Source organism: Sphingobium sp. TomTYG72 (genome assembly GCF_055394715.1).
This window is the reverse complement of sequence record NZ_AP027337.1, coordinates 521537-636879: the sequence shown is the minus strand read 5'-3', so window position 1 is coordinate 636879 and position 115343 is coordinate 521537. Positions and strand designations below refer to the sequence as shown.

At 62.2% G+C, this 115343-nt stretch carries 97 protein-coding genes (1 of these 97 cut by a window edge); 44 read left to right on the top strand and 53 right to left on the bottom strand.

Going from position 1 to position 115343, the window contains the following annotated elements; translation table 11 throughout:
- Nucleotides 1-142 precede the first annotated feature (142 nt).
- The 3 genes from ACZ5U1_RS16310 to ACZ5U1_RS16300 are packed head-to-tail and all read left to right on the top strand — an operon-like array spanning nt 143 to nt 4940.
- A complete protein-coding gene (locus ACZ5U1_RS16310; protein WP_464780189.1) occupies nt 143-2548 on the top strand; it encodes a TonB-dependent receptor in 2406 nt (801 codons plus the stop codon).
- Between the two features lie 7 nt (nt 2549-2555).
- Nucleotides 2556-3965: an MFS transporter gene (locus tag ACZ5U1_RS16305; RefSeq protein ID WP_464780188.1), complete on the top strand. Its 1410-nt coding sequence runs from the start codon at nt 2556-2558 to the stop codon at nt 3963-3965.
- A gap of 33 nt (nt 3966-3998) precedes the next feature.
- Nucleotides 3999-4940: a TauD/TfdA dioxygenase family protein gene (locus ACZ5U1_RS16300; protein WP_464780187.1), complete on the top strand. Its 942-nt coding sequence runs from the start codon at nt 3999-4001 to the stop codon at nt 4938-4940.
- Nucleotides 4941-5033: 93 nt separating this feature from the next.
- Here ACZ5U1_RS16300 and ACZ5U1_RS16295 read toward each other — a convergent pair whose 3' ends face one another.
- The 8 genes from ACZ5U1_RS16295 to ACZ5U1_RS16260 all read right to left on the bottom strand — a co-directional run bounded on the left by ACZ5U1_RS16295 (nt 5034) and on the right by ACZ5U1_RS16260 (nt 18542).
- Nucleotides 5034-5921, bottom strand: a complete 888-nt coding sequence (locus tag ACZ5U1_RS16295; RefSeq protein WP_464780186.1) for an MlaA family lipoprotein — start codon at nt 5919-5921, stop codon at nt 5034-5036.
- 522 nt (nt 5922-6443) lie between these two features.
- On the bottom strand, nt 6444-7880 hold the full coding sequence (locus tag ACZ5U1_RS16290) for a glutamate synthase subunit beta (protein WP_464780185.1): 1437 nt from the start codon (nt 7878-7880) through the stop codon (nt 6444-6446).
- A 64-nt stretch (nt 7881-7944) separates the two neighbouring features.
- On the bottom strand, nt 7945-12591 hold the full coding sequence (gene gltB, locus ACZ5U1_RS16285) for a glutamate synthase large subunit (protein ID WP_464780184.1): 4647 nt from the start codon (nt 12589-12591) through the stop codon (nt 7945-7947).
- A 269-nt stretch (nt 12592-12860) separates the two neighbouring features.
- On the bottom strand, nt 12861-13340 hold the full coding sequence (locus ACZ5U1_RS16280; RefSeq protein ID WP_464780183.1) for a VOC family protein: 480 nt from the start codon (nt 13338-13340) through the stop codon (nt 12861-12863).
- Entirely contained in the window at nt 13337-14683 is a 1347-nt protein-coding gene (locus ACZ5U1_RS16275) for a DUF1552 domain-containing protein (RefSeq protein ID WP_464780182.1), read from the bottom strand. The genes ACZ5U1_RS16280 and ACZ5U1_RS16275 overlap by 4 nt, the downstream gene beginning before the upstream one ends.
- Nucleotides 14683-16377, bottom strand: a complete 1695-nt coding sequence (locus ACZ5U1_RS16270) for a DUF1592 domain-containing protein (protein ID WP_464780181.1) — start codon at nt 16375-16377, stop codon at nt 14683-14685. Before ACZ5U1_RS16270 ends, ACZ5U1_RS16275 begins: the two co-directional genes overlap by 1 nt.
- On the bottom strand, nt 16374-17594 hold the full coding sequence (locus tag ACZ5U1_RS16265; protein ID WP_464780180.1) for a hypothetical protein: 1221 nt from the start codon (nt 17592-17594) through the stop codon (nt 16374-16376). The genes ACZ5U1_RS16270 and ACZ5U1_RS16265 overlap by 4 nt, the downstream gene beginning before the upstream one ends.
- Before the next feature lie 153 nt (nt 17595-17747).
- Nucleotides 17748-18542, bottom strand: a complete 795-nt coding sequence (locus tag ACZ5U1_RS16260; protein ID WP_464780179.1) for an IclR family transcriptional regulator — start codon at nt 18540-18542, stop codon at nt 17748-17750.
- A gap of 232 nt (nt 18543-18774) precedes the next feature.
- Between ACZ5U1_RS16260 and ACZ5U1_RS16255 the strand changes: the two genes are divergently transcribed.
- A complete protein-coding gene (locus ACZ5U1_RS16255) occupies nt 18775-20979 on the top strand; it encodes an alpha-amylase family protein (RefSeq protein WP_464780178.1) in 2205 nt (734 codons plus the stop codon).
- Nucleotides 20980-21144: 165 nt separating this feature from the next.
- A complete protein-coding gene (locus tag ACZ5U1_RS16250) occupies nt 21145-21948 on the top strand; it encodes a cyclase family protein (protein WP_464780177.1) in 804 nt (267 codons plus the stop codon).
- A 52-nt stretch (nt 21949-22000) separates the two neighbouring features.
- Here the strand turns inward: ACZ5U1_RS16250 and ACZ5U1_RS16245 are convergent, their stop codons facing one another.
- Genes ACZ5U1_RS16245 through ACZ5U1_RS16225 form a run of 5 tightly spaced genes read right to left on the bottom strand, consistent with a single transcriptional unit; the run spans nt 22001 to nt 27520 of the window.
- Nucleotides 22001-22780: an SDR family NAD(P)-dependent oxidoreductase gene (locus ACZ5U1_RS16245; protein ID WP_464780176.1), complete on the bottom strand. Its 780-nt coding sequence runs from the start codon at nt 22778-22780 to the stop codon at nt 22001-22003.
- Nucleotides 22777-23712: a 2-hydroxy-3-oxopropionate reductase gene (locus ACZ5U1_RS16240; protein ID WP_464780175.1), complete on the bottom strand. Its 936-nt coding sequence runs from the start codon at nt 23710-23712 to the stop codon at nt 22777-22779. The genes ACZ5U1_RS16245 and ACZ5U1_RS16240 overlap by 4 nt, the downstream gene beginning before the upstream one ends.
- Nucleotides 23709-24500 carry a 2-oxo-tetronate isomerase gene (gene otnI, locus ACZ5U1_RS16235; protein WP_464780174.1) on the bottom strand — a complete coding sequence of 264 codons (792 nt, stop codon included), beginning with the start codon at nt 24498-24500 and terminating at the stop codon, nt 23709-23711. The genes ACZ5U1_RS16240 and otnI overlap by 4 nt, the downstream gene beginning before the upstream one ends.
- A gap of 31 nt (nt 24501-24531) precedes the next feature.
- The gene (locus ACZ5U1_RS16230) at nt 24532-25836 is read right to left on the bottom strand and encodes a glycerate kinase type-2 family protein (RefSeq protein ID WP_464780173.1); all 1305 of its coding nucleotides are present in this window, start codon (nt 25834-25836) and stop codon (nt 24532-24534) included.
- 13 nt (nt 25837-25849) lie between these two features.
- Nucleotides 25850-27520: an L-lactate permease gene (locus tag ACZ5U1_RS16225; protein ID WP_464780172.1), complete on the bottom strand. Its 1671-nt coding sequence runs from the start codon at nt 27518-27520 to the stop codon at nt 25850-25852.
- Between the two features lie 271 nt (nt 27521-27791).
- Here ACZ5U1_RS16225 and ACZ5U1_RS16220 point away from each other — a divergent pair, with 271 nt between their 5' ends.
- A complete protein-coding gene (locus ACZ5U1_RS16220; RefSeq protein ID WP_464780171.1) occupies nt 27792-29948 on the top strand; it encodes an alpha-amylase family protein in 2157 nt (718 codons plus the stop codon).
- 48 nt (nt 29949-29996) lie between these two features.
- Here the strand turns inward: ACZ5U1_RS16220 and ACZ5U1_RS16215 are convergent, their stop codons facing one another.
- Nucleotides 29997-31064: a TolB-like translocation protein gene (locus ACZ5U1_RS16215; protein ID WP_464780170.1), complete on the bottom strand. Its 1068-nt coding sequence runs from the start codon at nt 31062-31064 to the stop codon at nt 29997-29999.
- A 130-nt stretch (nt 31065-31194) separates the two neighbouring features.
- Here ACZ5U1_RS16215 and ACZ5U1_RS16210 point away from each other — a divergent pair, with 130 nt between their 5' ends.
- A complete protein-coding gene (locus ACZ5U1_RS16210) occupies nt 31195-31926 on the top strand; it encodes a FadR/GntR family transcriptional regulator (RefSeq protein ID WP_464780169.1) in 732 nt (243 codons plus the stop codon).
- 16 nt (nt 31927-31942) lie between these two features.
- On the opposite strand, the gene ACZ5U1_RS16205 is transcribed toward ACZ5U1_RS16210, so the two are convergent.
- The 4 genes from ACZ5U1_RS16205 to ACZ5U1_RS16190 all read right to left on the bottom strand — a co-directional run bounded on the left by ACZ5U1_RS16205 (nt 31943) and on the right by ACZ5U1_RS16190 (nt 36899).
- Nucleotides 31943-33229: a glycerate kinase type-2 family protein gene (locus ACZ5U1_RS16205; protein ID WP_464780168.1), complete on the bottom strand. Its 1287-nt coding sequence runs from the start codon at nt 33227-33229 to the stop codon at nt 31943-31945.
- 115 nt (nt 33230-33344) lie between these two features.
- The gene (locus ACZ5U1_RS16200) at nt 33345-34592 is read right to left on the bottom strand and encodes an FG-GAP repeat domain-containing protein (protein WP_464780167.1); all 1248 of its coding nucleotides are present in this window, start codon (nt 34590-34592) and stop codon (nt 33345-33347) included.
- Complete coding sequence (locus tag ACZ5U1_RS16195) at nt 34589-35542, bottom strand: sugar phosphate isomerase/epimerase family protein (RefSeq protein WP_464780166.1); 954 nt, start codon at nt 35540-35542, stop codon at nt 34589-34591. The genes ACZ5U1_RS16200 and ACZ5U1_RS16195 overlap by 4 nt, the downstream gene beginning before the upstream one ends.
- Nucleotides 35543-35570: 28 nt before the next feature.
- Entirely contained in the window at nt 35571-36899 is a 1329-nt protein-coding gene (locus ACZ5U1_RS16190; protein ID WP_464780165.1) for an MFS transporter, read from the bottom strand.
- A gap of 127 nt (nt 36900-37026) precedes the next feature.
- Between ACZ5U1_RS16190 and ACZ5U1_RS16185 the strand changes: the two genes are divergently transcribed.
- The 3 genes from ACZ5U1_RS16185 to ACZ5U1_RS16175 are packed head-to-tail and all read left to right on the top strand — an operon-like array spanning nt 37027 to nt 39648.
- Complete coding sequence (locus ACZ5U1_RS16185) at nt 37027-37524, top strand: RpiB/LacA/LacB family sugar-phosphate isomerase (protein ID WP_464780164.1); 498 nt, start codon at nt 37027-37029, stop codon at nt 37522-37524.
- Entirely contained in the window at nt 37521-38462 is a 942-nt protein-coding gene (locus ACZ5U1_RS16180; protein WP_464780163.1) for a ribokinase, read from the top strand. The genes ACZ5U1_RS16185 and ACZ5U1_RS16180 overlap by 4 nt, the downstream gene beginning before the upstream one ends.
- 25 nt (nt 38463-38487) lie before the next feature.
- Nucleotides 38488-39648 (top strand): hypothetical protein, encoded by a 1161-nt coding sequence (locus ACZ5U1_RS16175; RefSeq protein ID WP_464780162.1) that lies wholly within the window; start codon nt 38488-38490, stop codon nt 39646-39648.
- 202 nt (nt 39649-39850) lie between these two features.
- Here ACZ5U1_RS16175 and ACZ5U1_RS16170 read toward each other — a convergent pair whose 3' ends face one another.
- Complete coding sequence (locus tag ACZ5U1_RS16170; protein WP_464780161.1) at nt 39851-42247, bottom strand: TonB-dependent receptor; 2397 nt, start codon at nt 42245-42247, stop codon at nt 39851-39853.
- 222 nt (nt 42248-42469) lie between these two features.
- On the opposite strand from ACZ5U1_RS16170, the gene ACZ5U1_RS16165 reads away from it, so the two are divergent.
- The 3 genes from ACZ5U1_RS16165 (at nt 42470) to ACZ5U1_RS16155 (ending at nt 45744) form a co-directional block, all read left to right on the top strand.
- Nucleotides 42470-43585 (top strand): helix-turn-helix domain-containing protein, encoded by a 1116-nt coding sequence (locus ACZ5U1_RS16165; protein ID WP_464780160.1) that lies wholly within the window; start codon nt 42470-42472, stop codon nt 43583-43585.
- A gap of 123 nt (nt 43586-43708) precedes the next feature.
- Complete coding sequence (locus ACZ5U1_RS16160) at nt 43709-44041, top strand: DUF485 domain-containing protein (RefSeq protein WP_464780159.1); 333 nt, start codon at nt 43709-43711, stop codon at nt 44039-44041.
- On the top strand, nt 44041-45744 hold the full coding sequence (locus ACZ5U1_RS16155; RefSeq protein WP_464780158.1) for a cation acetate symporter: 1704 nt from the start codon (nt 44041-44043) through the stop codon (nt 45742-45744). Before ACZ5U1_RS16160 ends, ACZ5U1_RS16155 begins: the two co-directional genes overlap by 1 nt.
- A gap of 157 nt (nt 45745-45901) precedes the next feature.
- Here ACZ5U1_RS16155 and ACZ5U1_RS16150 read toward each other — a convergent pair whose 3' ends face one another.
- From ACZ5U1_RS16150 to ACZ5U1_RS16140, 3 genes are all read right to left on the bottom strand, one after another.
- The gene (locus ACZ5U1_RS16150) at nt 45902-48424 is read right to left on the bottom strand and encodes a TonB-dependent receptor (protein WP_464780157.1); all 2523 of its coding nucleotides are present in this window, start codon (nt 48422-48424) and stop codon (nt 45902-45904) included.
- A 130-nt stretch (nt 48425-48554) separates the two neighbouring features.
- Nucleotides 48555-49046, bottom strand: a complete 492-nt coding sequence (locus ACZ5U1_RS16145; RefSeq protein ID WP_464780156.1) for a GDYXXLXY domain-containing protein — start codon at nt 49044-49046, stop codon at nt 48555-48557.
- A 56-nt stretch (nt 49047-49102) separates the two neighbouring features.
- A complete protein-coding gene (locus tag ACZ5U1_RS16140) occupies nt 49103-50269 on the bottom strand; it encodes a DUF2157 domain-containing protein (protein ID WP_464780155.1) in 1167 nt (388 codons plus the stop codon).
- A 566-nt stretch (nt 50270-50835) separates the two neighbouring features.
- Between ACZ5U1_RS16140 and ACZ5U1_RS16135 the strand changes: the two genes are divergently transcribed.
- On the top strand, nt 50836-51717 hold the full coding sequence (locus ACZ5U1_RS16135) for an OmpA family protein (protein WP_464780154.1): 882 nt from the start codon (nt 50836-50838) through the stop codon (nt 51715-51717).
- Nucleotides 51718-51801: 84 nt separating this feature from the next.
- On the opposite strand, the gene ACZ5U1_RS16130 is transcribed toward ACZ5U1_RS16135, so the two are convergent.
- The 4 genes from ACZ5U1_RS16130 to ACZ5U1_RS16115 form a co-directional block, all read right to left on the bottom strand.
- A complete protein-coding gene (locus ACZ5U1_RS16130; protein WP_464780153.1) occupies nt 51802-52413 on the bottom strand; it encodes a DUF4142 domain-containing protein in 612 nt (203 codons plus the stop codon).
- Between the two features lie 133 nt (nt 52414-52546).
- Nucleotides 52547-53428, bottom strand: a complete 882-nt coding sequence (locus ACZ5U1_RS16125) for a helix-turn-helix transcriptional regulator (protein ID WP_464780152.1) — start codon at nt 53426-53428, stop codon at nt 52547-52549.
- A gap of 93 nt (nt 53429-53521) precedes the next feature.
- On the bottom strand, nt 53522-55585 hold the full coding sequence (locus tag ACZ5U1_RS16120; protein ID WP_464780151.1) for a pyrroloquinoline quinone-dependent dehydrogenase: 2064 nt from the start codon (nt 55583-55585) through the stop codon (nt 53522-53524).
- Nucleotides 55586-55661: 76 nt separating this feature from the next.
- A complete protein-coding gene (locus ACZ5U1_RS16115; protein WP_464780150.1) occupies nt 55662-57791 on the bottom strand; it encodes an oxidoreductase in 2130 nt (709 codons plus the stop codon).
- 191 nt (nt 57792-57982) lie between these two features.
- On the opposite strand from ACZ5U1_RS16115, the gene ACZ5U1_RS16110 reads away from it, so the two are divergent.
- Entirely contained in the window at nt 57983-58678 is a 696-nt protein-coding gene (locus ACZ5U1_RS16110; protein ID WP_464780149.1) for a TetR family transcriptional regulator, read from the top strand.
- A 103-nt stretch (nt 58679-58781) separates the two neighbouring features.
- Nucleotides 58782-59843, top strand: a complete 1062-nt coding sequence (locus ACZ5U1_RS16105; protein WP_464780148.1) for a hypothetical protein — start codon at nt 58782-58784, stop codon at nt 59841-59843.
- Between the two features lie 24 nt (nt 59844-59867).
- Here the strand turns inward: ACZ5U1_RS16105 and ACZ5U1_RS16100 are convergent, their stop codons facing one another.
- Nucleotides 59868-60764 carry a LysR family transcriptional regulator gene (locus ACZ5U1_RS16100; RefSeq protein ID WP_464780147.1) on the bottom strand — a complete coding sequence of 299 codons (897 nt, stop codon included), beginning with the start codon at nt 60762-60764 and terminating at the stop codon, nt 59868-59870.
- 104 nt (nt 60765-60868) lie between these two features.
- Here ACZ5U1_RS16100 and ACZ5U1_RS16095 point away from each other — a divergent pair, with 104 nt between their 5' ends.
- From ACZ5U1_RS16095 to mmsB, 3 genes are all read left to right on the top strand, one after another.
- Entirely contained in the window at nt 60869-62365 is a 1497-nt protein-coding gene (locus ACZ5U1_RS16095) for a CoA-acylating methylmalonate-semialdehyde dehydrogenase (RefSeq protein WP_464780146.1), read from the top strand.
- 71 nt (nt 62366-62436) lie between these two features.
- Nucleotides 62437-63579: an acyl-CoA dehydrogenase family protein gene (locus tag ACZ5U1_RS16090; RefSeq protein WP_464780822.1), complete on the top strand. Its 1143-nt coding sequence runs from the start codon at nt 62437-62439 to the stop codon at nt 63577-63579.
- A gap of 33 nt (nt 63580-63612) precedes the next feature.
- Nucleotides 63613-64491 (top strand): 3-hydroxyisobutyrate dehydrogenase, encoded by an 879-nt coding sequence (gene mmsB, locus ACZ5U1_RS16085; protein WP_464780145.1) that lies wholly within the window; start codon nt 63613-63615, stop codon nt 64489-64491.
- 634 nt (nt 64492-65125) lie between these two features.
- Here mmsB and ACZ5U1_RS16080 read toward each other — a convergent pair.
- The 7 genes from ACZ5U1_RS16080 to ACZ5U1_RS16050 all read right to left on the bottom strand — a co-directional run bounded on the left by ACZ5U1_RS16080 (nt 65126) and on the right by ACZ5U1_RS16050 (nt 73920).
- The gene (locus ACZ5U1_RS16080) at nt 65126-66475 is read right to left on the bottom strand and encodes an MFS transporter (protein ID WP_464780144.1); all 1350 of its coding nucleotides are present in this window, start codon (nt 66473-66475) and stop codon (nt 65126-65128) included.
- A 48-nt stretch (nt 66476-66523) separates the two neighbouring features.
- The gene (locus ACZ5U1_RS16075; RefSeq protein ID WP_464780143.1) at nt 66524-67528 is read right to left on the bottom strand and encodes a zinc-binding alcohol dehydrogenase family protein; all 1005 of its coding nucleotides are present in this window, start codon (nt 67526-67528) and stop codon (nt 66524-66526) included.
- 79 nt (nt 67529-67607) lie between these two features.
- The gene (locus ACZ5U1_RS16070; protein ID WP_464780142.1) at nt 67608-68792 is read right to left on the bottom strand and encodes an acetyl-CoA C-acyltransferase; all 1185 of its coding nucleotides are present in this window, start codon (nt 68790-68792) and stop codon (nt 67608-67610) included.
- Nucleotides 68793-68871: 79 nt separating this feature from the next.
- Nucleotides 68872-69324 carry a MaoC family dehydratase gene (locus tag ACZ5U1_RS16065; RefSeq protein ID WP_464780141.1) on the bottom strand — a complete coding sequence of 151 codons (453 nt, stop codon included), beginning with the start codon at nt 69322-69324 and terminating at the stop codon, nt 68872-68874.
- Nucleotides 69324-71165 carry an acetyl/propionyl/methylcrotonyl-CoA carboxylase subunit alpha gene (locus tag ACZ5U1_RS16060; protein WP_464780140.1) on the bottom strand — a complete coding sequence of 614 codons (1842 nt, stop codon included), beginning with the start codon at nt 71163-71165 and terminating at the stop codon, nt 69324-69326. The genes ACZ5U1_RS16065 and ACZ5U1_RS16060 overlap by 1 nt, the downstream gene beginning before the upstream one ends.
- A 5-nt stretch (nt 71166-71170) precedes the next feature.
- Nucleotides 71171-72772 carry a carboxyl transferase domain-containing protein gene (locus ACZ5U1_RS16055; RefSeq protein WP_464780139.1) on the bottom strand — a complete coding sequence of 534 codons (1602 nt, stop codon included), beginning with the start codon at nt 72770-72772 and terminating at the stop codon, nt 71171-71173.
- Nucleotides 72769-73920: an acyl-CoA dehydrogenase family protein gene (locus ACZ5U1_RS16050; protein WP_464780138.1), complete on the bottom strand. Its 1152-nt coding sequence runs from the start codon at nt 73918-73920 to the stop codon at nt 72769-72771. The genes ACZ5U1_RS16055 and ACZ5U1_RS16050 overlap by 4 nt, the downstream gene beginning before the upstream one ends.
- A gap of 89 nt (nt 73921-74009) precedes the next feature.
- Here ACZ5U1_RS16050 and ACZ5U1_RS16045 point away from each other — a divergent pair, with 89 nt between their 5' ends.
- Complete coding sequence (locus ACZ5U1_RS16045; RefSeq protein WP_464780137.1) at nt 74010-74882, top strand: LysR family transcriptional regulator; 873 nt, start codon at nt 74010-74012, stop codon at nt 74880-74882.
- 4 nt (nt 74883-74886) lie between these two features.
- Here the strand turns inward: ACZ5U1_RS16045 and ACZ5U1_RS16040 are convergent, their stop codons facing one another.
- The gene (locus ACZ5U1_RS16040) at nt 74887-75819 is read right to left on the bottom strand and encodes a ThuA domain-containing protein (RefSeq protein WP_464780136.1); all 933 of its coding nucleotides are present in this window, start codon (nt 75817-75819) and stop codon (nt 74887-74889) included.
- A 261-nt stretch (nt 75820-76080) separates the two neighbouring features.
- Here ACZ5U1_RS16040 and ACZ5U1_RS16035 point away from each other — a divergent pair, with 261 nt between their 5' ends.
- Nucleotides 76081-76368, top strand: a complete 288-nt coding sequence (locus ACZ5U1_RS16035) for a hypothetical protein (protein WP_464780135.1) — start codon at nt 76081-76083, stop codon at nt 76366-76368.
- 86 nt (nt 76369-76454) lie between these two features.
- On the opposite strand, the gene ACZ5U1_RS16030 is transcribed toward ACZ5U1_RS16035, so the two are convergent.
- From ACZ5U1_RS16030 to ACZ5U1_RS16015, 4 genes are all read right to left on the bottom strand, one after another.
- A complete protein-coding gene (locus ACZ5U1_RS16030) occupies nt 76455-77147 on the bottom strand; it encodes a TetR/AcrR family transcriptional regulator (RefSeq protein ID WP_464780134.1) in 693 nt (230 codons plus the stop codon).
- A 209-nt stretch (nt 77148-77356) separates the two neighbouring features.
- Entirely contained in the window at nt 77357-78712 is a 1356-nt protein-coding gene (locus ACZ5U1_RS16025) for a hypothetical protein (protein WP_464780133.1), read from the bottom strand.
- Between the two features lie 24 nt (nt 78713-78736).
- Entirely contained in the window at nt 78737-79144 is a 408-nt protein-coding gene (locus ACZ5U1_RS16020) for a VOC family protein (RefSeq protein ID WP_464780132.1), read from the bottom strand.
- Between the two features lie 39 nt (nt 79145-79183).
- A complete protein-coding gene (locus ACZ5U1_RS16015) occupies nt 79184-81166 on the bottom strand; it encodes a flavin-containing monooxygenase (RefSeq protein WP_464780131.1) in 1983 nt (660 codons plus the stop codon).
- Between the two features lie 121 nt (nt 81167-81287).
- Here ACZ5U1_RS16015 and ACZ5U1_RS16010 point away from each other — a divergent pair, with 121 nt between their 5' ends.
- The 3 genes from ACZ5U1_RS16010 (at nt 81288) to ACZ5U1_RS16000 (ending at nt 84255) form a co-directional block, all read left to right on the top strand.
- Nucleotides 81288-81926, top strand: coding sequence for a TetR/AcrR family transcriptional regulator (locus tag ACZ5U1_RS16010; protein ID WP_464780130.1), 639 nt, complete (start codon nt 81288-81290; stop codon nt 81924-81926).
- 83 nt (nt 81927-82009) lie between these two features.
- Complete coding sequence (locus ACZ5U1_RS16005; protein ID WP_464780129.1) at nt 82010-83032, top strand: methyltransferase; 1023 nt, start codon at nt 82010-82012, stop codon at nt 83030-83032.
- A 5-nt stretch (nt 83033-83037) separates the two neighbouring features.
- On the top strand, nt 83038-84255 hold the full coding sequence (locus tag ACZ5U1_RS16000) for a dicarboxylate/amino acid:cation symporter (protein WP_464780821.1): 1218 nt from the start codon (nt 83038-83040) through the stop codon (nt 84253-84255).
- Nucleotides 84256-84258: 3 nt separating this feature from the next.
- Here the strand turns inward: ACZ5U1_RS16000 and ACZ5U1_RS15995 are convergent, their stop codons facing one another.
- The 8 genes from ACZ5U1_RS15995 to ACZ5U1_RS15960 all read right to left on the bottom strand — a co-directional run bounded on the left by ACZ5U1_RS15995 (nt 84259) and on the right by ACZ5U1_RS15960 (nt 91324).
- Nucleotides 84259-84729, bottom strand: coding sequence for an Lrp/AsnC family transcriptional regulator (locus ACZ5U1_RS15995; RefSeq protein WP_196227476.1), 471 nt, complete (start codon nt 84727-84729; stop codon nt 84259-84261).
- A 244-nt stretch (nt 84730-84973) separates the two neighbouring features.
- A complete protein-coding gene (locus tag ACZ5U1_RS15990) occupies nt 84974-85792 on the bottom strand; it encodes a sugar phosphate isomerase/epimerase family protein (protein ID WP_464780128.1) in 819 nt (272 codons plus the stop codon).
- Between the two features lie 65 nt (nt 85793-85857).
- Complete coding sequence (dmpG, locus tag ACZ5U1_RS15985; protein ID WP_464780127.1) at nt 85858-86895, bottom strand: 4-hydroxy-2-oxovalerate aldolase; 1038 nt, start codon at nt 86893-86895, stop codon at nt 85858-85860.
- 26 nt (nt 86896-86921) lie between these two features.
- Nucleotides 86922-87869 carry an acetaldehyde dehydrogenase (acetylating) gene (locus ACZ5U1_RS15980; protein ID WP_464780126.1) on the bottom strand — a complete coding sequence of 316 codons (948 nt, stop codon included), beginning with the start codon at nt 87867-87869 and terminating at the stop codon, nt 86922-86924.
- A gap of 50 nt (nt 87870-87919) precedes the next feature.
- Nucleotides 87920-88702: a fumarylacetoacetate hydrolase family protein gene (locus tag ACZ5U1_RS15975; RefSeq protein ID WP_464780125.1), complete on the bottom strand. Its 783-nt coding sequence runs from the start codon at nt 88700-88702 to the stop codon at nt 87920-87922.
- A complete protein-coding gene (locus tag ACZ5U1_RS15970; RefSeq protein ID WP_464780124.1) occupies nt 88699-89214 on the bottom strand; it encodes a flavin reductase family protein in 516 nt (171 codons plus the stop codon). Before ACZ5U1_RS15970 ends, ACZ5U1_RS15975 begins: the two co-directional genes overlap by 4 nt.
- The gene (locus ACZ5U1_RS15965; RefSeq protein WP_464780123.1) at nt 89207-90043 is read right to left on the bottom strand and encodes an alpha/beta fold hydrolase; all 837 of its coding nucleotides are present in this window, start codon (nt 90041-90043) and stop codon (nt 89207-89209) included. The genes ACZ5U1_RS15970 and ACZ5U1_RS15965 overlap by 8 nt, the downstream gene beginning before the upstream one ends.
- 60 nt (nt 90044-90103) lie before the next feature.
- Nucleotides 90104-91324, bottom strand: a complete 1221-nt coding sequence (locus tag ACZ5U1_RS15960) for an acyl-CoA dehydrogenase family protein (RefSeq protein WP_464780122.1) — start codon at nt 91322-91324, stop codon at nt 90104-90106.
- Nucleotides 91325-91612: 288 nt separating this feature from the next.
- Here ACZ5U1_RS15960 and ACZ5U1_RS15955 point away from each other — a divergent pair, with 288 nt between their 5' ends.
- From ACZ5U1_RS15955 to ACZ5U1_RS15870, 18 genes are read left to right on the top strand one after another with little or no spacing between them, the layout of a single operon-like run.
- Nucleotides 91613-92539: a VOC family protein gene (locus ACZ5U1_RS15955; protein ID WP_464780121.1), complete on the top strand. Its 927-nt coding sequence runs from the start codon at nt 91613-91615 to the stop codon at nt 92537-92539.
- 9 nt (nt 92540-92548) lie between these two features.
- A complete protein-coding gene (locus tag ACZ5U1_RS15950; protein ID WP_464780120.1) occupies nt 92549-93448 on the top strand; it encodes a CoA transferase subunit A in 900 nt (299 codons plus the stop codon).
- Between the two features lie 11 nt (nt 93449-93459).
- On the top strand, nt 93460-94257 hold the full coding sequence (locus ACZ5U1_RS15945; RefSeq protein WP_464780119.1) for a CoA-transferase subunit beta: 798 nt from the start codon (nt 93460-93462) through the stop codon (nt 94255-94257).
- A 2-nt stretch (nt 94258-94259) separates the two neighbouring features.
- Nucleotides 94260-95162, top strand: coding sequence for an enoyl-CoA hydratase (locus ACZ5U1_RS15940; RefSeq protein WP_464780118.1), 903 nt, complete (start codon nt 94260-94262; stop codon nt 95160-95162).
- Nucleotides 95162-96250 carry an NAD(P)H-dependent flavin oxidoreductase gene (locus ACZ5U1_RS15935; protein WP_464780806.1) on the top strand — a complete coding sequence of 363 codons (1089 nt, stop codon included), beginning with the start codon at nt 95162-95164 and terminating at the stop codon, nt 96248-96250. The genes ACZ5U1_RS15940 and ACZ5U1_RS15935 overlap by 1 nt, the downstream gene beginning before the upstream one ends.
- A gap of 16 nt (nt 96251-96266) precedes the next feature.
- Nucleotides 96267-97016 carry an enoyl-CoA hydratase family protein gene (locus tag ACZ5U1_RS15930; RefSeq protein ID WP_464780117.1) on the top strand — a complete coding sequence of 250 codons (750 nt, stop codon included), beginning with the start codon at nt 96267-96269 and terminating at the stop codon, nt 97014-97016.
- Nucleotides 97016-98170: an acyl-CoA dehydrogenase gene (locus ACZ5U1_RS15925; protein ID WP_464780116.1), complete on the top strand. Its 1155-nt coding sequence runs from the start codon at nt 97016-97018 to the stop codon at nt 98168-98170. The genes ACZ5U1_RS15930 and ACZ5U1_RS15925 overlap by 1 nt, the downstream gene beginning before the upstream one ends.
- A 14-nt stretch (nt 98171-98184) precedes the next feature.
- Nucleotides 98185-99216, top strand: coding sequence for an acyl-CoA dehydrogenase family protein (locus ACZ5U1_RS15920; RefSeq protein WP_464780115.1), 1032 nt, complete (start codon nt 98185-98187; stop codon nt 99214-99216).
- Nucleotides 99209-100360, top strand: coding sequence for an acetyl-CoA C-acetyltransferase (locus ACZ5U1_RS15915; RefSeq protein WP_464780114.1), 1152 nt, complete (start codon nt 99209-99211; stop codon nt 100358-100360). The genes ACZ5U1_RS15920 and ACZ5U1_RS15915 overlap by 8 nt, the downstream gene beginning before the upstream one ends.
- Before the next feature lie 14 nt (nt 100361-100374).
- A complete protein-coding gene (locus ACZ5U1_RS15910; RefSeq protein ID WP_464780113.1) occupies nt 100375-101025 on the top strand; it encodes a gamma carbonic anhydrase family protein in 651 nt (216 codons plus the stop codon).
- The gene (locus ACZ5U1_RS15905; RefSeq protein ID WP_464780112.1) at nt 101022-101468 is read left to right on the top strand and encodes a nuclear transport factor 2 family protein; all 447 of its coding nucleotides are present in this window, start codon (nt 101022-101024) and stop codon (nt 101466-101468) included. The genes ACZ5U1_RS15910 and ACZ5U1_RS15905 overlap by 4 nt, the downstream gene beginning before the upstream one ends.
- 13 nt (nt 101469-101481) lie before the next feature.
- Complete coding sequence (locus ACZ5U1_RS15900) at nt 101482-102387, top strand: SDR family oxidoreductase (RefSeq protein ID WP_464780111.1); 906 nt, start codon at nt 101482-101484, stop codon at nt 102385-102387.
- Complete coding sequence (locus tag ACZ5U1_RS15895) at nt 102387-103463, top strand: acyl-CoA dehydrogenase family protein (RefSeq protein ID WP_464780110.1); 1077 nt, start codon at nt 102387-102389, stop codon at nt 103461-103463. The genes ACZ5U1_RS15900 and ACZ5U1_RS15895 overlap by 1 nt, the downstream gene beginning before the upstream one ends.
- Nucleotides 103460-104251, top strand: coding sequence for an SDR family oxidoreductase (locus tag ACZ5U1_RS15890; RefSeq protein ID WP_464780109.1), 792 nt, complete (start codon nt 103460-103462; stop codon nt 104249-104251). Before ACZ5U1_RS15895 ends, ACZ5U1_RS15890 begins: the two co-directional genes overlap by 4 nt.
- Nucleotides 104251-104715 carry a MaoC family dehydratase gene (locus ACZ5U1_RS15885; protein ID WP_464780108.1) on the top strand — a complete coding sequence of 155 codons (465 nt, stop codon included), beginning with the start codon at nt 104251-104253 and terminating at the stop codon, nt 104713-104715. Before ACZ5U1_RS15890 ends, ACZ5U1_RS15885 begins: the two co-directional genes overlap by 1 nt.
- Nucleotides 104716-104774: 59 nt before the next feature.
- Nucleotides 104775-105149: a nuclear transport factor 2 family protein gene (locus ACZ5U1_RS15880; protein ID WP_464780107.1), complete on the top strand. Its 375-nt coding sequence runs from the start codon at nt 104775-104777 to the stop codon at nt 105147-105149.
- Nucleotides 105150-105166: 17 nt separating this feature from the next.
- Nucleotides 105167-106369: an acetyl-CoA C-acyltransferase gene (locus ACZ5U1_RS15875; RefSeq protein WP_464780106.1), complete on the top strand. Its 1203-nt coding sequence runs from the start codon at nt 105167-105169 to the stop codon at nt 106367-106369.
- A 3-nt stretch (nt 106370-106372) separates the two neighbouring features.
- Entirely contained in the window at nt 106373-107542 is a 1170-nt protein-coding gene (locus tag ACZ5U1_RS15870) for an acyl-CoA dehydrogenase family protein (protein WP_464780105.1), read from the top strand.
- Nucleotides 107543-107588: 46 nt separating this feature from the next.
- Here the strand turns inward: ACZ5U1_RS15870 and ACZ5U1_RS15865 are convergent, their stop codons facing one another.
- The 4 genes from ACZ5U1_RS15865 to ACZ5U1_RS15850 form a co-directional block, all read right to left on the bottom strand.
- Nucleotides 107589-108830, bottom strand: a complete 1242-nt coding sequence (locus tag ACZ5U1_RS15865; protein ID WP_464780104.1) for a CaiB/BaiF CoA transferase family protein — start codon at nt 108828-108830, stop codon at nt 107589-107591.
- Between the two features lie 153 nt (nt 108831-108983).
- Nucleotides 108984-110096 carry a helix-turn-helix transcriptional regulator gene (locus ACZ5U1_RS15860; RefSeq protein WP_464780103.1) on the bottom strand — a complete coding sequence of 371 codons (1113 nt, stop codon included), beginning with the start codon at nt 110094-110096 and terminating at the stop codon, nt 108984-108986.
- Nucleotides 110097-110147: 51 nt separating this feature from the next.
- Nucleotides 110148-111023, bottom strand: coding sequence for an HpcH/HpaI aldolase/citrate lyase family protein (locus tag ACZ5U1_RS15855; protein ID WP_464780102.1), 876 nt, complete (start codon nt 111021-111023; stop codon nt 110148-110150).
- Nucleotides 111023-111157, bottom strand: a complete 135-nt coding sequence (locus ACZ5U1_RS15850; RefSeq protein WP_464780101.1) for a hypothetical protein — start codon at nt 111155-111157, stop codon at nt 111023-111025. Before ACZ5U1_RS15850 ends, ACZ5U1_RS15855 begins: the two co-directional genes overlap by 1 nt.
- Before the next feature lie 247 nt (nt 111158-111404).
- Here ACZ5U1_RS15850 and lptB point away from each other — a divergent pair, with 247 nt between their 5' ends.
- Complete coding sequence (gene lptB, locus ACZ5U1_RS15845; RefSeq protein WP_464780100.1) at nt 111405-112190, top strand: LPS export ABC transporter ATP-binding protein; 786 nt, start codon at nt 111405-111407, stop codon at nt 112188-112190.
- A gap of 51 nt (nt 112191-112241) precedes the next feature.
- Nucleotides 112242-113750, top strand: a complete 1509-nt coding sequence (rpoN, locus tag ACZ5U1_RS15840) for an RNA polymerase factor sigma-54 (RefSeq protein WP_464780099.1) — start codon at nt 112242-112244, stop codon at nt 113748-113750.
- Nucleotides 113751-113932: 182 nt separating this feature from the next.
- On the opposite strand, the gene ACZ5U1_RS15835 is transcribed toward rpoN, so the two are convergent.
- Both ACZ5U1_RS15835 and mgtE read right to left on the bottom strand, forming a co-directional pair.
- Nucleotides 113933-114331, bottom strand: coding sequence for a DUF1489 family protein (locus ACZ5U1_RS15835; protein WP_464780098.1), 399 nt, complete (start codon nt 114329-114331; stop codon nt 113933-113935).
- A 40-nt stretch (nt 114332-114371) separates the two neighbouring features.
- A protein-coding gene (gene mgtE, locus ACZ5U1_RS15830) for a magnesium transporter (protein ID WP_464780097.1) crosses the window boundary here: on the bottom strand, nt 114372-115343 show its 3' portion. 462 nt of this gene lie beyond the right edge of the window; 972 of the gene's 1434 nt are visible here — the last part of the coding sequence; its start codon lies off the right edge, out of view — the gene reads right to left on this strand; the stop codon is at nt 114372-114374.

Below are 115343 nucleotides of genomic sequence, written 5' to 3'. Positions count from 1 at the left end.
GGCGGTGAGAAGCCGCGCCTCTACCCTGTTCCTTGCAGCAGGCTGCCGCCGCGATCTTCGACGTCACGCCGTTCGGTGAACAACGCCGGAGCGCTTCTGCCCTCGCCAACAATCCACTTCGAAAATCCGACAGGGAAAATCAGTGAATCATAAGAACCGATCAAAGGGTTTATTCGCCGCACGCCAGCAATTCCTGCTGTCCGTTGCCCTCTTCGGCGCAGCTGGTTGCGGCCCGGCTTTCGCTGGTGAGGCGCCGACCACCGCTGCCGCTGCGGAGTCAGCTTCGTTCGATGCAGCCGAAAGCGACGCCGAGATCACCGTCACCGCTCGTCGGCGCGAAGAGGATGCGCAGGACGTACCGATTGCACTTAGCGTGGTGAGCGCTGACACGCTCGACAAGACCGGGAACTTCACGCTGGGGCAGGTGCAGCAGTTGGTGCCCAGTCTCCAGATTTTCAGTTTCAATCCCCGTAATACAAACGTCAATATTCGCGGGCTGGGTGCTAATGTCGCGCTGACCAATGACGGCCTGGAAAATGGCGTCGGCTTCTATCTCGACAATGTCTATTATGGTCGTCCGGGGCAGTCCCAGTTCGATCTGGTCGACCTACAGCAGATCGAAGTTCTACGTGGGCCGCAAGGCACATTGTTCGGCAAGAACACAACCGCCGGTGCGATCAACATCACCAGCCGCGAGCCAACGTTCGCGCCCGAAGCACAAGGCGAGATCAGCCTCAGCGACTATGGCTATCACCAGCTGCGCGCTTCAGTGTCAGCGCCGATCATCGCCGATCGCGTCGCTTTCCGTCTTTCAGTCGCGGACACTCATCGCGACGGCTTCCTGACCAATTTGCACGATGGGTCGAAGGCGCAGGACTACGATAATTTTTCCATTCGCGGGCAGTTGCTGGTGAAGCCGACTGATACGCTCTCCGTCCGGCTCATCGGCGACTATTCGCACCAGAAGCAGCATTATGTGCTGAACATTCCCGTTGCCTATTTCGGCGATTATGACAGCGGCGCGACGATCGCCAACAATATTTTCGCCCGTACCTCGCGAGCCGGTTACACGCTGCTACCCGCCCGCCCCTTTGCTCGCGAAGGCGATTCCGACAGCCATTATCAAGCGTTCATGAAAAGCTATGGCGCATCGGGCCAGATCGATTGGGATCTGGGCAAGTTCGCGCTGACCTCCATCACAGCCTATCGCTGGTGGGATTGGAACCCGGCCAACGACGGTGACAGCACCAGCCTGCCGGTGATGACCAAGGCGGAGCAGGCCAACCGCCAGCGCCAGTTCAGCCAGGAAGTACGACTTGGTTCAACCGGCAGCAACGTCATCGACTGGACCGTGGGGGCCTATTATTTCTGGCAGACGATCCGCGGATATGGGGCGTCGGCCTATGGATCGGCCGCGCCCGACTGGTTCGTTCCCGCCATCAACCCGGTGGTGTCCAACGCGGCGCTCAACGGTTTTGAGACGCGCAGCTATTCGGAACCGACCACCAAAAGCTACGCGTTGTTCGGACAGGCGAGCTGGAACATCAACGAGGCGCTAAGCCTGACCGGCGGCCTTCGTTACACTCATGAGGACAAGAGAGGCGTCTTTCGCCAGTGGTGGGCCGGGGGGGCCGATCTTTCGACCCTGTCGGCGAACGATGCCGCAGCCGCGACCGCTATCCGCAACCAGTTCAATCCGCGCACCAGCTACGCCGCCGCGACCAAGGACGACAGCGTGTCGGGGCTGGCAACGCTAAGCTGGAAGGTCGCACCCGACGCCCTAGTCTATGGCAGCTATTCGCGCGGCAACAAGTCAGGCGGCCTTAACCTCACCAACATACCGAACGGGGCGGTGCCGGAGGTAAAACCGGAAACCGTCGACAGTTACGAACTGGGCTTCAAGAGTGCCTGGCTGAACCGCACCCTGACGCTGAACGCCGCCGCCTTCTGGACCGAGGTCAGCGATTACCAGACCGCAATCACCCAGCCGAACGTAATTGGCAACTTCGTCCAATATATCTCAAACATCCCCAAGGTGCGGTCGCGCGGGATCGAGGGCGACCTGACCTATGCCCCAAGCAAATGGATCAGCCTGACGGCGTCGGGGTCTTATATCGACGCAACGTATCGCGATTACAGGAACGCCCCTCAGGCCCCCGAACGCAGCGCGGCGCTGGCGCCAACGCAGGATCTGACCGGCGTGCAGTTGAGCGGCATTCCCAAATTCACTTACACACTGGGCGCGGACGTCGCGCAGCCGATCGGCGAGGGCGGAACAGAGATTTACGGCCATGCCGATTTCTCGCACCGGTCCAGCTTCAACACCTCGTCCAGCAGCAGCCGCTATGCGCAGGTGCCTGGCTACGGCCTGCTCAACGCCCGTATCGGCATCCGCGCCGATAGCGGTCTGTGGGACATCAGCGTCTGGGCACGCAACCTGACCGACAAGCAATATTTCCAGGCGCTCAATCCAGGCGCGTTCGGGTTCGTCACCGGCACGATCGGCGACCCGCGCACGATCGGCGCCACCCTCAAGACCAAATTGTGAGGTTCTGATGGCTACCGCATTTTCCTACGCCGCGCGGCATCGTCCCGTTCGGGCCGCACCGCAAGATGTGAAACGCGTGAGCAGCTGGCGGCTGGCGGGCTTTGCCTCGCTATTTGTGCCGATCACGGCGGCGCAGATGCCGCTCGCCGTACATCTGCCCGCGATCTACGCGCAGCAGTTCGGATTGTCGCTGGCGGTGATCGGCGCGATCTTCCTGGGCGAGCGGCTGTGGGGGGCCTTGGCCGACCCGCTGATCGGTGCGCTGAGCGACCGGACCCATGGGCGCTTCGGTCGGCGGCGGCCGTGGATCGTCGCCGGAGCGGCGCTGTTCGGCGTGTCGGGGGCGCTGCTCTTCTTCCCGGCAGCGTCCTGGGTGTCGCCGCTCTATCTGGCCGCGAGCCTGTTCCTTTTTTACCTCGGCTGGTCGATGCTCCAGATTCCCTATCTGGCCTGGTCGGGCGAGACATATAGCGGCTATCACGACCGTACGCGCATCGCGACCTTCCAAACGGTCGCTGGATCGGTGTCCCTGCTGGTCGTGCTGATCCTGCCCACGATCCTCGACCAGACCAGCCCCCAAGATGGCGCGCTGAAACTCGCGGCGATGGGCAGCGTGGTGCTGATCAGCCTGATCGTCTCACTGGTACTGACGCTGCGCAGCCAGAGCGAAACGCCCGCAGCGCCCTCCCCGCAGGTTCGCCTGTCGCTCCAAGAAACGATTGGCGCCCTGTTTGGCCACTCGCTCCTGCGCCGCGTCCTGCTTTCGGACTTCGCAGTGACGGTGGGGCAGAGCATCCGCAGCGCGCTGATCGTGTTTTTCGTGACCCACTATATCGGCCTTCCCCAATGGGCGAGCGGCCTGTTCCTCTTTCAGTTCATCTTCGGCATCGTCGCTGGCCCGATCTGGGCGCAAATCGGCTATCGCATCGGCAAGCATCGCGCCGCAGTCGCAGGCGAGCTGGTGCAGGTCGCGATCAATGTCGGGCTGCTACTGGTGGTGCCGGGCCAGATTGGCCTGCTGCTGGCCCTGACGCTGGCACAGGGTCTGGCGCAGGGATCGGGCAATCTGATGCTGCGGTCCATGGTCGCCGATATCGCCGACGAGCATCGGCTGCGTTCCGGCAAGGATCAAACAGCGCTCTTCTTCTCGGCGTTCAGCCTGTCGTCAAAGGCGGGCATGGCGGCAGCCGTGGGCATCGCCCTGCCGCTCGTCGGCTCGCTCGGCTTCGATCCACGAGCCACGACCAACACGCCCGAAGCGCTGCACGGCCTGCTCGCGGTTTTCGCGCTCGGCCCCGCCATCGCCCATCTTCTTTCCGCCTGGCTGATCCACGGGTTTCCGCTGGATGAGGCCGCTCACACCGAAATTCGCCGCGCGCTGGACGAACGCGACCACGCTGCCCAGCCCGCCGAATAACCTTCCTTCTCATCACCCCCAAGGAGACATGACGTGACTGACCAGATTCACAATTTCATCAATGCCAAGGACGCCGACAGTCCGCTTGACATCATTCCGGTCGCCGGTCGCATCGGCGCGGAAATCCGGGGCATTGCCCTGTCGGGCGACATAGATCCCGTGACACTTGCCGCGATCCGCGCCGCGCTGGTGCGGCACAAGGTCATATTCTTCCGCGATCAGGATCAGCTGACAGACCAGAGGCATGAGGATTTCGCCGCCCTCCTGGGCGACCCGGTGGCGCATCCCACGGTGCCAGTGGCGGAAGGATCTCGCTACCTGCTCGAACTGGATTCGAAGGAAGGCTATGCCGCATCGAGCTGGCACACCGACGTCACCTTCGTCGAAGCCTATCCCCAGGCGTCCATCCTGCGAGCAATCAACGTTCCCCAGGCGGGCGGCGACACATTATGGGCCAATGGCGCGACCGCCTATGAAGAGTTGCCCGAGGCCCTGAAAACATTGGTCGATGGACTGTGGGCCGTGCATTCCAACAAATATGATTATGCCGCCGCTCTGGGCAGCAAGGACGCCAAGCGTTCCGAGGAATATAGCAAGATCTTCGCGTCGACCGTGTATGAAACGGAACATCCGGTAGTGCGGGTTCATCCCGAAAGTGGTGAGCGCAGCCTGCTGCTCGGCCATTTCGTGAAGCAGTTTGTGGGCCTGAACCCGGCGGATTCACAGCGGCTGTTCGCCGTCCTGCAGGATCACATCACGAAGCCGGAAAACACGGTTCGCTGGCGCTGGCGGTCAGGCGACGTGGCCATCTGGGATAACCGATCGACGCAACATCGCGCCATCGCCGACTTCGGCTTGCAACGCCGCACGTTGCGCCGCGCCACGGTTGCAGGTGATGTGCCGGTTGCGATCGACGGCCGCAGCAGCCGGTCGGTCAGGATCGAAAAGGCGCCTGAAGCCGTCGCGGCCGAATGATTGTCCTCGCCGGGGGTGGCATGCTGCCCCCGGCGCCCTTCAATTCATGATGCAATCCAGGTTGATCGGTATCGAAGATCAGCAGAGCGCCCGTTATTGCGACGCCGCCCCACCTTCTCCCATCTGTCGCCCATAAACCGGCACCACGTCATTGCTCGCCCGGCCGTGCAGCGCCTCAATCTCCGCCTTACGCTGATTCAGATACAGCTCGCGATACGCCGCATAGGGATCATCCTCCTTGCGGATTTTCTGGACGGTATCATCAAAGGCCGCGCGCTCACCAAGCTGGTTGAGGATCGTCGCCGGAATGACGTAGGCAGGCTTTGTGAAGGGCTTTCCGATCAGGAAGGGCACCGCCATTTTGTCCACCGTATCGCCGATGATATCGCGTAACGTGGTCGGCCCGACGATGGGCAGATACATATATGGCCCCGGACCTACGCCATAATAGCCAAGCACATTGGCGAGACCGTTGGGCCGATAGGGTAGGAAGAAGGGCTTGCGCTTGGCGACGTCGAACAGGCCCGCGACCCCCAGCGTCGTGTTAATGGTGAAGCGCCCCACCGTTTCCACCGCCTTGCCGGGCTTCAGCTGGAGCATATAAGCGGCGAACACCACCGGTTCCTGCAAATTGGCGAAGAAGTTGCGGAAGCCCTTCCGAACGGGCTTGGGCAGCCCCTTATTATAGGCCTTCGCCATGGGCTCGACCACGGCCTTGTCAACCGACTGAACCGCTTCAAAGCTTTTTGCATTGAGATGCTCAAGCGGGTCGCCAGCCGGAGGCCGATCTGCGCCGGTCACCACGATGTCGGTGGGCTGTTCCTCCGCGCCGTTTTCCGATTTGGGAGCCAGAGATATGTTCAACGCTGCCGCAGCGCTTGCCACATCCACTGTCGGCGACGCCTCGGGTGGCGGCGCGTCGACCGTTGCCGCCTGTGCGCCCATCATCAACATTCCCGCAGCGATGCCCGGCAGCAGCATAGTCCAGTCCTTTGCAGCGGCCGATCGCCACGTTCGGCTGGGCCTTCGAAGTCCAGATCGCGTCGCGGTTTATTCCGTGAAGTTGTCCAGCCCCGCGCGGGCTAAATACGATATGGCGCGCCGTCAATAGACTGATTTCGTGGAAAAGCGGAACACCTCCGGGAGCCATTCAGAACCCGGAGGCACGATATAGGCCAGCGACCAGGTGACGAACCGTCGGTGGGGATAGACACCCTCGGCGATGGTGCCAATATTTTCGTGCCTCAGGTCATCGAGAATGAGACGCTGCAACGCGTCCACCGCATCTGCTAGTCCTCATTATAGAGGAGGCTATCCGTTCGTCGCCAACTCACAGGGTTAAACACAAGGCCCCGGCCCCTATCGCCATTCGAACGCCGCTGCCCCTCACTCGAGAGCAGGCGAGCAACGACGTAGAGCGATCGGGTCGAGGCCTTGCGAGGGTTACACGGATGATCGGCCCCGTCCTTCGGAGCCTTTCACCGTCGCAATTGCCTTCAGCGCTTAACGAGGAAGATCGCTGACCCCCATCAGGTGCAGATCGACGGCGCGCGCGCACTGTCGGCCCTCCCGAATGGCCCAGACCACCAGCGATTGGCCACGACGCATGTCGCCGCAGGCAAATACCGACGGCTGGCTGGTGGCATAGTCGGTCATGTTCGCCTTCACATTGCCGCGCGCGTCGAGTTCGGCACCCGACTGCTCGACCATGCCAGCCTTGCGAGGGCCAACGAAGCCCATCGCCAACAGGACGAGGTCGGCCTTCAGCTGGAATTCGCTGCCCGCGATTTCCTGCATCTTGCCATCAACCCATTCGACGCGCACGCATTCGAGCGCCTCGATCTGGCCGTTCTTGCCGATCGCCCGCCGGGTGGTGACCGCCCAGTCGCGATCGCACCCTTCCTGATGAGAGGAAGACGTGCGCAACTTCAGCGGCCAATTGGGCCAGCTAAGCGACTTTTCTTCCCTCTCGGGCGGCTTTGGCATGATTTCCAGTTGGGTGACCGAAGCGGCACCCTGTCGGTTGGAGGTGCCGACACAGTCCGACCCCGTGTCACCGCCGCCGATGACGACGACATGCTTGCCCTGCGCGGACAAGGTGCCGCGCGGCGCGGCGCGCAGTTCATCGTCGCCAGCATTGCGCTTGTTCTGCTGCGTCAGGAATTCCATCGCCAGCCGCACGCCAGCCAGCTCGCTTCCGGGAATGTCCAGCGTGCGGGGATGTTCGGCGCCACCGGATAGAACCACGGCGTCATAATTGCTGCGCAGCGCGTCCATCGAAATGGCGACGCCGATTTCGGTCGAAGTGCGGAATTCGACACCTTCCGCTTCCATCTGCTGGGCGCGGCGGTTGATCAGATGCTTTTCCATCTTGAAGTCGGGAATGCCGTAGCGCAGCAATCCACCGACCCGGTCATTCTTTTCAAACACAGTGACGGTGTGACCAGCGCGGGCGAGCTGCTGCGCGCAGGCAAGGCCAGCCGGGCCAGAACCGACGACGGCGACGCGCTTGCCCGTCTTGCGCGCGGGCAGCTGCGGTTCGATCCAGCCTTCCCGCCAGCCGCGATCGACGATTTCGCATTCGATCGACTTGATGGTGACGGGAGAGTCCACGATGTTCAGCGTGCAGCTCGCCTCGCATGGCGCGGGGCAGACGCGGCCGGTGAATTCCGGGAAGTTATTGGTGCTATGCAGCGTTTCCAGCGCCGTCTTCCAATCATCCTCATAGACCAGATGGTTCCAGTCGGGGATGATGTTGTTCACCGGACAGCCATTGTGACAGAAGGGAATGCCGCAGGCCATGCAGCGCGCGGCCTGGTCGCGGATCTCTTCCTTCGACAGCGGGACGATGAATTCGTTCCAGTGCTTCAGACGCTCTTCGGGCGCGGTGTAGCTGCGATCTTTGCGCTCAACCTCGAGGAAACCGGTGGGCTTGCCCAAACTCTTTCTCCAAACTTCTCAATCTTGTCGCATGCGAGGGAGTAATGCCCTCACCCCATGAAGCCTATTCGGCGGCCACGGGGGCTACGGCAACGCGTTCATCTTCCATGCTCTGCAGAGCCTTGCGATAGTCTTTCGGCATGACCCGGACGAAGTTCGCAAGCGTGCCCTGCCAATCGGCCAGCAGCGCCTCGGCGCGTTCCGAACCCGTGTACAGCTTATGCCGTTCAAGCAGGATGCGCAGGCGGTCGGCGTCATGGCGCAGCATGTCGCCCATGCCCCAGTCATTGACGTCCACACCGCGTTGCAGCGGACGGCCAAGGCCATCGTCGTCCGAAGCCTTCGCCGGGATCGGATCGACATCGACCATCGCGTGATTGACCTTCGACCGGAAGCTGCCGTCGGGATCGTAGACATAGGCGATGCCGCCCGACATGCCTGCCGCGAAGTTGCGGCCGGTTTGCCCGAGCACGACGACCACGCCGCCGGTCATATATTCGCAGCCATGATCACCCACGCCCTCGACGACTGCGATCGCACCCGAGTTGCGAACCGCGAAACGTTCGCCGCCGACGCCGCTGAAGAAGGCTTCACCGGAAATGGCGCCGTAGAGAACGGTGTTGCCGACGATGATATTGTCGATGGGGACCCGCTTGGTATCTGCTGGCGGACGGACGATAATGCGGCCCCCAGACAGGCCCTTGCCCACATAGTCGTTCGCGTCACCGGTCAGGTCCAGCGTCACGCCATGCGCCAGGAAAGCGCCGAAGCTCTGGCCCGCAACGCCTTGCAGCTTCACCAGAATGCTATTGTCGGGCAGGCCGGCATGGCCGAAGCGGCGAGCGACTTCGCCCGAAAGCATCGCGCCGACCGTACGATTGACGTTGCGGATCGGCCGTTCGATGCGAACCGGCTCGCGCTTTTCCAGCGCATCCATCGATGCCTTGATCAGATCCTGATCAAGTGCCGCATCCAAGCCATGTTCCTGGCCTTCCGTGTTGCGAAGGACCAGATCCTGATCCGGCGCGACCTGATGGAGGAGGCGGCTTAGGTCGACGCCCTTCGCCTTCCAGTGGTCGATGGCATCGCGCATGTCGAGGCGATCGACGCGGCCCACCATCTCATCGATCGTGCGGAAGCCGAGCTGCGCCATGATCGTGCGCAGTTCTTCCGCGACGAAGAAGAAATAGTTGATCACATGTTCCGGCTGGCCCGTGAAACGCTTCCGCAGTTCAGGGTCCTGGGTCGCGACGCCGACCGGGCAGGTGTTGAGGTGGCACTTGCGCATCATGATGCAGCCCGCCGCGATCAGCGGAGCGGTGGCGAAGCCGAATTCATCCGCGCCGAGCAGCGCGCCAATGGCCACGTCGCGGCCGGTGCGCAGGCCGCCATCGACCTGAACGGCGATACGGGTGCGCAGGCCGTTGAGCAGCAGCGTCTGCTGCGTTTCGGCGAGGCCGATTTCCCAAGGAGAGCCCGCATGGGTCAGCGACGTCAGCGGCGACGCGCCGGTGCCCCCTTCATAGCCCGAGATGGTGACATGGTCTGCCCGAGCTTTGCTGACGCCAGCAGCAACCGTGCCGACGCCGACTTCCGACACCAGCTTAACCGAGATACGGGCGCCCGGATTGACGTTCTTCAGGTCGTGGATCAGCTGCGCCAGATCCTCGATCGAATAGATGTCATGGTGCGGCGGCGGGGAGATGAGGCCCACGCCCGGCGTCGAGTGGCGCGTCTTGCCGATGGTCTTGTCGACCTTGTCACCCGGCAGCTGACCGCCCTCACCCGGCTTTGCGCCCTGCGCCATCTTGATCTGCACGTCATCGGCATTAACCAGATATTCGGTGGTCACGCCGAAGCGGCCCGAGGCCACCTGCTTGATCGCCGAGCGCATGGAATCGCCGTTGGGCAGCGGCGTGAACCGCTTGGGGTCCTCACCGCCTTCGCCCGTGTTCGACTTGCCGCCGATACGGTTCATGGCAACGGCCAGGGTCGTGTGCGCTTCCCAGCTGATCGAGCCATAGCTCATCGCGCCGGTCGCGAACCGCTTCACGATCTCGCTGGCGGGCTCGACCTCATCAAGCGGGATTGCCTGATCCGCGAACTTGAACTTCATAAGGCCGCGAATGGTCAGCAGCCGCTCATTCTGCTGATTGATGGACGCGGCGAAGGCTTCATATTCCTTCGGATTATTGCCGCGCACCGCATGCTGGAGCGACGCGACGCTCTGCGGCGTCCAGGCATGTTCCTCGCCACGGACGCGATAGGCATAGGCGCCGCCGACATCGAGCATGTTGCGGTAGATGGGATTGTCGCCGAACGCCTCGCGATGGCGATTGGCCGTTTCCTCCGCGATCTCGGCAAGGCCGATGCCCTCGATAGTAGTGGCAGTGCCGGTGAAATAGCGCTCCAGGAACGCTGAATTGAGGCCGACCGCGTCGAAAATCTGCGCGCCGCAATAGCTTTGATAGGTCGAAATGCCCATCTTGGACATGACCTTCAATATGCCCTTGCCGACCGCCTTGATGTAGTTCTTCTGAACTTCGTAAGGAGGCAGCGGCAGGTTCTGCTTCACGCGGATCTGCTCAAGCGTCTCGAACGCGAGATAGGGATTCACCGCCTCCGCGCCATAACCGGCGAGGACGCAGAAATGATGCACTTCGCGTGCTTCGCCCGTTTCGACGACGAGACCGGTCTGCATGCGCAGGCCCTGACGAATGAGGTGATGATGGACCGCTGCGGTGGCGAGCGCGGCCGGAATGCCGATGCGCTCTGCCGACACGTTGCGGTCGGACAGGATCAGGATGTTCTGATCCGCCAGCACCGCTTCGGTCGCTTCGTTGCAGATGCGGTCGAGCGCACGTTCCAGACCGGCGGCTCCTTCCGCCGTCGGCCAGCTGATGTCGATGGTCTGCGTGCGGAACGCGCCGTCGAGCGCATCATGGATGCCGCGAATCTTGGCGAGATCGGCATCGGTCAGCACCGGCTGGAGCGTTTCGAGCCGCTTGTGCGTGCCCGCATGGTGGCCAAGCAGGTTCGGGCGCGGGCCGATCATCGACACCAGGCTCATCACCAATTCCTCGCGGATCGGGTCGATCGGCGGGTTGGTGACCTGAGCGAAATTCTGCTTGAAATAATCGTAGAGCAGACGCGATTTTTGGCTGAGCACGGCGATGGGCGTGTCGATGCCCATGGACCCGATCGGGTCTTCGGCATTGCGCGCCATCGGCTCCAGGAACTTCAGCACGTCTTCCTGGGTATAGCCGAACGCCTGCTGGCGATCGAGGAACGCAGCCGCATCATTGCCGCGCGACGGCAGCAGGTCCTCGCCGAGCGAAGCGGGCAACTCCTCCAGCTTGTACTGCGTTTCCTTCAGCCACTCCTCATAGGGATGTTCGTCCGCGAGCTGGGCCTTGATCTCTTCATCCTCGATGATGCGGCCCTGATCCAGGTCGATGAGCAGCATCTTGCCCGGCTGAAGCCGCCACTTGCGGACGATATTTTCTTCCTTGAAGGGCAGGACGCCGCTTTCGGATGCGAGGACGATATGATCGTCATCGGTCACGATGAAGCGCGCCGGGCGCAGGCCGTTGCGGTCGAGGGTCGCGCCAATCTGGCGGCCGTCAGTAAAGGCGATGGCAGCAGGACCGTCCCAAGGCTCCATCAAGGCGGCGAAATATTCGTAAAACGCCTTGCGCTTCGGGTCCATCAGCGGATTGCCCGCCCATGCTTCCGGGATCAGCATCATGACCGCCTGCGCCAGCGGGTAGCCACCGGCAACCAGCAGTTCGAGCGCATTATCGAGGCAGGCCGTGTCCGACTGGCCATGCGGGATCAGCGGCCACATCTTGTCGAGGTCCGCGCCCAGCAGCGGGGATTCAAGCGTGCGGCGGCGCGCGTTCATCCAGTTCACATTGCCGCGAACCGTATTGATTTCGCCATTATGGGCGATGAAGCGATAGGGGTGCGCGAGCTTCCACGAGGGGAAGGTGTTGGTCGAGAAACGCTGGTGGACGAGCGCGAGCGCCGACTGGCACAGCGGGTCGCGCAGATCGTCATAGAAGCTGCCAACCTGATCGCAGAGGAGCAGACCCTTGTAGACGACGGTGCGGGTAGAGAAGGACGGCACATAGAAGTCGGCCAGCGCCTCCAGCCCCTGCTTCTGCGACAATTCCTTCAGCGGATTCTGGGTCTGCTTGCGGATGGCGAGCAGCTTGCGCTCGAACGCGTCCTGATCCTTCGTTCCGGCGCCTCGGCCGACAAAGCACTGACGGATGGTCGGCATCTCGTCCAGCACCGTCTGGCCCAGCCCGTCGAGGGTTACCGGCACGTCGCGCCAACCCAGCAGGACCTGGCCTTCCTTCAGGATAAACCGCTCAAGCTGCTGCACGGCGGCGGCTTCGGCATCGCTGTCACGCGGCAGGAAGCACATGGCGACGCCATAATCCCCGGGCTGCGGCAGATCGATGCCCGCGCCGGTGGCCCAATCGCGATATAGCGAATCGGGAATCTGAATCAAAATGCCCGCGCCGTCGCCAACCAAGGGGTCCGCGCCGACTGCGCCACGATGGTCGATATTGCGCAGAATGTCCAAGCCACGAAGAACAATATCGTGGGTTTTTAATCCCTTTATGTTGGCGATGAAGCCGACGCCGCATGCGTCATGCTCATTACCGGGATCATATAAACCTTGCTTGCTTGGGTAAGCCATTCACATTCCATTCCGTGCGATCTTGCGAGCGCGCCATTACACGCGCGGCGGGCGGCAGGGAATAGCTTTGGCGCGATTCCCTGACGGCGATCGATCAAAAAATCCGCATTTTAAGCGGAATCGGGCAAACTAGTCTGCGCACAGTCCGCCACCTGACCGTTCGAATCGGCCATAAATGTCTCATGCAATGCTGACAATAGGCGAGAGAAGGTCAGTCCCCAAGAGGCGGAGCAGAGCTCACCCCTGCTCGCCGCGCCTTCGGACAAGTCCTACTGACTACGCAATTGCACCAGTTCCACGATTACGCCATCGGCATCGCGCACCACGCTGTTGATCACCGGCCCCTTCTCGTCGGCCGCAGCGATCCTGACGATGGGAAAACCCGCCTTCTGTACGCGCAGCGCGGCGGCCCGACTGTCACTGACACGAATGCCGACCTTCGCACCCGTCGAACGGTTCTGGGTGGCGTTCGGCTTTTCATAGTGAATGAGGATCAGCAGCGGTTCGCTGGAACGGAGATCACCGGAAAAATTGAATGCGATCTTTTCGGCAGGATCACCCGGCTTGCTGATCGTAAAGACCGGCTTCATGCCGAGCGCATCGACATAGAAGGATCGGGCGCGGGCCATATCGGCCACCTCCAGCGACAAGAAACCGAACCCTGAAATCGTAGGCTGACCTTGCGTCTGCGCGTAAACGGGCGCGGTCGCCAGCAGCGCGGACAGGGCAATCATCGCGGCGCGCTTCATGCCATGATCTCCGACAAGCTGCGCGACGTCCGCATGGCGTCCGTCCCCCAGGCATCGACGGGAACCCCCATCAGTTGTTGCATGGTGAGGCCGACGCGCGAAATCGGGTCGCCCTGCCCTGCTATGTGTATGCCGCTCTTCACCTTCCCGCCTGCCCGTCCGGCCAGCATTACAGGGATGCCATTCACGTCATGGTTTTTCGCATAGCTGACCTCGGAATGAGCTACGACCAGCATGTTGTCGAGCAAAGTGCCGTCCCCTTCCTTGATCGCCGACATTGCCGTTACGAAATCGGCCCATCCCTGCATGCTCTGCGTGGAAAAGGCATCGACCGTCGGCTGATAGCCCTTTGTCCGGTCCACCTGTTCCTCATGCGTCGCTTGGTGATAGGCGGTGGGAGATCCGGCCTGCCGCAGATCGGCGGTAGCGGTGGAAAAGACCATGTTGAAAACCTTTGTCTGGTTGCAGGCGAGGGCCATAGCCAGCAGTTCCGCCATCAGCTTGTGCGACCGTTGGCGAGCGGTGACGTCCGTGCTGGCAGGCAGGTCGGTGGGCTCCGCTGGGACGACGCACGCCTCGGCCCGGGGCGGCTTTTCCAGTTGCAGCGCCAGCTTGTTCTCGACCTCACGGATGGAGGTGAAATAGCTGTCGATCCGCGCCTTGTCCTCCGCGCCCAGCTTGCCCAGCATCCTACGCCGTTCATCGGTCACGGCGGACAACACGCTGCGCCGCGCCATCACCTTGGGGTCAGGGGTGAATTCCGCCGCATTGGGATCGCGGAAATCCGCGCCGAAGATGCGGCGATATAGCTCCATGGGCGATACAACGCTGGGGTTCATCTCCGTGCCGCTGCGATAGGAAAAGCTGGTGCGCGCGTTGCCATCGGCGCTCAGTTCCAGGCTGCGGAACAGCGTACCCGCGCCGATCGCGTCGGCGATGCTGACGTCGAATGTCGGGCCGACGAGCTGCTGCCATGAATCGCTGGGCGTCCCGGTTCGAAGGCCCACATTGCCCGAGATATGCGGCTGATTGCTCTTGCCGCCCAAGGTGACACCGAAGCCTGAAAGGACGGAAACCTTGTCCTGCACGGGCTTGATCGGCGCAAGTTCGGGCGGCAGGTCGTAATTGGCGCCAGCCGTCTTGGGGTTCCAGCGATCGGGGATCATTCCGCATCCCCAGAACCACGTGCCAAAGCGCACTGGCAAACGCCCGCCGCCATAGGTCGCGGCCACCGCCGCGCCATTATTGTCCAGAAAATAGTCGAGGAACGGCAGGCCCACGGCTACCGCGCCGCCGCCAAGCATGCCGCGCAGCAAAAAGCCGCGCCTGTCGAACTGCGTCATCAACCTTTCCTTCCTGACGATGGCTTGCCCGCGATCCGCGACGCCGCTGGCGCCCGCACGGCGAAGAATTGGGGATCGATAACGATCCGCCGGAACAGCGGCCGAATGCGAAATCCGGCGCGGGCGAAATCGTCATGCAGACGGGTCGTCAAAGGCTCTTCGGACGGAAGCAGCGACCGTCCTGCAGCGTAGCGCCACGCCGATTGCGCCAGACACTGCGTCACCTTTGGATTGTCGTGCAACGCCTTGCCCAAGCCCGCGCTGTCGTTGAAGACGACTTTGTCCAGCATGCCCGAAGTGTCGATCTGCACGCCATTTTCCGTAGGCCGGAACTGCCCCGCGCCGTCAAAACTGTCCAGCGTCAGCCCCATCGGATCGGTCAGCTTATGGCAGCTGGCGCATTCCTCATCGTCGAGATGCGCCTTCAGGCGCTCGCGTGTGGTGCGGAAGGCGGGATTGCTCGTGTCCTGGACGATAGTGAAGTTCACATTGGCGGGCGGCGTCGGCACGTGTTCGCACATCAGCACTTCGCGCAGCGCCTTGCCGCGCAACGTGGGCGAGGATCGTCCCTCATGCGAATGGAGCGCCAGAAAGCTGATCTGCGTCAGCAGCCCGACGCGCGGATCATTGTCCGGCAAGGTGATCATCGACCAATCGAGCGGGCCATAGGGTATGCGATAGAGCGGGCTCAACTGCCGGTTCATCGCCACCCGGCGGGTGGTGAACAGGTCACGATAATCGCCATTTTCCTCCACCAGCAGCGTCGTGATGGTGCGCAGCGTCTGTTCCCGTGCGGCGGGTGCGGCGGAAGATCGGAACGCCGGATAAATGATACCGTCCTTCGACAGCGACATCATGCCTTCCAGTTGGAGGAAGTCGTCGAAGAAAGACCGCACGCCGGTTTCGAACCGTGGCGACGCCATCAACCGGTCCACCTGCCGGACAAGCCCGGCCTGCGTCATCAGGCTGCCGTCCGCCGCCGCCTGCAACAATTGTTCATCGGGCGTGCTGTTCCACAGGAAATAGCTGAGCTTGCTGGCACGCGACCATGCGTCGATCGTCCGGCCGCCTGGCGCACTGGGGTCGGCCACCTCCCGGTCGGTCTGGAACAGGAAGGGTAGGTCGGACAGCATCGCCGTCAGCATGATCGCCAGCCCACTGTGAAAATCCTTCACCGTCGCGGCCGCCGCCAACGTCTGGGCGACGGCGAGCTTCACCTCCCCGTCGGTCAGGGGCCGTCGGTAAATCCTGAGGCCGACCCGCTTGAAGAAATCCGCCGCGCAGGCCGCGCCTTGAGGGTCGGACGCTGACGGCGCGCAGCCGACCAGCCGGTCGCGATGTTGCGCATCGATCACCTGTTCGGCGATCCCCCGCGCGATCTGCTCATATTGCTCGGCCCCCGCCGGGGTGAGCGAGACTGCGCTGGTGCCCGCCGCCAGCAGGCCGCCGATCCGCATGTCTGGTTCGAACCGACCGCTCACCTTGATGTCAGGCCCGAATATATCGGCGATGGTCGCGCGATATTGCGCCTCGGTCAGCCGACGGAACTTGGGCACCTGTGGTTGCGCCTGCTGCTGCGCTGGCGCATCCGCCTGTCCGGCGCTGGCGCCCATCAGGATTGCGCCGATGGAACAGAACGCCGTCACGGCGGACAGCGCGCGAAGGATGCGCGATGAATTCACCGACCCGCTCACTGCTGCACCCCTTGCGCCACTTGCTGCGGTTTGATCAGGAAGACGGGCACGCCCTTGAACCGCAATGCTGATGAAATGGCCGTGTTGCGTCCCGTCTTCGGGTCCGGAAAGGCATCGGCATAGCGCCGCACCGCCTTGATCAACGCCGGGCAGGACATGCGCGTCAGATTGGCGCCCACCTGGGTCGATTGATGATAATTGTCCTCAATGCTCGCCAAAGTGTGATAGCCGTAAATGCCACCCTCTATGGCTTCGCCCGGCTTGATCTTCGCCTGAATGCGCGCTTGCCGGACCTCGCGATAGCTGTCGATAATCTGCTCACGCAGCCGCAACCGTAAGTCGAACGGTTCAGTTAGCAGTTCGCCGTTGCGGATTTTTCCCTTGGCCTGCGCCATGAAGCGGCGATCCGGATCAACATCCAGACTGGCCCATGCCAGCGGCTTCCCCGCACCCGACAGTTCCAAAGGATTGCCGCTGGCGTAAAGGCGCACCGTCACATCATCGTCGTTGACCGGATCATCGACGCCACTCACCTCGACCAGCGTGGGCGACGACATCGATGTGATCACCTCGTCCGCCACCTTGGGCGTGCCGAAATCGCGCGTGGAAAAAGTGCATCCCACCGCCCGGATCAGCTGGTTATCGACGCCCGGCTTCTGATCGGGGCTGACATAATCACCCTTGCTCGCGCGGCCGTCCAGATCGATGCCGTAGGCGATGGGGCCGCGATAATCCTCATTTCCCTTTTCCATGAAGGGAAAGTCTTCCGGATTGGTGCAGCTGTCATAGGCGAAACGGGTGCCCAGGAAGGCAGCGGTGCCCTTCCCCTTCGGTATATGATATTTCTGGCGCAAGGCTTCCTGTTCCGCTTCGCTCAGTTGAGCCATGCTGCCATTGGAGCCGGAAGGCTTGCCGGTGGGCACCATCTTGAAGCCAAGGCGCTGGCCCATCAGCTTGTGCAACTCCTGCACCTTGTCGGGCGCCTCATATTTCGCGCGCTCGGCGGGAGGCAGGCTTTTCAGGAACAGGTCGGACGAACTGAGCGACGGTGCGCGGCATGCCTTTTCATCTTCGTAAGCCGCGATATAGATGTTGGTCAGCGCAAAGGAAAAGGTCTGAGGCGGCGGCGCGGACGCACCAACCGCCATCATGCTACCCACCGCCAGCAATCCCGCCGCGACGCGCCTGTCGCGACCATGGGATTTCATGTCTTTCATCGCCCTCTCCTGCCGCCAGCGCTGTTACGCCGGTATCTCTTCGTTCCGTTATCATGCAGCCGCGCAGGCGTGCGCCACGGCGTTACTGTTCACCGAAGCGGCAGAAGTGATCCGAAATGTCTGGTAAGGCTGGATTTGGACACGTCAGGCTGATCAGAAACTCTGCGTCGCGATTTCCACGCTCATCCGCTGCGCCGCGCTGATCAGTGCAGGCCCCAACTCGTCCAGCCGGGCGCGGGTCAGATGAGACGACCGGTCCGAAATCGACAGTGACCCCTTGGGCAGCCCGTAGCGGTCCTTGACCACAGCAGCGACGCAGCGAAGGCCATCGCTATGCTCTTCGTCGTCTAGCGCATATCCGCGCGCCCTGATCTGCGCCAGTTCGTTACGCAACCGATCGCCGTCGATGATGCTACGCGCGGTACGGGCCTTGAGCGGCGTGCTGTCCAGATAGCGGTCGAACTCCGGCCGGGACCATTGCGCCATCAGCACCTTGCCCGACGCCGTGCTATGCAGCGGCAGCACAGCACCCGGCCGCGCCGCAGTCTGGCGGAAACCGTTGGTCGCGGCCTGCCCGACATAACAGACACCCGCCCCCTCCGGCACGGCGATGTTCACGCAATGCTGCACTTCCGACATCAGTGACCGCATGATCGTGTGGCCCAACTGGCCCAAGTCCCGCGTCTGAGCGAAAACCGCGCCCACGGTGAAGGCCTGGACGCCGACCGACCAGCCATTTTTCCGCCGGTCGAAAGCGACATAGCGCAACGCCTCCATGGTCGTCAGCAGGCGATGGGTAGTGGATCGCGGCAGGCCCACGGCACGGGACAGGTCGCTAAGCGTCATATGATCGCTCTTGGCCAATTCATCGAGAATGCCGAACGCCCGCACCAGCGACTGCACTCGCCCAAGCAGACCGTCCTCCGGCTCTTGCTGACTTTCGGTCACATCCTGTTCCTCGCCCTGCCAAGCCGCCGTCGCGCGAACGCAGCCTTAGAGAAACTGGTATGACCTGTTTCCCCGCCTTTGTCGATATGCTTTGCGTCGGCCTTCGATCGGCCCTTATCCATCATGCGTGTCAGGAAAACATCCGGTTCACATCGCCGTCCCACATCATGGGATGATCGATTGTGGATCGACGGCCTTGGGCTAAGGATCGAGCCAAGCAAAGGAGAGGATCATGCCCGACATCTTGCCGCTCGATCGCCGCACGGCATTGACGTTGGGGGCTGGTGCGCTGCTGTCCAGTATTGAGCCCGCCTTTGCCCGCAAAATCGGACAAAGCGGCGCGCCGGACTGGGCGAGCGAACCCATGCGTTGGTTCCAGCTTGCCTTTACCGAAGATGATCCGGGCCAGTACGATCCGGCTTTCTGGATCGATTATTTCCAGCAGATTCATGCCGACGGCGTCTGCCTCAGCGCGGGGGGAGGCATCGCCTTCTACCCGACGGCCATTCCCTATCATGGCATGGCGCAGGGCATCGGAAAGGGCGTGGACCCGTTCGGCGATATGGTCGCTGCGTGCAAGAAGCTGGGGATGCGCGTGCTCGCCCGTATCGATCCGCACGCAATGAACGCGGCCGCCGCCGCCGCCCATCCCGAATGGGCGCTGACCGGCCCGGACGGCAAGATCAAACGGCACGGCAGCGCGCCGGACCTGACACTCACCTGCGCCTATGGCCCCTATAATTTTGAGCTGATGCCCAAGGTGATCGAGGAAATCGCCCGACGCTATCCAGTGGATGGCTTTTTCGGCAACCGCTGGAACGGCAGCGGCACCTGCTATTGCCAAAGCTGCCGGACGCTCTACCGCGCCGCGTCTGGCCAGGAGATTCCGGCTGACCCAGACCCTTCCAAGCCGGAAGGGCGGCGATATGCGGCCTGGGTTGAAGATCGGCTCTTCGCCCTCATGGACCTTTGGAACGCGGCCGCGCGCAAGCACCGGCCCCAGGCCTTCTTCATCCCAGGCGGTGACCGCCGGGGACTGGTCGATCTGAACGGCCCCGCTCTGTCAAAGCGTCTACCGCTGTCCTTTTGCGATCGCCAGGCACGCTCGTCCGACGATTCGGGCTGGGGCACGGGTCCCGAGGTCTGGGGCGCGGGCCGCTACACCCGCGAACTGCGCGCCTTCATGAAGGACAAGCCGGTCGGCCACATCATCTCCGTGGGGGTGGAAGAAGCCTATCGCTGGAAGGATTCGGTGCAGAGCCCGGCCGAAATCCGCATCTGGGCGGCAGGCGCGATCGCGCAGGGCGCGCGCCCGTGGATCACCAAGTTCAATGCCAAGCCGCTCGACCGCCGCTGGATGGAAGTCGTCCGGCAAATCTACAGCTGGCACCACGCCAACGAAGCCTATCTGCGCAACAACGGCAATCTGGCGCGGGTCGCGATCATCCATTCGCCCAGGACGACTGCCTATATGGGCGGCTGGAATCAGCGCGGGCAACTGGAGGGTCATTCGCGCGGCTTCTATCAAGCGGCGCTTGAATCGCGCGTGCCCTTCGACCTCATTGACGAGGATTTTCTGGACGAAGCCAGCCTGTCGCGCTTCCGCACCATCATTCTAGCCAATGCGGCGGTGTTGTCGGACGCGCAATGCAATCAGATACGCGCCTTCGTGAAGCGGGGCGGCAACGTAATCGCCACGTACCAGACCTCTCTCTACGATGGTGACGGACGGCAGCGGGCGGACTTTGGCTTGGCGGACCTGTTCGGCTGCTCTATCGCCGGGGAGCCCGAAGGGCCGCTCAAGAACGCCTATCTCACCCTACGCCATGCACACACGGCCATGGCCGACCTGAGCGACATCAATCGCACCATCGGCCCGCTCTTCCGCCAGCCTGTCACCGCGCGCGACCAGAGGGACGTGGCATTGACGCTGGTGCCGAGCTATCCCGACCTGCCAATGGAACGCGTCTTCACTGACAAGACGGAAACCAACCTGCCGATGGCGATCTGCCATCAAGTCGGCCGTGGCCGCATCGCCTATCTGCCCATGGACATCGACCGCACCTTTGCAGAGCTTGGTCATGGCGATCACCTGACATTGCTGCGCGCAATGCTAGATTGGACTCATCAGGAAGAGCATCCGCTACAGATCGAAGGGCCGGGCCTGCTGGACATCGCTTTCTGGCGCCAGGACAAATCGATGACGGCGCATCTGGTCAATCTCAACAACCCCATGACGATGCGGGGCAGCTATCGCGAGGCGATCATGACCGGTCCCTACCGGGTCCGCATGCAACTGCCACAAGGCAAAGGCGCTGCGCAGGCCCGGCTGCTGACCGCAGGAACAGCCGTGCCACACGGGGCGGCGGACGGCTGGGTCGAAGTCGATGTGCCGTACATAGACTTCCACGAAGTTGTCGCGATTGATTTCGCCTAGCGCTGAGCCTTCCTGCGAACTCATGTTCCGTTCGCCCTGAGCTTGTCGAAGGGCTCTACTTCCTGAAAGAAAAAGGAAGAGGCTTCGACAAGCTCAGCCCGAACGGAGTTGAGATGGTCCCATGTAACTCAAGTCGCTTTCGACCAAGAAAAGGAGCAAGCCGCCATGATCGACCGCCGCGACATGCTCGCCGTGAGCGCGCTGGGGGCTCTTGTCCTGGGCACAGCCTCCAACGCTGACGCTGCTCCGGTGACGCCGGATCAGGCCAGCCTTTCCCTGCACGGGCGGAAACTGCACATCCTCGACCTGACGCACAGGCTGACGCGCGCCTTCGCCTTCACGCCGGGCCGCCTCTCCATGGAAGCGGTGGAAGGGTCGGGTACGAAAGCGGGAATGGCGCTTAACCGCATCTCGATCGTCGAACATACCGGCACGCATCTCGACGCGCCCCGTCATTTCGCGCCTGATGGAGCATCGGTCGGCGACATACCCGTCAGCCAGCTGATCGTTCCGCTCGTCGTGATCGACATAAGGGACAAGGTCAAAACTGATCGCGACGCCCGGGTGGAATCGCGGGATGTCATCGCATGGGAACGCCGCCACGGCCGCATCCCGTCCGGTTCCTGCGTTGCCATGCTGTCGGGCTGCGATCCGCTGAAAGCCTTTTCAAGCTATGCAAGCCTCACCCCCGCCGAACGGCGCAAAAGCCCCGGATTCGATGCTACCGTTATGGATATTCTGATGAAGCGAGATGTGCGTGGCATCGGCGTCGATACCATGTCGATCGATGCTGGTGAGGCGATGCCCGCCTTCCCCGTTCATCAGGCATGGCTGCGCAGCGGGCGCTGGGCGTTGGAGGGGCTCGCCAATCTCGACCGCGCACCTGCTGCGGGCGGGTTGCTGTTCGCAGGCGTCGCGCCACTGGAAAACGCCACCGGCATGCCTGCGCGCGTGATCGCGCTTTACTGAACAAATGCTGCGGCGCCCATCCGTGCAGAGGCGAGCGCCGCAGCCAGTGTCGTCAAGCGCGCATCATCGATCCGCCATTGACGTCATAGATCGCACCGTTGATCCAGCGGCCATCCTCAGACAACAGCATCGCAACGACGCCAGCATGGTCTTCAGATTGGCCCAGCCGGGTGTGCGGGGTGCGTGACATGAAATAGTCGGCCCACTTGGTGGCTTCCTCGGCATTCGCTTCCATCGCCGCCTTCATCTCGCCGGTCACGGTGAAACCGGGCGCGAGCACATTGGCGGTGATGCCTTCCTTGCCCCAGCGCGCACCGACGTGGCGCGCCAGCGCATTCACGCCCGCCTTCGCCATGGCATAGCAGGGCCGCGTCGGTTCACCACCATGCGCCGAGCCGGAGCTGGTGTAGACAATCGCGCCCTTGCCGCTCTTGACGAGGTGCGGCACGACCGCGCGGGTGCACAGCAGGTGGCCGCGCAGGTTCACCGCGATCGTGCGGTCAAATGTGGAAAGGTCGATGGCCAACGCGTCGCTGTCTTCCATGATAACGCGCAGGTCTGCCGCATTGATATGCGCGCCGTCGAGGCCGCCGAAGCGGCTCACCGCCTCTTCCGTCGCCTTCCGCACCGATGCCTCGTCGGAAATGTCGACATAGACGGCGAAGGTTTCCCCGCCCGCTTCCTGCGCCACTTGCGTCGCGCCTTCGAGGTTGATGTCGGCGGCGCAGACGCGCGCGCCTTCCTCGGCCAGGCGCTTCACAGTGGCCGCGCCGATGCCGGTCGCGCTGCCGAACACGATGATACGGCGGTCTTTGAGACGATTGTTGGTCATGAGCATCCTCCGGAAGAGCTGTTGGTGTTGGAAACATTCTCGGTTGAGTAACCACTCACCAAGTGGTTAGCAGCTCGTTCGAGCGCCGTCACCATCGCGCTGTGATCCTTTTCCGCATCGCCGTGGGCTACGCAACTGCTGAAAAGTTGCTGCGCATTTGCCGTCGCAGGCAGCGCAACGCCTAGTGAACGCGCACCTGAGAGCGCCAGATTCAAATCCTTCTGGTGGAGCCGGATGCGAAAGCCGGGGTCGAAGGTTCGGTCGATCATCCGCTGGCCATGCACCTCCAGAACGCGCGACGCAGCAAAGCCGCCCATCAACGCTTCGCGCACCCGCGCCGGGTCCGCGCCCGCCTTCGATGCGAAGACAAGCGCTTCGGAAACGGCTTCGATATTCAGCGCGACGATAATCTGGTTGGCGACCTTAGTCACCTGTCCCGCGCCAACGTCACCCACCAGCGTGATGCTCTTGCCCATCAGTTCCAGGAGCGGCCGGACCGTTTCAAACACATCCGCCTTGCCACCGCACATTATGGTAAGCGCCGCGTTTTTGGCCCCCACCTCGCCACCGGAAACCGGCGCATCGACATAGGCGCAGCCCAGCGCCTCGATCCGCTCCGCAAAATCACGGGTCGCGATCGGGTCGATGGAACTCATGTCGATGACGATCGTGCCGGGCTTCAACCGCTGCGCCGCGCCGTCCGCACCGAACAGCACACGTTCGACGTCCGGCGTGTCGGGCAGCATCAGGATCAGGCATTCCACCTCCGCCGCCACATCCGCAGGCGTAGCGCAGGCGACTGCACCGCCTTCGCGCAGCTCATCCGGCATCGGCGTGCGGTTGGCACAGCTGTAGATCGCATGGCCCGCCGCCTGTAGATGCCCGGCCATGGGACGGCCCATGATGCCGAGGCCAATGAAACCGATCTTCATGTCACGCTCTCTTGAGATTTCAGATAATCGCGCGCCCAGCCAAGGCCCGCCTTCGTGTCGCCCGCAGGCCGGTATTCGCATCCGATCCACCCGCCATAGCCCAGCGCGTCAATGTGGCTCAGCAGCCAGGGATAATTGATTTCGCCGGCGCCAGGTTCGGCGCGGCCCGGATTGTCGGCCAGCTGCATATGGCCGATCCGGGGCAGCAAGCGCTCAATCGTGCGGGCAAGGTCGCCTTCCATGATCTGCATATGATAGATGTCATATTGCAGGCGGACATTGGCGCGGCCCGCCTCGTCAATCACCGACAGAGCCGCGTCGGTCGTGCCGTAGAAATAGCCGGGAATATCCACGCGGGTATTGATCGGTTCGATCAATATCTCGATGCCATCGGTAGCCGCCAGGTCGGCTGCGTAAGCGATATTATCCACCAATACAGCCCGGCACTCCGCGCTCGCGGGCGCCTTCCCCGCCATCAGGTGAAGGCGCGGGCAGCCCAGCGCTTTGGCATAGTCCAGCCCTTTAGCGACGCCCGCGCGAAACTCCTCCACGCGATCAGGCAGCGCCGCGATGCCCCGCTCTCCGCCAGCCCAATCACCAGCGGGCAGGTTGAACAGCACGACGTCCAGCCCGCATCGCCGCGCCCGTTCAGCCGCCTCTTCCGCGCCATGGTCATAGGGAAACATGAACTCGACGCCGAAAAAGCCAGCTTCCGCCGCCGCATCGAAGCGGTCGAGAAAGGGTAGGTCCTGGAACATCATCGACAGATTGGCGGCCAGCTTGACCATGTCTCTTCCCCTCTTTTCAATTCGCGCCCGGTCAGAAGGCAAGACCCAGCACCAGATCCATGACATTGGTGCCCGTGGGTCCGGTGCGGAACAGGTCGCCCGTCGCGTCGAACAACCGGTAGCTGTCATTGCGCGCCAGCATCTCCGCCGGGTTGAGCCCCACCGCCCGCGCGCGCTCGTGAAGCCCGCCATCGGCAAAAGCCCCCGCCGCATCGGTTGGCCCGTCGGTGCCATCGGTGCCAGCGGCAAGCAGGACGGCATTGTCCTGCCCCGCCAGCGCCATGGCGGCGACCAAGGCAAATTCCTGGTTACGTCCGCCCAGCCCGTCGCCCGTCACCTGAAGTGTGGTCTCCCCAGCCGACACCAACAGCATAGGGCGATCCTGCGGCGGTACTACGCGCAGGGCAGCGGCCATCGCCAGTGCCGCGTCATGAGTGTTGCCCGCCATTGCCGTATCCACATCTCGAACGGCCACCCCCTCCCGCGCCGCAATGCGATGCACAGCCTCCACCAGCGTGGCGCTCTCGGCCAGCAGCAGTGTCTCCCGCCGTCCCGCCGTTTGGGGCACCGGATGCACGCCCTTGGCAAGCACACGCCGGATCGATGTGGGCACAGTATCTTGCAGCCCATATCGCTTGAGAATGGCGATTGGGTCCCCCTGTCCTTCCCTGCCCGCAAGAGTTGGCCCCGATCCGATCATGCAGATGTCGCCGCTCGGCACGTCGGATATCAGCAAGGTCAGCACCGATGCGGGGCCGATGTGGTCCAGCAGCCCGCCGCCCTTCACCCGCGACAGGCGTTTGCGGACGGCGTTGATCTCCTCAATCGACGCGCCCGAACGCAGCAGCATGCCGGTCACCGCCGCCTTCTCCTCCAGCGTAACGCCATCAACCGGAGCAACCATCAAGGCGGACGCGCCGCCGGTCAGCAGCACGATCACGCTGTCACGCTCGTTCAGCCCTTCGACCGTCCGCAGCATCTCGGCGGTTGCTTCCATCCCCTGCGCGTCAGGAATCGGATGCCCCGCCTGAAGCTGTCGGATGCGCGTGAGCAGCTCATCATGACCGTGTTTGACGATGATGCAGCCGTCCGAAATCCGTTCTCCCAGCAGCGTTTCCAGCCCCTTCGCGAGCGACCCCACGGCCTTTCCCGCGCCGATCACAACGAGGCGACCATCTGAATCCAGTGGCCAGTCTATGGCTTTGCCCTGGTGGCGAATGGACCAATGGCCACCCTCGGGAATGCCCAGCGATGCGACCAGCCTTTCGCCGCGCACCGACTGCAGCGCCTCAAGATAGATGCTTTCCAGCAGAGCGCGGGCGGCGGCCGTTTGCATAATAGGCGCCATCTCAGGGAACGAGGAGAGTGAAGGGATAGACATAGGCTTGTAGCATCACAAAAAGTCCGATCAGCGAACCCAGCACCAGGCTGTGAACGAAGACATGGCGCAATATGCGGCCTTCCTGACCGAACCATTGGGTCGCGGTGGAGGCGACGACGATGCTCTGCGCGTCGATCATCTTGCCCATGACCCCGCCCGCGCTGTTCGCACTCGCCATTAGCACAGGCGACAGGTTCAACTGTTCAGCCGTGATCTTCTGCAATCCGCCGAACAGCACGTTGGACGCCGTGTCCGATCCGGTGACGGCAACGCCCAGCCACCCCAGCATGGTGCCGAAAAAGGGATAGAGCACCCCCGTCGCCGCGAAGGCTAGGCCCATGGACGCGTCTATGCCGCCATAACGGGTGAGATAGCCAAGCCCCAACATCGCCGCGATGGTGAGCAGCGATGGCAGCACCAGCTTCCACGTGCGCAGATAGACGCGACCGACCGTGCGCGCAGGCACCCGCAACAGCAGCGCAGAGGCAAGGGCGGCCACTAATATCGCCGTGCCCGTGGCCGACAGCAGGTTGAGATTGTAGATCGCCTTTTCAAACTCCGGTGCGGTGACGACAGGGGGCAGGCGCTGGATCACCCCATCCAGACCGGCAAAGGGCAGGCGCAGCGCGAAGATGGCGTCCAGCCCATGCTTCATGAAGGGAAGGCCCCACAGGAAGACACACGCCGTCAGGATGATCCACGGCATCCAGGCACGCCGGACGGCAGCGGGATCATGCAGGGGCTGTGCATGAGCAGCATCAACGGTCGCGGCCATGTCCCGCTCGTCACCCGGCGCAAGCTTCGCCTCGTTGACATGCATGATCCGCGCGGGCTGCCATATCCGCAGAAACGCGATGAGCGCGGCGATCGACGCGAGCGCCGCGCCGATGGAGGTCAGCCAAGGGCCATGAAGGTTGGAGATGAGAAGCTGCACCAGCGCGAAACTGACGCCTGCGACCAACACGGCGGGCAGCACCTCCATCGTCCGCCGCCACCCGCAATAGGCGACCAGCAGCCAAAAGGGTACGATGATGGCGAACGGCGTCATCTGCCGCCCCACCATCGCTGATAGTTCGAGCAGCGGCAGGCCGGTCACGCCCGAAAGCGTGACGAGCGGCGTACCGAGCGCCCCGAACGCGACAGGTGCGGTGTTGGCGATCAATGACAGGCCAGAAGCCTGCAACCGCGTAAAGCCAAGGCCGATCAGCATCGCGCCCGTGACCGCAACCGGCGTCCCGAACCCCGCAGCTCCTTCGAAGAAGGCACCGAAGCAGAAGGCGATCAGCAGCAGCTGCAACCGGCTGTCTGGGGTGATCGACGTGATCGCGCTGCGCAGGATGTGGAACTGCCCGGTCGTTTCGGTCAGCTGGTAGAGGAAGATGATGTTGAGCACGATCCAGCCGATCGGCAGCAGCCCATAGGCCGCCCCGAAACCGGCTGCGCGCACCGCCAGGCCCGGAGGCATGCCGAAAGCCAGCACCGCGACTGCCAGGCCCGCCCCCAAGCCCATCAGGGCGGCGATATGCGCCCGCACATGGAAAAGGCCGATCGCCCCCAGCAGCACGATGACGGGGACGGCCGCAACCAGAGCCGACAGCAAACCATTGCCGAAAGGGTCGTAATTTTGTGCCCAGATCATGGCGCCATCCCTGCCCTTTTCCTATCGCGGCCTATGTCAAATCATGCGGAATTTCCGTGGTATCGCCACTCGCCTCCGCTGTTAGCCGTTCGACCGTCGCTAAGGAGGATGACAGGCAAGAGATACCCGCCTTTCCGCGATGCGGAACAGACACCGTAGCGGGCCGCGTACCATTCCATATCGCGGAACGGCGTCGGCGGCATCATTGTCCATCCAGGCACGCCGGTGCAGACTGAACGTCCCAATCTGTCAATTCAGGAGCATGAGGAGGATGGACTTGAACGCGAACGGCGGGGTCTCGCGCCGCGATCTCGTACGCGCCTTGCCCACGGCGGCTATGATGAGCGCCCTTCCCGGCCCGGCCTGGTCCGCCCTGAACATCGGCGGCTTTGATCGGCGCGAATGGTGGAAGCATGAATATCGCATAGTCCAGACCAACCTGCGCGAAATCGACGCTCTGGAAGATCCGCGAGAGATCGCCCGGCAAACCCGTGCTTTCGGTGCGAACATGATCGTGTCGAACATTGGCGGGATCGTTGCCTTCTATCCCACTGAGCTGCCGCTCCACTATCGCAACCCCTATCTGAAAAATGATTTCGCAGGCGAGATGGTCGCCGCCGCCCATGCTGAAGGGCTGGCCTATATCGGCCGCTTTGACCTGTCCAAGGCGATGAAGCCTGCCTATGACGCGCATCCCGAATGGTTCATGCGCAACCGCGATGGCAGTCCGCGTGAATATGCCGGGACCTACCAGGCCTGCCCTAATGGCGGCTGGGCGCAGGATTACAGCCTTCAGATATTGAAGGAAGGGGTCGAACGCCATGAAGTAGACGGCCTGTTCTTCAACATGACCGGCTTCGTCCGCACCGACTATTCCGATGTCGATCATGGCATTTGCGTATGCGACAATTGCAAGCGACGATTCCGGGAACTGTACAAGCTGGACCTGCCCAAAACCGAGGACGGCACCGATCCCAATTGGGATGCTTATCAGCAGTTTCAAACACGCGTCATGACAGAGCTTTCTGCAAAAGCACGCACAGTCATCGAGGCGGCACGGCCCCATGTGCCCTTGATGGATTTTTTCGGCGGCGTCGTTGCGCGTGGAGAGGTGCAGCGCCGGGTGTCGCGCAAGGCGCCCGAATGGCCCTATGCCATGGGCGAACAGACGCGGGCGCTTATGGCGCTTGCGCCGGGCAAAGCCTTTTCCGCAACCTCCACTGCGCATATCGACTATCCGTGGCGGCAGGTGACGGAAAGCACCGAAAACCACATGTTGCGTTTCGCGCAGGCGCTTGGCACGGGCGCCAAGCTCGACCTTTATCTGATGGGAACGCTCAACGATCAGGACGATCCTCGGTTTCTGCCTCCCGTCTCGCGCCTTTTCCACTGGCACGCCGCCAATGAACAGCATTATGCCGGGCTGACCCCGGCTGCCCGCGTCGCGATCTACAATGTGGGATCGATTTTCCAGTCACCCGGCGCCGGGCTGGCGCGCTATGGCATCGGTGCGCAGCGCGGGGCCTATCAGGCGCTGGTCGATGCCCGCCTCCCCTTCTGGATGACTAACGGAACGCAGGTGCGCAACGCCACGCGCGACAAAGCCTATGACGTCATCATCATGCCGCATATCATGACCTTGAGCGATGAGGATGCCGATGCGCTCGACGCCTTTGTCGAAGCCGGCGGCCTGCTCATCGCGACCGGCTATACCGGCGTGCAGGGGCAAGGGGGAAAGCCGCGCTCCGGCTCGGCGATGAGGTCCAGTCCGGTGGCCAGCTTCGGTCAGCCGCGCGATGCTCATGGCTGGTCACTGGACATGAGCAAGGCCGCTATTCCCATGGGACCCGGCCGCATGCCGATCGATGCGGACTTCTTCCCAGTCATCCCCCGCAGCGGCGCGTCGAGCCTGATCCCCTTCGCGCCCGACCAGCGTTTCGGCCCGCCCGAATTTTCCTATGCGCGGCCGGGCGAAGCGGCGCGCGCCGACGCTGGCGCGCTGGTCATGCCCTATGGCAAGGGGCACCATGTGCACATCCCATGGCTGCCCGACTGGCTCTATTATCGCGACGGCATCGATGCGCATCGGGTGCTGTTCGAAAGCCTGATCGCCCGCTATGCGCCGCCTCCGCCGCTGGTGCTGGAAGGTCCGGGACCGATGGAGATGATGGCGATGCGGCAGGCCGATACGGGCAAGATGCTGGTGCATGTCATCAACTATTCGGGCCAGCGCAACACCCATTATGGCAATCCCGTCATCGCCCACGGCCTGAAGCTGGGCGTGCGCGGATCAGTGGGCAGCACGACGCAGATGCTGGTGGCGGGCAAATCGGTAAAGGGCAAGCGACGGAATGGCGATGGCGACCATCTGTGGTTCGACCTGCCGCCGGTCGATACGTTTGAAGCGGTGCAGTTGACGCTTGCTTGATTGCGGGGTTGGGGAGGCTACTCTCAGCTCCTCCCCAACCCACTACGATCAAAAGTCCGGCGCCAGGTCCATCAATACGATGCCCTGCCCCACGCCCGCGTCGATCACGTCCGCCGATCCCACTTGCGCAGCGATCATCCGGCCATCGGGCCGCACGACCGGATTGCCATATTTCCATCCGCCATATTGCACGATGTTCGTCATGCGCGTGTAGCGCGGCTTCTTTGGATCGAGATCAAGGACGCACAGGTCCATGCCTTTGGCGCGGTCCTGTGCGCATTCCACCAATGTCCGCTTGCCATCCGGGAAGATGCCTTCGACCTCGCCATATAGGGTGGAAGGCGTCGGATATTCGGTGATCTTTTTGGTCGCGAAATCTACGGACAACACTTTTGTTTCCACGCCCGTCGGCCCCTTGCCAAAACCATAGCAGGGCATGACCAGCCCCTTATCGCCCGGCAGGAAGTCTTGCGCTTCGACGAAGCATTCAGTCGTTGTCACGATTTCCCGTACGTCTTCCAACTTCGCTGATTGCGCGCTAACGGCAACGCGCCCCGTATAAATGGTGGTCGATGCCGGTTTGCCACCTGCTGCAGGTTTTACCTGGCTCCAGGCGATCATGTTGCTGCGTGGGCTGAGCGCTATCCCTTCGAACACCGTGATGCCCAGTGCCACTGGTGCGCGCATCGCCTGCGGGTCCATCCAGAATAATTCGATGCGGCCGTGGCGCGTCTCTTCCCTTGTCTTTCCCAATATACGGGGACCGAGCAGCGCGTAGCTGCCATCAGCAAGATAATGCACCCGCAAATAACCTTCGCTCGGCGCATGGCCTGTCAAGTTGCGGGTACGCCCCGTCGTCATGTCATATTCGAAAGCGTCACCGTAGGATTTGCCGATGAAGGCCAGCTTGTCGCCCGTGGGCGAAAAGACCGGCCGCTCTCCAAAGGCTGAAATCAGTCGTTGACCGGGCGGCATGTCCTGGATTGGATTGCCGGGCTTGTTCCCCAGCGGCATCGCAGCAGGAACGGCCTCGCCCCGCGTGAAGGTCTGCGCGGGAAGCACAGACAGGGGCAGCACCGCGAGCATGACGGATAACGAGAGATATTTTGCCTTCATCGATCTGTCTCCTTGTCCCTGCGCAAGCAACGTGATGGCCGTAATAAGTCAAGCAGGGCCTATTGCCGTTTCACTATGTGGACAGCCAGACTAACCACTGGTCAGCAGCGCTTGCGGACGATAAAGCCACATGATGACCATGGAGTGCGCCACTCTAGCCGCAGAGCCAGAAAGTTCCGGATATCGCCGGGTACTTGCCCATTTGCGCGAGCTGCTGGTGAATGGCGGCGTCCAGACCGGCCACCGCCTGCCGGGCGAACGGGAACTGGCGCTGAGCCTTGGAGTAAGCCGCCCGGCCGTGCGCGAAGCCGTACGGGCGATGGAGATGATCGGCGTGCTGGAAACACGCCACGGCCGCGCCAGCACCGTGCGCGTTCCCGATGCATCGGTGCTGGGCGAATTCTTCTCTCTCGCTCTGGCGCAGCAACCGGCAATCATCGACGATATTGTCGAGGTGCGGATCGCGTTGGAGCGGCAGGCGCTACGGCTGGCCTGCGCCCGCGCCACGGAAGAAGATCGCCAAAACCTTGAACAGGCGCTGGAGGATATAGAAGCGACGATCGGCGATGTCGCTAAAGGTGGTCATGCCGACCTCAATTTCCATACGCAGCTGGTCGCGGCTGCGCACTCACCTGCGCTATCTACCGTCTACGGCACGATTACGCACCTGCTGGAACGGTCCCATGTCGAACGGCGCCAACGCATTGCGGACAGCCCGATGGCGCGGGAATATCTGGTCGATCATCACCGCCGCATCTATGAGGCCGTCCGCGCGGGCGACGCGCTGATGGCGGACGACTTGATCCTTAGCCATTTCGCTATCGGCGCGGCCTGGAAAATTCATGGGGCTCCCGCCGACTGACGTTTCGCATGTGGGCTCACCCGTCGATCAGGATCGCGCGAAAATCATTGACGTTGGTGCGCGTCGGCCCGGTAAACACCAGATCCCCCAGCGCGTTGAAGAAGCCGAAGCTGTTATTTTCGCGCAGCATTCCGCTGGCCGACATGCCTGCGGCACGAGCCCGCGCCAAAGTGCTTTCATCGACGATGGCCCCCGCATGGCCGCCCACGCCGTCGATGCCGTCCGTGTCACACGCAAGTGCCGATATGCCCCGCGCGGCGTCCAGCGACATGGCAAGGCTCAGCATATATTCGCTGTTGCGCCCGCCACTGCCTGACGGATTGCCGACCAGCACGGTGGTTTCGCCACCAGACAGCAGCGCCCAGCGTCCGCCCTTGCGCTGATGATGCAGAGCAAGCGCCGCATGGACGATGCCAAGTTCGGTCGCGTCTCCTTCCAGATCGTCACCCAGATAGACAGGCTTGTATCCTGCCGCCATGGCGACTTCCCCCGCGGCTTCCAGCGCCATACGGTTGCGCGCGACGATCCGCGTATCGGCCCGCGCTAACTCTGGCGAACCCGGTCTCGGCGTCGCATGCCGATCGTCGCTCAACACCGCCATCACATTGTCTGGAACGGTGATGCGATAGCGTTCGATCACCCGCCGCGCGTCGGCCAGCGTCGTGCGATCCGCGACCGTAGGGCCTGAAGCGATCAGGGCTGGATCGTCACCCGGCACGTCGGAAAAGGCCAATGTGACTACCTGCGCGGGATACGCCAGCGCGGCCAGACGCCCACCCTTGACCTGTGACAAGTGCGTACGCACGCAATTGATCTGCGAAATGGTAGCACCGCAAAACAGCAGCTCGCGCGTCACCCGGCGCTTATCATCCAGCGACACGCCATCGACCGGCAATGCCAACAACGCAGAGCCACCGCCGGAGATCAGCGCCAGCAATTGATCCTCTTCACCAAGGTCTCGCACGGCTTCCTGGATCATTTGCGCCGCGCGCTGACCATGTTCGTCGGGCAAGGGATGCCCGGCCTCGATCACGAGGGCGTCGGCGGGGAAGGTTCCGGGCGGCAGGCCATGGCCGTAGGGCGTAAGGATGATCGTTTGCGTCCCCGGTGGCGAGTGGCGAAGCGCGACATCCGCCATCGCCGCACCCGCCTTGCCCACTGCAAGCACCAGCCGCCGTCCTTTCGGCGGGGATGGCATATGCGAAGGCAAGCATCGCTCCGCAGATACCGCGGACAGCGCGACGTCGAACATCTCCCGCGCCAGCGCGATCCGCGCCTTTTTCATACCCTCGCCGTCCGTCAAAACCTGTTCCCTCGCCGCCGTTCTGCACTGGACTTACAAATCGGCAATGAAAGCTGCAATTTGCAACTGACGGAAACTGCAATTCCGCCTGGCGGAACAGGAAATCAGCCACCCCTTATTTGCGCTTGCCCAGCAGCAGGCGCGCCTGCGTGCCCCAGCTGCCGACGAACAAGTCCTCCACGCCGTCTCCGTTAACGTCGCCCTTAGCCATGCTCCAACTGCGCGCGACGGTCGCGGCAGGCATGACCGAAGCCGTCACGTCGGTGAAGCGTCCCTTGCCATCATTGGCATAGGCGCGCAGCTGCAACGGCTTGAACCCGGGCACGTCGATCGCGCCAACGATCAGGTCGGGATGACCGTCATGATTGAAGTCCATCACCGTCCCGCCCCAGCTGGAAAAGCGGTTGGCGGGCAGGCGCGCCTTGGTTTCGTCACGGAACTTGCCTCGCCCCTTGTTGATCAGCAACCGCGCTTGCGGGTCCTTGTCCCATTTCTTGTTGTTGCTGGTCAGATTCAGGAACAGGATGTCGGGACGCTTGTCGCCATTGGCGTCGAAGACGTGCACTTCGCGCGTCTCCAGCGGCGTGAGCAGCTGAAGCGCCTTGGGCGCCTCGCGAAAATGCCCCTTGCCATCGTTCATCAGCACACGGTTCGGCGGACTTTCGTTCGCGACCACCATGTCGAGGTCGCCGTCACCGTCCAGGTCGGCCAGCGCGATGTCCTGCGTATCGTCTTCATAGGCGGGCAGGTGCGGCGCCGTCGCATCAATGAAAGTGCCGGGCTGTTTGGGATCGTTCAGCCACAGGAAGTTCTGCCCCGACGCGCGCGGCTTGTTCCAGCGCACCTCCGCCGAATTGCCGATCACGATATCCGGCAGGCCGTCGCTATTGACGTCGCCCACCGCAACACCATTGCCCTCGCTCATTTTCGGCAGCCGATCCGACGCGTCGGTAAATTCGCCCCCCGGTCCGCCCAGAAACAGCTGGTGTGCATGATCCTCTTCCGCGACGAAGATCAGATCGGGATAGCCATCACGGTTGAAGTCGGCGGACAGCACATGTTCCGTGTCATGCGCCTTGGTGCCGAGCGCGCCCTGCTTCCAGGTGAAGTGGCCCTGCCCATCATTGATGTAGAGCCGGTTCGCACCCATTTCGACCGCGATCGCCGCGTCCAGATCGCCATCGCCATCCACATCCACCAGCGCGACGTCCAGCGCGTGGAGATATTTGGAAACGGGCACATGCGTGTCAGTCACATCGTCAAACAGCAGGGCTGACGCTGCATCATTCTGCGCCTGTCCCGGCATGGCTGCGACGATCAGTGAGGCGAAGATTGCCGTGCGAGTCAGCAGGCGGCAGTTCATCGTGCAGTCTCCAGCGTCCGAAGGTAGGCAAGGCTCTTCTTTAGAGAGTCGATGCGCGCGCCGGGGAATGGCGGCTCCTGCTCGACAAAGAAGTTGCGCACGCCCGCAATCTGCGCCGCCTTCAGGATGGCGGGCCAATCCATCGTGCCCGACCCCACCTCCGTCGGCTTCTGTTGCATATGATAATTAACCTGGGTCCCAGCCGCGATGTCCTTCACATGCATTTGGGTAAAGCGCCCGCGATAGCGTTTGAGCCAGGCGACCGGGTCCTGCCCGCCCGCCGCCAACCAGCCCGCATCCATTTCGAAATCGACGATGCGCGGGTCGGTCTTTTCCAGCAGGATCTGAAGGCCGGTCTTCTCCCCGAGGGGAGCCAACTCGCCATTATGATTGTGATAGCCGATGCGGATGCCATTCTTCTTGAGGACGGAACCCTTTTCATTGAGGAAGTCGGCCATGCGTTCATAGCGCTCGGCTGGCACCGGCGGGCCGCCCGGCTTCATCAGCGACATGAAGGACACCGGCAGACCCCATTTCGGGTCCTTGGGGAACTGGAACAGCGGCAGCACGGCATTGCGTGATCCCAATATGTTCAGATCCTCGACCAGCTTGTCCAGATTGTCGAAGTTCAGCCCGCTCGCGCCGGGCACCGACGATGAAGCAGCGACATGGGCGCTGCGGCATTTCAAACCTGCCTTGTCCAGGGCAGCGCGGAACTCGGCAGGCGTCCGGCGATGCAGCGACGCAAGCTCCACCGATCGCACACCTGCCGCAGCGATCGTGGCGAGTGTACCGTCAAGGTAACGGTGCAGGTCGGGTTCAAACATATAGAGCTGCACGCCCGCGCCATCTGCCCCCAGCAGGGGAGCAGATTTCCGTCGCGCAGCCGCAGGAACACCGGCTGCGAGCATCAGGAGAGCAGAGGATTTGAGCAGGTCGCGACGATTCATTGGCAATCTCTTTCAGCTTCTCGAAGTTTCAGGCGAGCGCGGCCTGGCGGCTCGCCTCTCGCAGGGATGTTTCAGGGTAGCGCATCATGCACAGGACTACGCCCAGCGAAAAGAGCGCTGGCACGATGCCGATCAAGCTCCGCAGGGGCAGGCCGTTGCGCGGGTCACTGGCATGGGCGGGATCGAAGCCGAGCCAGGCGAGCAACAGGAAGGCTAGGCCCACCGCCAGCCCCAACGCCAGCTTCATCGATCCATTGAGCGTCGCATAGAGCAGCCCCGTGCGATCGACGCCGAAGCGCGCGCGCGTAGCGTCGGCGACATCGGCCATCAACGCACGGGGCAGGAACCAGGCGATCGGGATGCACAGGCCGAGCGCCGCCACGTTAGCCGCCGTCAGCCAGAAGGAATTGGCGGGCTGCACCGCCATCCCCAATTGCAGCAACGCCTGAATGAACGCGCCCGCCTGTAACGCCCGCGCCTTGCCGATCCGCCCGGCCAACTTGGCGAACAATGGCGTCCCGGCAAAAGCGGCGGCGTAGGCGATGAGGATCAGGGTGCTCGCTACTGCCCGGTCGAAACCAAGCTGCCCCATGTAGAAGAACAACGCCACCGCATTGGCGACGCCCGTGGACAAGGCGATCAGCAGGTCGGCCAGCACCAGTCGAACGACCGGCCCTTGCGAAAATAGCGCGATATAATCCCGCACGGCGAGCGCCGCCTGAGCGCCCTCTCCCGGCTGTTTTTCCGGCGTAGTCCGCAGCGCCAGCAAGATCGCGCCGGGGATCAGCACGATCATGACCCATCCCGCCGCGTGCATGCCGGCCCCTGGATCGCCGGGATAGGCACTGGCGACCACCGGCAATATGGCGAGAATCGAAAACTGCCCTGCCGTCGCGAATACCTGCCACCAGGCAAAAATGCGCGTCCGCTCCGTGGATCCCGTGGACAGGGTCGCCGTCCAGGCCAGATGCGACAGCACGATCATCGAAAAGCCGATGAAGGCGATGAACAGCCACGCCCAAAGATAAGCCATGCCGACCCCTCGCTCCGCCTGAAACAGGGCGTAAGTCGACAGCATCAGAATTGGCGCGCTCGCCGCCAACCAGGGACGGTAACGCCCCCAACGCGATCGCGTCGCATCCATCATCCCGCCCAGCAGCGGATCGATCATCAGATCCAACACCCGCACCGTCATGAAGGCCGTGCCGACCGCACCGACCGGCAGAGCCAGCGCATTGGCGTAGAATTCGGGCAGGAACACCGTGACCAGCGTCGCATAAGCCTGGATCGCGAGCGCGGTGACGCAAAAGGCCGCCAGCCTTCCACGCCCCATCGCATCCTCCCTGCCACGCGTCATTCGGCCCTCCCCCTTGATCGGATTCCAAACTGGTAATACCACAGTGCAATCAAAGCGCCAGTGGGCAGGTTCGATTCTGTCGGTGAAATGCTGCGAAAGCGGCACTGGCGCGGAATTTGGGGAATCCATGCACAAGCCAGAAACATTGTCGGGGGACGAACAGCATATACCTTTCCGGGACGTCATCGGCTTTGCCAACGACCATGCCGGTTTCCCGCTGCGCCCGCCAGTGCTGGACCTGCTAGGCCGCCACAGCGGTCGCATCATCGACGTCGGCGCGCAGTCGGAAGAGCCTGTCGACTTTCCCGACATTACCCGTCGCGCGGTACAAACCATCCTGGATGGCGAGACCGATCGCGTCATCCTGCTGTGCGGCACGGGCGCGGGGGCGTGTATCGCCGCTAACAAGGTTCGCGGCATCCGCGCCGCCGTCGCGCACGACACCTATGTCGCGCGGCAGGCGGTGGTGCATGACGACGTCAATGTACTGTGCATTGGCGCGTGGATCACCGGCCCGCAGATCGCGCTGGACATCGTCCGCCATTTCCTGGCCGCGCAGTTCAGCGACGAAGAGCATTTCCGCCGCCGCGTCGCGAAGCTCGCATCGCTGGAGCAAGGCGGATGAGGACGGCGCGCGCGGGCAAGGTCGTGGTGCTGGGCAGCGTCAACATTGATCTTCTGATCACCGCGCCGCGTCTGCCCCGCGCGGGTGAAACCGTGTCAGGGTCAAATCTGACGCGTCAACTGGGCGGCAAAGGCGCGAACCAGGCCGTCGGCGCAGCGCGTGCGGGTGCGCATTGCATCCTGTTGGGCGCGGTCGGGGCGGACGAGGACGGCGCGCAGATGGTCGCGGCGCTTGCCGATCATGGCGTCGATGTTAGCCGGGTACGCACCACTTCCTCCCCCACTGGTTGCGCGCTGGTGGCGACATCGCCACAGGACAATCAGATCATTCATGTCGCCGGGGCAAATGCGGATGTCGATGCCACCTTCGCCGAGATTGATCTTGCCCCGGATGATGTCTGCCTCGCCCAGATGGAAACGCCCGTCCCCGCTACGGTAGCGCTGTTTCAGCATGCTCGCGCCACCGGAGCCTGCACCATCCTCAACGCTGCGCCAGCGTCAACCGCTGCGCACCAGCTGCTGCCGCTCTGCGATCTGTTGATTGTCAATGAAAGCGAGTTGGCCTTGCTGACGGGCGCTGAGGGCGTCCCTATGCTGGACAACGCAGGATTGCTGTCGAGCAAAACCTTGCTTGGCCTGGAACATGGCCAAACCTTGTTGGTGACATTGGGTGCAGATGGCGTGGCGATCGTTGCGGCCAGCGGCGTCCTGCGCATAGCGGGACGGCCTACGGCTGTGGTCGACACGACCGGAGCAGGCGACTGTTTCTGTGGTTATCTCGCCGCCGGTCTCGCGCGGGGCGATCGCATCGAACATGCTGCGGCGGAGGCCAACATGGCGGCGTCTATCACCGTTCAGTCACTCGGCGCGGCGGCCTCCATCCCGGATCGCATTGCCGTGCTGCATGGTCTGGAGACGGCCATTGCACACACCAGCTAGAATATTGAACTCAAGGAGCCTGAACGTGACGAACCTTATCAAGCGCAGGAAATCCAGCATTGCTGCTCAACTTCTGAGCGCGGCGCTGTTGACCGCTACCCTGCCGCCGATGGCAGCGCCTGCCGCCACGGCCAAGGATACGACGATCGACTATCTGACCGCGCCTTTCCATCAGGAACGCCTCCTGGATTGGGGCAACCGGCCCAACTGGTCGCCCGACGGCCGTCGCATTGCCTTCACCAAAGACGATCTGGTCGACAGCCCGGCGTATGAAATCGACCTACGCACGAAAAAAGTGCGTTGCCTCACCTGTAAATTCGGCGAAACGCAGTTCGTCACCCGCATATTTTACCTGCCCGACAACAGCTTCCTGATCGAAGCTGCGCCGGGCATGAAGGGGGGCAGCGGCGGCGCGGCCGATGCCGCCCGAACCCAACTGTTCTGGATGTCGAAGTCGCTCGCCCGCCCGGTTTCGCTCAACAGCGGAGCGATGGGCGACATCGCCATAGCGCGCGAACCCAACGCCGATGGATCGATCAACCTATCCTGGTCGCGTCCTTCGGCCACCGGCCTCGACCTGACGGTGGCCCGGCTGGTCCGTGACGGCAGGACCGCGCGGCTTGCCGACATGCAGGCCGTCTATAGCTACCGCCCCGGCCAGCCCGGCCCGGCAAGCTTCCCCGAAGCCTATGACTTCATCGATGGCGGGCGCAGCGTCATGTTCTGGACCACCGAAATGGCGGCGCTGGACAGCGAAATGTACAAAGTCGACATCGCGACCAAGGCGGTGAGCAAGGTCTATGCCACTCCTTCCCATAACGAAACCCACATATTTCCCGACGAACGCTATGGCTTGGAGGAAGCGAATATTCATTCCGATCCGGATGGCCCCTATCGCGGCATCAGCGGACATATCAGGCCGGGCGTCGAGCAGATTTTGCGCTTCAAGGGCGAAAGCCGTGCAGCGGAAATCGCTGCGGCGAATTCCGGCAAGGGATTCGATATCTTCGTCATCACCATGGATGGCAAATCCCGCCGGGCGCTGACCAACATCAGCCCGTCCGGCGCGCAGGCGCATCAATCGACGGTGTCCCCCGACGGCCGCCGCATTGCCTTCGCGATCAAGGACCCGTCCGGAAAGTCCGGCCATCCGGCGGGACTCTATATCGGAACGTTCGGCAAATAATGATGAGGATTCTCGTTCCTGTTCCACATGGTGGAAAGGCCCCTCGCTGAGCGGCATGACCAGTGGTCTCCCCTTGCCGTCACGCTCTGGTCCAATAAGCGCCAGCGAATTTCCGCGTTCAACTCTGGAGGAAAAGAGCAAGCGTATTCGCTCGTCAGCGCGAGAAGTAGCGCCCGGAAACCATCCGGGCGCTACGCCCCCTTTAGAAGCGGTAATTCATCGTTACGCCAAATTCGCGCGGCGGATTGACCGACACTGCCGAATATCCCGAGCGGAAGGGCGTGGGGTTGCCCGCCGGCCCCGGAACCAGGAAGCGCGTCGCGATCTGCAACTCTGCGCTGGTCGCATTGGTGATCTGCGTGGAATTAAAGAGATTCTTGACGAACGCAGTCAATTCCCATCCCGCATCGGGGGAACGGACGCCAGCGAACAGGTTCACATTGGTGATCGCCTTGTAGTGATAGTCCGCGCTTTGCGCATAGAAGCCCGGCCGGTAAGTCAGCAGCCCTCGAATGAACGGCTGCAATGCCCCAGCAGAAAAGCGCAATTCGCTATTGGCGCTCAGCGCGAAGCGAGGGATGTTGGCCAGACGCTCATTGCTGGTGCAAAAGGCAACTTGCTGCCCGATCGGCACCGCTGGCTGGCCCGTGTCCGGCACCCCATCACCATTGGAATCGCGGCAGGGAACGGTTGCATTGTCATAGTGCGAGTTGGCGTAGGACGCGTTGATCGAAATGTCCCACTCGTCGATCGGACGGGCATCCAATTGCATTTCCACACCCTTGGAAATCGCATCCCCATTGAAGCTTATCGATGCCGCCGACCCGTCGATTACGCCGTCTCTTGCCGATGCGGTCGGCGCCGTCACCAGACCCACGAAGCCATCGAATTTCTGGTAGAAAGCAGCCAGGTTCAGCGACACGCGCTTGTCCAGCAATTGCGCTTTCAGGCCGACTTCGATCGCGTCCGACCGTTCGGGTTCCAGCACCAGCAAATCGGAATCGAGCGGGGAGTTGACGCCCAACTGCGCCGATCCACGGCGGTAGGAACGGCCATAGGTGGCATAGGTCGTGATGTCGGGCGTCCAGTCATAACTGACGCTGGCCGTCCCGGTGAGCGGATGATTGACCTGACGCACGAAATCGGGATCGACTGTCGCGGCGCGCGGCACCACGACCCCAGCGGGTACGGGCAATCCGACGCCGCCCGTGGTCGTTACCTCAAGGAAGCTCTGCGCCGTAGCCACGGTGCGCGTATAGCGTGCGCCCAGTTCTACCCTCAGCTTGTCAGTCAGCTTCAGCCGGGTCTGACCAAAGAAGGCAAGGTCGCTGGTCTTGTTGGTGATGTCGACTTCCGCCAACAGGGGTAGGGCAAACATATTCGCTGGGAAGGGTGTGTTGGGCACCCGATTGGCAAAGAAGCTATCGACGCGAATAGAAGACAGACCGCCCGCTTTCGTCTGATTGTAGAATACGCCCAGCGTATAGTTGAACATCCCCTCAAACGCTGAAGAGATACGCGCTTCAGCCGTATAGACACGCGTAGGGTCAGGAACCGTCAGCACCTGATCATATCCCTGCACCGCATTGCCCACATCCTGGTCGGTGCGCGAATGGAGCGATGAATCCTGGAAGCCGCCCAGCACCGAAATCAGATGGGTACCAAGGTCATAAGACGCATCCGCCGTCACGAGATGAGTGCGGTTGGTGTAGAAAGACAATCCCTCATGCACCGCCAGCCGGTCGGACGCGCTGATCGCGGGTCCGCTGACGAACGGCGAAAACAGACTAGGTCGGTTGCCCGGTCCCTGAACGGCTCGGTTTTGCAGCAGATCGCTTTCCAGATATTGATACACGATATTCCCGCGCAACTGCTCGGTCGGCGCGAAGGACAGCGTGGCGCGAACGCTTTCGGTTTCCTGGTTCGACCATTCGTCACGGTTAATGTTGTAGACGTGGTTTGCCCGGTTGCGGTCGAGTACGGCTGCGACGCGGATTGCCAGTTTGTCCTGGATCAGCGGCGTGGACGCCGCGATCTGGAAGTTGCGCGCATGTTTGTTGGTGACGGTCGCTTGCAGATAGCCTTCCGGCTCGCTCAGGTCCGCGCGCCGTGTGGTCACCGTAATTGCGCCAGCAGGAGCAGTGCGCCCGCGCAGCGTCCCTTGGGGTCCGCGCAGTACTTCCACCTGACCAATGTCATAAATAGCGGTGGTGACGGTCTGAATATCGACGGGCACTTCGTTGTAATAGACCGCGACCGCAGCGGGGCCGCCAATGTCGGGGTTGAACGATATGCCGCGCAGCGTGGCGACGCTGACGCGCCCCGACGTGTTGGCGATCTGAAGTCCCGGCGCAAGTGCGGGAACGTCCTTGAAATCAAACAGGTTGAATTTTTCAATTTGCTCGCCCGTCGCGACGTCCACCGCCATCGGAACGTCTTTCAACTTTTCCTCGCGCTTGCCCGCAGTAACGATGATGTCCGATGGCAAAACTTCCGACCCTGCCGCCGAAACTGACTGAGCATCGGCGTCCGGAGCCGCGACAAAGGCCGCGCCTGCCATAAGTAGACTGACATATCTTGTGAAACGATGTTTCAGCATCCCCACTCCCCACAATTTACGATTGTTATCACCTCGACCAAAATCCCGCATCGCTATGCTTAAATCGCGCAATGCTCGGATTCCGATCGAACGGAACTTTGAAGTTTCATGCATCGGGGATCAAATAGATCGCGGTTTAATTCCATGATGTGGAACAGGCACGATCATGCCCGTCATTGACTCGCCGCCATCGTTAGATTTTCTTGGCGGCGAGAAGAGAGGATGATGGACAAGATCGTGGTGAACGAAGCCGCGCCCCGAGGAGGATGCGATCAAGACCGTGGTCCGCTTTCCAGCGATATCGGGCAGCCAGGCCATCACATCGTTGCGCGCCTTCTTCGCCTTATCGCACGACGCGGGGGAAATGCGGTCGGCGTCTTGAGGGTCAACGGGTTTGACGAGCCGCTCGACCGGTTTCTGACCGCCACCCTCCCGTCTCTGGACATCGCCAGCCTGCAAAAGCTTTCGTCTCGTGCCAGCGTGGAACTGTCGGATATGCAGGCCTACGCCACCGGTCGGCTCCCTTTTCGCGGTGGCGACTGGCGCCTGCTTTTCTACTGCCTGGTCGGTAGCCGCACCCTGCGCGAAGCCATCATGCGCACGGAAGAATTGCTGCTGGCGATCGACGGACGCATGGGCAACATGACGTTGAAGCGGACAGGCGGACAGGCCTGCCTGTCATATACGGGCGCGCGCAGCGATGATGAAGAAATGGACTTCATCGTCATTCTGCACGGCCAACTGATGTTCCACTCCATTTTCAGCTGGCTCATCGGCAAGCCGTTGGAAGGCACACTTGCACTCGATTTCCCCGAGTTCGCCCGACGGCATCTGGACGGCCAACTGCTGCCGTTCGATCTGCTGCTGGACGCAGACCAGCTGGAAATGCGCTTTGCGGCATCCCTTCTCGACCAGCCGGTCATCCGCACCATGGCCGATTGCGAAGCGCTGCCGACGCTCAATTTCCTGTTCGGGTTGCGAACGGGTGAGGATCCGCTGGAAATCGTCCGCCGTTCGCGTCACTTCATGGCAATGTCATTGCGGGAAAGGCGCAAGCTCCCCTCACTCGAAGAACTGGCACGACACCTGACCGTGGGAGCGATGACGCTGCGGCGCAGGCTGCATAGCGCTGGCACCTCTTTCCGGGCGATCCGGGACGAACTGCGCCACGAAATGGCCATCGACATGCTGACCAACAGCCGCTTGTCGATAGAGGACATCGCCGAACGGCTCGACCTGTGCGATTCCAACGCGCTGCGTCGAGCCTGTCGCGGATGGACCGGCATGGCCCCAACCGAATTCCGCCGCAAATTGCTTCAGCCCTCGGATAGCGGGTGAGGCTGCTTTCACGCTCCAAACGGCGGACTCCCGCGCTTCGTGAAGGTCTTCCAAATGGGGCAGACGCTATTGCAATCATGGGCGCCGCGCTTAGCATGATAATATTGCAGGGGGAGCAGTGTGATGAATGCGCGGGAAGATGCCTTGGTCGCCAGTGTGGCGGCCGATCAGCGTTATATTGACCTGGTGGCAAGGCGCTCGCGTCTTGGCTGGTGGCTGTCCGCCATCATCTTCCTTGCGTTTATCGGCTATCTGCTGCTGATCGCCTTCGACAAGGCAGCGCTTGGCGCACCTATTGCTGGTGGCGTGACGTCGGTCGGAATACCCGTGGGCCTTGGCCTCATCCTGCTGGCGATCGCGCTTACCGGAATCTACGTTGCGCACGCCAATCGTCATCATGACGAACAAATGGCCGCAATTCTTCAGGAACACCGCCGAAAGGACCATAGCGCGTGATGGGGTGCTTGTTAGCGATCGCCCTGGCTTCGATAACGCTGGCCCCGCTCCCCGCTTTTGCAGCCGCGCTGGAAGGACAGGCTCAACGCCAACCCGTCAACTGGATCGCGATCTGCATGTTCGTCGCTTTCGTCGGGCTGACGTTGTGGATCACGAAGGTCGCGGCTGCGCGCACACGCACAGCTTCGGACTTCTACACGGCGGGCGGAGGCATTAGCGGCTTTCAGAACGGCCTCGCGATGGCGGGCGATTATATGTCAGCCGCGTCTTTCCTCGGCATTTCAGCGCAGATCTACTTCGACGGATATGACGGGCTCATCTATTCCACCGGCTTTCTGGTGGGCTGGCCGATCCTGCTGTTCCTGATGGCGGAGCGGCTGCGCAACCTCGGACGCTTTACCTTCGCCGATGTAGCCTCCTACCGCTTTGCCCAGCCGCCGGTGCGCAGCTTTGCAGCGGTCAGCACGCTTCTGGTCGTCAGCTTCTACCTGATCGCGCAGATGGTGGGCGCAGGACAGCTCATCAAATTGCTGTTCGGCCTGCCTTATGCGGTTGCGGTGGTGATCGTTGGCACGCTGATGATGCTCTACGTCCTGTTCGGTGGCATGCGCGCAACCACCTGGGTCCAGATCATCAAGGCCGTGCTGCTGCTTGGCGGCGCCACCTTCATGGCCGTGATGGTGCTGGCCCAGTTCGGCTTCTCGTTGGAGGCGCTCTTCGCCAGGGCCGTTGAAGTAAAGACGGCTGCGGCATTCGATGCGGGCGCCAGCGCTGCCGATGCTGCTGACAAAGGGCGTTCGATCATGGCGCCGGGCAATTTCATCAAGGACCCGGTGTCCGCGATTTCCTTCGGCCTCGCGCTGATGCTGGGGACGGCGGGCTTGCCCCACATATTGATGCGCTTCTTCACCGTTCCTGATGCAAAGGAAGCGCGCAAATCGGTGCTGTGGGCTACCGGCTGGATCGGATATTTCTATATCCTCACCTTTATCATCGGCTTTGGTGCGATCGTGCTGGTCGGGACGCAGCCTGCCTATCTGGATGCCGGAGGCGCGCTGCGGGGTGGAGGCAATATGGCGGCGATCCATCTTGGCCATGCGATCGGCGGGAATCTCTTCCTCGGCTTCATCTCTGCGGTCGCCTTTGCGACTATTCTTGCGGTGGTCGCGGGGCTGACCCTGTCGGCAGCCTCCGCGATCAGCCATGATCTATATGCAACCGTGATGAAACATGGCGAGGCGGAACCGGCAGACGAACTGCGCGTGTCGCGTTTGACCACGCTGGCGCTGGGCGCGTTGGCGGTGTTGCTCGGTCTTCTTTTCGAGCAGCAGAATGTGGCCTTCATGGTCAGCCTGGCCTTCGCATTGGCCGCATCGGGTAATTTCCCCGTGCTGATCCTTTCCCTTCTCTGGAATGGCTGCACCACGCGTGGCGCAGCAGTGGGCGGCACGATCGGCCTGCTTACGGCTTTCATCCTCACGCTGCTGTCGCCGACAGTCTGGACAAGCACCTTCAACCTTGGTCCGGCTCCTTTCCCGTACAGCTCTGCCGCGATATTTTCAGTGCCGACTGGCTTTCTTGCTATCTGGCTGATCTCGCACTTCGATCGTTCATCACGTGGGGCGATCGACAGGGCTGGCTATGCGGCGCAGCGCGTACGGGCCGAGACCGGCATCGGCGCCTTCGCTGCTAACGAACACTGATCGGTGGGGGGCTTCGGGCATCTGGCCATTGCCAGCATCCTCTAAAGGAGCGGCTGCCGGAACAGATCGGCCGGTCCAACGCAAACACTGTTGAACCGGCCGGGGATACTGAGTGGGGGGGGGCGGCCGTCATGACCGCCGTCCCCTTCTTTAAGCCTTATTCTCCGCCGAAACGATAGCGAAGCTTTAGGCCATACATGCGCGGCTCACCGTAGATCGTCGCCCAGGACAGCAACGAGCCGCCTTGGTACACGTCCGTGTTGCTGATCCGGTAGAGCTTGTTCGTGGCATTGGTGACGTACAAGCCTGCATCCAGGCCGGAACCTGCGATGTTGTTCCAATCCAGCGACATATTCAGCAAACCAAAGGCTTCCAGCTTCTCCCCCGGCTGCTGCGGCGCAACGACCGTTGCTTCGGTATGTTGCGACGAATTGTGCGCATAGTTCACGAAGAAGGAGAGGTCTCCCAGCCTTTCCGCGATGGGCAGGTTCACTGCCACGTGGAAGCTATAGATGTATGGCACCACATACTGACCGGGCAAGCAGGTCAGGTCCGTGGGCGTCCCGGGCGGCAGCGCTGTGCCGGAACAATCCGCCAGGAAGCCGTTCGATGGCAAAGTATATTCGGTATATTTAAAGCGCGTATAGCTGAAATTGCCACCGATCTCGATCGGCTTCCACGGCCGGATGGACGCTTCAGCTTCTACACCGGAAACATGGGCCTTCGCCGCGTTGATCCGCGCGCCGCTGGCCAGGGTGACGGGATTGAAATCGCCGGTCGCCTTCTGAATATTCTGATAATTCAGATAATAATAGGAGGCGTTGAGCCGGGCCGGGACGCCCGCGACGCGGAAGTCGGACTTGAACCCAGCCTCATAGGAGGTGACCTTTTCCGGCTCGAAGGTGCGGGTGGTTTCTCGCACCGCATAGGGGTTGAACCCGCCCGCCTTGTAGCCACGGCTGATCTTGCCGAAGATCATCAGGTCGCGAACCGGCTTGTAATCAAGACCGACCACCCATGTCGCCGCCTTGCTCTTCAGCGAAGCGGTGAAGTTGCAATCCGAAATCGCGTTCACCAGCGAGGAGTCCGCCGAACAGATGAACTGCCCGGTCTGGGTCGGCGTATAGCTTTGCGAGAAGCCCTTAATCTTGTCCCAGGTATAGCGGAAGCCGCCGGTAAGGCGCAGACTGTCGAGCGACGGCGTCATCGCTCCGAAATCAAATGTGCCCTGGGCATAGAGCGCTTTTGACGTCGTCGCGACATAACCCGGCGTTGCGTTGGCTATGCAAGCGGGCGGAATACCGGGAATGGGCGTGCCTGTAAGCACCGCAGGGCAATAGTTGATGGCGCTGCCTGCCTGATCGCCGTCAGGCTTTTGGCTGTAGTAGAAGCCGCCCGCCGTGAAGGTCAGCTTGTTATCGAGGTAGGTGCCCTGGATCTGGAATTCTTCGGTGAACTGCTTGTAGCTGTCGCGCGGCAGCGTGACCGGCGACGTATTATTATACACGACCGGCGTGCCGACGCCCGGCAGTGTGACCTGCCCCGGTGCGGGCAGCTTGTAGGGATCGACATCATATTGCTGCAAGACGGTGCCGTCGCCGTCATAGCGGTAGAAGCTCTTGAACTTCTGATAGCTGACTATGTTACGCAGCACGAGTTCATCGTTGAGATCGAAGGACAGGGTATCGGTGATGCCCCAGGTCTTGGTCTTTTGATAATCATCAATGCCGTGGGCAGTCTGGCGAGGGCCGAGCGCGTCGGCCTGAGCCGTGGTCGCGCGATAGACGTCGCACGAAAATGGCCCGCTCGTCGCGATCGGCGTGTTGGAGCACAGGCCCAGCTGAGCCAGACCGGCGGTGCCATCGATATTGAAGCCCTTATGAATAAGCCCCGTGCCGTTGAAGCGCGAATAGGAGCCATAGGCCATCAGGTAATTTTCGATGCGCTCGGTCGGGCGGAAGGTGATGCCGATACGACCGGAATACCAATGCTTGTCGTCGCGATCCTTGTTCCAGATCACATCACGGGTATAGCCATCGCGATCATGATAGGCGCCGACGACGCGGACGAGCAGCTTGTCCTCCACCACGGGCACGTTGATGACGCCCTCAATCTCCTTGGCGTCATAATTGCCATATTTCGCAAGCAGCGATCCGGAAAAGTCATTCGTCGGCTTATGCGGCACGAGAAGGATCGCGCCACCAGTCGTGTTACGGCCGAACAACGTGCCCTGCGGGCCGGCGAGCACCTGAAGATTTTCAAGATCGACAAAGTTGCCGGGTCCGCCCTGCTGGCTGAGTGTGATCGGCGCCGGTAGCGGCACTTCGTTCAGATAGAGAACAACGCCCGGCGACGCCTGGAACGTGGCCCCCTGACCGCGCAGCGTAAAGGTTTGGGAATCGCGTGAACCCTGCCCTGCGGACCCGACGACCAGCGACGGGACGCTGGCGTTCAGATCCTGCGACTGGGTGATATTTTGTTGCTGAAGTCGTTCGGGCGAAAAAGCCGTAATCGCGATAGGCACGTCCTGCGCGCGTTCGGCGCGGCGTTGGGCCGTCACGATGATATCGGCGGTTGCACCGAGTTGGGTGCCTGACGCCTCCTGCGCCAAGGCAGGTGTGGCTATCAGAACCGCGCATGAGGCTACGCTGTTGAAAAGCAGTGCGGAATGCTTCTTCAAGATCCCCTCCTATTTTAGTTCGCCGCCTTTGTTCAGGCGGTCGATTTTCAGAGTAGAATATGGAAACAAACTACGCAATTGAGCAATGCAATATTGTGATGCACTTATGTCACTGTTGCGGAAAGAATGATCAATCTGGGTGCTGACGCTTTCCGAATTCTAGGTTTACCGGCCGCATGACCCCATCGGGCCTGATCCTGACGCGCACCAAGCCCTGATCCTGTGCATTCGCCAATCGACGCGACAATGACACGGCATTGGCCTGCGATGTGAATAATATGCCGGAATCCAGTCCACGCACCTCTCGCCGTGTGCCGAGCGAGGCGCGAACAATGATCGCGCATCCCCTTGCTTGCTCCGCATCGGGACGAGCCAATTCGCGAACCCTGACAATATTCGGAGCGGTGCCCTCAATGCAAAATTGACTGGCAAGCGATGCATCAAAGGAAGTTTTGCCGAGATTGCGATCGTCCTGCGCAGCATCCACGGGCCAGTCATATTGATATTGAATATAGTGCCCGCGAAGCAAATCCCTTGGATCATAACCCCGAATAGGAATGAGCCATTCTTGCCCTTGCTGCGCGAGACGATAGGTCGTGATCCAGCTGTAAGCCAAGGCCATGATCGGCAGCAGCAGGGCGGCGGCGAGCAGAAGCCGTGGCGATGACGCAAACCTCTTCATGCCACCATCCCTCCCGCCGGTGCATAGCGTTTCGAGATACGGACGGTCGCCCATGCCACCGCAATGGCGAAAGCCCCGGAAAATATAAGGCCCGCCCCGCTTTCAAGCAGGCTGTCATTAAGTTCGAAGCTCAAAATGATGATGCGCAGCGCCACCAGTGCGATCGCCCCCTGGAACAGGCGTCGCCACCGGGCGAAGATGGCCCCTGCGGCCACGGCGCCCCACAGCATGACGAAGAATAGTGCTCCGATCCATGGGCTGCGGATCGGGCCGTGCAGATCGACCAGCAAGGCCTGCGCGAAATGCAGCAGCGCCCCAGCGGCCAATATCCCCGCCGTTGCTGTTCCGGATCGTGTGGGCGTGACGCGGAATATGATCGCGGCGGCACTGATCAGCGCCAGACTCTGTATGGCGATGCTGCCGAGGGCAGCGTGGGTCCGGCTGTCCCAGCCGCCCGCTATGATGGCGATGCTGATGCCAGCAAGGATCAGGATGATCGCCAATTGCTCCAGCAAGCGCCAGAAGGTGGGCCGGTCACTCCGGTCCCGCATGAACGCGGCGAAGGCAGCCACCACAATCGGCGGGCAAACGATCAGGCCCCAATAAAGTGTTGGAAAGGCGGGTTGGGGCACATGCTGCCCCCATGCCCATGCATGACCATATTCGTCCGCGTGCGACCATGCCGTGCCGACTATCGCTGCCAGCCAGAGACCCGCGACCGGCCACCCTCTTCCAAACAGGAGCAGCAGCGGCGAAAAGATGACCAGCCATGCCAGCAGCGGCTGCCAGAGCGGCGAGGAAGTCTGATACACCTGCCCGACATGGCCAAAGAAGGCGAGACCCAGAACCGCAGCCACGAACAGTAATCCATCGCTGAAATAATTGTTCTTCGCCGCTGCCCTCGGCAGATACCGCCAGAGCAGCCCAGCAAAGCCCATCATTAGGGCGAAGTGGATCGCCAGACGCGTCTCACCGGGTATCGCGTCCCAATTCGCGGCGACGACGGAGATGATCCCCAACCCGATCGTCAACGCACCCAGGCCGACGATAGCCCATAATCCGACAGGCCGACTATGCGTCAATTCCCACGCGCGAATGCGTTCGGCCGTATCGGCGTCGATCAGCCCCGCCTCCTGCCACGCCTTCAGCTGCCGTTCGGACATGATTTATTCCCCCCTGTTCAGCGTCCGGGCGGTTCCATTCCACCCTGTGAACCTTGGGCGCGCTGGAATCGGAACCATCAGAAGATAGCCCTGAGTACCGATCGGCAATGCAGGCGGAGGAACAGACGAGATGAAATCAAGATATTTCAACCGCGTAAGCCCTATCCGCCAGTATGGGCCAGCATGCCCGAAAATCCCTGGGAGCTCCAGTGGCATTCTGGCCGTCCGAGTCACGCCGCTAATCCTCGCGGCGATCGCGGCGTCGCTGGGAAATTGCTTAATCTTAACTTTCGGGTTAATAAAATTACTCCGCCGACATCGGTTCGTCGCATGAAGCAGTCCTACCAGCCCCAGCAGCGGAGCGCGACCGGACGCGTTCATCTCCGCGAAAGGTTGGGCTGAACAGGCAGGACGCCCATGCTGTTCAGGTGCGGCCGAATACCGCGCGTCATAATGAGACTACATGGAGGGGGTTCTGACAGCCGTTACGACATCACGGATGCGGCGGTCGGACGAGAAGCTGCGATTACGCAGGCCCGGCCGATCGAGTTTGAAGGAGTAGCGCAATGAGTAACATTCTAAAAAGTCCGAAACTTTTCTTACTTTTGTCCGCAGCTGTCGGGGCCGCTTCAGCCAGCTTCGCGCAGGAGGCGCAACAGGAGGCGCCTGAAGCCAATCTGTCGGCCACCTATAGCGCCCCTGCACCCGACGCGGCCCAACTGACCGAAGGGCCTGAGATCGAAGGCCTCATCTCCGCACGCAGCGGCGATAAATTGCAGATTACCACTGCCGACGGCACCAACACCGTCGTTACCATCAATGATGCTACCCGGGTCAAGTCCAGCGGCGGTTTCCTTGGCCTTAGCCGCAGCAAGCTTGCCACAGCTTCGCTGCTGAACGGTCTGCCGGTTTCCATCAAGACGCTTCAGTCGGGTGCTGACCTGATCGCCAGTCAGATCGATTTGAAGAGCAAGGATCTGAAGACCGCGTCGATGATCCGCAGCGGCACTGCCCAGGGCTTTGCCGAACAGACCGCCGCGACGGAAGCCTTGCGCAGCCGCGTGGGCGACATCGATAAATATAATGTAAAAAGCACGACCAACGTGAACTTCGACATCGGCAAGGCGGTATTGTCCGCACAGGCGAAGAACGACCTGTGCGCCACTGCGTCAGCGGCCGAGGGCATGAACAACGCGCTGTTGCTGGTCGTGGGCTATACCGATTCCACCGGCAGCGATGACTTCAATCAGGAGCTTAGCGAAAAACGGGCCAGTCGGGTGGTCAACTATCTTCAGCAGACCTGCGGTTGGAAGCCCTATCGCATGCTGACCCCCACCGGCATGTCCGAAGCGGACCCGCTCAGCAGCAACGACACGGTCGAAGGCAAGGCGCAGAACCGCCGCGTCGCGGTGAATGTGCTCGTCAGCAAAGGCCTCGACGGGCTCTAAGGTGCAAGGGGCGGGCGATAGTCCGCCCCTGTTTGCTGATGACCGTGCTTTGAACGAAGACTGCGCCTTAACCGATAGCGGCGATCACTTATCAGTCTTGCTCTCCAGCGCCCGCGCCATTTTCAAATGTCCCTCTACTACCGGAGCGATCTCGCCCGCTGCCGCCTTCAGCGCCGCGTCCGTCCCGCCCGACGCATAGGAACGCATCAGCGCAAGCGCGTCCTCATGCGCATCGACCTGGCCATCGATATATTCTTCGTCAAACGCCGCGCCCTTTTTCTGCCGCAGTTCGTCCAAATCCTTCTTCTGCCCAAGGGTAAGATCGGGGTTCGGTATGACGGCAGGCCGTGCCTTGCCCGCTGCCAACTTGATCTTCGCAGTAGACTCTGAATGAGCCTTGATCATCTGAAGGGCGAAGGCCTTTACCTCAGCGGACGTGGCGTTGGCCGAGGCCAGCTTCGCAGCCGCGATCTCGAACGCATCGCTTCTGGCTGCAAGGTTCACGAAATCCTGCGCATCAGGGGTTGGTTTCAATGCCTCGATCGCGTTCTCCGCCCCATTCTCGATCCTGTCGCCAGCATTTTCAGCAACGTTCTTCGCCGCATTCAGTGCGTCGGCATTGCGCTGCTCACTCGCCTGATTACAGGCCGCCAGCGTCAACCCTGCGACCAGGATCATCGACGTGATACGCGCCATGTTCATTCTCCCTGAAATTCAGGACGCAAACGCGTCTTGGGTCCAGGCGTTCCTTCTTACCACGCAAAGCTGCACAGCATTTCTGGACCCGTTGTGCTGACGGCGCCGACAGGCCGTTAGACAACTCGCGACGTCAGGATGCGATCTGCTGACGATATCTGTTCGGGCTGCTTCCCGCCTCGCGCTTGAATGCCGCTGAAAAGGCGCTGGCATTTGCGAAACCCAGACGGTGCGCTATCCCTTTCAAGGGAAGCGATCGGTCGGCGAGGAGCGTCTTTGCCCTTTCGAGGCGAATGCCATCGACATAGGCGCTGACGGAAGTTCCCGTGCTGGCCTTGAACAGGCGACGCAAATGCGGCGCGCTGATACCGCATTCATCGGCCAATTGGCGGACGGTGATTGGCCGTCCTTCGATGGCTTCCACGATATCGCGGATCCGGCGAAGCTGCCATGATGCGAGCTTTCCACCCTTGCCAGCGCGCGCATTGATGTGCGTATCGTCAAGCTGCCGCACCAATTCCACGAGGATCAACCGGCACAGGGAATCCACCTTCACGGCATGCGAAAAGCCGGGCGCGCGAAGCTCATCCGCAAGAAGCTTCAACGCCTGTTGAGAGACGTTCCCATTCTCGCAATATAGTAGCTGCTCGACATGGTTGAGCGGCTCTATGCCCGTGGTCTCGTTGAAATATTCCTTCTCGAAATCGCAGAAGATTGCGGGTTTGAGAGGACCGGAATTTTCGACTTCGGCGATCCAGTCGATATCGGCTGGGACAAAGGTGGCCTGCTTCAATTCCTGATAGTGGGACTGGGTAGCGTAGCGAAACCGGCCGCGCGGCCTGTAAATGCTCGACGTCCACATGCCGACCTGATGAGTAGGCTCCCGTCCTGCGAGATGCTGTGGGAAACTCCCTCCGTGCGGCAGGTTCAGCCGAACGACGACACCGGGAATGCGAGACGTGGCAAGACGCTCCTCTGTCCAGGTGACATATTCGTGCACTGCTGCGCTCTCCATCCGCCGCGCCATGTGCGTGGCGAGTCTTTGCGCCCTCTTATTGGAAAGACGCGGCGGCGGCGACAAGATTGATCGGCCACCGCCCGCCCGAGCTTATTTCGGCAAGGCATAGGCGACGAGTGAATCGCCCAGCTTCGTGCCCAGGAATTTGTGCCCGCCCGCCGCGATCACGACATATTGTCGGCCATCTTTCTTCAGCCGGTAGGTCATAGGCGTGGCCTGCCCGCCCGCTGGCAAGCGAACGCGCCAGACGACCTTGCCGGACGCAATGTCATAGGCCCGCAGATAATTGTCCGTGGTCGCGCCAAGGAACACCAGTCCCGAAGCCGTGGCGACGCTGCCGCCAAGGTTCGGCACGCCAAGCTTCAGCCACATGGGCGGCGGTGCCTGGTCGCGCGTGGTGCCAAGCGGCACGTTCCACAGCGTCTTGCCAGCCTTCAGGTCGATCGCGGTCAGGCGGCCCCAGGGCGGCCGGTTGCACGGCGCGCCGAAGGGCGAGAGCATGGGCTTCAACTGCAGACCGTAGGGCGCGCCCTTGGTCGGCAGGATCGCTTCCCCGGCGGCGGTGCGGGACGCGATCTCGGCCTGCGGGATCAGCTTCATGATCGCGCCCACCTGCGTCGTGTTGGCGATCAGGATGCCCCGCTGTGGATCGACGGTTACGCCACCCCAGTTGGACGCTCCCTCAAAGCTTGGCCATTGAAGCCAGCCTTTTGTCGAGGGCGGCGTGAAGACGCCCTTATAGTTCACTGACCGGAACAACTCCCGGCACTTATATTTGTCATAGGGGGTAAAGCCCCACATATCTTCTTCGCGCAGGTCCGGATCGCGGATGATGAACGCCGGATTGGCGGGGAAAGGCTGGGTCGGCGACAGCTTTTCGCCCGGCACCTTGCCTTCCTGCGGCACAGGGCGTTCGATCACAGGGAAGATCGGCTTGCCGGTGCGCCGGTCGAGAATGAAGATATGCCCGACCTTCGTGGTCTGCGCGAGCGCCGGGACAGACCCGGTCGCCATTGGCAGGTCGAACAGCACCGGCTGCGCGGGGATGTCATAATCCCACACGTCGTTATGAACCGTCTGGAACCGCCACCTGACCTGACCGGTCGTCCCATCGAGCGCCACGACCGAACTTGCATAATAGTCGAGGCCCGCCCGGTTGGCGGCATAATGGTCGGGCGGCGCGTTGCCCATGGGCACATAGACAAGGTTGAGCTTGGGATCGACCGCCATCGGCGCCCAGCTATTAGGCGTCCTCCGCACGAACTGCTCGCCCTTCGGCGCGTTCTGCGCATCGCTCATCCCCGGCGGCAGGCCGTTCCAGGACCAGAGGGGCTTGCCCGAATGAATATCGAACGCCCGGATCGCTCCAGCGGGCATATCGACCCGCATATTGTCGGTCAGCCGTCCGTTGACGACGATGGCATTGCCGATCACGACGGGCGGTGAAGAGATCGATAAGTCGCCCCGCTCTATCTTGCCCAGACCCGGCTTCAGATCGACCACGGAATTTTGCCCGAAAGAACGGCACTCGCGACCCGTGGCGGAATCGAGCGCCACCAGCCGCCCGTCCAGCGTCCCGGCAAAAATCCGTCCCGCGCATTCCGCGCCCGCTGGCACGCTTTCGTCCCGCGCATAGGTGACGCCACGGCAGTTCAGCAGATAGGTGCTGAAATTGTCCGAGCTTGGCTGCTTCGCCCAGATTTCGTTACCAGTCTCCGGGTCAACCGCCGCGATGCGGCCATTGCCGGAGCAGAGATAAAGCCGGTTTTCCGCAATGATCGGCGTCGCCTGGAATGTCGGGGAAAGCGGCTCCGGCGCCGTGACCATGCCGATATGATAGGTCCAGGCAGGCTTCAGCGCCCAGACATTGTCAGGCGTGATCTGCGTCAGCGGCGAATAGCGCGTCCCGCCCGCGTCCCCGCCATAATAGCTCCAGCCCGCCGTCGGCCCGGAATAATCGATCGCTGGCGCGGGGCGGAACAGGTTGGCGCTATAGGCCCAATATCCTCCGCCCAGCACCGCGACAGCGCCAACACCGATCAGCGCAGCACGGCGCAAGCCACGACGCCCCTTCTTCCCGCGCGTCCCGTTGCCGCCGCCTGACGGGGCAGGCTCCGCATCCTGAAAGGAAAGGCGTGTATCAGTACGGTTCATATGTCCTCGATAATCGATATTTGCGGACCACAGCGCACATTCTCCCGCTGGTTCCGTGTGGATACGGGCTGGGCATTCACCCGGCTATTGCGCCAACCGCCTGCGCGGCGCCGCGCATCGCGCCTTCGATATAGCCAACCCCATTGGCATCGCCGACGACGTGAACGGTAAAGCCCTGTGCTTGCAATTGACCGGCGAGCGTCAGTTCGCCCGTCGCGCCCTTCGCCACGATCACATGGTCGGCAGCGGCGACCTGCTCCGTTCCGCCCTTGTCCATGAAGCGGACAGCATCGCGCTCGATCCGGATGGCGCTCGACGCCGGATAGAGCTGAACGCCATGTTCGTTCAGTTCCGCCAGCAACCGCATCCGGCGGACGATCGTCAGACCCGCGCCAAATCGCGGCGCATCGTCCACCACCACCACCTGGCGTCCACGTTCATTCAGAAACTCCGCCAGCTCCAGGCCGACCAGTTCGCCCCCGATGATGACGATCCGCTTGCCGAGCGGCATCCATTGGTGCGTCGCCTTGCGCACGAAATCGAGATTGGCGGTCATGCCCATCATGGAGCCGAGCTTCGTCGCCGTTCGGGTCAGCAACCCGGTCTTACGCTTCAATTCATTGGAACTTTGGCCAAGCATCATCCGGCGCATGTCATCGCCGGAGAAGACATGGCTCAGATCATTGCCAGGAATGTCCGGCATGCCGCGCACCGCCCCCGTGGCGACGACGACCGCATCAGGCTGAAGCGTTTTCAACAGCTCCGGCGTCGCCTGCGTGCGCAGCCGCACATCGACCTTGGACGAGGCGATCTGCCGTTGCAGCCAGTCGAGCAACCGCTCATTCGCCGGATAGGCCAGCGCCGCGAAGCGCAACGTTCCGCCCAGCAATTCGCCCTGTTCGAACAGGATGACCTGATGCCCCAAGGCGTCCAGCCTGCGCGCCGCTTCCATCCCGCCCGGTCCGCCGCCGATCACGACGAAACGCTTGGACGCGGACGAAGGTACGTCCAAACGCAGATATTCAAGACCGGTCTCGGGATTGACCGCGCACCGCAGCGGATCGCACACATAGATGGCGCTGATGCAGGTATAGCAGTAGATGCAGGGCAGGACATCGGCCGCTCGCCCTTCGGTCAGCTTGCGCGGCAGGTGCGGATCAGCCAGCAACTTGCGGCCCATGGAGACAAAGTCGATCTGCCGGTTCGCGATCGCCTTGTCGCCGACCTCAGGCTCGATCCGGCCGGACGCGATGACCGGAATGCTGACCGCAGCCTTGATCTGCGCGGCATAGGGAAGGTTCACCGCAGGTTCGTGCGGCGTGTGCGACCCGGAGTGCAGCTTACCCTGCGCCGTGTCGTGATAGGCCGTGACCGTAATCGCGTCGGCGCCTGCCGCTTCGGCCATGCGCGCGACCTGGGCCGCGTCTTCGATCGTCAAACCGCCCTTCTTCCCGACTTCGCGCGAATCCAGCTTGCACCAGACGGGGAAGTCAGGACCCACGGCCTGGCGCACCGCCTGAATAACCTCGGTCAAAATGCGGACTCGGTTTTCCAGCGGCCCGCCATAGGCGTCCGTACGCTGGTTCGATTTGGGCGAGATGAAGGAGGACAGAAGATATCCGTGCCCGCCATGGATTTCGACGCCATCGAACCTGGCGCGCCTTGCCCGGTCTGCCGCAGCGGCGAACTGGCCAATGACCGTCTGAATGTCCTCAAGCGTCATTTCCTTGAAGCTGACGCTCTGGATCTTGCTGAACGGCGCGACGGCGAGTTCTTCAAGAAGGAACGCCTCGGTAAAGTCACCTTCCGGCGCCTCGGGCAGCGACGGGCACCAGACCGGGCGTCCGCCCAGCATGTCCTCCATCGCAACAAGGCCGCCATGATGGATTTGCGGAGCGATCTTGGCCCCATGTTTGTGGACCGCCTCCGCGAGCGCAGTCAGTCCCGGCAGGAAACGATCATCGGAAATCGCGATCTGGTTGACCTGATTGCCGCCCACCGGCCAGGCCACGCCCGCGACACCGGTGATGATGAGGCCGACGCCGCCCTTCGCCTGCTCCTCATGATAGCGAATGATCCGCTCGCCGCAGTGGCCATCGGCTTCGGCAAGGCTCGCGCCCATAGCCGTCACGGCGATGCGGTTGCCCAATTCCATGCGGCCGATCCGGCCGGGGGAAAGAAGATGTTCAAAAGAGTTGGAGGCCATTGAAGTCATCGCCCGTAGCGTCGAAGGTAGAAGCGCATGCCCACCGATGCCTACCCCATGGGCCGGTGCGTCATCAGCCCTATTTTATGTCGCGAAGCGCGCATAATTATGCGGATCGATCATCCTCGTCGGCTGTGTTGCCTCATGGAGCCGGATCGACGGCTGATCCTTCGAACGCTATGGGTCAGGCCATGAGCAGCGAAAATCTTGAATCTTCCTCTGTTAAGGTGGAGGGGCCGCCACCCACTCCCCGCGCTGTTGGTCGGCCGCGCCGGTTGACCTTGGCTCAAATCCTCGACGCTGCGATCGAAATGGGGCTCGATGGCCTCAGGATCGCGGCGCTCGCCGATCGGCTCGGCGTCCGCCCAGCGGTGCTGTACACCTATGTCACCGGCCGCAAGGAGCTGGTGCGACTTGCAGCGCAGCGTGCTTCAGGGGCCGCCGCCTTCCCGGAGGATGAGGGCCAATCCTGGCGCGAATATGCCACCCAATATGCTGAAGCGCTGCACAAGCTTGTGGAAGAAGGGCAGCTTGTGTCCACCCTCGTCAGCGGCAATCTGGGACCAGCGGTCGAGATCGACAGTTCGGAACAATGGCTGCAAGTCATGCTGGCACGCGGGTTCGACCTGCCCGACGCGTTGGACCTGCTGCGTTCCATCGACCTCATCGTGCTGGGCGGCGCATTCCTCTCTTCCTACGCCCGTGCGGTTGCAGGCGGCGAAGCGGAATATCGCGAAGCCGTGCGCTCCTCGATCAGGCAGCGTTCGGCGGAAGACGTACCGGTCATCGCCACGCATCCTGACCGCTATGCCGATACCGCCCTCCCCCGTTGGCGCACCACGCTGGCGCTAGTGCTCGACGGAGTGGCCACACGGCGCGGCGAATAGTCGAACATATTTTCGGAAATTGTTGCCAGCGAAGCGGTGATGGGATATTCCCGTCTTCAGACCCTGCCGTTCGCGCCGGGAAATTGCTTGCTGGAGAGAGCCTATGCCCGCCGATGTCGCTTCCACTTTCCTGCCCGTCGCGCCGCCCAGAATCGTCGATAATCTCTATACCGAAGATCAGCATCAGCGGGTTCTGGACGTCATCCGTCGGGAAGGCCCCTGGTCCCTGATCCTGGCGCAATATTTCGCCTCGCCGGAGGAGGTGATCGCGACATCCACCGGCTCCATTCCGGAAGGCTTCACGCCCACCTGGGACATGTTCATGAACCCGGTGTTCCGAGGCTACCTCGCCGACAATGGCGTCAATCGCTATCCGGAACTGGACGATTGCTTCTATAACAAGAAGTTCCTCGATATGGCGCGCGCTTATTGGAACACGCCCTATGTCGAATGCGACCAGTTGATGTTCAACATTCAGGGTCCAAGCTCGGCGGGTGGATCGCCGCATGTCGATGGCACGCATTTTCGCGGACTATACGCGGTCAACTGCCCGATCTGGCTGCTCAACATCATGGCCAAGTCCGGGCTGTTCCGGCGCTGGCAGGCGAAAAAGGCGCAGGTCATCGCCTGGTATTATCAGGGTTCGATCGGCGGCGGCTTCCACTATTGGCCGAACGGGCCGCAAAATGATCCGGTCTGCCTCGAAGCGCCGATGTGGGGACGCGGCGTCGTCGTCGAAAATGAAATGATGTTTCACACCGCTCAAGGCTGCGGCCCGGTCGATCAGCGCAAACCTGCGGGCCTCGCGATCAATTCGACCATGTCGGCTGATCCCGACGTCGCTGGTGGCTGGCGGATCATGACCGGCGACGATGTCGTGGCCAAGATTCCCGAGCAGGAATTCCGCCTGCTGCTCCATTGGAATGCGCAGGTTTACACCGATCTCAACGACCTCCGTATTTCGCGCGACCATAGCGATGACATCACGACCGACATGGCGTTCGAGATATTCGTGAAGGACCTACGCGCGCGGGGCGAGATCTTTGAGATGCCGAGCGATCCGCTGCACGACACCAATTTCATTCGCCTGCTGACCCGAGTCTATGATGTGGGAACGCCCAAGGGCGTGCCGCAGGACCCGGTCGAGCCACGACTGGTCGCCTGACTTGCCAAACTTCGCCGGGGCGCATCAACCGATCGAAGCGCCCCCGCCTAGCAGCTCTTCCGATCTTTCCCGCAGCATGTCGGACACGGCGAGAATACGGGCGAGCTTCGTCATTTCCGGATGCGTCACCAGCCAAAAAGAGCGCACAATCTCCACCTCTTCTGGAAAAAGGCGGACCAGCTTCTCATCCTCGGCGACGATGAAGTCCGGCAGCACGCCGATCCCGGCGCCGTCCAGTATCAGCTGGCGCTGCATGCCGATGCTGCTCGACCGGAGCGACGCTTCCAGTCCCGCATAGACCTCGTCCAGATAGTCTAGTTCCGGCGAGTAGAGAAACTCAGGCACATAGCCGATCAGCACATGCTCATGCAGCCGCTCGCGCGGCACCGGAGCCCCCCGCGCCGCGAGATAGCCGGGCGACGCATAAAGGTGCAGCTTGTAGTCAGCCAGCTTTCGCACCGCCAAATGCCCCCGCTGCGGCCGCGCCAGCATCACCGCCATGTCCGCTTCCCGTTTCGACGGATTTAGGAATCCCGACGCGGTAATCACGTCCAGCCGGATGCCCGGATGGCGCGCGTGAAATTCGGGGATGGCAGGCGCCAGGATCCACCGGCCAAAGCCCTCCGCAACAGACAGCCGCACCTGCCCGTTCAGACTGTGCCTCTCCCCCTTCACATCGACGATCGCGGACATCGCCGCGCTTTCAATGCTTTCAGCATGACGGAGCAAGGCGGCGCCATGTTCCGTCAGCGCCCTCTCCGCGCCAGTCTGTTCGAATAATTGCGCATCGAGCGCCTGCGACAATCGCCCCAAGCGCCGGGAAATCGTCGTCGCATCAATGCCGAGTGCCCGGGCCGCCGGAGCCACCTTCTTCAGCCGCGCAACCGTCAGGAATATGCGCAAATCATCCCAATCGAACATCACACGCTATCCATGCAAAAATGCAGATCAACTCTGCAACAAAGGGGAATTGAATGCATTATCGCCTTTCGGCATGATAAGGCAAATCTCATCGAGAGGATGCCATGCGCGAAATTTCCCACAAGCTCGCCTTTGCTCATGACAGCGAAGCGCCGCGCTACAGTGATGTGTTCAATCCTAATGACGGGCAGGTTCAGGCCCGTGTCGCCTTGGGCGACCGCGCCCTCCTCGACCGTGCGGTAGAGGCGGCGAAGGCGGCGCAGCCCGCCTGGGCGGCAGTCAATCCGCAACGGCGCGCCCGAGTCATGTTCAACTTCAAGACGCTGGTCGAGAAGAATATGGACGAGCTGGCGCATCTGCTTTCGTCCGAACATGGTAAGGTGATCGCGGATTCGCGCGGCGATATCCAGCGCGGGCTGGAAGTCATCGAATTTTGCTGTGGCATCCCCCATGCGCTGAAGGGCGAATATACGCAGGGCGCAGGTCCGGGCATCGACGTCTATTCCATGCGCCAGCCGATCGGCATTGGCGCTGGCATCACGCCATTCAACTTCCCCGCGATGATCCCGCTGTGGATGTCGGGCGTGGCGATCGCGACGGGCAACGCCTTCATCATGAAGCCTTCCGAACGCGATCCATCCGTTCCCGTGCGCCTCGCCGAACTGTTCCTTGAAGCCGGCTTGCCCGAAGGCATTCTGCAAGTCGTGCAGGGTGACAAGGAGATGGTCGATGCCATCCTCGATCATCCGGACATCGGCGCGATCAGCTTCGTCGGCTCCTCCGACATCGCCCATTATGTCTACAAGCGCGGGGTCGATAACGGCAAGCGCGTGCAGGCGATGGGCGGCGCGAAGAACCATGGCATCGTCATGCCGGACGCCGATCTGGATCAGGTCGTCAACGACCTCGCGGGCGCAGCCTTCGGTTCGGCTGGCGAACGCTGCATGGCGCTGCCGGTCGTGGTGCCGGTGGGCGAGAAGACCGCCCTTGCCCTACGCGAAAAGCTGATCCCCGCCATTCAGGCGCTGCGCGTCGGCGTTTCGACCGATCCCGAGGCCCATTATGGCCCGGTCGTCACCGCCGCGCACAAGGCGAAGATCGAGAATTATATCCAGATGGGTATCGATGAAGGCGCCGAGCTGGTGGTCGATGGCCGCGGCTTCACCCTACAGGGGCATGAGCAGGGCTTTTTCGTCGGCCCGACGCTGTTCGATCAGGTCAAGCCCAGCATGCGGACCTATCAGGAAGAGATTTTCGGCCCCGTGTTGCAGATGGTGCGCGCCGAAAGCTTCGAGGACGCACTCGCCCTGCCCAGCCAGCATCAATATGGTAACGGCGTCGCGATCTTCACTCGCAACGGCCATGCCGCGCGCGAATTCGCGGCGCGGGTGAATGTCGGCATGGTCGGTATCAACGTGCCGATCCCGGTGCCCGTTGCTTATCACACATTCGGTGGCTGGAAGCGCTCTGCCTTTGGCGACACCAACCAGCACGGCATGGAAGGCATCAAATTCTGGACCAAGGTGAAGACGATCACCCAGCGCTGGCCCGATGGCGGCGCGTCGGGCGACAGCGCCTTCGTCATCCCCACCATGGGGTGACAGCCGCGCGGGGAGAGCGCATGCTCTCCCGCAAAAGCCAGCGGCACGCCATCGCCGCAACAGGATGCATGATGACACAGTTCGACCTTACCGACGACCAGCGCCAGATTCAGGAGATGGCGCGGCGCTTCACCGCTGACGCGATCACGCCCTACGCGGCCGAGTGGGATGAAAAGCACATCTTCCCGCGCGACACGATCCGCGCGGCGGCGGAGCTGGGCTTTGGCGGCATCTATGTGTCGGAAGAGTCGGGCGGCATCGGCCTTGGGCGGCTGGAATCAGCGCTGATCATGGAGGCGATGGCCTATGGCTGTCCTTCCACCAGCGCCTTCATATCGATCCACAACATGGCCGCCTGGATGATCGACCGTTTCGGCGGCCAGCCGGTCAAGGACAAATATCTCCCCTCGATGGTGCCGATGGAGCAGATGGGCAGCTATTGCCTGACCGAGGCCGGATCGGGATCTGACGCCGCCGCGCTCAAGACCCGCGCCGTGAAGGACGGCAGCGACTATCTCGTCACCGGCTCCAAGCAGTTCATCTCCGGCGGCGGCGAGAACGACATCTATGTCACCATGGTCCGCACGGGCGAGGAAGGCCCCAAGGGCATCAGCTGCCTCGTCATTGAAAAGGACATGCCCGGCGTCAGCTTCGGCGCGCAGGAACGCAAGCTCGGCTGGCATTCGCAACCGACAGCGCAGGTCAATTTCGACAATGTCCGCGTGCCTGCGGAAAATCTCGTGGGGGCTGAGGGCGAAGGCTTCCGCATTGCCATGATGGGCCTAGACGGCGGACGGCTCAACATCGGCGCCTGTTCGCTTGGCGGTGCGCAGCGCTGCTTGGACGAAGCGATCACCTATACCAATGACCGCAAGCAGTTCGGGCAAGCCATCGCCGATTTCCAGAACACGCAGTTCACCCTTGCGGACATGGAAACCGAGCTGCAGGCGGCCCGCGCGCTGCTCTACATGGCGGCGGTCAAGGTGACGGAGAACGCGCCCGACAAGACCCGCTTCGCCGCCATGGCAAAGCGGCTCGCGACGGACGCCGGGTCCTCCATCGCCGACCGCGCGTTGCAGCTGCATGGCGGCTACGGCTATCTGATGGACTATCCGGTCGAACGCTTCTGGCGCGACCTGCGCGTGCATTCGATCCTGGAGGGCACTAATCAGGTGATGCGCATGATCGTTGCCCGCGACCTGCTGCGCCCATGAAGGCGGCCAGACAATCAACAGAGGGAAGTCGGCATGACTGAGACTATCGCCTTCATCGGCCTGGGTAACATGGGTGGCGGAATGGCCGCCAACCTCGTCAAGAATGGCTTTGCCGTGCGCGCCTTCGATCTTTCCGACGCGGCCCTCGCAAAGGCCGAGGCGGCGGGCGCGACCCGTGCCAGCAGCGCGGCTGAAGCCGTCGCGGGGGCTGACGCAGTGGTCACGATGCTACCGGCTGGCAAGCATGTCGAAGCGGTCTATAATGACGAGGTTTTCGGCGCGGCAAAAGCAGGGGCGCTGTTCCTCGACTGTTCGACCATCGACGTGGCGACCGCTCGCCGCGTCATCGCCGCAGCGAAGGCGAAGGGTTTCCGGATGGCCGACGCGCCGGTCTCTGGAGGGATCGCCGCTGCAAATGGGGGATCACTAACCTTCATGGTGGGCGGCGACGATGAAGCCTTCGCCAAGGCAAAGCCCATACTGTCCGCCATGGGCAAGGCGGTGATCCACGCCGGTAGTGACGGCAACGGCCAGGCGGCCAAGATCTGCAACAACATGCTGCTGGGCGCGACCATGGTCGCAACATGCGAAGCCTTTGCCATGGCAGAGAAGATTGGGCTCGACGCCCAGACCTTCTACGACATTTCCAGCGTTTCGTCGGGACAAAGCTGGTCCATGACAAGCTACTGCCCGGTGCCCGGCGTTGGTCCGCAATCCCCCGCGGACAACGGTTATAACGGCGGCTTTGCCGTTGCCCTGATGCTCAAGGACCTGAAGCTCGCGCTGGAAGCGGCGGCTTCCGTCAACGCCAGCGTACCCATGGGCGCGCAGGCGGAAAGCCTTTATCAGTTGCTGGCCAACAAGGGCGAAACGGGTCAGGATTTCTCCTCGATCATCAAATTCCTGTCCTGATCAGCAAGTAAGCCGCGCAGCCGCCAAGCCCAGTGGCGGTCCCGATGCCAATGCAACTGAACGCCTCGCCTTCCGTTAACAAGGAAGGTCGTAAAAAAGATGAGGCAAATCAATGCGGATGGAAAGCGCGACGGGCTGGTCGGCAACCTATAGCTACTCTCCCCTATATAGGGAGGATGAGCCCAATCATTGTCCCGGATGTGACAGGCAACATTGGATCATAGGGCGAATGACTGCCGAATGCAGTTTCTGCGGATCGGCCATGCCCCTTGAGAACTTCAGCACCTATAACGCCTCGCCACGGACCGAGTGCCGCAATCACTTAGCGGAAGAACTTCCTGAATATCTGCGGCCCGTCGCCTGAACCGTGCCACGGGGCTGCAATCCCCCGTGTGATCTGAAGCGCAAAAAGCCCCACCTCCGGAAAAGAAGGCAGGGCAGTTTGGGTCGCACTGCAGGATAACCTGCTTCTCGCTAACCAGCTTTGCAGGGCTACGGTTCCGGCTGCGAACCGTCCGCAAAACTTGCGCATTGGTTCCATACCTTTGAATTGTCCCGAAAACGGGGCGTTTCGCGCAAGGTATAACCAACGCTATAATCAGTAATATCACATCGTTCGCTGCACTTGCTGCGCTCAGCCGCACGCCATCGCCTCTTTGGTTGCGGCATAGCTGCGCAATCCGGACCATGCGGCGAGGGCGGCGATTAGCGACGCACATAGGCCCACGGTGGCCAGCGCGGGGCCGATCTGGCCGTTGCCGTCGAACAACGCGTTGTCGATCAACGGCACGATCGCTGTTCCGAGCGACAAGCCTACGAGACTATTTGCCAGAAGGAACAGCGCGGCTCCGGTCGCTCGCATGCTGGGTGGCGTCGCGAGTTGGATCGCAGCCAGCGAGCAGCCGAAATAGCCGTTGAAGCAGAAGGTCAGCACTGAAAAGAGCAGCAGCAGCAGCGTTGAGGAAGGCATGACCGGCGCAAGCGTCGCTGGAATTACGCACAGAAAGGCGAGGATCATCGTCATCCTCAAATTGGCGTCGCGCACGCCTTTCAGCGAAAGCCTCTCCGCCGCGAAACCGCCCGCCAAGGAACCCAGGCTCCCAAGCAGCAGGTAGATCAGCCCCAGACGAAGCGAAGCCTGCCCGGGCGTCATGTCAAAGGTCCGGATGAGCAATGTCGGATACCATGCCGACAGGCCATAACCCATGGTCCCCAGCAACGTGGAATTGGCATAGATCGCCGCGAATGTCCGCCAATGCGCACGCAGGTGAGACAGTGCCGCGCGAAACGGCATACCCGCCTTCACCCACCCCGCACGGCGTGCCGGTTCCCGGGCCACGAAGACCAGCGCCGTCACCAACAGGCCGGGCAAGGCCACAAGCACGAAGGCTGCCCGCCAGGTAGGCATCGGCCCAATGCCCGGCATAACCAGCGCGCCCTGTTCCGCCACCATATCGACAACGGCTCCCCCGACGAGCAGCGCTAGCCCACCGCCAATGGTGATGCCCAGATTATAGATTGCCATCGCTCGCGAAAGCTGGGCTGGCGGGTAGGCATCGCTCAGCCAGCTATGGGCAGAAGGGGAAAGCGAGGCTTCTCCCAAGCCGACCCCCATTCGCGCCATGAACAGATGCGCGTAGCTACCGGCAAGGCCGCAAAGGGCTGTGCAGGCGCTCCAGAACAAAACGCCCACGGCGATGATCCGTCGGCGACTGATGCGGTCAGCCAGCATTCCGATGGGAATCCCGACCACCGCATACAGCATGGCAAAGGCCAATCCCTGCAATAATCCGACCTGCAAATCGGTAAGGCCCAGATCCTGTTTGATCGGCTCGACCATCAGGCTCAATATCTGCCGGTCGACAAAGGAAAGGATATAGGCGACGAGAAATATGCCAAGCGCGACATGACCTTGCCGCAGAGTGGCCCTGCCGCCCCCAACGGCAGAATGTTCGTGGCTCAATTCCTCATCCCCTCGTCCCATGCATTTTCTCTTTTGGTTGATCGCCCCGTGATGCCGATGGAGCCCGCTCTAAGCCCGTAGAACAATCTTCCCGATCGACGCTCCCGTTTCGACCAGCCCATGCGCGGCCTTCAGGCTGGCAGCATTCATCGGGCCAAGATCACGCGTCATCGTCCCCTGCAAAACCCCTTCATCCACCAGCCGCGCTATCTCGGACAATATGCGATGCTGCTCAATCATGTCCGGGGTTTCGTAGATGGAGCGCGTGAAAACACCCTCCCACGCGACCGTGATCGACTTTTGCCGGAGAGCCACGATGTCGAAGCTCTTCACATCATCGATAACCGCCAGGCTTCCTTGAGGCGCGATGATGCGGGCAAAGGCTGGCAGATGCTGATCGCTCGCAGCCAGACTTGCCACGAAGTTGACAGCCCTGACGCCGATCGCGGCTAGCCCTTCATTCAAGGGCTTGCGGTGGTCGATTACATCATGCGCGCCCATCTGCTTCACCCAGGCGATGGTTTCCGGGCGCGAAGCGGTAGCGATCACGCGCAGCTTGGTCAGTTGCCGGGCGAATTGCACCAGCATCGAACCAACGCCGCCAGCACCGTTGACGATCAGGATGGTCTGCCCTTCACCCCCGCCCTGTGACACACGTAAACGATCGAACAGCAGCTCCCAGGCCGTAAGCCCGGTCAGCGGCAGCGCCGCCGCCTGCGCGAAATCGAAGGAACGCGGCTTTGGCCCGACAATCCGCTCATCGACGACATGCAGTTCCGAATTGGTCCCCGGCCGCTTGATGGTGCCAGCATAGAATACGTCGTCACCCGGCGCGAAAAGCGTGACGTCAGAGCCGACGGCTTCCACCACGCCCGCCGCGTCATAGCCCAGAACCATCGGCTCCGCAGCGGGCTTGGCGCCGCCGCGCACTTTCGTGTCGACCGGATTGACGGACACAGCATGCACACGAACCAGCAGATCGCGAGGGCCGGGCGACGGATCGGCGACTTCAATGTCAATCAGCGAGTCTTCCCGCTCCAGCGGGCCGCCTTGCCTGAATCCTACCGCCTTCATCCAGCGCCTGCCTCTCGATAGTTGATCTCAGGGCGAGAGGCTTATTGTTGCTACACGGAAAAGGGAAGGCGCCAATGCGTCAGGCGAGCTCAAACGCCATCGCTGTCGCTTCGCCACCGCCGATGCACAGGCTCGCCACACCGCGCTTGAGACCGCGCTCCTCCAGCGCACCCAGCAGAGTGGCAATGATCCGCGCGCCCGAAGCCCCGATCGGATGCCCCAGCGCGGTCGCTCCTCCATTCACGTTCAACTTGTCGGCGGGGATGCCGAGTTCCTTGGCCGCAATCATCGCAACAACGGCGAAGGCTTCGTTCACCTCGAACAGATCGACGTCGGCCACGGACCAGCCAGCCTTGTCCAGCAACTTACGCATTGCCGGAACTGGCGCGGTCGTAAAACGCGCCGGTTCATGGGCGTGTGCGGCGCTGGCCACTACCGTGGCTATTACCGGCAAACCCATACGCTCCGCCACACTGCGCCTCGTCATCACCAGTGCCGCTGCCCCGTCGGAGATGGACGAACTGTTCGCCGCGGTGATAGTGCCATCAGTAACGAAAGCGGGCCTTAGCGAGGGAATCTTGTCCGGACGGGCCTTACCCGGCTGCTCGTCGGTGTCCACCAACGTATCGCCGCCACGTCCGGGCACCGTCACCCCCGCAATTTCGCGCCGGAAAGCGCCGCTCGCGATGGCCGCCTGCGCTCGCTCCAGCGATCGAACCGCATAGCCGTCCTGCTCCTCGCGTGTGAACTGATAATCACGCACCGCCTCCTCGGCAAAGACACCCATTGCCTTGCCAGGTTGATAGGCGTCCTCCAGCCCATCCATCATCATCGTGTCGATGATCCGGTCGTGACCAATGCGTGCGCCGGAACGGTGCTTGGGCAGCGCATAGGGCGCGTTCGTCATGCTTTCCATGCCACCCGCCACGATCAGGTCGGCAGCGCCTGCTTGCAACGCTTCCTGCGCCATGATGGCGGCCTGCATGCCCGAACCGCACATCTTGTTCACGGTAGTCGCCTGCGTGTCGAGGCCAAGGCCCGCGCCCAACGCCGCCTGCCGAGCGGGCGCCTGCCCTAACCCCGCTGGCAGGACGCACCCCATATAGATACGGTCGATCGCGTCCACCGGCGCACCCGCGCGCTCCACTGCCGCCTTGACCGCAGCCGCGCCCAGATCGGTCGCTTTTAAAGGGGAGAATATCCCCTGGAACCCACCCATCGGTGTGCGGGCATAACCAGCGATGACGACAGGATCATTCTGCATGACAACTTCCTTCAAAAGCCAGCTAGGGTTGGCGCGGCGGCGCCACTGCCAATAAAATCATATAGGTGCGCGCCTATGATCATGCACCGCCGCCCTTGATCAGCGTCATGCGCAAACACTGGCATACCAGCTCGTCCCGCTGGTTCAGCAGCCGGTGCGAAAAGGTGACGACGCCCGCGCCCGGTCGGGATTTGCTGGCGCGCAATTCCACCACCTCCGTCTCGGCGCGCAACGTGTCGCCCAGAAATACCGGCTTGGGCATGACGAGCTTGTCATAGCCCAGATTGGCGATCAGCGTCCCCAAAGTCGTGTCGCCCACAGACAGGCCGATCATCAATGCAAAGGTGAAGGTGCCGTTGACGAGTATCTGGCCAAATTCGCTCGCCTTGGCTGCTTCGACATCCAGATGCAGCGGCTGCGGATTATGCGTCATCGTCGAAAAAAGCAGGTTATCGGTTTCCGTAACCGTCCGCCGGATTTCGTGAACAATGGTCTGCCCCACTTCCCATTGTTCGAAAAACTTCCCCGCCATCAACCTGCCTCCGCTTTTGCTATTTTGACGAGCAGCGTACCTTCGCTCACCTGCCCGCCTTCAACGCCGTGCAGTTCGACAACTTCCCCATCGAACGGCGCGACAAGGCCATGTTCCATCTTCATGGCCTCCAACGTCAACAGCTTCTGCCCCTTCGCCACCTTGTCTCCCGTCGCGATGGACACGGATATGATCCGTCCGGGCATCGGCGAGAGGATCGCGCCATCGGACGCCTCACCGCCTCCCAGCCCGCCAGCTCGCCAAGGCGTCAGCTGCCAACTCTGGCCGCTCTCCGCGATGATCACGCTACATCCAGTCCTGGCCCCGGTCGAAGCCGCCAGCGCAATCTTCACCGGCGTTCCATCCAACAGGAACCAGCCGTCGCGCCGCGCCTCCGCATTCAAGCGAAAGCCCGCCATCGGCCCCGGCGCCGCGAGCTTGAACGCCGCATCCTCCAGAGCCGCCGTTGAAGGCAAGGCAGTCGGCAACAAGGCCTCGCCTTCCCGTCCTATCAGTCCGGTATCTACCCGACCGTCAGCGAAATCGGGATGCTGGAGCGCCTTCGCCATAAAACCGGCATTGGTTTTGAGCGGCCATATGACCGTCTCCTCAAGCGTCTGCGACAGGCGCAACCGTGCTGTATCGCGATCTGGACCCCAGGCGATCAGCTTTGCGATCATCGGATCGTAGAAGGACGATATCTCCGCCCCCTGCTCCACCCCGGTATCGACACGATAACATGGTCCGACATCGAAGCGGTCGAGCCTGCCGATCGAGGGCAGGAAGCCCTTTGCCGGGTCCTCGGCATAAAGTCGCGCTTCCATCGCCCAACCGCTGATCGACAGCTCATCCTGCGCCTTGGGCAAAGGCTCTCCCGAGGCCACCCGTAACTGCCATTCGACCAGATCCTGCCCGGTAATCTCCTCCGTCACCGGATGCTCGACCTGAAGGCGGGTGTTCATTTCCATGAACCAGATGCGGTCGGCCCTAAGACCCTCGGAGCCGTCGGCAATGAACTCGATCGTCCCCGCCCCGACATAGTCGACCGCCTTGGCCGCGCGAACCGCCGCCTGGCAAATCGCTTCGCGGGTCCGTTCATCCATGCCCGGCGCGGGCGCTTCCTCGATAACCTTCTGATGCCGCCGCTGAAGCGAGCAGTCGCGTTCGAACAGGTGGACCACATTGCCATGGCTGTCGCCGAATACCTGCACCTCGATATGGCGCGGGTTCGTTACCCATTTTTCCAGCAGCACCTGATCATTGCCAAAGGAAGACGCCGCCTCACGCTGGCAGGACAGTAGCGCGTCGGCAAAGTCCGCGGCGCTATCGACCTTGCGCATTCCCTTGCCGCCGCCGCCAGCGACTGCCTTGATCAGCACGGGATAGCCGATAGCGTCCGCCTCCGCTTGCAGCCGGTCGGGTCTCTGATCCTCCCCCAGATAGCCGGGCGTCGTCGGCACACCCGCCTCGCTCATCAGCCTCTTGGCTGCGTCCTTGAGGCCCATCGCCGTGATGCTGGCGGGATTAGGCCCGACCCAGATCAACCCGGCGTCGATCACCGCCTGCGCAAACTCCGCATTTTCCGACAGGAAGCCATAACCGGGGTGAATAGCCTGCGCGCCCGTCCGCCGAGCCGCATCAATAATGCGCTCTCCCAGCAAATAGCTTTCGCGCACGGGCGAAGCGCCGATATGCACCGCCTCGTCAGCAGAGCGCACATGCAGCGCATCAGCGTCAGCATCCGAATAAACAGCGACGGTATGAATGCCCATCCGCCGCGCGGTGCGGATGATCCGGCATGCGATCTCGCCACGATTGGCGATGAGAAGGGACTGGATCATCGTCATCACATCCGGAAAATGCCGAACGACGGGCGCTCGGCTACAGGAGCGTTCAGCGTCGCTGCAAAGGCCAGGCCCAGCACATCGCGCGTCTGCGCCGGATCGATGACGCCATCATCCCACAACCGCGCGGTCGCATGATAGGGATTGCCCTCATCCTCATATTTCTGACGGACCGGCGCCTTGAAGGCTTCCGCCTCCTCCGCCGTCCATTTCTGCGCATCCCGATGCACTGTCGCCAGCACGCTCGCCGCCTGCTCGCCGCCCATCACGGAAATGCGGCTATTAGGCCAGGTGAACAGGAAGCGGGGGCTATAGGCCCTGCCGCACATGCCATAATTGCCCGCGCCAAAGCTGCCGCCGATCAGCAACGTGATTTTGGGCACGCTGGCGGTTGCGACCGCCGTCACCAGCTTCGCGCCATTTTTGGCGATGCCCTCTGCCTCATATTTCCCGCCGACCATAAAGCCGGAGATGTTCTGCAGGAACAGCAACGGTATCCTCCGCTGGCACGCCAATTCGATGAAATGCGCACCCTTGACCGCGCTCTCGCTGAACAGCACGCCATTATTGGCGAGGATGGCGACCGGCATCCCCCAGATATGCGCAAAGCCGCACACCAGCGTCGTCCCGTACAGCGCCTTGAACTCATGAAACTCGCTGCCATCGACAATCCGCGCGATGACCTCGCGGACATCATAGGGCGCGCGGACATCCTGCGGCACGATGCCATAGAGTTCCTGCGCATCAAATTTCGGCGGCACCGGATCGCGCATGTTGATATCGATCACCGGCGCGGGCTGGAGCGTCGATACGATGTCCCGAACGATGCTCAGCGCATGCTCGTCATTCTCCGCGACATGATCCACCACGCCGGACTTGCGCCCATGCAGGTCGCCGCCACCCAGATCCTCGGCGCTGATGACCTCTCCCGTCGCCGCTTGCACCAATGGCGGCCCGGCAAGGAAGATCGTCCCCTGATTGCGCACGATCACCGTCTCGTCCGACATGGCGGGCATATAGGCCCCACCCGCCGTGCAGCTGCCCATGACGCACGCGATCTGCGGAATGCCCTGCGCCGACATTTGCGCCTGATTGTAGAAGATGCGCCCGAAATGCTCGCGGTCGGGAAATACGTCGGCCTGATTGGGCAGGTTCGCGCCGCCGCTATCGACCAGATAGACGCAGGGCAGCCGATTTTCGAGCGCAATCTCCTGCGCCCGCAAATGCTTCTTCACCGTCAACGGGTAATAAGTGCCGCCCTTCACCGTCGCATCATTGCAGACGATCATCACCTGCCGCCCCTCGACGCGGCCTATCCCAGTGATCAGTCCAGCGCCCGGGACCTCGCCATGATACATGTCATTGGCCGCGAGTTGCCCGATCTCCAGAAAAGGACTGCCCGGATCGAGCAGCCGCTCCACCCGCTCGCGGGGCAGCAGCTTCCCGCGCCCGACATGCTTGTCCCGCGCCTTGGCCGGTCCACCCATCGCCGCAGCGGCAACCTTCACCCGCAATTCCTCCACCAACGCCCGATTATGGGCAGCATTGGCGCGAAATCCTTCCGCCTCCGGTGACAGCTTGGTGTCCAGCGCTGGCCCGCTCATGCGCCGATCAGCTCCCGGCCGATCAGCATGCGGCGTATCTCATTCGTCCCAGCCCCAATGTCCAGCAGCTTGGCATCGCGCATATAGCGTTCCACCGGCCAATCCTTCGTATAGCCTGCACCGCCCAGCGCCTGCACCGCCTCCAGCGACACCCGCACCGCATTCTCGCTCGCCAGCAATATGGCACCCGCTGCGTCGAACCGCGTCGTCCTGCCCGCGTCACATGCCCGCGCCACCGCATAAACATAGGCGCGCGCCGAATTGAGCGCGACATACATGTCTGCCACCTTCGCCTGCATCAACTGGAATGCGCCGATTGGCTTCCCAAACTGCTGGCGCTCCCGGACATAAGGCACCACCGTGTCAAGGCATGCCTGCATGATCCCAAGCTGGATACCCGCCAGCACAGTGCGCTCATAATCCAGACCCGACATAAGCACGCCCGCGCCGCCATTCAGCGGCCCCATGACATTCTCTTCCGGAACTTCGCAATCCTCGAACACCAATTCCGCAGTCGGCGATCCACGCATCCCAACCTTGTCGATCTTCTGCCCGATCGAGAAGCCCTTGAACCCCTTTTCGATCAGGAAGGTCGTGATCCCCTTCGACCCCTCTCCCGTCCTGGCATAAACGACGAGCGTGTCAGCATAGGTCGCGTTGGTGATCCAATATTTGGTGCCATTCAGGATGTAGCGGTCGCCCTTCTTTTCCGCCTTCAGCTTCATGGAAATGACATCGGACCCAGCACCCGCTTCCGACATGGCGAGGCTGCCGACATGCTCGCCGGAAATCAGCTTGGGCAGATAGCGCGCCTTCTGCTCCGCATTGCCCCAGCGGCGGATTTGATTGACGCACAGGTTCGAATGCGCCCCATAGCTCAGCCCGATGGAGGCGGAGGCCCGTGCGACCTCCTCCTGCGCGACCACATGCTCCAGATAGCCGAGGCCAAGGCCACCATCCTCTTCCGCGACGGTGATGCCGTGCAGGCCGAGCGCGCCCATAGCGGGCCACAATTCCTCACGCGGAAACCAGTCCTCCGCATCGATCCGCACGGCCAATGGCGCGATCAAATCCGTCGCGAAGCGGTGGGTCGTTTCCCGGATCATCTGGGCATTGTCACCCAGAGCGAAATCGAAATCGGGCGTCATGGCCTCTCCTGAATATCTTTCGCCCTTCTACCATGCCGCCAGACGGCTGGAAAATTGACCAGACACTAATGATATCATAGATGTGGTCTATGATTGAGCGCTATCTGATCCATTATTTCCTGTCAGTGGTGGATCACGGCAACTTCTCCCGCGCCGCGCAACAATGCGGCGTGTCGCAGCCCACCTTGTCCGTAGGCATCGCGAAGCTGGAAGCCCAGATCGGGCACGTCCTGTTCCATCGCACCAATCGCCGGGTGGAATTGACCCCGGCGGGCAGCCGGTTTGCCGCCCATGCCCGCCGGATCGAAGCGGAATTCGCCCGCGCCCAACAGGCGATGGCGGAAAATGACAGCAGCAAGCTCATCCGCCTGGGTATAATATCGACATTGCCGTCCCACTGGATCGAACAAGCCACTCGACAAGCCTGTGAGGCAGAAGGCGAAAGGCTGGAAATGGTCGAAGGCCGCATGCGCGAGTTGCTGCCGCGCCTCGAACGTGGCCGAATCGATGCCATCATTGGCGTGCTGGACAATGATGTGCGCGCCCGCGAAACCCTGTTCGAGGAAGGCTACGCGCTCGCCCTGTCGGACAGGCATCCACTGGCCGGTCGAAAAAAGCTGGATGCCGATGAGGTCGCAGGCATGGACATGATCGTTCGCCGCAATTGCGAAGCGCTTGCCGCAGTCAGCCGCTTCTTCACACAGCGCGGCGTCCGCCCCTTCTTCACCGCCCGCACGGTTGGTGACGACCGCGCGATCGCCTTCCTCCGCGCCGGGCTGGGTATCACCGTCATGCCCCGTTGTTTCCTGCAACCCGGCATAGCGATGCCCACGCTTTCCGGCTTCGATCAACGTCGCAAGATCGGGATATTGATCGACCCGGCAAGCAGTGCGCGGGTTGAAGCAAGCGAAACCCTGCGCCGTTTTTCTTCCGAACTGCGGCGGCTACACGCCGCCGCCTGACCCATTATTTCGAAAGCGCGCCACCAGCACAGCCCGGCCCTTCCAGCCCAGCCGCCCAGGCGATAGCCCCGCCGATCATCTTGCGATGCAGCGGTTCGCCATAGGTGGACGCGGCATGACCAAGCGCGGAGTAGAATGCGCGCCCGTCGCCCACGCAATGAGTCCACACCATCGGATGGTCGGCGCCCATGCGGATGTCCTTGGGCTTGGTGAAAGGAAGCAGCTTTTCAAACGGACTGTAGCTTTTCTCGTCGATGGTGACGAGGATGTGGTAGCCCTTGTCGCGGGGGTTTGACGCGAAGGAATACCATTCGTCCGTCCGCCGCCAGACCTTGGGCAAATCGCGCGTCGCGGGATGATCGCGATCCTCGACATTCAGGTTCGCCGCCTGAAATTGCGGGTCCATGATATGCCCGATGAACTGCGCGCCGATCAGATCATCGACATACCAGCGCCACGCATATTGCGGATCGCCACCTGCGCCATGCAAACCAACAAAGCCGCCGCCCCTTTCCAGCCATGCGCGAAAGGCGCTGCGCTGCTCCGGAGTCAGCACGTCGCCGCTGACGCTGTTCCACACCACCGCCTTGAACCGGGCGAGCTGCGCCGGATTGAATATGGCGGCATTTTCCGTCGTGTAGCTGCTCCAGCCACGCGCCCGGGCAATCTCCTCCAGCGCGCGATTTGCGGCGACGATCTGCTCATCATCGCGAAAGCCGTTCGTCTTCGAAAAGATGAGGATAGCATTGCCGGAAAGCTTGGCGGGTAGCTGCGGCGGGGTCTTGTCATAGCTCGCGCCAATGCCCAAGACGAGGCGGCCTGCATTGCCCGGCCCCACCGCCATCGTGAACATGACCGCCAGCGCAATCACCGCCAGGACGATGAACGCCACCAGCCATTTGAGGACGCGCATCGCCACGCTCTTGCCCCTCGCCATCAACTTCTCTCCCGCCTTTTAAATATCACCGTCCCGGCTTCTTGAAACACGATCTGACCAATCAGCCGCGCCGCTGCGAGTCAGGCCGACATATATCCGTGCCACCCGCTCGAATTTTGGGTAAGATATATTTCCATCCATCCCTGCGGCGTGGTTGTTCAGCAGCGAGCAAGGCATAGCCGTATATTCGTGGCGAAGTAAACATATGCGTTGCATTTTTACAAAGGTGCATTACCCCCAATTGGCTTACAAACGGAGAGTATGATGAAGAATTGGATGATCGCCGCCGCCTTGATTGCCATGTCGCCTATGCCTGCCTTGGCGCAGACGGCCTATTCCTCCTCTACGACGGAAATCGGCACTTTGCTGGATGATCCCGCAGCAAAGGCTGTTCTGGCAAAGCATATTCCCGAAATTACGACCAGCGATCAGATCGACATGGCACGCGCGATGACCCTCAAGGATATCCAGCAATATTCGCCTGATGCGATCACGGACAAGCTTCTCGCCGACATTGACACAGACCTGGCGAAGCTCCCAAAGAAATAAGACGGAAAATGCTACTGGCCGGGGTTATCAGTCCCGGCCAGTTTATTAGCATCCAGTCCTGAACCGCTTCCGCTTTGGGTGGACGATTACCAGCTGTCCCGCCCACGTAACAGGACATCGACGGCATCGTCAGCGAAACTCGCTGCTTCTTCCAGGCTCAAGACCCGTATCGTTTCCTCTGTCCGGCGCCATCCCTGGATCATGCTCAGCAATTGCCGGGCGACGCGCTGTGGATTTGCGGCCGGAACTGGGTCATTCTTCGTTCCCTCGGTAATTTCGTCGGTCAGGAACTGAAGTTCGTAACAATATCCGATCTTGTAGAAGGTTTCGGCGATTTCGGGAAACCGCGAAGCTGTTGTCAGGATCAGCCGATCGAACTGCTGAATTTCTGGATTTCCCAATGACGCCATCGCAGTCCGGGCATGACGTTTCAGTCGCTCGGGAAATTCCTGGGGAAGATCGACATTATTGGCGCTTGCTTCATTCGACCATCTCTGCACACGGTCTTCCACAACCGCTTTCATGAGCGCTTCCTTGGTCGAATGGCGCGCATATAGGGTTCTTTTGGAAACCCCTGCCCCTTGGGCGACCGCTTCCATAGCGGTCGCCTCATATCCGACCGACAGGAACAGATCTCGCGCCGCGCTCAAGATCGCCTCATCGATCTGGCCCGCCTTTTTCTTAGGCGGTCGGCCGGTTCGGCGATTGGGCGTCAGCCGATCGGCGGCCTTTGCCTCACCGGAATCCGCCTTTTCTGTCGTTTCTCCCGTAAGCGGCATGTTACACCCAAAGCTTAAACTCTATGCCCCTTATGTCCTTTCGAACCATCATCACAAGTAAACTCTACACGCTGCACCGGGATCAACGCCCGGCGCAGCCGACGCCGATCGCCATAGCGTCTTGTCCCATCGGTCGATCGGCATCCTCCATGCGCGCCCAGATACAGCAACTCAGGCTCGGGCCTCCAGACAGATCAAGGTCGATGCCGTCAGCGACCTTGACCGGATGAAGTCTTCGCGGATTGGAGCGGCGCAACGATCTGACGGCATGCATCTCCAGGAGTGATGTCTTCGCACCATTCGCGCAGAATATTGTCGACCCAGATTATCGCGGGCAAAAGTCCACTATCCCTCAATGCCTGATCCGAACGGTTCTGCATTGACGCCCAGAAATCTGCCGGAATCTGATCAAGTACACCGGCGATTATATCCAGGATCATGCAGATCGCCGAGGAATAGAGCGACGCTTTATATTGCAGGCGTAGCTCGACGGAATCCAACAGGACTCCGGACTTCTCCTCCAGTTCAGCCGTGAAGGTGCGGAGAACCAGATCGACCAGTTCCCGATATCTTTCCGGCTCCGGCATCATCATCATGCCGCTCAACGCCTGCGCGATGCTCATTTGGCCCGCGCCTCCCCAATCGAGCAACCCGACCTTGAGCTCTCCCGATGGTTCGCGCCAATACCAGGCGTTATCCACGTTCAGATTTGGATGGCAAAGGCCAGTATAATCGCGGTCCTCGTGCAGGTAAGCAATAACCGCGTCCTTATGCTCCAGCCCGAACAGCACATCCTCTCGCCAACGCGCCATGAAGTCTGGATCGGACACCTCATCTATGAATAGATGTGGCGCGGTACGTGTGACGAATTTCTCGAGCGTTGCGATCTTGGCGGTGGCATCCGGTATCGGATCGAAGTCGCGCGCGGCTTCTCCAAAGGGAAATATTCTCTCGATGTCCGACCCAAGCGCGCCGCGTTTTTGCGCCGCCACCAAATGTGCCAACGATCGTGCGAGCAGTACATAATGATCCTCGACATTGCTGATCTCGTGATCATATCCTTTGCGGTGAGCCGGCTCGATCGGCGCCACGCCGAAGGCGATACGCTCTGTAATCAGGATATAATTGGTCGTGCTACCAGAATAGTCACCGAAATAATATTTCGCCGTCGTGACCGGAAGATCAACTTCACGCGCAAGGCGCTGCATGTCGATCTCGCCGCTACCCAGGCGGATCAGGCCAAATTTATGATCGGCATCCGCCGGTGGGAACTTGGCGAACAGTTCGGTGTGCAATCCTTCTTCGTCCCGCGCATAGGCTACGGTAAGAAGCGCCCGTTCGGACGCTCCCGGAACACTGATCGGATTCAGCGCGACTATTGCCGTGACTTCATTGTCGGCGGACATGACCCCCGAAGCCCGGAAGGCCTCTGTCAGAAACGCCGCACCAAATTCCGCCAGCATTTCTGGAGAGATGGGGAATGCAAGACCATAATGATCGCCCGGCGCAACCGTCCGGTGCAATTGGTCGAACAGCTTGCGATCAGGCAGCGATCTACGGTGCATCAGCATATTTCCCTGCATAACCACTCAGCCGTGCCGCTGACTGATCTGAAGGAGATGCCCTTCAAGATCCTTCACAAAAGCGTGACGCCCCACGTCGGGAATCGATCGATCTTCCAACACGGTTCCGCCAGCCTTCTCGATGCGCTGCAGGCAAGCGTCGAAATCTCCGCTCGCAAAGCCGATGATCGATTCATTGCGAGCAGGTTGCGTGTCGTCGGGAAAGCTCGCCAGAATGAACAGCGGGCCGCCCTTGTAAGTCGGCTGATAAACGATCTCCACAACCGCCCGACCAGCGATATTCGCTTCCATTCGGTTCATTTCGACTAGACCGAACACAGATTTATAGAAGGCGTCAGACTTTTCTATGTCGTGAACGATCAACTTCGTGAACATGAAGTCGATATCTTGCTCCGCACCGAAAGGAAGTTCCATTACATCTCTCCTTGTTTGATTGTCCGCCGCTGCCCCTGATCAGATGGTCAGCATTTCCATTTCGGGCGGTGCGGTCTTGACGGCATCGTCGGCGCGGGTGACGTTGAAGTCTTCTTCGCGGGGCGAGCGCAGGACATGCCAGATGCGCGAGTTGTGGCGCGGGATGGCGAGGATGACCTTCTTCTGCCCGTCGGCGCCCTTGTCGCGATAATAGCCATGGGCGCTGCCGCACTGCACCCAGGCGGTCTTGGCCAGGTTCGCATCGACATCGTCGATGAACGCCTGCGTCGCCTCTGGCGACACATCGAAGGACGACAGATGATCGTCCACCATCCATTGCAGCAGTTCGATGATATAATGGACCTGCTGCTCGCTCACCACCGCATGGTTGGCGACCAGATAGCTGTAAGGCGCGCCCATGAAGACGAAGTTGGGGAAGCCGGTGATCAGCATGCCTTCATAGGAGAAGGGATGCGGGTCGAACGCGTCCGTCAAAGTTTCGCCGCCGGCGCCGCGAATGTCGAACTGCCGCCCGAAATGCAGATTATAGCCGGTCGACAGCAGCAGCACGTCGCATTCGATCCGCGTGCCATCGGCCAGGATCACCGCGTCCTGCTCGGCCTCGGCCAATTCGCCGCGCACGATCGACACATTGGGCTTTTTGAGCGTGTCGTAAAAACCGCAATCCAGGATCGGCCGCTTGGCGAACACCGGGAAGTTGGGTGTCAGCAATTCCACCATTTCCGGATCGTCCGGGAAATGACTCTTCAGATAGCCTTCGCACATCATGCGCATGCCGTCGTTGATCGGGCCAAAGCCGCCCGTCTTCGCGGCATAGTCCTCATCCTTCATGATCATGCCATGCATGTCGCGCATCTGGCTGTGCAGGCTTTGCAGCCGCTTCCACTGCGCGACGAAGGGCACATATTCCATCGCCCAGCGCTCGATTTCGGCCACCGGCGCATGCGCCTGCGGATTGGGGATGATATGTTCCGGCTGGCGCTGCACGATCACCAGTTCGCCAACCTTGTCGGCAATGGCCGTCGCCACCTGCACGCCTGAACAGCCCGTGCCGACCAGGACGACCTTCTTGCCCGTCAGATCGACATTATGGTCCCAGGCGGCCGAATGAATGACCGGTCCCTTGAAGCTGTCGAGATTCTTCACCTTGGGATAATTGGGATTGTTGTTGGGTCCCACCGCCATGATGAGGACGTTGCACTCATGGCTTTCCGGCTTGCCGTTGCGGACCGCCTTCACCGTCCAGATCTTACGCTTCTCATCCCATTCCGCACCCTCGACCCAGGTGCCGAACCGGATCCGGTCGCGAAGGCCATATTTGTCGGTGACGCGATCCAGATAGGACAGGAATTCCGGGCCACGCGGGTAGAATTGTGTCCAGGAAGCATTGGGCTCGAAGGAGAAGGAATAGACGCGGCTCGGCGTATCAACCGCCGCGCCCGGATAGGTGTTGGTCAGCCAGTTGCCGCCCACCGTGTCCAGCGCCTCCAGCACGGTGAAGTCAAAACCGGCCTGCTGCAATTTGATGGCCGCGTTGATGCCCATCATGCCCGCGCCCACGACCAGCACCTTGAAATCGGCGGGCGGGACATCGGCCGCCTTGCGAATGCGCGTGTCGGTGGTGAACCCGGCATGCTGGAACGCGACATCCACCGACATTTCGGGAAGGTCCTGGCCCAGCAGCAAGCGGCTCATCCGCTTGAACATCGGCCGGTCCAGCTGTGGCATGACCGGAGGCTTCCCGGACTTTACCGCCACGCGCAGGCGATCGCGGATCTCGGCGACCACGGCCGGATCGATGGACGGCCGTTCTTCATGCGCATGGATATCGACGAACGTCTCCACCAGATCTTCCTGGCGGCCGTCGATCGCATCCCAATAGTGGTTCAGCAGCGTCCGATTGCCGGTCATCTGGATCAACGCCATCAGCGCCATGGTGGGGTCCAGCACATCGATCGCGGCATCGACCCTGGCATTCATGTCCAGCACCCGTTCGTGCATCCTGTTTCTCCTCTTATGTGCCCGCTTTCGGACTCGATGAGAATGAATTACACATTAGTGTGTAATTGGTCAATGACAACTCTGCTTGCCATTGTCCTTCCGCTGCGCGACGAGGCAAAAGATGAATGAAACGAGCACCAAGAGGCGAGCGGGCCGCCCGACGGCGGAGGCGGCCGAACAGAAGCGCATGAACCTGATTCTCATCGCGGTGGAGGAATTTGCCCGTGCGGGCTTTCACGCGGCATCCTTGCGCGACATCGCGGAAAAGGCGCAGGTGTCGAGCCGCACCCTCTACAATCATTTCCCCGACAAGCTGGCGCTTTTTGCCGCCTGCCTTGAATATTCCGGCGCACAACTTCAGCCGGACGTCCCCGACTTAAAGGGCGACCTACACACGCGCCTTGTCACCTACGCGACGGAAATGCAGTGCCAGCTTTCCTCGACCCGTAGCATGCGCATTTCCCGGCTAATCTACCGGGAAGGCGGAGAGTTCGACGAACTGCGAAAGCTCGCTCGTCACCAGTTTGAAAGGTATCAGGTCAGTCCGGTTGCGGCGATGTTGGAGAAAGAAGGCGCCTCCGCCGCAGAAAGCCGCAGCTTCGCCATGCAATTCGTCGCCATGGCCTTTGGCGAATGGCAACGCCGCTTATTGTTCGGCGAGCCTCCGCTTACTCTCAGCGAAATGGCCGCGCATGCACAGTTGGTCACGGGACTGTTCCTGAACGGCATCCGTTCGAACCTGAGAAAAATGGACAGCTGACCTTCCCACCCCTCAGAGAAATGCGATAACGGGACCCGACACGCCACTCACCGCGTTTTGCCCTCATGATGGGAGAAGCGTGCATGGAGCACATGGAGTTGGGGGCACCGGCGGCGTTCGAGCCATCGGAAGAAGATAGCGTGGACGGGGACATCGCGGCTGGCGACGGCCGGGCCGCTGCTCTGCTTGATCTGCTACACGTCCTGAAGAACCGTGGATATAGTTTCGTCACGCCCACGCCCGCCACGCATGCACGGGTTGTCGAACGAGCGTCGCGTCGGCCCGCCCATGACCTGCGGGATATTTTCGGCTGGTCGCTACCGTTCGATCCGAAGCTTCTGGACGCGGAACTTGCTCGCATCCTGACAAAGGCCAACGCACTGGAAAGATGTGACGACGGCGTGAAAAGCCGCTTCCGCGTGTCGTCGCTTGGGAACGACCTATTCCTTCACTCCGCTTATCCGACTGATTGTCAGGAAGCGGTATTCTTTGGGCCTGACAGCTATCGTTTCGCGCGATTGATCAGCGATGAATTGTCTCGATGCCCACAGCAGAAAGGCGCGCGGCTTGTCGATATCGGCACGGGCGCTGGGGTAGGCGGGATCGTGGCCGGTCATCTTTGCCCTGCTGTCGATATTTTGATGACCGACATCAATCCCCTCGCGCTTTATCTCGCCCGCATCAACGCGCAGGCCGCCGGTATCACGGCCCGCTTCCGCCAGACCGGCGATCTGTCCGCGACACATGGGACGTTCGACCTCCTGCTCGCGAACCCTCCTTATATCATGGACGCCGCAGGCCGCGCCTATCGTGACGGCGGGGGCATGCACGGTGCTGAAGTATCGCTGATGATGGCACAGCAGGCCCTTCCCCGGCTGACCGCTGACGGGCGCTTCATTCTTTACACCGGTAGCGCGATCGTCGATGGCCGCGACCAGCTGAAGGAGCGATTGGCCGATCTTGCGGCGGCGCGGAACTGCGCACTGCGCTACACCGAAATCGACCCGGATGTGTTTGGCGAAGAATTGGAAAATCAGGCCTATTCCGATGTCGACCGCATCGCGCTCATAGCCGCGATCATCCAACGAAAGGACAGCGCAGCTTGATCGCGGTGAAGGGTCGGCCGTTGCACCTTCTTGCCGGTCTTCTCATCGGCCTGATTGCAGGCATCGCCACCAGCGGGCGGCCACAGGAGTTGGTCGGTAAAATCCTGCTGCCGATCGGCAGTCTGTGGCTCGATGCCCTAACCATGACGGTGGTTCCGCTGATCTTCGGCCTGCTCGTCACCGGCATCGCCTCCGCCTCCCGCAATGCCGCTGCTGGCAGCATCGCGACCCGCGTCCTCATCCTCTTCGCCCTGATGCTGGCAGCGGCCTCCATAACAGCGGCATTATTGGCAGAAGGGCTGTTGCGGCTCTGGCCCGTCACCCCAGGATTGGCGGAGGCCGGAGGCACCTCCCCTCCCCCTCTTTCACAAAGCGAATGGTTTCGCGGAATCATTCCTGTAAATCCTCTGAAAGCCGCCGCCGAAACTGCCATGGTCCCGCTCGTCACATTCGCAATATTCTTCGGCTTCGCCATCTCCCGCATCAGCACGGACCTGGCCGATCCACTGCTTGGACTACTGCGCGGACTGGTCGAAACCATGCTGATCATCGTGGGTTGGGTGCTGGCAGTTGCACCTGTCGGCGTAGCCGCCTTGGCATTCGGCGCGGGCGCGAAGCTGGGCGTCGGCGTGGTCGGCGCCTTTGCCCAATATGTAGCGGTTGTCATAGCCTGCTGCCTTGCCGCCACGCTGCTCGCCTATATCTGGGCAGCTTTGGCAGGTGGTCGCTCCCCGTTGCGCTTTGGGCGATCGGCCTTAGCCGCTCAGGCGGTAGCACTGGGCACCCAATCATCACTCGCGACCTTACCGGTGATGGTGGATGCGGCCCGCAAGCTGAATGTTCCCGAAGAAACAGCTGCCATTGTACTGCCGATGGCGGTTTCGCTGTTCCGCGCGGCCAGCGTAGCCGCAAACGTCGCCGTCGCTATTTATCTCGGGCATGTACACGGCGTTCTTCCGGGGGCCGCAACCCTCGCGCTGATCGCACTCGTCGCCGTTCCCATCAGCCTTGGCGCAGTAGGTCTTCCGGCCCAAATATCCTTTTTCGCGACGATCGCCCCTGTCTGCATCGCTGCGGGCATTCCCGTCACAGCGCTGCCGTTGCTCCTCGCGATCGAGGCGATCCCGGACCTGTTTCGCACGGTGGGCAACGTAACCAACGATCTCGCCGCCGCCTGCGCCATCAGGCCCAAGCCGTCGCTCTCAGCAGGGCAGACCCCGTGAAAGTCAGGTCGGCCCCAAGGGCACCACATTGAATTCATATTTCACGATATCCACCGCGATACCGGAATCGATATGGGCAACACCCTCGATGCCGGAAATATGATCGTAGAGGAATTGCTGAACCTCGGAAAAATCGTGCAGCGCCACCATCAGTTCCAGGTCATACCCGCCGTTCATGGCGTTGACGCTAAGCACCTCGGGGAATTTCGCCAGATCGCGGCCCACATCCTGAATGCCGCGCCCCTGCACCCTGACGCCCACGGCCAGGATGACATTATATCCCCTGGCGGCGAAGTCGGTCACGGCGACCACCCGCATGGCGCGCGCATCTTCCATCTTCTGCAACCGTGCCGAAACGGTCGCGGCGGTCACCGATAGCTGCTGCGCAATATCCTGATTGGTCGCTCGTCCGTTAGTCCGCAAGATTTCGATGATATTATTGTCCAGCGCGTCCAATGAGGGCGGCGCTGTCATCCGCCCATTCCTTATCTGCATGCCGCCATGACTCCCGTCGATCCACGGAGGTATAGCGTGTGGAAATGGAGAGTGCCACATGAGGCGTATGAAGCCGACGGCATACGCCTTGGCGCCTTTCGCGAGGACGCAACGCTACCACGTAACCTCGCCGAATATTGCGACAGAGATCGTCGCTCAGCGAGCCGATGCGTAACAACCGGGCAATTCAGCTATGTAAAAAAATCTGCGGCGCCACCCTAGGTTACCGTCGCCGTTTCAGAACGCTCCGTGCCGCATCCACCGCCATTTGCGCCCGCATTTGCGGGTTGATGCCTTGATCGATGGCGTTTTGCTGGGGTATTTCGACGCTGAGGGGTGTTGTGGGATTGAGGGCGTGGAGGAACGCTGGGATAGGGAACGCGCCTTGTCCGGGGAGTTGGCGCTGGATGCCGGCTTCGCGTTCGATCTGGTCGGGATCGATGGTTGTTGGGCCGTCGGAGATCTGGGCGATGGCGATGGCGGGATGGGCAAGGAGGGGGAAGCTGGTTTCGGGTTCGGGTCCGCGCATGATGTGGAGAAGGTCTGCTGTGACCTTGATGTCGGATCGGCCGGAGCGGGCTATTTCCTCGAGGGCGGCGCTTAGGCTTTGGACCTGGGAGGGGGGATAAAATTCGATGGCGAGGGCGATATCGAACCCTGAAGCAAGCTCGGCCAGTTCGACGAGCCTTTCGGTACGGCGGATGGGATCGCGATCATAGCACAGGACATTGGCAAGCGGCGCGCCGAGCGCTGCGCCTGTTTCGAGCGCGGGGATAAAGTCAGCGGGGTTGGTGCGCCCCGCCATGGTGAAGGGGTAGAGGAGGTCGACGCTGACCCCGGTGGCGGCGAGCGCGGCGCGGGTCTGGCGCAGCGCTTGCGGGTCGCGCACCAGGTCATAGGCGGGCATGGCGGGCAACACCTCCATGGAATGGAGGAACGGGCAGATGCCTTGGCAGCCCACCTCTGCGGCGATCTCGGCAAGCTGCCAGGGGGTGGTGTCGGTGACGGTGATATGGTCGAGCGACAGGCGTCTATCGGCCATATCCTCTCCTCTTGTTGGTTGGCTGGCCTGCCGGGGTGGCCTCGTGCGGCCGCCCCGGCATGGGGTCAGGCGCGTTCTTTCAGCATGTCGAGCGCGACATCGACGATCATGTCTTCCTGTCCGCCGACCATCTTGCGACGGCCGAGTTCAACCAGGATGGCGCGGGTGTCGAGGCCATAGGTTTCGGCGGCCTTTTCCGCGTGGCGCAGGAAGGAGGAATAGACCCCGGCATAGCCAAGCGCGAGGGTTTCGCGATCGACCCGGACCGGCCGGTCCTGCAAGGGACGAACGAGGTCCTCGGCCGCGTCCATCAGCGCATTGACGTCGCAGCCATGATTCCAGCCCTTGCGCTCGGCAGCGGCAATGAACACTTCGAGCGGCGCGTTGCCAGCGCCCGCGCCCATGCCGGTGAGCGACGCGTCGATCCGCACCGCACCGCATTGGGCGGCGACGATCGAGTTGGCGACGCCAAGCGAGAGATTATGGTGGGCGTGGATGCCGCGCTGGGTCTCGGGCTTCAACACCCGGTCATAGGCTTCGAACCGGGCCTTGACCCCGTCCATGTCGAGCGCGCCGCCGCTGTCGGTCACATAGACGCACTGCGCGCCATAGCTTTCCATGAGCAGGGCTTGGCTAGCGAGCTTGTCCGGCTCGATCATATGGCTCATCATCAGGAAGCCTGAGACGTCCATGCCAAGATCGCGGGCAATGCCGATATGCTGCTTGGAGACGTCCGCCTCGGTGCAATGGGTCGCGACCCGCACCGAGCGCACGCCGATATCATAGGCGCGGCGCAGTTCCTCGACCGTGCCGACGCCGGGCAGGATCAGCGTGGTGAGCACCGACTTGGTCAGCACCGAGGCGACCGCTTCGAGCCATTCCCAATCGGTATGCGCGCCAAAGCCATAGTTGAAGCTCGCGCCATTGAGGCCGTCGCCATGGGCGACCTCGATCGCGTCGACGCCTGCATCGTCCAGCGCCTTGGCGATCGATTTCACATGGTCGATGCCATACATGTGGCGGATGGCGTGCATGCCATCGCGTAGCGTCACGTCCTGAATGTAGAGCTTGTCGCCCGCCTCGACGTTGAATGTGCTGGTCATGTCTTGATACTCCGTGGGCGCGCGCTTCAAGCGGCGACCGTCTTGCCCTGGGCGATGCGCTGCGCGAGCAGCTCGCCGGTCGCCTTGGCGGCGGCGGTCATGATGTCGAGATTGCCCGAATAGCTGGGCAGATAGTCGCCCGCGCCCTCGACCTCGAGCAGGATCATGGTCTTGATGCCGGTGAATTCGCCGCGACCGGGGATGGTGAGCTTGTTGTTGTCGCCAAAGCGCTCGAACTGCACGTCTTGCTTCAGGCGATAGCCCGGCACATAGGCCTGCACCTTCTTGACCATCGCTTCGACCGAGGCGCGGATGGTGTCCTCGTCCGCGCCTTCCGACAGGGTGAAAACCGTGTCGCGCATGATCATCGGCGGTTCGGCGGGATTGAGGATGATGATCGCCTTGCCCTGCGCGGCGCCGCCGACCTTTTCGATGGCGCCTGCCGTCGTGCGGGTGAACTCGTCGATGTTTGCGCGGGTGCCAGGGCCTGCCGAGCGCGAGGAGACCGACGCGACGATCTCGGCATAGTGCACCGTCGCGACCTGGGAGACGGCGGCAACCATCGGGATCGTCGCCTGCCCGCCGCAGGTCACCATGTTGACGTTGCCAGCATCGAGATTGGCTTCGCCGTTGACCGTGGGGATGGTGTAGGGGCCGATCGCGGCGGGGGTTAGGTCCACCACCTGCTTGCCGTCCTTGCGCAGCGCTTCGTCATGGACCTTGTGGGCGTAAGCCGAGGTCGCGTCGAACACGATGCCGATCTCGGGGTAAACGTCCATCTTCATGAGGCCTTCCAGCCCCTCATGGGTGGTGGCGACGCCGCGCTCGCGCGCCATGGCGAGGCCCTCGGACGCCTCGTCGATGCCGACCACGGCCACCAGCTCCATATTCTGCGGATATTTGATCATCTTGATCATGAGGTCGGTGCCGATATTGCCCGACCCGATGATCGCCGCCTTGACCTTGCCCGTCATCAGATACTCCTCACAGCATCGCGTGCCAGCGATACCCTCTTCATAAATCTTCAGATAAAGCGCGCGGTGCAGCTGCCAACCCCGTGGAGCTGCATCTCGAACACATCTCCCGCCTGTGCCGGTTCGAGCGGCACCAGGCTCCCTGACAATATCACATCGCCGGCGTCGAGCGTTACCCCATAGGCGCCGAGCGTATTGGCGAGCCAGGCGACCGCTTGCGCTGGCGAACCCTGCACCGCATGGCCATGGCCTTCGGAGAGCGGCTGCCCGTTCTTGGTCACGGTGACGTGGAGATTGGGGAGGTCATGGTCACGCGGGTTCGCGCGGGCCTCGCCCAGCACATAGACACCGCAGGAGGCATTGTCGGCAACGGTGTCGACGATGCCGATCTTCCAGTCCTGGATGCGGCTGTCGACGATCTCGAAACAGGGGACGATGCTCTGTGTCGCGGCGATCACGTCCTCGGCCGTGACGCCCGGCCCCTTGAGGCTGTCTTTCAGGATGAAGCCGATCTCGGCCTCGGCGCGCGGCGCGATCAGGCCGTTTGCCGCGACATCGATATCGCCCTCGATAAACATCCGGTCGGTCAGGAAACCGAAATCGGGCTGGTGCACGCCCAGCATGTCCTGCACGGCCTTGGAGGTAACGCCGATCTTCTTGCCGATGACCTTTTCGCCGTCCGCCTTGCGCTTGTCGAGCGCGCACAGCGAGATCGCATAAGCATCATCGATGGTCAGCTCAGGGTGGCGGGCGATGAGCGGCGGCACGGTGCGCTTGTCCCGCAGCGCGCGGTAGAGCTCGTCCGCCAATGTTTCGTTCAGCGTCTCGCTCACAGATAGGCTCCGTCCTGGAAGATGAGGGGATCGACCGCATCCGACAGGCGCACCGCCTTGACCCGGGCGATGACGATGCTGTGGGTGCCAAAGGGGGTCATGCTCTCGATCGTGCAGGAGAGGTTGGCCTGCGCTTCATCAAGGATGGGAAGGCCATGGGCATCGGGGGTCCAGCTGCCAACGCCAAAGCGCGCCTCGCGCGCCACCGCGCCGCCGAATGCTGCCGACACTTCGCGCTGGTGGCGCGAGAGGAGGTTGATGCTGACCGGGCAGCCGGGCGAGAGATGGGCGTGGATGCCCGCTGTCTGGTTGACGCAGACGAGCACGGCGGGCGGGTCCATGGTAAGCGAGGTGATCGAGGTCGCGGCCATGCCGACCGGCGCCTTGCCTTCGCCCAGCGCGGTGACGATCGCCACGCCCGAGGGCAGGCGGCGCATCGCGCCCTTCAGCCCGGTGGTGACATCGATAGGCTCTGGAACAGGCACGGATTGCGCAGGAGCAGCGTCAGCCATTCTTCAGGAAGTCCAGTGAGTAGCGGTTGAACTCTTCTGTCCGCTCGACCTGCACCCAATGGCCGGTCTGCGAGAAGGTGAGGCAGCGCACGTCGGGGCAAGCATCGAGGAAGAGACGCGCATGGCTTTCGGGGCAGAATTCGTCATTGAGGCCCCAGAGGACGAAGATCGGCTGGGTGACCTCGCCCAGGCGCGGCCCAAGGTCGGGGGTCTTGACGCGGGCGAGCACATCCTTGGGCTGGGTACGCGCGACGGCGAAGCGTTCCTCGACCAGCGCGTCGGTGATGTGGTGCGCGGACGAGGGATGCATGAGGTTGCCGATGAGGCGGCGCTGTTCCTCGATGTTGAATTCCGGGCTGCCAAAGCCCGAGCGCATCTTGGCGATGCCGGGCATGGTGAAATAGCTCATCTGCTCCGCCACGCAGCCCGGCGCCATCAGGACGAGCTTGCCGATGGTGAAGTCGGGATGGTCGAGCGCGATCTGGAGGGCGATGCCGCCGCCCAGCGAGTTGCCGATGAGGTGGCCGCCTGTGATCCCATGCTGCTTCAGCGCATCGAGCAAAGTCTCGGTAAACAGCTCGAGCGGATAGTCGGTCTCGGGCTTGGACGAGGCGCCATAGCCGATGAGGTCGGGCAGGATGACGCGATAGCCCGCATCGGCGAACACTTGCGCATTGTTGCGGAAGTTGGACGCGCCCGAGGCGCCGGGACCGCTGCCATGGATGAAGATGACGGTGGGGGCATCAGCCGCAGCGCCCGCAATTTCCGCGATCGAAATCTCATATCCGCCCGCAACGCTATAGGTCTTGCGGATCAATTCACTGCCCATGGATATCCTCTTTTGTCCTGGCCCGATGCTGTCCAGATGTCAGATGGTCAGATGCTCGCTTCAGATGAAGGTGAAGGCGGGCGGTTCGCCATTGATCGTGCCGATGACGTCGCTGGTGCGGTTGGCCGGGTCATTGGCGACATGGGCGCGCGCGGCGTGGAGGTCGAGCCAGGGCTGGAGGATCGGGCTCGACATATAGACCGCCCGGCCGCCCAGCAGCTTGACCATGCCGTCGGCAAGCTCGGCCATGCGGCGCACGACGCTGGCGGACTGATAGGCAAAGAGCGCGCGCTTTTCCATCGGCACGGGCTCATTGCGCTCGGCATAGTCCATCAGCTCGTTGAAGGTCGTGCGGTGGGTGAGTTCCATCTCGTTGGCCTCGGCGATCGCGCGGGCGATGGCGGCGTGGAGATGGGGGTCGGCCTTGGACGCCTTGCCGGTGTTGGTCGAGACGCGGTTGCCCATGATCTCCATCGCAGCGCCAGTGGCGGCGCGGATGCCGCCGAAGGCGGCGCTGGAGACCGAGCGGATGAAGAGCTGCGCCCAGGGGATGCGGTAGAGCGGCGCGGTGTTGGTTTCCTGGCCCGGATTGGTGCCGGCAAAGCCGTCGCTCGCCTTGTGGGTGCGATGCTCGGGCACGAACACGCGCTCGACGACGATATCGAAGCTGCCGGTGCCCTGGAGGCCGAACGTGTCCCAGCTGCCTTCGATCACCTGATAGTCGGAGCGCGGCAGCAGGAAGGTGCGCATGTCGGGCGGGCCGCCATCGGTGTCGAAATTGATCGCGCCCAGCAGCACCCAACCGCAATGGGAGGAGCCCGACGAGAAGCCCCAGCGGCCCGAAAGATAGAAGCCGCCTTCGACCTTTTCCACCTTGCCGACCGGCTGATAGGTGGAGGAGACGAGCATGTCGGGGTTATCGCCCCATACTTCTTTCTGCGCCTCGTCATGGAAGAGGGCGAGTTCGTAAGGATGGCAGCCCAGCACGCCGTAGATCCAGCCTGTCGACATGCAGCCTTGCGCCAACGCCTTCTGGATCTCGAAGAAGACATTGGGGTGCATCTCATAGCCGCCGTAGCGCTTGGGCTGGAGCACACGGAAGAAGCCTGCCGCCTTCATCTCGGCGACGGTCTCGGGCGGCACGTCCCGGGCGAGCGTACAGGCCCGGGCGCGTTCCCGCAGCACCGGGATCATCGCCTTGGCTTTGGCGATCAGACTTTCGGGTGAAGGTATCGCGGCATTCGCCTCGTCAATGGGTCGGCTTGCTACTGCCCCGGTCATGATCTTCTCCATTGTAGGCGACTCTGCTTCAGATTTGCTATATGCGTAGTTTATGTAAAATGCCATTACGCAAACTGTCAAGACAAACAGGGCTTGCGCATTTTGGCCGTTACTTATAGGCGGATTGGGAACGAATTGCCATAAGCTCGTGAGCGCGCTTAACTGCGCCTCCCCCAGCAAGTGCAAAACAGGCGGCAGCGCTTGCCATATGCGTATGGGGAAGGTCATTTTGCAACGCTCTGCGGCAGAGCATGGCTGGCAGACAGGAAAGAAGGCGAGGCGCTTGAAATGGCAGTGATATCGCTAGGCTATGTAGTGATCGAGGCGCGGGACCTGGGCGCCTGGCAGGATTTTGCCTGCAATATCGCAGGGCTGATGGCGGCCCCTTCGCCGGACGAGGACGTCGCGCTGTTCCGCATGGACGACCGGCCCTGGCGCCTGCGGGTGCAGAAAGGCGCGGCCGACCGCTTCGTGGCGCCGGGCTGGGAATGCGCGAATCGTGACGCCTTCGAATCGGTGCTGGCCCGCCTCGAGGCAGCAGGCCGTCCGGTGGAACGGGCGGGCGTCATGGAAGCACGTGGCCGTCAGGTCTATGAACTCGCCCGTTCATCGGACCCGGCGGGCAATCCCATGGAGATCTTCTACGGTCGCTTCGTCGACTATGCCCCCTTCGTCTCGCCTGTGGGCGTCAGCCGCTTCGTGACCGGCAGCCCCCATGGCGCGGACGGCGACATGGGGATGGGCCATGTCGTGCTGACCGCCCCCAATTTCGACGAGACCCACGCCTTCTACAAGGACGTCATGGGCTTTGGCGACACCGACCTTGGCCGCTTCTACCTTATGGGCGGCGGCGCGGACGATCCGGGCGTGGGCTTTGCCTTCCTCCACTGCAACCCGCGCCACCACAGCCTGGCGCTCGGCCAGCTGCCCGAAAGCCCCAATGGCGCTGTCCATATGATGCTCGAGGTCGGCTCCCTCGAGGATGTCGGCCGCGCCTATGACCGGGTCTTGAAGAGCAAGGGCAAGGTGCCGCTCTCGGCGACCCTTGGCCGCCATGTCAATGACAAGATGACCTCTTTCTACATGCAGACACCAGGTGGATTTGACATCGAATATGGCTGGAACGGCCTGGTAATAGACCCGCAAACATGGGTCCCCACCACCAGCCTTGCTGTAAGCGACTGGGGCCATAAATGGGCTCATGAGCAGGACTGACGCAAAAGGATGACTGACATTATGCTCGACAAGCGCATGAGCGTCGACGACATCGTCGACCAGATTTCCGACGGGATGACCATCGGCATCGGCGGGTGGGCCACGCGCCGCAAGCCCATGGCGCTGATCCGCGCCATCGCCCGATCGAACCTCAAGGACCTCACCGTCATGGCGGGCTATGGCGGCATGGACATCGGCCTGCTCGCCGCCACCGGCAAGATCAGGAAGCTGGTCTTCGCCTTTGCCAGCCTCGACCATTATCCGCTGGAACCCCATTTCCGCAACGCCCGCCAGGCGGGCGCCTTCGAGGTGCTCGAGCTTGACGAGGGCATGTATCATTGGGGCCTGCGCGCAGGCGCGATGAAGCTGCCCTTCCTGCCGACCCGCGTCGGCATCGGCACCGACATCATCACGCAAGACGGCTTCGACTTCAAATTCGTGAAAAGCCCCTATGCCGATGGCGAGGAATTCGTCGCCATGCCCGCGCTGGTGCCCGACATCGCGCTGATCCACGCCCACCGCTCCGACGAGCGCGGCAACCTCCTGACGCTCAGCAAGGACGCGCTGTTCGACGAACTGCTGGTCCGTGCGGCAACCAGGAGCTTCGCCACGGTCGAGAAGATCGTGCCGACGGGCGAGCTCGATATGAAGAAGAACAGCCGCTACAATCTGGTCGAGCGGGCGATGATCAATGGTGTTGCAGAAGCCCCGCTGGGCGCGCACCCGTCGAGCGCCGATCCCGACTATCAGCTCGATCTCAAGCACATCAAGACCTATGTCGAAAGCGCCGCCTCGCCCGAGGCCTGGGCCGACTATAAGGCGAAGTTCATCGATGTGTCGGAAGCCGACTATCAGGCAGCGATCGGCGGCGCGGACGCCGTCAAGCAGCTCCCCGTCCCCATTTACTAAGCGAGAGACCCATGACCCAGAACAGCTATTCGCTCGCTGAACTCGTCATCGCCGCCTGCGCCGAAGTCTGGCGCGAAGATGGCGAAGTAATGGCGACCGGCATCGGCCCCCTCCCCCGCATTGGCGCGGGCGTGGCCAAGCTCTCCTTCGCGCCCGCGATCCAGACCACCGATGGCGAGGTATTCTATACCAGCGAACCCGTCGGCCCGGGCAAGCGCACCGCCGAGCCCGAGTTCGAGGGCATCGCCAATTATGACCGCGTCTTCTCGGCGCTCTGGAGCGGCCGCCGCCACGCGCTGGTCGGCCCGGTCCAGATCGATCGTTTCGGTCAGGCGAACATCTCGGTGATCGGCGACCACAAGAAGCCCAAGGCGGCGATGCTCGGCGCGCGCGGCTTCCCCGGCAACTCGATCAGCCATCCCAACAGCTTCTTCTTCCAGAACCACAACAAGCGGGCGTTCGTGGAAGGCGAAGTCGATTTCGTCTGCATGGCGGGCTATAATCCGGCACGCTACCGCAATGGCGCTCCGCCCCAGGGCCTGGACCTGCGTCGCATCATCACCAACCTGTGCGTGATGGACTTTGGCGGCCCCGATCACCAGATCCGCGTGATCTCGCTGCATCCGGGCGTCACCTTCGAGGAAGTGCAGGACAATACCGGCTTCCCGCTGGCAAAGGTCGATGGCGAAATCCCGACCACCCCTGCGCCGACGGCCGAGCAACTGGAGCTGATCGCGAAGATCGACCCCAATAATGTCCGGGCGACCGTGTTCAAGGACAATCCGGCCGGAGACAGAAGGGCAGCCTGAAGATGAACGAGACCGACCGCCTGGTCGAACCGCAGCAGGTCGACATTGTTTACGAAACGGACGAGCCGGTCACCTATGAGGTGATCGACAATGTCGCATGGATCATGATGAACCGCCCGGGCTTCAACAATGCCCAGAACGGCCAGATGACCTATGCGATCGACGACGCCTTCATCAAGGCGACGAACGATGACGATGTGCGCTGCATCGTGCTGGGCGGTAACGGTAAGCATTTTTCGGCCGGGCATGACATCGGCACGCCCGGCCGCGACGTGCACCAGCATTTCGAGAACCGGCTGCTGGTGCCGGGTCATGTGAACAAGCCCGCCGCTGAATTGCTCTATACCCGCGAGAAGGAGCAATATGTCGGCATGTGCCGCCGCTGGCGCGACGCGCCCAAGCCCACCATCGCCATGGTGCAGGGGGCGTGCGTCGCGGGCGGGCTGATGCTGGCATGGGTGTGCGACCTGATTGTCGCCACCGACGACGCTTTCTTTCAGGACCCGGTCAACCGCATGGGCATCCCGGGCGTTGAATATTTCGCCCACGCCTATGAACTGCCCCCGCGCATCGCCAAGGAATTCCTGCTGCTGGGTGAGCGGATGAGCGCGCAGCGCGCCGAACAGTTCGGCATGGTGAACAAGATCGTCTCGCGCGAGGCGCTGCGCGAGACCGTCGCGGCCATGGCGGCCAAGCTCGTCGCCCAGCCCCGCCTTGGCAACTGGCTGACCAAGCAGGCGATCAACCATGTCGAGGAGCTGATGGGCAAGAGGAACGCGATGGACGCGCAATATCATATGCACCATTTCGCCCATGCCCAGAATGACCTCGTCCAGGGCAGCTCGATCGCGGGCCTCGACGCCAAGAAGATGGCCGAGGCCAATAAGAAACAGGCGAGCGAATGATGGGCGATCCGCTGCACACAGTCCTTTGCCAACGGCTTGGCTGCCGCTGGCCGATCATCCAGACCGCGATGGGCTGGGTCGCCGAGCCTTCGCTGGTGATCGGGTCGAGCAATGCAGGCGCGTTCGGTTTTCTGGGCGCAGCGGTGATGACGCCGGACGAAGCGCGCGAAAAGATCCTCGCCGTGCGCAAGGGCACCGACAAGCCCTTCGGCGTCAACTTCCACAGCTTTCAGCCGGGCGCTGACCAGATTGTCGAACTGATCCTGGCCAACAAGGATCAGGTGCGCGCGGTCAGCTTTGGCCGTGGCCCCAATGCCAAGATGATCGGCCGTTTCAAGGATGCGGGCATATTGTGCATCCCCACCGTCGGCGCGGTCAAGCATGCGCAGAAGATGGTCGAACTGGGCGTCGACATGGTCAATGTCCAGGGCGGCGAAGGCGGCGGGCATACAGGTTCCGTCCCGACCACCGTGCTGCTCCCCCAGGTGCTCGACGCCGTCAAGGTGCCGGTGATCGCGAGCGGCGGCTTTGCCGACGGACGCGGGCTGGCGGCAGCGCTCGCCTATGGCGCGGTCGGCATTGCCATGGGCACGCGCTTCCTGCTGACCAAGGAAAGCCCGGTGCCCGACAGCGCCAAAGCGGAATATCTCAAGGCCTCGACCGACCGCATCGTTGTCACCACCAAGCTCGACGGCATCCCCCAGCGGATGGTCCGCACCAAATTGATGGACCGGATCGAGAAGTCCGGCCCGCTCGCCATGTGGCTGCGCGCGATCGAGGCGGGCATGGCGATGAAGAAGCAGACCGGCGCGAGCTGGATGGATTTCATCAAGTCGGCGCGCGGCATGACCGCCCATGGCGCGATGCCATTGAAGCAGGCGATGATGGCCGCGACCATGCCGATGCTGATCCAGAAAGCCGTGGTCGATGGCGACATCGAACATGGCGTGATGGCGACCGGCGTCGTGGGCGGGCGAATTGGCGAGGTCCCGACCTGCCAACAGCTGGTCGACCGCATCGTCGAAGAGGCGCATGAGCGGCTCGCCGCGCTCGCCGCCATGGGCCGCGAGACGGCCAGCGCCGCCTGAGGAAGAGGGACAAGACATGCCGATTACGCTGACCGTCAAGGGCGCCATCGCCGAAATCCTGTTCGACCATCCCCCGGTCAACGCCTTCGACACCAAGGGTTGGGAATCGATCCCGGCGTTGGTTTACGAAGCCGCAGCGAACGAGGATGTGAAGTGCATCCTGATCCGCGCCGAAGGCCGGGGTTTCTGCGGCGGCGTCGACATCAAGGAGATGGCGGCGCATCCCGAACGCATCGCCAAGCTGAACAAGGATAATTACCTGACGTTCAAGGCGATCCGCGAATGCGCGATCCCGGTGGTCGGCGCGCTGCATGGCTTCGTCATCGGCGGCGGCGTCAATATCGCGGGCGCGTGCGACGCGCTGATCGCGGCGGAGGGGGCCTATTTCTCGCTGCCTGAAATCGATCGCGGCGCGATGGGCGGCGCGGCCTTCATGAGTCGCATGCTGCCCGTCCAGATGGTGCGCGCCAATTTCTTCACCGGCGGGCGCATTCCGGTGGAAGACGCCTACCGTCACGGTTCGGTGCACAAGGTGGTGCCGCTCGAGCAGCTCAGGGACGAGGCCTACGCCTTCTGCGAAGTAATTGCGTCCAAGAGCCGGGCGGCGCTGGTGATCGCCAAGCAGGCGCTGAACCTGATCGAGCCGACCGACCCGTCGGCCCATTACCGGATCGAGCAGGGCTTCACGCTCGAAATGTACATGCATGAAGACAGCCAGAAGGCGCGTGACGCCTTTGTGGACAATAAGGGCGCGGCGAAATTCTGATGGACTTGACCTATACCCCCGAACAGCAGGCGTTCCGCGCCGAAGTGCGCAGCTGGCTCGAAGCCCATGTGCCCGGCGAGCCGCTGGAGCATTTCGACGCCACGCGCGAGGGTTTCGAGGCCCACCGCCAATGGGAAAAGACCCTGAAGTCCGGCGACTGGGGCATGGTGACATGGCCCAAGGAATATGGCGGGCGCGGCCTTGACCTCATCCAGTGGCTGATTTTCGAGGAAGAATATTATCGCGCGGGTGCGCCGGGCCGGGTCAACCAGAATGGCATTTTCCTGCTGGGGCCGACGCTGATCGAGTTCGGCACCCATGAGCAGAAGCAGCGCTTCCTGCCCAAGATGGCGTCGGGCGAGGAAATCTGGGCGCAAGCCTGGTCCGAACCGATGGCGGGCTCAGACCTTGCCGGCGTGCGCGCGACGGCGGTTCGGGATGGCGACGACTATATCCTCAATGGCCACAAAATCTGGTCGAGCCGCGCGGTGTTCGCCGACTGGGCCTTCGGCCTGTTCCGCGAGCCCGGCTCCGAGCGCCACAAGGGCATGAGCCTCATCTTCTTCCCGCTGAACGCGCCGGGGGTCACGGTCAACGCGATCAAGAAGATCAACGGCCATGTCGGTTTCGCCGAGATCTTCCTCGAAAATGTCCGCGTCCCCGCCTTCAATCGCCTCGGCGACGAGGGTCAGGGCTGGCATATCTGCATGGCGACAGCAGGCTTTGAACGCGGCCTCATGCTGCGCTCGCCCGCCCGCTACCAGGTGGCGGCAAGCAAGCTTGCGGAACTGTGGCAGGCGAACAAGGAAACCGCCGACCCCGCGCTCGAAGCCGATGTCGTGCGCGCGCACATGAATGCCGACGCCTATGCGCTCAACATCTACCAGACCGCCTCGCGGCTGATGGCGGGCGCGAAGATCGGGCCGGAAGCGTCCACCAACAAAATTTTCTGGTCGGAATTGGACATTCACCTGACGCAAACCGCGCTCGCCATATTGGGGCCGCAGGCCGAACTGACGCACGAAGCGCCCGGCGCTGGGGCCGTCGACTGGATCGACGACTATATCTTCGCGCTCGCCGGACCCATCTATGCGGGCTCCAACGAGATTCAGCGCAACATCATTGCCGAGCGCATGCTCGGCCTGCCGCGCTAAGGGGGAACAGAGAAATGGATTTCACCCTCAGCGATGAACAGCTGATGTTCGCCGAAACCGCGCGGACGCTGTTTGCGGACAGCTGCACGCCCGACCATTGGCGCAAGATGATGGAAGCGGGCGTCGCACGCGACGATGCGCGCTGGGCCTCTATCGTGGAAACCGGCCTGACTTTGGTGCTGCTCCCCGAAAGCGCGGGCGGCATCGGGCTGGCGGAAGCCGACTTTGCCCTGATCGCGCAAGAGGCGGGCTATGTCGCGCTGCCCGAACCGCTGGTTGAAAGCGCAGGCGTTGCCGCGCCGATGCTCGCCGCGTTGGCACCCGAGCATGAACTGCTCAGCGATCCCAATGCGACGATCGCCATCCAGCATCCGTCGAACCCCTATGTCGCCAATGCCGACAGCGCAGGCGGCATCCTCCTGCATGCCGATGGCGAGGCCTGGCTCGCCACGCCCGATCAGGTGACGCTGACGGCGCAGCCGAGCATCGATCCCTTCCGCCGCCTCTTTTCGGTCGAGTGGAGCAAGGAGAAGGCGACGGCTCTGGGCAAGGCCGACTGGGATCTCGCCTTCGACCGCGCCGCCCTCTTCAACGCCGCCTTTGGCCTCGGCCTTGCCCAGCGTTCGGTCGACCTCGCAGTCGATTATGCCAAGGAACGCCAGCAGTTCGGCAAGCCCATCGGCAGCTATCAGGCGGTCAAGCATCACCTGGCGTCCGCCCAGGTCGCGATCGAGTTCGCCAAGCCGGTGGTCGCCGCCGCCGCCGCCGAAATCGGCGCCCGCGACACGCAAGCCCGCGCCCGTGTCAGCCATGCCAAGCTCGTCGCCCTGGAAGCCGCCGACAAGGCCGCCCGCGCCTCGATCCAGGTGCATGGCGCGATGGGCTACAGCTGGGAGGTGGACGTCCATCTGTTCTTGAAGCGCACGGTTGCGCTCACGCAAACATGGGGCACCCCCGCCCAACACCGCGCGCGCATCGCCACGCGCATCTTCACCCAGCCCATGGGGCCGGATCAGACCTTTGCCCGGGAACATGAAAATGCCTGAAGCCTATATCATCGACGCCGTCCGCACGCCTGTCGGCCGCAAGAAGGGCAGCCTTGCCGCCGTCCATCCGGCCGACCTTGGCGCGCACCCGATCAAGGAACTGGTCAAGCGCACCGGTATCGACCCCACCCAGGTCGAGGACGTGGTCTGGGGTTGCACCGAAACCATCGGCGGCCAGGCGGGCGACATCGGCCGCACCGCATGGCTGGTCGCAGGGCTCCCTGAAGAAGTGCCCGGCGTCACCATCGACCGCCAGTGCGGCTCAAGCCAGCAGGCGGTCCACTTCGCCGCGCAGGGCGTGATGAGCGGCACCCAGGACCTGGTGGTCGCAGGCGGCAGCCAGGCGATGAACCAGATCCCGATCATGGCCGCGATGATCGCGGGCGCGCAATATGGCTTCGACAGCCCCTTCCACGGGTCGAAGGGCTGGGTCGAACGCTATGGCATGGAAGAGGTCAACCAGATCAAGTCCGCCGAGATGATCGCCGACAAATGGGGCATCAGCCGTGAAGCGATGGAGCAGTTCGCGCTCGCGTCGCACCAGCGCGCGCAGGCCGCCTGGGACAATGGCTGGTTCGACAAGGAAGTGGTGGCGCTTGAGGGCCTGGCCCGTGACGAGACCATCCGCCCGACGACCTCGTTGGAGGGCCTGGCGTCCCTGAAGCCCGTCAATGAAGGCGGGATCATCACCGCAGGCGTCGCCAGCCAGAATTGCGACGCCGCCGCCGCGCTGCTGATCGCCAGCGAGCAGGCGGTGAAGGAACATGGTTTGAAGCCCCGCGCGCGCATCCATCACCTGTCGGTCCGCGCCGCCAACCCGGTGTGGATGCTGACCGGGCCGATCCCCGCCACCCAATATGCGCTGAAGAAGGCTGGCATGTCGATCAGCGACATCGACCTGTTCGAATGCAACGAAGCCTTTGCCAGCGTCACCATGGCGTGGATGAAGGAACTGGATGTCCCGCATGAGAAGGTCAATGTGCAGGGCGGCGCGATCGCTCTGGGCCATCCGATCGGCGCGACCGGCGCGCGGTTGATGACGACGTTGCTGAACGCGCTGGAGCGCACGGGCGGGCGTTATGGCCTGCAGACCATGTGTGAAGGCGGCGGCCAGGCCAACGTCACCATCATCGAGCGGCTCTAAGGGACCCAGCCCCGATGCCCGCCTACGCCTATCAGGGGATTGTTCCCGTCGTCGATCCGACCAGCTACGTCCATCCGCTGGCGTCGCTGATCGGCGACGTGATCGTGGGACCGGGCTGCTTCATCGCGCCGGGCGCTTCGCTGCGGGGCGATTTCGGGCGGATCGTGGTGGAAGGCGACAGCTCGATCCAGGACAATGTGTCGATCCATGCCAACCAGCTGCGCGACACGGTCATCAAGCGCGGCGCGACCATCGCCCATGGCTCGATCATCCATGGCTGCGAGATCGGTGAAAATGCGCTGATCGGCATGAACGCGGTGATCCTCGACAATGCCATCATTGGTGACGAAAATCTCGTCGCCGCCCTTGCCCTTGTGAAGTCCGACACGGTGACCCCGCCGCGCAGCCTGGTCGTCGGCAACCCGGCCAAGGTGGTCAAGACGTTCGAGCCGCAGCAGGTGACCTGGCGCAACAATGGCGAGGGCGAATATCAGAAACTCGCCCGCGCCGCGCTCACCGATCTCATCGAAGCCGAGCCGCTCAGCCAAGCCAGCGCCGAGCGGCAGGCGCAGCGCATCGCCTCCGACGCCATCGCCGTGCGCCTTTCGGGCAGCACCGCCGAACATCGCGAAAAACAAGCCGCAAAGCGCGAGGGTCAGGCATGAACAGCGCCACGGCGATCACCAACCTCCTCTACCGCTATGCCGAACTGATGGACGCAGGCGATCTGGAAGCCGTAGCCGCCCTGTTCGAACGCGCCCGGATCAAGACCGGCGGCGGCGAAGTGGTCGAAGGCTCCGCGCCGATGCTGGCGCTCTGGCGCACCCATGTGCGCCTCTACCCCTGCGGCACGCCGCGCACCAAGCATGTCATCACCAATCCCATTATCGAGGTGGACGAGGCGGCAGGCACCGCCACCTGCCGCTCTTACTATACCGTGTTTCAGGCGACCCCGGCCCTGCCGCTCCAGGCGATCTGCGCGGGCCGCTATCATGACGCCTTCGTCCGGGTGGACGAGGCATGGCATTTTTCCGGGCGGGATTATTCCCTGCTCGATCTGGTTGGGGACTTAAGCCAGCATCTGCTGATCCCCGTCGCAGCGCAATGAAGGAGTAAGGCAAGTGGGTATCTGCGAAGGACGTGTTGCGATCGTGACCGGGGCGGGCAATGGCCTTGGCAAAGCCTATGCGCTGGGCCTCGCCGCAGAAGGCTGCAAGGTCGTGGTCAATGACCTTGGCGTCGGCACCCATGGCGAGGCAGGCGCGACCAAGGGCGCAGCCGAGCAGGTGGTGGACGAGATCCGCGCGATGGGCGGGGAAGCCGTCGCCAACACCGACGACGTCGCCGAATGGGAATCGGGCAAGCGCATGGTCGAGCAAGCCCTCGACAGCTTCGGCGCGCTTCATGCCGTGGTCAACAATGCAGGCTTCGTGCGCGACCGCATGTTCTTCACCTGCTCCCCTGAAGAATGGGACGCGGTGATCCGCGTCCATCTGCGCGGCCATTTCTGCACGAGCCGCCATGCCGCTGAATATTGGCGGGCGCAGTCGAAGGCCGGCAATCCGGTCGATGCGCGCATCATCAACACGACCTCGGGCGCAGGCCTGCAGGGCTCGGTCGGCCAGTCGGCTTATTCGACGGCCAAGGGCGGCATCGCGACGCTCACCCTGGTGCAGGCCGCCGAGCTTGGCCGCCTTGGCATCACCGCCAATGCCCTTGCCCCCAACGCCCGCACCCGCATGACCAATACCGGCGCGTTCGACATGGACGCCAAGGAAGGCGAGTTCGACCTGTTCGCGCCGGAAAATATGGCGCCGCTGGTCGCCTATCTCGTCTCCGAACAGTCGAAGGGGGTGACCGGCCAGGTCTTTGAACTCAAGGGCGGCCAGGTCGTCCTCTCGCAGGGGTGGACCGACAGCCCTGCCTTCGACAAGGGCGCGCGGATTGAAGCGAGCGAAATGGACGCGATCGTGCGCGGGCTCCTCCAGACCCGCGAGCCTGCAAAGCCCGTCTACGGAGCCGCCTGATGGACTTCGCGCTCAGCGACGACCAGCGCGCGATCCAGGAAGCCGCGCGCGACTTCCTGACCGACGCCGCCAACCCGGACGTCATCCGCGCCGCCGTCGAAGGGACGAGCGGCTTTGACGAGAGCCTGTGGTCGAGCCTTGGCGAAATGGGCTTTGCCGGGCTGATGATCCCCGAGGCCCAAGGCGGCCTTGGCCTTGGCGCTGTCGAAATGGCGCTGGTGCTCGAGGAAACCGGCCGGGTGCTCGCACCCGTGCCCTTCTTCGAAACCGCCGTGCTCGCCGTGCAGGCGGTGCTCGCCGCAGGCAGCGAAGAGCAGAAGGCGGCGCTGCTGCCCCGCTTGGCGTCAGGCACCCGCGCCAGCTTCGCGGGCACCGCAAGCCGCCCGACCCTGTCGAACGGCAAGCTGACCGGCACGGCGGAGTTCGCAACCTTCGCCCATGTCGCCGAGTTGATCGTCATCGCCACCGCCGACGACAGCCTCGTCGTCCTCGAAGCGGACACCCCCGGCCTCACCATCGAAGCACTCCCCAGCCTCGACCGCACCCGCCGCTTTGCCACCCTCACCTTCGATTGCGACGTGAGCGATGCCATGATCCTCGGCGCGCCCGGCAGCGCGGCCGCCGCGATCGCACGCACCCTCACCATCGGCGCGGGCCTGCTCGCCGCCGAACAGACCGGCGGCATGCAGTACAGCCTCGACGCCACCGTCGATTATGCCAAGCAGCGCGTCCAGTTCGGCCGCCTCATCGGCTCGTTCCAGGCCTACAAGCATATGCTCGCCGACATGATGCTGCTGGTCGAAGCCTCGCGCTCGGCCGCTTATTATGCCGCCGCCGCGATCGACGAAAATGGCGAGGAACTGGCCGAAGCCGCCCATGCCGCCCGCGCCTATGTGTCCGACGCCTATCGCTCGGTCGCGGGCGACGCGATCCAGCTCCATGGCGGCATCGGCTTCACCTGGGAACATCACGCCCATCTCTATTTCAAGCGCGCGCGCGCCACCGCCAGCTGGCTCGGCACGCCGGACCAGCATCGCGAAGCGCTCGCACAGATCATCATGAAGGACGCCGCATGACCCCGACCTCGCCTGTTCCCCCCTATCCGACCCCGCTGGGCATGCTCAAGGGCAAGACCGTGGTCGTGACCGCCGCCGCTGGCACCGGCATCGGCTTTGCCGCCGCCAAGCGCGCGGCTGAAGAAGGGGCCAAGCTCCTCATCAGCGACTTCCACGAACGCCGTCTCAACGAAGCGGCCGACCGTATCGCCGACGAAGTGGGCTGCGAGCGCCCCGCCCTGTTCGTGTGCGACGTCACCAGCGAAGAGGCGGTACAGGGTCTGCGCGATGCCTCGCTCGCCGCATTGGGCAAGGTCGATGTCCTCATCAACAATGCGGGCCTGGGCGGCGAGGCCGATATCATCGACATGACCGACGAGCAGTGGGCGCGCGTGTTCGACGTCACCTTGACCTCGCTGTTCCGCATGACCCGCGCGTTCCTGCCAAGCATGTACGCCAACAAGTCCGGCGTCATGGTCAACAACGCCTCGGTGCTGGGCTGGCGCGCGCAAAAAGGCCAGGCCCATTATGCCGCCGCGAAAGCCGGGGTCATGGCCTTCACCCGCTGCGCCGCGATCGAGGCGGCTGAACATGGCGTGCGCATCAATGCGGTCTCACCAAGCCTTGCCATGCACCCGTTCCTTGCCAAGGTGACGACGCAGGAAGCCCTCGACAAGCTGGTTGAGAAGGAAGCCTTCAAGCGCCCCGCCGAGGTCTGGGAAATCGCCAATGTCATGATGTTCCTTGCCTCTGATCTCTCCTCCTACATGACCGGCGAGATCGTCGCGGTCTCCAGCCAGAGGGCCTGATGGCAACCATCTTCGAAACGCCGCGCGCGCTGCTGGGGCAGGAGGGCGTCAAGCTCGACACCGCCGATTGGCTCACCATCGACCAGTCACGCATCGACGCCTTTGCCGACTGCACAGGCGACCATCAGTGGATCCATGTCGATCCGGTACGCGCCAAGGACGGCCCCTTCGGCGCGACCATCGCGCATGGCTATCTGACGCTCAGCCTCGTCAACCTGTTCATGCCGCAGATCGTCGAGGTCCGCCGCTTCTCCGCAGGGGTCAATGTCGGCATGGACAAGACCCGCTTCCTCAGTCCAGTGGTCGTGGGCTCGCGCATTCGCGGCACCGGCGAGATCGTCTCGGTCGAGGAAGTGAAGGGCGGCGCGATACAGGCCGTGATCCGCGTCACCGTCGAGATCGAGGGTAAGGACAAGCCCGCCTGCGTGGTCGATACCATCAACCGCTATTTTCCGGAAAGCTGAGCTTGGGCGCAGTAATCGCCCTCTGCCTTCTCGCCGCCAATCCCGTTGGAGCCAAAACCATGCCTGATCCCGTCAAAATGGAAGCCGCCGTCCACGCCTATGTCGCCGCGTTCGAAGCAGGCAGCGCCGACCAGGTGGCCGCCCTCTATGCCGCAGACGCGACGGTCGAGGACCCGATCGGCTCACCCATCCACCATGGCCGCGAGGCGATCCGCGCCTTCTATGCCGAGTCCATGAAGACCGGCGCGAAATTGAAGCTCGAAGGCCCCGTCCGGGTCGCGGGCGATTATGCGGTGTTCCCCTTCTCGGTGAACCTGAACTATGATGGTGGGGCCAAGCGCATCGACGTCATCGACACCTTCCGCTTCAACGACGCCAATGAAGTGACCGAAATGCGCGCCTATTGGGGTCCCACCAACATGCACGGCTTTTAATCCAAGGATCGATACACATGCGTGAAGCAGCCATCATCTCCACCGCGCGCACCGGCGTCGGCAAAGCCTATCGCGGCGCGTTCAACGACACCGAAGCGCCGTTCATGTCCTCCCATGTCGTGGACGCCGCCATCGCCCGCGCCGGGATCGATCCCGCCCGCGTCGATGACGTGTATCTCGGCGTTGCCAACCAGTGGAACACGCAAAGCTACAATGTCGGCCGCCTGACCGTCCACGGATCGGTCCTGCCCGACACCACCGCGGGGTTCTCGATGGACCGCAAATGCTCGTCCGGCCTCAACGCGCTCGCCTTCGCGGCGCGCGGCATCATCGCCAACGAGATCGACTGCGCCGTCTCGGGCGGCGTCGAGAATGTCTCGCTCACCATCGACAAACATTATCCCGCGTTCCGCAACCGCTCCGAGTTCATCAAGGCGCGCGATCCCAACGCCTATATGGTGATGATCGAGACCGCCGAGATCGTCGCTGAACGCTATGGCATTTCGCGCGAGGATCAGGACCGGTTCGCAGCGCAATCGCAGCAGCGCGCCGCCGCCGCCCAGGAAGCAGGCAAGTTCGATGACGAGATCGTGCCGATCACGGTCACCAAGGCCCTGTTCGACAAGGAAGGCAATGAGACCGGCAAGGAAGAGCTGACCCTGACCAAGGACGAGGGCATCCGCGCGGGCACCACTTACGAGAAGCTCGCGGAATTGAAGCCCGTGTTCAAGAACGGCTCGGTCATCAAGGAAGGCAAGCATGTCACCGCCGGCAATGCCAGCCAGCTGTCCGACGGCGCCTCGGCGCAGGTGGTCATGGACCTTGCCACCGCGCAGAAGGAGGGTCTCCCCATCCTCGGCATCTATCGGGGGTTCCAGGTCGCAGGCTGCGGCGCGGACGAGATGGGCATCGGCCCGGTGTTCGCCATCCCCAAGCTGCTCGAGCGCACCGGTCTCAAGATCGACGACATTGGCCTGTGGGAATTGAACGAAGCCTTTGCCAACCAGGCGATCTACTGCCAGCGCACGCTGGGCATCGATCCGGACAAGCTCAACGTCAATGGCGGCGGCATCGCCATAGGCCATCCCTTCGCCATGACCGGCTCGCGCCTCGTTGGCCACGCCCTGATCGAAGGCAAGCGTCGCGGCGTCAAATATGTGGTCGTCTCCATGTGCGTCGCGGGCGGCATGGGCGCGGCCGGTCTGTTCGAGGTCGCCTGATCCATGCAACTCGCCTTCGCCCCTGAACTCAAAGCCTTCCGTGAGGAGGCCGCGAGCTGGCTCAACGAACAGCTCGCAGGCCCGTTCAAGTCCATTCGCGGCCAGACCAACCAGGTCGACAATGTCGAGGAGCGCCGCGCCTGGGAAGCGGCGCTTGGGGCGGCGCGCTGGAGCGTCGTGGGCTGGCCTGAGCAATGGGGCGGGCGCAACGCCTCGATCGCGCAGCAGATCATCTTCGCCGAGGAATATGCCCGCGCTAAGGGTCCGCCGCGCGCCGGGCATCTCGGGGTCGAACTGCTCGGCCCCACCCTGCTCGCCATGGGCAATGAGGAGCAGAAGGCCCGGTTCCTCCCCGACATCGCCCATGGCCGCGCCATCTGGTGCCAGGGCTATTCCGAACCCGGCGCGGGCTCCGACCTCGCCAATGTCAAGACCAAGGCCCGCCTCGAAGGCGACCGCTACATCATCGATGGCCAGAAGATCTGGACCTCGATGGGCACCATCGCCGACTGGTGCTTCGTCGTTGCCCGCACCACGCCCGGCAGCGTCGGCAACAAGGGCCTCTCGTTCCTCATGGTCCCGATGGACCAGCCCGGGGTCGATGCCCGCCCGATCCGCCAGATGACCGGCGAGGCCGAGTTTGCCGAGGTGTTCTTCGATGGCGCGCAGGCGCTCGCGATCGACCGCATCGGCGAAGAAGGCGAAGGCTGGAAGGTCGCCATGGCCCTGCTTGGCTTTGAACGCGGCGTCTCCACCCTCGCCCAGCAGATGCAGTTCAAGAACGAACTCGACGAGATCATCGCCATCGCCAAAGCCAACGGCAAGGCCAGCGACCCGCTCATCCGCCAGAAGATCGCCACCGCCCATGCGGGCCTCAAGATCATGCGCTATAACGGCCTGCGCATGCTCTCCGATGGCGAAGGCGCAGACCTCTCCGGCGCCGCTTACACCTACAAACTCTACTGGTCCCGCTGGCACGTCGCCCTCGGCGACCTCGCCATGGAGGTCATGGGCCAAACCGGCGAAATCGGCGTCAACGACGAACGCATGGGTCCCCTCACAACCATGCACCTCATGTCTCGATCCGATACCATCTACGCCGGAACAGACCAAATCCAGCGCAACATCATCGCTGAACGCGGATTAGCTATGCCTCGGGAACCGAGGGGGTGAGGAATAAGCTCCGGCGGCCACATGTAGAGCCGCCGGAGCCACCCGATCAGATGATCTTCGATTCTTGCAGTTCGGCGATGCGCGCTTCGTCATAGCCAAGCTCACCCAGAACCTCGGCGCTATGTTCGCCCAGAAGCGGCGGCGCGCGGCGGATCGTCGCCGGCGACTCCGACATATTAGCCAGCGGACTTCCGATCAGATCGACCGTACCGGCCTCCGCCCAGGGATGCGGCGTCGTCACCCGAAGGCCGCGATGCTGGATCTGCGGATCTTCCCAAACCTCAGGCAGCTCATTGTAACGCGCGGCGGGAATGCTCACCTCATCGAACTTCGCCTGAAGCTCTTCCGAAGTGAACCCACGGCTCCATTCATTGATGATGTCCATCAACTCCAGCCGGTTCAACTTGCCGCGCTTGAAATTCTCATCGAAGCGGGGGTCCTGATATAGCTCAGGCTGGCCCATCAGCACCGTCAAGCGCCGCCAATGCTCGTCACCGCCAGCGGTGAGATACAGCATGCCATCCTTGGTATGGATGAGATCGGCAGGGCCACCGCCATTGCCGCCATTGCCCAGGCGCGGCGGGACCACGCCACTCAGCAAATAATCCTGCATGATATGGCTGACCATCGCCACCGAACTATCCAGAAGGGCGATATCGATATGCTGCCCTTCACCAGTCTGGTTACGATGCTGGAGTGCCGCCAATATGGAAATGGCGACATTATGGCCGGTGATGAAATCAACGAGGCTCGGTCCCGCCTTGAGCGGCCCGGCTCCCGGCTGCCCATCCGGAATGCCGGTGACGGCCATCATCCCGCCCGTCGCCTGAAACAAACCATCATAGCCCGGCCGCGCAGCCATTGGCCCCGTCTGGCCAAAGCCTGTAACCGAACAATAGATAAGGCGCGGGTTGATCGTCTTCAGGCTCTCATAATCCAGCCCGAACCGCTTGAGATCACCAACCTTGTAATTTTCAATCAGGATGTCGGCCGTTTCCACCAGCTTACGCAGGATTTCCTGCCCCTCGGGCTTGCTATGGTTCAGCGTGATCGACCGCTTGTTACGGTTAGCCGCCGTGAAAAACCCCGCCTGACGGACATTCATCCCGTCCTTGCCCTTAACCTCGGCAAGACCATATACACGGCCGTCGTCTCCAACGCCCGGACGTTCCACCTTGATCACGTCAGCGCCGAGGTCGCCCAATATCTGCGCGCCCACGGGTCCGGCCAGCACGCGAGTCATGTCGATGACGCGGATGCCTTCGAGGGCTGCCTTCTTATTGCTCATAGTCGCCTGCCCCTCCAAATTGATATGCGTAGCATTGGGCGGCCCTTTATCCACTTTTCCGTCAAAGCGCCAGACGACAGGCCGCGAAACTTGCAGCCGAACGGCGAAAAATCTGCTGTTTCAAAACAGCGGAAATGGCTGGATCGCCCGCCATCACGCAAAGGGCGCCAGGCCGGTGAGGATCAGCCGCACCAGATCCGCCTGCCCCTTCGCCCCCGTCTTTTCATATATCCGCTTGGAATAGTTACGCGCCGTTTCCGTGGTCAGATTAAGCTGCTCACCCGCTCCAACGATGCTCTCGCCCAAACTCAGCGCGTGAGCGAGTGCCGCCTCGCTGCCCGACAAACCATGCAGCGCCGCCAAAGTCCCCGCCGCCGCCTGCGCAGGTTCGCGACGGGCGGTACGCGCTATGCCGATCACAGCGGGCAAGGCGCACGGTTCGCTCAGCGCTAGGTCCGACTTGCGCAGCAGCAGGTCGATATCCCTGCTATCGTCGATCCGGATTACCCGCGTCGCGCCCGGCGGCGCCGACGCCATTTCCGCGCAGGCCCGGTTGAGCGCATGGGTAGCGTCGGGCAACAACTGCAACCGCCGCTCCGGACTTGGCCCCGGCTTGATCGTAAAGGCCAGAATCGCCTCGGCCGCAGGATCAGCGGCCATCACCCGACCGCCCCAATCGAACGCCAGTTGCGCAACGCCTAGCCGAGAAAGCGCGCCCTGCGCCATGGCAACCTGCAAGCGCGCCTCGATCAATGCCACCAGCGTCCGCAGCGCCGCGGCGAAATGCGGGGCAATGCTCGACAGCACGGCAACGGCAGACGCAGAAAAATCCTCCCGCTCTCTCACCAGCAGGAAATGTGCATCGGCCACCCCGCCCGCCGCCACGCGCAGCCATCGGCCATAGCGAATGTTCATTTCATTCAACGCCTCGCGCTGCCGCGCCAGTTCATCCGCGTCATCATAATTCAGCATCTCGTCCAGCGCATAGACGCGCCCCGGACGCAGCGATCCATAAGGATGCAGGCGCAAGGCTTCCAGACGCCGGAAATCCAGAGGCGGCTCCTGCGACGCACGCGGGGCGGCGATGTGGATGACGGTCGGTTCCTGCTCAGGCATGGCATTGGCCAGTGAGACGATCAGGAAAGCCCGCCGCGCATAGGTGCGGCCCACCAGATTGCGGATGAAGGCGCCAAAAGGCGGGCTTTCATGAATCCCATCCACCAGCGGCAGGAACAGCTCATTCTGATCAGCCCAGAGAGAACCCATGCCCACCCTCTCCCATATGGGAGATAGTCAGTCAAGCCGAGCGGGCCGGACTTAACAGCGGGCCAGCAGCGCCTGCGCTTTTTTTAGATGAGGCCGGTCGATCATCTTGCCATCCAGCGTCAGGACCCCGGCGCCGGGATTGGCCGCAAAGGCATCGACTACCGCCTGTGCCCGCGCAATCTCCTCTTCCGATGGCGTAAAGGCGGCATTGATCACGGGAACCTGATCAGGATGCACCGCCATCATGCCCAGAAAACCGTCACGGGCGCCTCGCTGCGCATAGGCCGCGAGACCGTCCAAATCCCGAATCGCCGGATAAACCGTCTCGATCGGCGCCACGTCAGCCGCGCAGGCGGCAAATAGCGTGAGCGCACGGGCTATCTCATAGGGTGGAGTATAGCTGCCATCGGCATGCCGTGCGGAAAGGGCGCCAATCGCGGCGGGCAAATCCTCCGCCCCCCAGGTAAGGCCCGCCAGCCGATCCGGCACATCGCCATATTCACCCAATCGGAAGATCGCCTTGGGCGTTTCCGTAGCGATAGGCAGGATCAGCGCCCGATCATCGCCCCGTTGGCGCAATCGCTGGTCCAGATCCCTGATCGACGCGGCGCCCTCTGCCTTGGGCAACATGATCCCGGCCGGACGGCCAGCGATCACCGCGTCGAGGTCGGCATCGATCAGTCCGCTATCAATCGGATTCACCCGGACGAAAAGCATGACTTCGCTGTCCGCAGCCTCCTTCAGGAACGCCGCCACCTCTTCCCGCGCCCCGGCCTTGGCACTGATAGCGACAGAATCCTCAAGATCCAGGATCAGCGCGTCCGCGCCGCTTCCCAACGCCTTGCGCATCCGCTCGGGCCGATCGCCCGGTACGAACAGCAATGATCGCAAGCGCCCCGACCGGGGGGTTCCAGTTTCATCACCCATCAGGCGGCTACCTCCTGTTTGACTGCGGCATAAAGCGTCGTGCGCTGTCCGGCAAAACGCCCCGCCGCCGCGACTGTGCGGTGGAAAAATTGCCCGTGCGCGCCACCTACGGCCCGCGTGATCGACTCGTCCATCAACACCCCGCCCAAATCATTGCTCCCGCACCAAGCATGCCTTCTTCACCCAGCTTGACCCAACTTGCCGCGACCAGCGGCAGCCCTGACCCCTGCAGTCCACCAAATCAAGCTTTTGACGCCCTGGATGCCAAGATCACCGATTTTCCCCTTGCCCCGACGACAATCCCATGCACAAAGCTTGCCAATTGCCTCGGCCGCGCGAGTATTTTACTTGGCGCTAACCATGTCGCAGCAAGGGTGAGTAATGGACAACGTCGTAATTCAGGATAGACAAAGCGCCAGCATGCGCATGTCCGCTCAGGAAGTGAGCGACGGGCTATCCGTCGTCTCCATCGCGAAAAGCTATGACAAGCGTGCCGTCCTGACCGATGTTTCGCTGACGGTTGGGAAGGGTGAGGTGGTCGGCCTGCTCGGCCCGAACGGCGCGGGCAAAACGACCTGCTTCTATTCCGTCATGGGTCTGGTGCGCCCGGATCATGGCCGCATCATCCTTGACGGTGAGGACATCACCGGCCTGCCCATGTATCGCCGCGCTATCCTGGGCCTTGGCTATCTACCGCAGGAAACGTCCATCTTCCGCGGCCTCACCGTCGCCCAGAATATCAGCGCCGTGCTGGAACTGGCGGAGCCCGACAAGTCCGCCCGCGACGCCCGCCTTGCGCAATTGCTCGATGAATTTGGCCTCACCCGGCTCGCCAACTCGTCCGCCATGGCCCTGTCGGGCGGTGAACGCCGCCGCTGCGAAATCGCGCGCGCGCTTGCCGCCAATCCGTCCATCGTCCTGCTCGATGAGCCTTTCGCGGGCATCGATCCCCTATCCATCGCCGACATTCGCGACCTGGTGAAGCAGCTCAAGACGCGGGGCATCGGCGTCCTCATCACCGACCATAATGTCCGCGAGACGCTGGAAATCGTCGATCGCGCCTGCATCATCTATGGCGGGCAAGTGCTCTTCACAGGCAGCCCGACCGAACTCGTCGCCAATGCCGAAGTCCGCCGCCTCTATCTGGGCGAGAATTTCTCGCTCTGAGATGACTGGCCCTCGCCCTTCCCTTCAGCATGACGGCAAGGGCTCCGGCTGATGGCGCTCGGGCCTCGTCTCGACCTGCGGCAAAGCCAGTCGCTGGTAATGACGCCGCAGCTTCAGCAGGCGATCAAACTGCTGGCCCTGTCCAATCTTGAAATCGACGCCTTCGTCGCAGCCGAGCTGGAAAAGAATCCGTTACTCGAGACGGGCGGCCCCATCGACAACGCGCCCGCAGCCGATGGCATCGATGCGCAGATCGACCTTCCTGCCCTCGCGCCCGAAACCGGCGCGATCGACGCTCTGATCGGCCAGGGTCGCGCCGAGTCCGACGCACCGCTCGACGTCGATTATGGCGCGGAAACCTTCATCGACGATGGCCCGTCCGACCGCGCCGTCAGCGCCGTGGGTTCCAGCGGCACCGACATGCTTCAGGGCGGCGGCGAAGCCATCGACTTCGACAGCTTCGCCAACCCCGAACAGGGCCTGCAGGAACATCTGATGGATCAGGCGCGCAGCGCGCTCGATGGCATGGACCTGCTCATCGCCACGCAGTTGATCGGCCAGATTGGCGAGGCGGGCTATCTGGAAGCCAACCTCCTCGAAACCGCCCACGCTCTCGGCGTCCCGCTCGCGCAGGCGGAAGAGGTGCTGGACGTCATCCACAGCTTCGATCCCACCGGCGTCGGCGCCCGCTCACTCGCCGAATGCCTGACGCTTCAGGCTAAGGAGGCGGATCGCTACGACCCCTGCATGGCAAAGCTGCTCGACAATCTCGACCTGCTGGCCCGTGGCGCCCTGCCCCAACTGCGCCGCATCTGCGGCGTGGATGAGGAGGATATGGCCGACATGATCCGCGAACTGCGCGGCTATGATCCAAAGCCTGGCCTGCGCTATTCCACCGATCGCGCCGCGCCTGTGACCCCCGACATCTTCGTCAATCCGGCGCGCGATGGCTGGTCGATCGAAATCAATAGCGCAACCCTCCCCCGCCTGCTCATCAACCGCAGCTATTATGTGGAACTCGCATCCGGCCCGCAGAACCGCGCGTCAAAGGCGTGGCTCGCCGACTGCCTCGCCAGCGCCAACTGGCTGGTGAAGGCGCTCGACCAGCGGCAAAAGACGATCATCAAGGTCGCGACCGAAATCGTCCGCTGCCAGGAAGATTTCTTCCGCAAAGGCGTCGCGCATTTAAAGCCCCTGACGCTCAAAATGGTGGCCGAAGCCATCGGCATGCACGAATCCACCGTCAGCCGCGTGACGTCGAACAAATATCTATCCTGCCCGCGCGGCGTCTATGAGCTCAAATATTTCTTCACCAGCGGCGTCGCGGCGGCCAGCGGCGACGGCGCCGTGTCCGCCGAAGCGGTAAAAAGCCACATCAAGGCCCTGATCGCCACCGAAGCGCCCGACGCGATCCTGTCCGACGACACGCTAGTCGATCTGCTCCGCGCCAAAGGCATGGACCTCGCGCGTCGTACGGTTGCGAAATATCGAGAGTCCTTGGGAATAGGCTCCTCGGTGCAAAGGCGCCGCCAAAAAGCGCTTCAAGGCAAAGCTGCCTAACCCACCACGCCCATTCAGTTGAACCTGTCGCAGGGCCGGACCGCCAGCAAACAAACCCCACCTCCGTTCGGGCTGAGCCTGTCGAAGCCCTTCACTTCGGTTTAAATGCTGGATTCAAGAAGTAGAGCCCTTCGACAGGCTCAGGGCGAACGGAGGTCAATTTACGAAATCAACCAACCCCCTCAAACCAACCCCAACCGCGCCAACTCCCCCAGCATCGCGGGCGGCATAGCGTCCAGATCATCCTCCTCGCCCGACCCCAGATCAGGCGGCGCGTCCTTCTCTTCCAGATAGCGCCACCCCTGATGCGCCCGCTTCGGCGCACCGCGCACCGCGATCAGTCGCGGCTCCAGCCTGATCCAGAACCGCCCCTGCCCCGTTTCCTGAAACCCGATCAGCGGACTGCGCCCCACCAGCCGGTGCTGATGTATCCAGTAAAGCGACCCGCCCTCCATCTCCGCCACCCGCTTCGGCAAATAACGCGTGGTCAACCGCGCCTCTTCGCCATGACTTTCCAGCCAGGCACGCAGCGTCGCAGGGCTTTCACTGCCAAAGGCAATCTTGGTGAGATGAAGCGGCATCAGCAGAAGATGGGCGCTGAACGCGAACGGTCAAGCCCCGTCACAAACCCCAGATCGTCGCCAGCCCCAGAAAGGAAAAGAAGCCCATCACATCGGTCATTGTCGTCACGAACACTGCCGAAGACACCGCCGGATCGATATCGAACCGGTCGAGCGTCACCGGCACCAATATCCCTGCAAGTCCCGCGACCAGATTGTTAATCAGCATCGCCATGGCAATGACAAGGCCAAGATCGGGATTGCCGTAGATCAGCCCGACTGCGACACCGATCAATATCCCCAGCGCCATTCCGTTGGCGCTCGCAATGCGGAATTCGCGCGCGATCTGCCGGATCGTGTTGGAACTGGTCAGCTGATTGGTCGCCAGCGCCCGCACCGCCACCGCCATGGTCTGCGTCCCCGCATTCCCACCCATACCGGACACGATCGGCATCAACACCGCCAGCACGACATATTTGGAAATCGTCTCCTGAAACAGCCCGACGACCGATGCCGCCAATATCGCGGTCCCCAGATTCACAACCAACCAGGACAGGCGCGTGCGCACCGTCTCCAGGATCGGCTGGTTGATGTCGCCCTCGCCCGCACCCGACAGGCGCAGGATATCCTCGCCCGCTTCCTCGGAAATGATGTGAACGATGTCATCGACCGTGATCATGCCGACCAGCCGCCCGCTCGCGTCCACCACGGCGGCGGAGATCAGCGCATATTTCTGGAAGCGCAGCGCCACTTCTTCCTGATCCATATCGACCGGGATCAGCGTCTGTTCGCGCTTCATGACGTCCGCCATCGCGATCGCGCGCGGACAGGTCAGTATCCAGCTCAGCTGACAGGTGCCGATCGGCTTGTGCGCCTCGTCCACCACGAAGATTTCCCAGAAATCCGTCGTCAGGTCACGATTGTCGCGCAGATAGTCGATCACCTGGCCGACCGTCATATGTTCGGGCACCGCGACCAGATCGCGCTGCATCAAACGACCGGCGGACTCCTCCGGATAGGCCAGCGCGCTTTC

What these genes read in the sequence shown, in the direction of transcription:
- ACZ5U1_RS16305 (WP_464780188.1), top strand. Translation starts at nt 2,556, where the DNA reads ATGGCTACCGCATTTTCCTACGCCGCGCGGCATCGTCCCGTTCGGGCC.
- ACZ5U1_RS16295 (WP_464780186.1), bottom strand. Translation starts at nt 5,921, where the DNA reads ATGCTGCTGCCGGGCATCGCTGCGGGAATGTTGATGATGGGCGCACAG.
- gltB (WP_464780184.1), bottom strand. Translation starts at nt 12,591, where the DNA reads ATGGCTTACCCAAGCAAGCAAGGTTTATATGATCCCGGTAATGAGCAT.
- ACZ5U1_RS16280 (WP_464780183.1), bottom strand. Translation starts at nt 13,340, where the DNA reads ATGAAGCGCGCCGCGATGATTGCCCTGTCCGCGCTGCTGGCGACCGCG.
- ACZ5U1_RS16275 (WP_464780182.1), bottom strand. Translation starts at nt 14,683, where the DNA reads ATGACGCAGTTCGACAGGCGCGGCTTTTTGCTGCGCGGCATGCTTGGC.
- ACZ5U1_RS16265 (WP_464780180.1), bottom strand. Translation starts at nt 17,594, where the DNA reads ATGAAAGACATGAAATCCCATGGTCGCGACAGGCGCGTCGCGGCGGGA.
- ACZ5U1_RS16255 (WP_464780178.1), top strand. Translation starts at nt 18,775, where the DNA reads ATGCCCGACATCTTGCCGCTCGATCGCCGCACGGCATTGACGTTGGGG.
- ACZ5U1_RS16250 (WP_464780177.1), top strand. Translation starts at nt 21,145, where the DNA reads ATGATCGACCGCCGCGACATGCTCGCCGTGAGCGCGCTGGGGGCTCTT.
- ACZ5U1_RS16245 (WP_464780176.1), bottom strand. Translation starts at nt 22,780, where the DNA reads ATGACCAACAATCGTCTCAAAGACCGCCGTATCATCGTGTTCGGCAGC.
- ACZ5U1_RS16240 (WP_464780175.1), bottom strand. Translation starts at nt 23,712, where the DNA reads ATGAAGATCGGTTTCATTGGCCTCGGCATCATGGGCCGTCCCATGGCC.
- otnI (WP_464780174.1), bottom strand. Translation starts at nt 24,500, where the DNA reads ATGGTCAAGCTGGCCGCCAATCTGTCGATGATGTTCCAGGACCTACCC.
- ACZ5U1_RS16230 (WP_464780173.1), bottom strand. Translation starts at nt 25,836, where the DNA reads ATGCAAACGGCCGCCGCCCGCGCTCTGCTGGAAAGCATCTATCTTGAG.
- ACZ5U1_RS16225 (WP_464780172.1), bottom strand. Translation starts at nt 27,520, where the DNA reads ATGATCTGGGCACAAAATTACGACCCTTTCGGCAATGGTTTGCTGTCG.
- ACZ5U1_RS16220 (WP_464780171.1), top strand. Translation starts at nt 27,792, where the DNA reads ATGGACTTGAACGCGAACGGCGGGGTCTCGCGCCGCGATCTCGTACGC.
- ACZ5U1_RS16215 (WP_464780170.1), bottom strand. Translation starts at nt 31,064, where the DNA reads ATGAAGGCAAAATATCTCTCGTTATCCGTCATGCTCGCGGTGCTGCCC.
- ACZ5U1_RS16210 (WP_464780169.1), top strand. Translation starts at nt 31,195, where the DNA reads ATGATGACCATGGAGTGCGCCACTCTAGCCGCAGAGCCAGAAAGTTCC.
- ACZ5U1_RS16200 (WP_464780167.1), bottom strand. Translation starts at nt 34,592, where the DNA reads ATGAACTGCCGCCTGCTGACTCGCACGGCAATCTTCGCCTCACTGATC.
- ACZ5U1_RS16195 (WP_464780166.1), bottom strand. Translation starts at nt 35,542, where the DNA reads ATGAATCGTCGCGACCTGCTCAAATCCTCTGCTCTCCTGATGCTCGCA.
- ACZ5U1_RS16190 (WP_464780165.1), bottom strand. Translation starts at nt 36,899, where the DNA reads ATGACGCGTGGCAGGGAGGATGCGATGGGGCGTGGAAGGCTGGCGGCC.
- ACZ5U1_RS16185 (WP_464780164.1), top strand. Translation starts at nt 37,027, where the DNA reads ATGCACAAGCCAGAAACATTGTCGGGGGACGAACAGCATATACCTTTC.
- ACZ5U1_RS16180 (WP_464780163.1), top strand. Translation starts at nt 37,521, where the DNA reads ATGAGGACGGCGCGCGCGGGCAAGGTCGTGGTGCTGGGCAGCGTCAAC.
- ACZ5U1_RS16170 (WP_464780161.1), bottom strand. Translation starts at nt 42,247, where the DNA reads ATGCTGAAACATCGTTTCACAAGATATGTCAGTCTACTTATGGCAGGC.
- ACZ5U1_RS16165 (WP_464780160.1), top strand. Translation starts at nt 42,470, where the DNA reads ATGATGGACAAGATCGTGGTGAACGAAGCCGCGCCCCGAGGAGGATGC.
- ACZ5U1_RS16160 (WP_464780159.1), top strand. Translation starts at nt 43,709, where the DNA reads ATGAATGCGCGGGAAGATGCCTTGGTCGCCAGTGTGGCGGCCGATCAG.
- ACZ5U1_RS16155 (WP_464780158.1), top strand. Translation starts at nt 44,041, where the DNA reads ATGGGGTGCTTGTTAGCGATCGCCCTGGCTTCGATAACGCTGGCCCCG.
- ACZ5U1_RS16145 (WP_464780156.1), bottom strand. Translation starts at nt 49,046, where the DNA reads ATGGCCTTGGCTTACAGCTGGATCACGACCTATCGTCTCGCGCAGCAA.
- ACZ5U1_RS16140 (WP_464780155.1), bottom strand. Translation starts at nt 50,269, where the DNA reads ATGTCCGAACGGCAGCTGAAGGCGTGGCAGGAGGCGGGGCTGATCGAC.
- ACZ5U1_RS16135 (WP_464780154.1), top strand. Translation starts at nt 50,836, where the DNA reads ATGAGTAACATTCTAAAAAGTCCGAAACTTTTCTTACTTTTGTCCGCA.
- ACZ5U1_RS16130 (WP_464780153.1), bottom strand. Translation starts at nt 52,413, where the DNA reads ATGGCGCGTATCACGTCGATGATCCTGGTCGCAGGGTTGACGCTGGCG.
- ACZ5U1_RS16125 (WP_464780152.1), bottom strand. Translation starts at nt 53,428, where the DNA reads ATGGAGAGCGCAGCAGTGCACGAATATGTCACCTGGACAGAGGAGCGT.
- ACZ5U1_RS16120 (WP_464780151.1), bottom strand. Translation starts at nt 55,585, where the DNA reads ATGAACCGTACTGATACACGCCTTTCCTTTCAGGATGCGGAGCCTGCC.
- ACZ5U1_RS16115 (WP_464780150.1), bottom strand. Translation starts at nt 57,791, where the DNA reads ATGGCCTCCAACTCTTTTGAACATCTTCTTTCCCCCGGCCGGATCGGC.
- ACZ5U1_RS16110 (WP_464780149.1), top strand. Translation starts at nt 57,983, where the DNA reads ATGAGCAGCGAAAATCTTGAATCTTCCTCTGTTAAGGTGGAGGGGCCG.
- ACZ5U1_RS16105 (WP_464780148.1), top strand. Translation starts at nt 58,782, where the DNA reads ATGCCCGCCGATGTCGCTTCCACTTTCCTGCCCGTCGCGCCGCCCAGA.
- ACZ5U1_RS16100 (WP_464780147.1), bottom strand. Translation starts at nt 60,764, where the DNA reads ATGTTCGATTGGGATGATTTGCGCATATTCCTGACGGTTGCGCGGCTG.
- ACZ5U1_RS16095 (WP_464780146.1), top strand. Translation starts at nt 60,869, where the DNA reads ATGCGCGAAATTTCCCACAAGCTCGCCTTTGCTCATGACAGCGAAGCG.
- ACZ5U1_RS16090 (WP_464780822.1), top strand. Translation starts at nt 62,437, where the DNA reads ATGACACAGTTCGACCTTACCGACGACCAGCGCCAGATTCAGGAGATG.
- mmsB (WP_464780145.1), top strand. Translation starts at nt 63,613, where the DNA reads ATGACTGAGACTATCGCCTTCATCGGCCTGGGTAACATGGGTGGCGGA.
- ACZ5U1_RS16080 (WP_464780144.1), bottom strand. Translation starts at nt 66,475, where the DNA reads ATGGGACGAGGGGATGAGGAATTGAGCCACGAACATTCTGCCGTTGGG.
- ACZ5U1_RS16075 (WP_464780143.1), bottom strand. Translation starts at nt 67,528, where the DNA reads ATGAAGGCGGTAGGATTCAGGCAAGGCGGCCCGCTGGAGCGGGAAGAC.
- ACZ5U1_RS16070 (WP_464780142.1), bottom strand. Translation starts at nt 68,792, where the DNA reads ATGCAGAATGATCCTGTCGTCATCGCTGGTTATGCCCGCACACCGATG.
- ACZ5U1_RS16065 (WP_464780141.1), bottom strand. Translation starts at nt 69,324, where the DNA reads ATGGCGGGGAAGTTTTTCGAACAATGGGAAGTGGGGCAGACCATTGTT.
- ACZ5U1_RS16060 (WP_464780140.1), bottom strand. Translation starts at nt 71,165, where the DNA reads ATGATCCAGTCCCTTCTCATCGCCAATCGTGGCGAGATCGCATGCCGG.
- ACZ5U1_RS16055 (WP_464780139.1), bottom strand. Translation starts at nt 72,772, where the DNA reads ATGAGCGGGCCAGCGCTGGACACCAAGCTGTCACCGGAGGCGGAAGGA.
- ACZ5U1_RS16050 (WP_464780138.1), bottom strand. Translation starts at nt 73,920, where the DNA reads ATGACGCCCGATTTCGATTTCGCTCTGGGTGACAATGCCCAGATGATC.
- ACZ5U1_RS16045 (WP_464780137.1), top strand. Translation starts at nt 74,010, where the DNA reads ATGATTGAGCGCTATCTGATCCATTATTTCCTGTCAGTGGTGGATCAC.
- ACZ5U1_RS16040 (WP_464780136.1), bottom strand. Translation starts at nt 75,819, where the DNA reads ATGGCGAGGGGCAAGAGCGTGGCGATGCGCGTCCTCAAATGGCTGGTG.
- ACZ5U1_RS16035 (WP_464780135.1), top strand. Translation starts at nt 76,081, where the DNA reads ATGATGAAGAATTGGATGATCGCCGCCGCCTTGATTGCCATGTCGCCT.
- ACZ5U1_RS16030 (WP_464780134.1), bottom strand. Translation starts at nt 77,147, where the DNA reads ATGCCGCTTACGGGAGAAACGACAGAAAAGGCGGATTCCGGTGAGGCA.
- ACZ5U1_RS16025 (WP_464780133.1), bottom strand. Translation starts at nt 78,712, where the DNA reads ATGCACCGTAGATCGCTGCCTGATCGCAAGCTGTTCGACCAATTGCAC.
- ACZ5U1_RS16020 (WP_464780132.1), bottom strand. Translation starts at nt 79,144, where the DNA reads ATGGAACTTCCTTTCGGTGCGGAGCAAGATATCGACTTCATGTTCACG.
- ACZ5U1_RS16015 (WP_464780131.1), bottom strand. Translation starts at nt 81,166, where the DNA reads ATGCACGAACGGGTGCTGGACATGAATGCCAGGGTCGATGCCGCGATC.
- ACZ5U1_RS16010 (WP_464780130.1), top strand. Translation starts at nt 81,288, where the DNA reads ATGAATGAAACGAGCACCAAGAGGCGAGCGGGCCGCCCGACGGCGGAG.
- ACZ5U1_RS16005 (WP_464780129.1), top strand. Translation starts at nt 82,010, where the DNA reads ATGGAGCACATGGAGTTGGGGGCACCGGCGGCGTTCGAGCCATCGGAA.
- ACZ5U1_RS15995 (WP_196227476.1), bottom strand. Translation starts at nt 84,729, where the DNA reads ATGACAGCGCCGCCCTCATTGGACGCGCTGGACAATAATATCATCGAA.
- ACZ5U1_RS15990 (WP_464780128.1), bottom strand. Translation starts at nt 85,792, where the DNA reads ATGGCCGATAGACGCCTGTCGCTCGACCATATCACCGTCACCGACACC.
- dmpG (WP_464780127.1), bottom strand. Translation starts at nt 86,895, where the DNA reads ATGACCAGCACATTCAACGTCGAGGCGGGCGACAAGCTCTACATTCAG.
- ACZ5U1_RS15980 (WP_464780126.1), bottom strand. Translation starts at nt 87,869, where the DNA reads ATGACGGGCAAGGTCAAGGCGGCGATCATCGGGTCGGGCAATATCGGC.
- ACZ5U1_RS15970 (WP_464780124.1), bottom strand. Translation starts at nt 89,214, where the DNA reads ATGGCTGACGCTGCTCCTGCGCAATCCGTGCCTGTTCCAGAGCCTATC.
- ACZ5U1_RS15965 (WP_464780123.1), bottom strand. Translation starts at nt 90,043, where the DNA reads ATGGGCAGTGAATTGATCCGCAAGACCTATAGCGTTGCGGGCGGATAT.
- ACZ5U1_RS15960 (WP_464780122.1), bottom strand. Translation starts at nt 91,324, where the DNA reads ATGACCGGGGCAGTAGCAAGCCGACCCATTGACGAGGCGAATGCCGCG.
- ACZ5U1_RS15955 (WP_464780121.1), top strand. Translation starts at nt 91,613, where the DNA reads ATGGCAGTGATATCGCTAGGCTATGTAGTGATCGAGGCGCGGGACCTG.
- ACZ5U1_RS15950 (WP_464780120.1), top strand. Translation starts at nt 92,549, where the DNA reads ATGACTGACATTATGCTCGACAAGCGCATGAGCGTCGACGACATCGTC.
- ACZ5U1_RS15945 (WP_464780119.1), top strand. Translation starts at nt 93,460, where the DNA reads ATGACCCAGAACAGCTATTCGCTCGCTGAACTCGTCATCGCCGCCTGC.
- ACZ5U1_RS15940 (WP_464780118.1), top strand. Translation starts at nt 94,260, where the DNA reads ATGAACGAGACCGACCGCCTGGTCGAACCGCAGCAGGTCGACATTGTT.
- ACZ5U1_RS15935 (WP_464780806.1), top strand. Translation starts at nt 95,162, where the DNA reads ATGGGCGATCCGCTGCACACAGTCCTTTGCCAACGGCTTGGCTGCCGC.
- ACZ5U1_RS15930 (WP_464780117.1), top strand. Translation starts at nt 96,267, where the DNA reads ATGCCGATTACGCTGACCGTCAAGGGCGCCATCGCCGAAATCCTGTTC.
- ACZ5U1_RS15925 (WP_464780116.1), top strand. Translation starts at nt 97,016, where the DNA reads ATGGACTTGACCTATACCCCCGAACAGCAGGCGTTCCGCGCCGAAGTG.
- ACZ5U1_RS15920 (WP_464780115.1), top strand. Translation starts at nt 98,185, where the DNA reads ATGGATTTCACCCTCAGCGATGAACAGCTGATGTTCGCCGAAACCGCG.
- ACZ5U1_RS15915 (WP_464780114.1), top strand. Translation starts at nt 99,209, where the DNA reads ATGCCTGAAGCCTATATCATCGACGCCGTCCGCACGCCTGTCGGCCGC.
- ACZ5U1_RS15910 (WP_464780113.1), top strand. Translation starts at nt 100,375, where the DNA reads ATGCCCGCCTACGCCTATCAGGGGATTGTTCCCGTCGTCGATCCGACC.
- ACZ5U1_RS15905 (WP_464780112.1), top strand. Translation starts at nt 101,022, where the DNA reads ATGAACAGCGCCACGGCGATCACCAACCTCCTCTACCGCTATGCCGAA.
- ACZ5U1_RS15895 (WP_464780110.1), top strand. Translation starts at nt 102,387, where the DNA reads ATGGACTTCGCGCTCAGCGACGACCAGCGCGCGATCCAGGAAGCCGCG.
- ACZ5U1_RS15890 (WP_464780109.1), top strand. Translation starts at nt 103,460, where the DNA reads ATGACCCCGACCTCGCCTGTTCCCCCCTATCCGACCCCGCTGGGCATG.
- ACZ5U1_RS15885 (WP_464780108.1), top strand. Translation starts at nt 104,251, where the DNA reads ATGGCAACCATCTTCGAAACGCCGCGCGCGCTGCTGGGGCAGGAGGGC.
- ACZ5U1_RS15880 (WP_464780107.1), top strand. Translation starts at nt 104,775, where the DNA reads ATGCCTGATCCCGTCAAAATGGAAGCCGCCGTCCACGCCTATGTCGCC.
- ACZ5U1_RS15875 (WP_464780106.1), top strand. Translation starts at nt 105,167, where the DNA reads ATGCGTGAAGCAGCCATCATCTCCACCGCGCGCACCGGCGTCGGCAAA.
- ACZ5U1_RS15870 (WP_464780105.1), top strand. Translation starts at nt 106,373, where the DNA reads ATGCAACTCGCCTTCGCCCCTGAACTCAAAGCCTTCCGTGAGGAGGCC.
- ACZ5U1_RS15865 (WP_464780104.1), bottom strand. Translation starts at nt 108,830, where the DNA reads ATGAGCAATAAGAAGGCAGCCCTCGAAGGCATCCGCGTCATCGACATG.
- ACZ5U1_RS15860 (WP_464780103.1), bottom strand. Translation starts at nt 110,096, where the DNA reads ATGGGTTCTCTCTGGGCTGATCAGAATGAGCTGTTCCTGCCGCTGGTG.
- ACZ5U1_RS15855 (WP_464780102.1), bottom strand. Translation starts at nt 111,023, where the DNA reads ATGGGTGATGAAACTGGAACCCCCCGGTCGGGGCGCTTGCGATCATTG.
- ACZ5U1_RS15850 (WP_464780101.1), bottom strand. Translation starts at nt 111,157, where the DNA reads ATGGACGAGTCGATCACGCGGGCCGTAGGTGGCGCGCACGGGCAATTT.
- lptB (WP_464780100.1), top strand. Translation starts at nt 111,405, where the DNA reads ATGGACAACGTCGTAATTCAGGATAGACAAAGCGCCAGCATGCGCATG.
- rpoN (WP_464780099.1), top strand. Translation starts at nt 112,242, where the DNA reads ATGGCGCTCGGGCCTCGTCTCGACCTGCGGCAAAGCCAGTCGCTGGTA.
- ACZ5U1_RS15835 (WP_464780098.1), bottom strand. Translation starts at nt 114,331, where the DNA reads ATGCCGCTTCATCTCACCAAGATTGCCTTTGGCAGTGAAAGCCCTGCG.